This window comes from Bradyrhizobium sp. AUGA SZCCT0431 (genome assembly GCF_018131065.1).
GTDB lineage: Bacteria > Pseudomonadota > Alphaproteobacteria > Rhizobiales > Xanthobacteraceae > Bradyrhizobium.
In genome coordinates, this window is record NZ_JAFCLR010000016.1 from 56,655 (window position 1) to 168,656 (window position 112,002).

General features: G+C 61.7%; 111 protein-coding genes, 3 tRNA genes and 2 pseudogenes (1 of these 116 cut by a window edge). 34 read left to right on the forward strand and 82 right to left on the reverse strand.

The genetic code is table 11. From position 1 onward, the window contains the following. Positions 1-25: 25 nt before the first annotated feature. The 3 genes from JQ567_RS17430 to JQ567_RS17440 all read right to left on the reverse strand — a co-directional run bounded on the left by JQ567_RS17430 (position 26) and on the right by JQ567_RS17440 (position 1,944). Entirely contained in the window at positions 26-256 is a 231-nt protein-coding gene (locus JQ567_RS17430; protein WP_212439972.1) for a hypothetical protein, read from the reverse strand. Continuing rightward, on the reverse strand, positions 253-663 hold the full coding sequence (locus JQ567_RS17435) for a hypothetical protein (protein ID WP_212439973.1): 411 nt from the start codon (positions 661-663) through the stop codon (positions 253-255). The genes JQ567_RS17430 and JQ567_RS17435 overlap by 4 nt, the downstream gene beginning before the upstream one ends. A 327-nt stretch (positions 664-990) precedes the next feature. Further along, positions 991-1,944 (reverse strand): hypothetical protein, encoded by a 954-nt coding sequence (locus tag JQ567_RS17440; RefSeq protein ID WP_212439974.1) that lies wholly within the window; start codon positions 1,942-1,944, stop codon positions 991-993. 169 nt (positions 1,945-2,113) lie between these two features. On the opposite strand from JQ567_RS17440, the gene JQ567_RS17445 reads away from it, so the two are divergent. Next, positions 2,114-2,410: a hypothetical protein gene (locus tag JQ567_RS17445; RefSeq protein ID WP_212439975.1), complete on the forward strand. Its 297-nt coding sequence runs from the start codon at positions 2,114-2,116 to the stop codon at positions 2,408-2,410. Between the two features lie 748 nt (positions 2,411-3,158). Continuing rightward, a complete protein-coding gene (locus tag JQ567_RS17450) occupies positions 3,159-4,439 on the forward strand; it encodes a hypothetical protein (protein ID WP_212439976.1) in 1,281 nt (426 codons plus the stop codon). Here JQ567_RS17450 and JQ567_RS17455 read toward each other — a convergent pair. The 18 genes from JQ567_RS17455 to JQ567_RS17540 all read right to left on the reverse strand — a co-directional run bounded on the left by JQ567_RS17455 (position 4,429) and on the right by JQ567_RS17540 (position 16,752). Beyond that, entirely contained in the window at positions 4,429-5,061 is a 633-nt protein-coding gene (locus JQ567_RS17455) for a hypothetical protein (RefSeq protein ID WP_212439977.1), read from the reverse strand. The genes JQ567_RS17450 and JQ567_RS17455 overlap by 11 nt on opposite strands. Before the next feature lie 456 nt (positions 5,062-5,517). Further along, positions 5,518-5,691: a hypothetical protein gene (locus tag JQ567_RS17460; protein WP_212439978.1), complete on the reverse strand. Its 174-nt coding sequence runs from the start codon at positions 5,689-5,691 to the stop codon at positions 5,518-5,520. Further along, on the reverse strand, positions 5,688-5,903 hold the full coding sequence (locus tag JQ567_RS17465; RefSeq protein WP_212439979.1) for a hypothetical protein: 216 nt from the start codon (positions 5,901-5,903) through the stop codon (positions 5,688-5,690). Before JQ567_RS17465 ends, JQ567_RS17460 begins: the two co-directional genes overlap by 4 nt. Further along, positions 5,878-6,456, reverse strand: coding sequence for a hypothetical protein (locus tag JQ567_RS17470; protein ID WP_212439980.1), 579 nt, complete (start codon positions 6,454-6,456; stop codon positions 5,878-5,880). The genes JQ567_RS17465 and JQ567_RS17470 overlap by 26 nt, the downstream gene beginning before the upstream one ends. Beyond that, complete coding sequence (locus tag JQ567_RS17475) at positions 6,453-6,698, reverse strand: hypothetical protein (RefSeq protein ID WP_212439981.1); 246 nt, start codon at positions 6,696-6,698, stop codon at positions 6,453-6,455. The genes JQ567_RS17470 and JQ567_RS17475 overlap by 4 nt, the downstream gene beginning before the upstream one ends. Positions 6,699-6,700: 2 nt before the next feature. Next, positions 6,701-7,885: a hypothetical protein gene (locus JQ567_RS17480; RefSeq protein ID WP_212439982.1), complete on the reverse strand. Its 1,185-nt coding sequence runs from the start codon at positions 7,883-7,885 to the stop codon at positions 6,701-6,703. Between the two features lie 303 nt (positions 7,886-8,188). Next, positions 8,189-9,757, reverse strand: coding sequence for a hypothetical protein (locus JQ567_RS17485; RefSeq protein WP_212439983.1), 1,569 nt, complete (start codon positions 9,755-9,757; stop codon positions 8,189-8,191). A gap of 172 nt (positions 9,758-9,929) precedes the next feature. Beyond that, positions 9,930-10,124 (reverse strand): hypothetical protein, encoded by a 195-nt coding sequence (locus JQ567_RS17490; RefSeq protein WP_212439984.1) that lies wholly within the window; start codon positions 10,122-10,124, stop codon positions 9,930-9,932. Continuing rightward, positions 10,124-10,480, reverse strand: coding sequence for a hypothetical protein (locus tag JQ567_RS17495; protein WP_212439985.1), 357 nt, complete (start codon positions 10,478-10,480; stop codon positions 10,124-10,126). The genes JQ567_RS17490 and JQ567_RS17495 overlap by 1 nt, the downstream gene beginning before the upstream one ends. Continuing rightward, complete coding sequence (locus tag JQ567_RS17500) at positions 10,477-10,626, reverse strand: hypothetical protein (RefSeq protein WP_212439986.1); 150 nt, start codon at positions 10,624-10,626, stop codon at positions 10,477-10,479. Before JQ567_RS17500 ends, JQ567_RS17495 begins: the two co-directional genes overlap by 4 nt. A gap of 557 nt (positions 10,627-11,183) precedes the next feature. After that, on the reverse strand, positions 11,184-12,056 hold the full coding sequence (locus tag JQ567_RS17505) for a hypothetical protein (protein WP_212439987.1): 873 nt from the start codon (positions 12,054-12,056) through the stop codon (positions 11,184-11,186). Then, positions 12,046-13,233 (reverse strand): AAA family ATPase, encoded by a 1,188-nt coding sequence (locus JQ567_RS17510; protein ID WP_212439988.1) that lies wholly within the window; start codon positions 13,231-13,233, stop codon positions 12,046-12,048. Before JQ567_RS17510 ends, JQ567_RS17505 begins: the two co-directional genes overlap by 11 nt. Further along, on the reverse strand, positions 13,230-13,487 hold the full coding sequence (locus JQ567_RS17515; protein ID WP_212439989.1) for a hypothetical protein: 258 nt from the start codon (positions 13,485-13,487) through the stop codon (positions 13,230-13,232). Before JQ567_RS17515 ends, JQ567_RS17510 begins: the two co-directional genes overlap by 4 nt. Next, complete coding sequence (locus tag JQ567_RS17520) at positions 13,484-13,672, reverse strand: hypothetical protein (RefSeq protein ID WP_212439990.1); 189 nt, start codon at positions 13,670-13,672, stop codon at positions 13,484-13,486. Before JQ567_RS17520 ends, JQ567_RS17515 begins: the two co-directional genes overlap by 4 nt. 1 nt (position 13,673) lies before the next feature. Next, entirely contained in the window at positions 13,674-13,949 is a 276-nt protein-coding gene (locus JQ567_RS17525) for a hypothetical protein (protein ID WP_212439991.1), read from the reverse strand. A 69-nt stretch (positions 13,950-14,018) separates the two neighbouring features. Further along, a complete protein-coding gene (locus JQ567_RS17530) occupies positions 14,019-14,483 on the reverse strand; it encodes a hypothetical protein (protein WP_212439992.1) in 465 nt (154 codons plus the stop codon). Further along, positions 14,480-15,712: a site-specific integrase gene (locus tag JQ567_RS17535; RefSeq protein ID WP_212439993.1), complete on the reverse strand. Its 1,233-nt coding sequence runs from the start codon at positions 15,710-15,712 to the stop codon at positions 14,480-14,482. Before JQ567_RS17535 ends, JQ567_RS17530 begins: the two co-directional genes overlap by 4 nt. A 563-nt stretch (positions 15,713-16,275) precedes the next feature. Next, complete coding sequence (locus JQ567_RS17540) at positions 16,276-16,752, reverse strand: hypothetical protein (protein ID WP_212439994.1); 477 nt, start codon at positions 16,750-16,752, stop codon at positions 16,276-16,278. A 517-nt stretch (positions 16,753-17,269) separates the two neighbouring features. Between JQ567_RS17540 and JQ567_RS17545 the strand changes: the two genes are divergently transcribed. Together JQ567_RS17545 and JQ567_RS17550 are read left to right on the forward strand one after the other, a co-directional pair. Then, positions 17,270-17,440, forward strand: a complete 171-nt coding sequence (locus tag JQ567_RS17545; protein WP_212439995.1) for a hypothetical protein — start codon at positions 17,270-17,272, stop codon at positions 17,438-17,440. Positions 17,441-17,763: 323 nt separating this feature from the next. Beyond that, positions 17,764-18,306, forward strand: coding sequence for a hypothetical protein (locus JQ567_RS17550; RefSeq protein ID WP_212439996.1), 543 nt, complete (start codon positions 17,764-17,766; stop codon positions 18,304-18,306). Positions 18,307-18,540: 234 nt separating this feature from the next. Here JQ567_RS17550 and JQ567_RS17555 read toward each other — a convergent pair whose 3' ends face one another. From JQ567_RS17555 to JQ567_RS17645, 19 genes are all read right to left on the reverse strand, one after another. After that, on the reverse strand, positions 18,541-19,083 hold the full coding sequence (locus JQ567_RS17555; RefSeq protein WP_249165525.1) for a hypothetical protein: 543 nt from the start codon (positions 19,081-19,083) through the stop codon (positions 18,541-18,543). A gap of 110 nt (positions 19,084-19,193) precedes the next feature. Then, the gene (locus JQ567_RS17560; protein ID WP_212439998.1) at positions 19,194-19,733 is read right to left on the reverse strand and encodes a tetratricopeptide repeat protein; all 540 of its coding nucleotides are present in this window, start codon (positions 19,731-19,733) and stop codon (positions 19,194-19,196) included. An 80-nt stretch (positions 19,734-19,813) separates the two neighbouring features. Next, positions 19,814-20,209: a hypothetical protein gene (locus JQ567_RS17565; RefSeq protein ID WP_212439999.1), complete on the reverse strand. Its 396-nt coding sequence runs from the start codon at positions 20,207-20,209 to the stop codon at positions 19,814-19,816. Positions 20,210-20,218: 9 nt separating this feature from the next. After that, positions 20,219-21,886, reverse strand: a complete 1,668-nt coding sequence (locus JQ567_RS17570; protein ID WP_212440000.1) for a type II and III secretion system protein family protein — start codon at positions 21,884-21,886, stop codon at positions 20,219-20,221. A 608-nt stretch (positions 21,887-22,494) separates the two neighbouring features. Further along, on the reverse strand, positions 22,495-22,908 hold the full coding sequence (locus JQ567_RS17575) for a TadE family protein (RefSeq protein ID WP_249165526.1): 414 nt from the start codon (positions 22,906-22,908) through the stop codon (positions 22,495-22,497). After that, the gene (locus JQ567_RS17580; protein ID WP_212440001.1) at positions 22,908-24,254 is read right to left on the reverse strand and encodes a pilus assembly protein TadG-related protein; all 1,347 of its coding nucleotides are present in this window, start codon (positions 24,252-24,254) and stop codon (positions 22,908-22,910) included. The genes JQ567_RS17575 and JQ567_RS17580 overlap by 1 nt, the downstream gene beginning before the upstream one ends. Positions 24,255-24,263: 9 nt before the next feature. Then, the gene (locus JQ567_RS17585; RefSeq protein WP_312017419.1) at positions 24,264-24,740 is read right to left on the reverse strand and encodes a hypothetical protein; all 477 of its coding nucleotides are present in this window, start codon (positions 24,738-24,740) and stop codon (positions 24,264-24,266) included. Between the two features lie 76 nt (positions 24,741-24,816). Beyond that, positions 24,817-25,464 carry an isoprenylcysteine carboxylmethyltransferase family protein gene (locus tag JQ567_RS17590; protein WP_212440002.1) on the reverse strand — a complete coding sequence of 216 codons (648 nt, stop codon included), beginning with the start codon at positions 25,462-25,464 and terminating at the stop codon, positions 24,817-24,819. Between the two features lie 3 nt (positions 25,465-25,467). Continuing rightward, complete coding sequence (locus JQ567_RS17595; protein ID WP_212440003.1) at positions 25,468-26,379, reverse strand: type II secretion system F family protein; 912 nt, start codon at positions 26,377-26,379, stop codon at positions 25,468-25,470. Continuing rightward, positions 26,376-27,308, reverse strand: coding sequence for a type II secretion system F family protein (locus JQ567_RS17600; RefSeq protein WP_212440004.1), 933 nt, complete (start codon positions 27,306-27,308; stop codon positions 26,376-26,378). Before JQ567_RS17600 ends, JQ567_RS17595 begins: the two co-directional genes overlap by 4 nt. Further along, a complete protein-coding gene (locus JQ567_RS17605; protein ID WP_249165530.1) occupies positions 27,305-28,555 on the reverse strand; it encodes a CpaF family protein in 1,251 nt (416 codons plus the stop codon). Before JQ567_RS17605 ends, JQ567_RS17600 begins: the two co-directional genes overlap by 4 nt. A gap of 191 nt (positions 28,556-28,746) precedes the next feature. After that, positions 28,747-29,946 carry an AAA family ATPase gene (locus JQ567_RS17610; RefSeq protein ID WP_312017420.1) on the reverse strand — a complete coding sequence of 400 codons (1,200 nt, stop codon included), beginning with the start codon at positions 29,944-29,946 and terminating at the stop codon, positions 28,747-28,749. A gap of 11 nt (positions 29,947-29,957) precedes the next feature. Further along, complete coding sequence (gene cpaB / locus JQ567_RS17615) at positions 29,958-30,857, reverse strand: Flp pilus assembly protein CpaB (RefSeq protein ID WP_212440005.1); 900 nt, start codon at positions 30,855-30,857, stop codon at positions 29,958-29,960. 1 nt (position 30,858) lies between these two features. After that, a complete protein-coding gene (locus tag JQ567_RS17620; protein WP_212440006.1) occupies positions 30,859-31,365 on the reverse strand; it encodes a prepilin peptidase in 507 nt (168 codons plus the stop codon). 68 nt (positions 31,366-31,433) lie between these two features. Then, entirely contained in the window at positions 31,434-31,649 is a 216-nt protein-coding gene (locus JQ567_RS17625) for a hypothetical protein (RefSeq protein ID WP_212440007.1), read from the reverse strand. Positions 31,650-31,833: 184 nt separating this feature from the next. Next, the gene (locus tag JQ567_RS17630; protein ID WP_212440008.1) at positions 31,834-32,031 is read right to left on the reverse strand and encodes a hypothetical protein; all 198 of its coding nucleotides are present in this window, start codon (positions 32,029-32,031) and stop codon (positions 31,834-31,836) included. 682 nt (positions 32,032-32,713) lie between these two features. Continuing rightward, positions 32,714-33,169, reverse strand: coding sequence for a hypothetical protein (locus JQ567_RS17635; RefSeq protein ID WP_212440009.1), 456 nt, complete (start codon positions 33,167-33,169; stop codon positions 32,714-32,716). 284 nt (positions 33,170-33,453) lie between these two features. Beyond that, entirely contained in the window at positions 33,454-33,945 is a 492-nt protein-coding gene (locus JQ567_RS17640; protein WP_409363613.1) for a DUF1772 domain-containing protein, read from the reverse strand. Beyond that, positions 33,942-34,763, reverse strand: coding sequence for an NmrA family NAD(P)-binding protein (locus tag JQ567_RS17645; RefSeq protein ID WP_212440011.1), 822 nt, complete (start codon positions 34,761-34,763; stop codon positions 33,942-33,944). Before JQ567_RS17645 ends, JQ567_RS17640 begins: the two co-directional genes overlap by 4 nt. 99 nt (positions 34,764-34,862) lie before the next feature. On the opposite strand from JQ567_RS17645, the gene JQ567_RS17650 reads away from it, so the two are divergent. Beyond that, on the forward strand, positions 34,863-35,519 hold the full coding sequence (locus JQ567_RS17650) for a TetR/AcrR family transcriptional regulator (protein ID WP_212440012.1): 657 nt from the start codon (positions 34,863-34,865) through the stop codon (positions 35,517-35,519). Positions 35,520-35,551: 32 nt separating this feature from the next. On the opposite strand, the gene JQ567_RS17655 is transcribed toward JQ567_RS17650, so the two are convergent. Both JQ567_RS17655 and JQ567_RS17660 read right to left on the reverse strand, forming a co-directional pair. Continuing rightward, positions 35,552-36,478 carry an SDR family oxidoreductase gene (locus JQ567_RS17655; protein WP_212440013.1) on the reverse strand — a complete coding sequence of 309 codons (927 nt, stop codon included), beginning with the start codon at positions 36,476-36,478 and terminating at the stop codon, positions 35,552-35,554. Between the two features lie 106 nt (positions 36,479-36,584). Beyond that, complete coding sequence (locus JQ567_RS17660) at positions 36,585-36,842, reverse strand: hypothetical protein (RefSeq protein ID WP_212440014.1); 258 nt, start codon at positions 36,840-36,842, stop codon at positions 36,585-36,587. Positions 36,843-37,095: 253 nt separating this feature from the next. On the opposite strand from JQ567_RS17660, the gene JQ567_RS17665 reads away from it, so the two are divergent. The 4 genes from JQ567_RS17665 (at position 37,096) to JQ567_RS17680 (ending at position 39,054) form a co-directional block, all read left to right on the forward strand. Beyond that, positions 37,096-37,275, forward strand: coding sequence for a hypothetical protein (locus JQ567_RS17665; RefSeq protein ID WP_192735848.1), 180 nt, complete (start codon positions 37,096-37,098; stop codon positions 37,273-37,275). A 426-nt stretch (positions 37,276-37,701) separates the two neighbouring features. Next, positions 37,702-37,914, forward strand: coding sequence for a hypothetical protein (locus JQ567_RS17670; protein WP_212440015.1), 213 nt, complete (start codon positions 37,702-37,704; stop codon positions 37,912-37,914). Between the two features lie 151 nt (positions 37,915-38,065). Then, positions 38,066-38,608 (forward strand): TVP38/TMEM64 family protein, encoded by a 543-nt coding sequence (locus JQ567_RS17675; RefSeq protein ID WP_212440016.1) that lies wholly within the window; start codon positions 38,066-38,068, stop codon positions 38,606-38,608. Between the two features lie 74 nt (positions 38,609-38,682). After that, positions 38,683-39,054 (forward strand): tyrosine-type recombinase/integrase, encoded by a 372-nt coding sequence (locus JQ567_RS17680; RefSeq protein WP_212440017.1) that lies wholly within the window; start codon positions 38,683-38,685, stop codon positions 39,052-39,054. A gap of 28 nt (positions 39,055-39,082) precedes the next feature. On the opposite strand, the gene JQ567_RS17685 is transcribed toward JQ567_RS17680, so the two are convergent. The 9 genes from JQ567_RS17685 to JQ567_RS17725 form a co-directional block, all read right to left on the reverse strand. Continuing rightward, a tRNA-Cys gene (locus JQ567_RS17685) sits at positions 39,083-39,156 on the reverse strand. 124 nt (positions 39,157-39,280) lie between these two features. Next, the gene (locus tag JQ567_RS17690; protein WP_212440091.1) at positions 39,281-41,113 is read right to left on the reverse strand and encodes a carbamoyltransferase; all 1,833 of its coding nucleotides are present in this window, start codon (positions 41,111-41,113) and stop codon (positions 39,281-39,283) included. A gap of 147 nt (positions 41,114-41,260) precedes the next feature. Then, the gene (locus tag JQ567_RS17695; RefSeq protein WP_312017422.1) at positions 41,261-41,761 is read right to left on the reverse strand and encodes an SxtJ family membrane protein; all 501 of its coding nucleotides are present in this window, start codon (positions 41,759-41,761) and stop codon (positions 41,261-41,263) included. Continuing rightward, positions 41,761-42,507: a tRNA-uridine aminocarboxypropyltransferase gene (locus JQ567_RS17700; RefSeq protein ID WP_212440019.1), complete on the reverse strand. Its 747-nt coding sequence runs from the start codon at positions 42,505-42,507 to the stop codon at positions 41,761-41,763. Before JQ567_RS17700 ends, JQ567_RS17695 begins: the two co-directional genes overlap by 1 nt. A gap of 57 nt (positions 42,508-42,564) precedes the next feature. After that, on the reverse strand, positions 42,565-45,678 hold the full coding sequence (locus JQ567_RS17705; RefSeq protein ID WP_212440020.1) for an efflux RND transporter permease subunit: 3,114 nt from the start codon (positions 45,676-45,678) through the stop codon (positions 42,565-42,567). After that, a complete protein-coding gene (locus JQ567_RS17710; protein WP_212440021.1) occupies positions 45,678-48,824 on the reverse strand; it encodes an efflux RND transporter permease subunit in 3,147 nt (1,048 codons plus the stop codon). Before JQ567_RS17710 ends, JQ567_RS17705 begins: the two co-directional genes overlap by 1 nt. 10 nt (positions 48,825-48,834) lie before the next feature. Further along, the gene (locus JQ567_RS17715) at positions 48,835-50,268 is read right to left on the reverse strand and encodes an efflux RND transporter periplasmic adaptor subunit (protein WP_212440022.1); all 1,434 of its coding nucleotides are present in this window, start codon (positions 50,266-50,268) and stop codon (positions 48,835-48,837) included. Beyond that, complete coding sequence (locus tag JQ567_RS17720) at positions 50,258-51,703, reverse strand: efflux transporter outer membrane subunit (protein WP_212440092.1); 1,446 nt, start codon at positions 51,701-51,703, stop codon at positions 50,258-50,260. Before JQ567_RS17720 ends, JQ567_RS17715 begins: the two co-directional genes overlap by 11 nt. 250 nt (positions 51,704-51,953) lie before the next feature. Continuing rightward, complete coding sequence (locus JQ567_RS17725) at positions 51,954-52,322, reverse strand: hypothetical protein (RefSeq protein WP_212440023.1); 369 nt, start codon at positions 52,320-52,322, stop codon at positions 51,954-51,956. A gap of 225 nt (positions 52,323-52,547) precedes the next feature. Between JQ567_RS17725 and JQ567_RS17730 the strand changes: the two genes are divergently transcribed. Continuing rightward, a complete protein-coding gene (locus JQ567_RS17730; RefSeq protein WP_212440024.1) occupies positions 52,548-53,588 on the forward strand; it encodes a cysteine synthase A in 1,041 nt (346 codons plus the stop codon). 129 nt (positions 53,589-53,717) lie between these two features. Here the strand turns inward: JQ567_RS17730 and JQ567_RS17735 are convergent, their stop codons facing one another. The 5 genes from JQ567_RS17735 to JQ567_RS17755 form a co-directional block, all read right to left on the reverse strand. Next, complete coding sequence (locus JQ567_RS17735; RefSeq protein WP_249119262.1) at positions 53,718-54,461, reverse strand: amino acid ABC transporter ATP-binding protein; 744 nt, start codon at positions 54,459-54,461, stop codon at positions 53,718-53,720. Between the two features lie 10 nt (positions 54,462-54,471). Next, on the reverse strand, positions 54,472-55,995 hold the full coding sequence (locus tag JQ567_RS17740) for an amino acid ABC transporter permease (protein WP_212440025.1): 1,524 nt from the start codon (positions 55,993-55,995) through the stop codon (positions 54,472-54,474). Next, on the reverse strand, positions 55,995-57,197 hold the full coding sequence (locus tag JQ567_RS17745) for an amino acid ABC transporter permease (RefSeq protein WP_212440026.1): 1,203 nt from the start codon (positions 57,195-57,197) through the stop codon (positions 55,995-55,997). Before JQ567_RS17745 ends, JQ567_RS17740 begins: the two co-directional genes overlap by 1 nt. Positions 57,198-57,219: 22 nt before the next feature. Continuing rightward, positions 57,220-58,236, reverse strand: a complete 1,017-nt coding sequence (locus tag JQ567_RS17750) for an amino acid ABC transporter substrate-binding protein (RefSeq protein ID WP_212440027.1) — start codon at positions 58,234-58,236, stop codon at positions 57,220-57,222. A 435-nt stretch (positions 58,237-58,671) separates the two neighbouring features. Then, a complete protein-coding gene (locus JQ567_RS17755) occupies positions 58,672-58,842 on the reverse strand; it encodes a hypothetical protein (RefSeq protein ID WP_212440028.1) in 171 nt (56 codons plus the stop codon). 253 nt (positions 58,843-59,095) lie between these two features. Here JQ567_RS17755 and cpaB (JQ567_RS17760) point away from each other — a divergent pair. The 4 genes and pseudogenes from cpaB (JQ567_RS17760) to JQ567_RS17775 all read left to right on the forward strand — a co-directional run. Then, positions 59,096-59,431 (forward strand): annotated as a pseudogene (gene cpaB, locus JQ567_RS17760) (Flp pilus assembly protein CpaB); the annotation flags it as partial. 140 nt (positions 59,432-59,571) lie between these two features. Further along, on the forward strand, positions 59,572-61,068 hold the full coding sequence (locus JQ567_RS17765) for a type II and III secretion system protein family protein (protein ID WP_409363614.1): 1,497 nt from the start codon (positions 59,572-59,574) through the stop codon (positions 61,066-61,068). A gap of 37 nt (positions 61,069-61,105) precedes the next feature. Continuing rightward, positions 61,106-61,843: a CpaD family pilus assembly protein gene (locus tag JQ567_RS17770; protein WP_212440030.1), complete on the forward strand. Its 738-nt coding sequence runs from the start codon at positions 61,106-61,108 to the stop codon at positions 61,841-61,843. Next, positions 61,840-63,123: an AAA family ATPase gene (locus JQ567_RS17775; RefSeq protein ID WP_212440031.1), complete on the forward strand. Its 1,284-nt coding sequence runs from the start codon at positions 61,840-61,842 to the stop codon at positions 63,121-63,123. Before JQ567_RS17770 ends, JQ567_RS17775 begins: the two co-directional genes overlap by 4 nt. Before the next feature lie 50 nt (positions 63,124-63,173). Here JQ567_RS17775 and JQ567_RS17780 read toward each other — a convergent pair whose 3' ends face one another. Together JQ567_RS17780 and JQ567_RS38880 are read right to left on the reverse strand one after the other, a co-directional pair. After that, positions 63,174-64,004: a tetratricopeptide repeat protein gene (locus JQ567_RS17780; protein WP_212440032.1), complete on the reverse strand. Its 831-nt coding sequence runs from the start codon at positions 64,002-64,004 to the stop codon at positions 63,174-63,176. 163 nt (positions 64,005-64,167) lie between these two features. Then, positions 64,168-64,416 carry a PilZ domain-containing protein gene (locus JQ567_RS38880; RefSeq protein WP_192735824.1) on the reverse strand — a complete coding sequence of 83 codons (249 nt, stop codon included), beginning with the start codon at positions 64,414-64,416 and terminating at the stop codon, positions 64,168-64,170. A gap of 317 nt (positions 64,417-64,733) precedes the next feature. On the opposite strand from JQ567_RS38880, the gene JQ567_RS17790 reads away from it, so the two are divergent. Beyond that, complete coding sequence (locus JQ567_RS17790) at positions 64,734-66,425, forward strand: Na/Pi cotransporter family protein (protein ID WP_212440033.1); 1,692 nt, start codon at positions 64,734-64,736, stop codon at positions 66,423-66,425. On the opposite strand, the gene JQ567_RS17795 is transcribed toward JQ567_RS17790, so the two are convergent. The 6 genes from JQ567_RS17795 to JQ567_RS17820 form a co-directional block, all read right to left on the reverse strand. Continuing rightward, on the reverse strand, positions 66,422-66,760 hold the full coding sequence (locus tag JQ567_RS17795) for a lipid-A-disaccharide synthase N-terminal domain-containing protein (protein WP_212440034.1): 339 nt from the start codon (positions 66,758-66,760) through the stop codon (positions 66,422-66,424). The two genes, JQ567_RS17790 and JQ567_RS17795, sit on opposite strands and share 4 nt — an antisense overlap. Then, the gene (locus tag JQ567_RS17800; protein WP_212440035.1) at positions 66,760-67,515 is read right to left on the reverse strand and encodes a glycosyltransferase family 2 protein; all 756 of its coding nucleotides are present in this window, start codon (positions 67,513-67,515) and stop codon (positions 66,760-66,762) included. The genes JQ567_RS17795 and JQ567_RS17800 overlap by 1 nt, the downstream gene beginning before the upstream one ends. Before the next feature lie 80 nt (positions 67,516-67,595). Next, the gene (locus JQ567_RS17805; protein ID WP_212440036.1) at positions 67,596-68,441 is read right to left on the reverse strand and encodes a phosphatase PAP2 family protein; all 846 of its coding nucleotides are present in this window, start codon (positions 68,439-68,441) and stop codon (positions 67,596-67,598) included. Position 68,442: 1 nt separating this feature from the next. Continuing rightward, the gene (locus JQ567_RS17810; RefSeq protein ID WP_212440037.1) at positions 68,443-70,185 is read right to left on the reverse strand and encodes a glycosyltransferase family 39 protein; all 1,743 of its coding nucleotides are present in this window, start codon (positions 70,183-70,185) and stop codon (positions 68,443-68,445) included. A gap of 96 nt (positions 70,186-70,281) precedes the next feature. After that, positions 70,282-72,327, reverse strand: a complete 2,046-nt coding sequence (gene pbpC / locus JQ567_RS17815) for a penicillin-binding protein 1C (protein WP_249165527.1) — start codon at positions 72,325-72,327, stop codon at positions 70,282-70,284. Between the two features lie 68 nt (positions 72,328-72,395). Next, positions 72,396-77,603: an alpha-2-macroglobulin gene (locus tag JQ567_RS17820; protein ID WP_212440039.1), complete on the reverse strand. Its 5,208-nt coding sequence runs from the start codon at positions 77,601-77,603 to the stop codon at positions 72,396-72,398. A gap of 291 nt (positions 77,604-77,894) precedes the next feature. Between JQ567_RS17820 and JQ567_RS17825 the strand changes: the two genes are divergently transcribed. From JQ567_RS17825 to dctP, 4 genes are all read left to right on the forward strand, one after another. Then, a tRNA-Arg gene (locus tag JQ567_RS17825) sits at positions 77,895-77,971 on the forward strand. Positions 77,972-78,838: 867 nt separating this feature from the next. Beyond that, complete coding sequence (locus JQ567_RS17830) at positions 78,839-79,063, forward strand: hypothetical protein (protein WP_212440040.1); 225 nt, start codon at positions 78,839-78,841, stop codon at positions 79,061-79,063. A 261-nt stretch (positions 79,064-79,324) separates the two neighbouring features. Then, positions 79,325-79,684 (forward strand): DUF6481 family protein, encoded by a 360-nt coding sequence (locus JQ567_RS17835; protein ID WP_212440041.1) that lies wholly within the window; start codon positions 79,325-79,327, stop codon positions 79,682-79,684. 542 nt (positions 79,685-80,226) lie between these two features. After that, a complete protein-coding gene (gene dctP / locus JQ567_RS17840) occupies positions 80,227-81,249 on the forward strand; it encodes a TRAP transporter substrate-binding protein DctP (RefSeq protein WP_212440042.1) in 1,023 nt (340 codons plus the stop codon). Positions 81,250-81,257: 8 nt separating this feature from the next. Here dctP and JQ567_RS17845 read toward each other — a convergent pair whose 3' ends face one another. Then, positions 81,258-81,956: a GntR family transcriptional regulator gene (locus tag JQ567_RS17845; RefSeq protein WP_212440043.1), complete on the reverse strand. Its 699-nt coding sequence runs from the start codon at positions 81,954-81,956 to the stop codon at positions 81,258-81,260. 188 nt (positions 81,957-82,144) lie between these two features. On the opposite strand from JQ567_RS17845, the gene JQ567_RS17850 reads away from it, so the two are divergent. From JQ567_RS17850 to JQ567_RS17865, 4 genes are all read left to right on the forward strand, one after another. Further along, complete coding sequence (locus JQ567_RS17850) at positions 82,145-82,768, forward strand: TRAP transporter small permease (protein ID WP_212440044.1); 624 nt, start codon at positions 82,145-82,147, stop codon at positions 82,766-82,768. Next, the gene (locus tag JQ567_RS17855) at positions 82,768-84,033 is read left to right on the forward strand and encodes a TRAP transporter large permease (protein ID WP_212440045.1); all 1,266 of its coding nucleotides are present in this window, start codon (positions 82,768-82,770) and stop codon (positions 84,031-84,033) included. Before JQ567_RS17850 ends, JQ567_RS17855 begins: the two co-directional genes overlap by 1 nt. Before the next feature lie 26 nt (positions 84,034-84,059). Beyond that, positions 84,060-85,049, forward strand: coding sequence for a TRAP transporter substrate-binding protein (locus JQ567_RS17860; RefSeq protein ID WP_212440046.1), 990 nt, complete (start codon positions 84,060-84,062; stop codon positions 85,047-85,049). 77 nt (positions 85,050-85,126) lie between these two features. Then, entirely contained in the window at positions 85,127-86,053 is a 927-nt protein-coding gene (locus JQ567_RS17865) for a dihydrodipicolinate synthase family protein (protein WP_212440047.1), read from the forward strand. A 5-nt stretch (positions 86,054-86,058) separates the two neighbouring features. On the opposite strand, the gene JQ567_RS17870 is transcribed toward JQ567_RS17865, so the two are convergent. From JQ567_RS17870 to JQ567_RS17880, 3 genes are read right to left on the reverse strand one after another with little or no spacing between them, the layout of a single operon-like run. After that, positions 86,059-86,967, reverse strand: coding sequence for a hydroxymethylglutaryl-CoA lyase (locus tag JQ567_RS17870; RefSeq protein ID WP_212440048.1), 909 nt, complete (start codon positions 86,965-86,967; stop codon positions 86,059-86,061). Positions 86,968-86,974: 7 nt separating this feature from the next. After that, positions 86,975-88,981: an acetyl/propionyl/methylcrotonyl-CoA carboxylase subunit alpha gene (locus tag JQ567_RS17875; RefSeq protein ID WP_212440094.1), complete on the reverse strand. Its 2,007-nt coding sequence runs from the start codon at positions 88,979-88,981 to the stop codon at positions 86,975-86,977. 26 nt (positions 88,982-89,007) lie between these two features. Beyond that, complete coding sequence (locus tag JQ567_RS17880) at positions 89,008-90,612, reverse strand: carboxyl transferase domain-containing protein (RefSeq protein ID WP_212440049.1); 1,605 nt, start codon at positions 90,610-90,612, stop codon at positions 89,008-89,010. A gap of 330 nt (positions 90,613-90,942) precedes the next feature. On the opposite strand from JQ567_RS17880, the gene JQ567_RS17885 reads away from it, so the two are divergent. Further along, positions 90,943-91,590, forward strand: coding sequence for a TetR/AcrR family transcriptional regulator (locus JQ567_RS17885; RefSeq protein WP_212440050.1), 648 nt, complete (start codon positions 90,943-90,945; stop codon positions 91,588-91,590). Between the two features lie 33 nt (positions 91,591-91,623). Next, complete coding sequence (locus tag JQ567_RS17890; RefSeq protein ID WP_212209450.1) at positions 91,624-92,118, forward strand: Lrp/AsnC family transcriptional regulator; 495 nt, start codon at positions 91,624-91,626, stop codon at positions 92,116-92,118. A gap of 52 nt (positions 92,119-92,170) precedes the next feature. Here JQ567_RS17890 and JQ567_RS17895 read toward each other — a convergent pair whose 3' ends face one another. Continuing rightward, positions 92,171-92,476 (reverse strand): ETC complex I subunit, encoded by a 306-nt coding sequence (locus tag JQ567_RS17895; protein WP_212440051.1) that lies wholly within the window; start codon positions 92,474-92,476, stop codon positions 92,171-92,173. A gap of 269 nt (positions 92,477-92,745) precedes the next feature. Between JQ567_RS17895 and JQ567_RS17900 the strand changes: the two genes are divergently transcribed. Next, the gene (locus JQ567_RS17900; RefSeq protein WP_212440052.1) at positions 92,746-93,894 is read left to right on the forward strand and encodes an OpgC domain-containing protein; all 1,149 of its coding nucleotides are present in this window, start codon (positions 92,746-92,748) and stop codon (positions 93,892-93,894) included. On the opposite strand, the pseudogene JQ567_RS39075 reads toward JQ567_RS17900, so the two are convergent. Both JQ567_RS39075 and JQ567_RS17905 read right to left on the reverse strand, forming a co-directional pair. Further along, positions 93,869-93,922 (reverse strand): annotated as a pseudogene (locus tag JQ567_RS39075) (hypothetical protein); the annotation flags it as partial. The gene JQ567_RS17900 and the pseudogene JQ567_RS39075 sit on opposite strands and share 26 nt — an antisense overlap. A gap of 18 nt (positions 93,923-93,940) precedes the next feature. Then, on the reverse strand, positions 93,941-95,749 hold the full coding sequence (locus JQ567_RS17905; RefSeq protein ID WP_212440053.1) for a carbamoyltransferase C-terminal domain-containing protein: 1,809 nt from the start codon (positions 95,747-95,749) through the stop codon (positions 93,941-93,943). A gap of 392 nt (positions 95,750-96,141) precedes the next feature. Between JQ567_RS17905 and JQ567_RS17910 the strand changes: the two genes are divergently transcribed. Further along, positions 96,142-96,447, forward strand: coding sequence for a hypothetical protein (locus tag JQ567_RS17910; RefSeq protein WP_212440054.1), 306 nt, complete (start codon positions 96,142-96,144; stop codon positions 96,445-96,447). 351 nt (positions 96,448-96,798) lie between these two features. On the opposite strand, the gene JQ567_RS17915 is transcribed toward JQ567_RS17910, so the two are convergent. Continuing rightward, positions 96,799-97,575, reverse strand: coding sequence for a cyclase family protein (locus JQ567_RS17915; protein WP_212440055.1), 777 nt, complete (start codon positions 97,573-97,575; stop codon positions 96,799-96,801). Positions 97,576-97,633: 58 nt separating this feature from the next. Next, entirely contained in the window at positions 97,634-98,617 is a 984-nt protein-coding gene (locus JQ567_RS17920; protein ID WP_212440056.1) for a fumarylacetoacetate hydrolase family protein, read from the reverse strand. Positions 98,618-98,714: 97 nt separating this feature from the next. Between JQ567_RS17920 and JQ567_RS17925 the strand changes: the two genes are divergently transcribed. Genes JQ567_RS17925 through JQ567_RS17945 form a run of 5 tightly spaced genes read left to right on the forward strand, consistent with a single transcriptional unit; the run spans position 98,715 to position 102,689 of the window. Next, a complete protein-coding gene (locus tag JQ567_RS17925) occupies positions 98,715-99,629 on the forward strand; it encodes an ABC transporter substrate-binding protein (RefSeq protein WP_312017424.1) in 915 nt (304 codons plus the stop codon). Between the two features lie 10 nt (positions 99,630-99,639). Then, on the forward strand, positions 99,640-100,338 hold the full coding sequence (locus JQ567_RS17930; RefSeq protein WP_212440058.1) for a GntR family transcriptional regulator: 699 nt from the start codon (positions 99,640-99,642) through the stop codon (positions 100,336-100,338). A gap of 4 nt (positions 100,339-100,342) precedes the next feature. Beyond that, positions 100,343-101,146: an ABC transporter ATP-binding protein gene (locus JQ567_RS17935; protein ID WP_212440059.1), complete on the forward strand. Its 804-nt coding sequence runs from the start codon at positions 100,343-100,345 to the stop codon at positions 101,144-101,146. Between the two features lie 44 nt (positions 101,147-101,190). Next, entirely contained in the window at positions 101,191-101,919 is a 729-nt protein-coding gene (locus JQ567_RS17940; RefSeq protein ID WP_212440095.1) for an ABC transporter permease, read from the forward strand. Further along, the gene (locus tag JQ567_RS17945; protein WP_212440060.1) at positions 101,916-102,689 is read left to right on the forward strand and encodes an ABC transporter permease; all 774 of its coding nucleotides are present in this window, start codon (positions 101,916-101,918) and stop codon (positions 102,687-102,689) included. The genes JQ567_RS17940 and JQ567_RS17945 overlap by 4 nt, the downstream gene beginning before the upstream one ends. Positions 102,690-103,266: 577 nt before the next feature. Here the strand turns inward: JQ567_RS17945 and JQ567_RS17950 are convergent. Beyond that, on the reverse strand, positions 103,267-103,506 hold the full coding sequence (locus tag JQ567_RS17950) for a hypothetical protein (protein ID WP_212440061.1): 240 nt from the start codon (positions 103,504-103,506) through the stop codon (positions 103,267-103,269). A 552-nt stretch (positions 103,507-104,058) separates the two neighbouring features. Here JQ567_RS17950 and JQ567_RS17955 point away from each other — a divergent pair. Continuing rightward, a complete protein-coding gene (locus JQ567_RS17955) occupies positions 104,059-104,325 on the forward strand; it encodes a hypothetical protein (RefSeq protein ID WP_212440062.1) in 267 nt (88 codons plus the stop codon). Between the two features lie 3 nt (positions 104,326-104,328). Here JQ567_RS17955 and JQ567_RS17960 read toward each other — a convergent pair whose 3' ends face one another. The 5 genes from JQ567_RS17960 to JQ567_RS17980 form a co-directional block, all read right to left on the reverse strand. After that, the gene (locus JQ567_RS17960; protein WP_212440063.1) at positions 104,329-104,820 is read right to left on the reverse strand and encodes a hypothetical protein; all 492 of its coding nucleotides are present in this window, start codon (positions 104,818-104,820) and stop codon (positions 104,329-104,331) included. Between the two features lie 1,032 nt (positions 104,821-105,852). Beyond that, positions 105,853-106,824 carry an ABC transporter substrate-binding protein gene (locus JQ567_RS17965; RefSeq protein WP_249165533.1) on the reverse strand — a complete coding sequence of 324 codons (972 nt, stop codon included), beginning with the start codon at positions 106,822-106,824 and terminating at the stop codon, positions 105,853-105,855. Positions 106,825-107,217: 393 nt separating this feature from the next. Then, positions 107,218-108,816 carry an FAD-binding oxidoreductase gene (locus JQ567_RS17970; RefSeq protein WP_212440096.1) on the reverse strand — a complete coding sequence of 533 codons (1,599 nt, stop codon included), beginning with the start codon at positions 108,814-108,816 and terminating at the stop codon, positions 107,218-107,220. A 56-nt stretch (positions 108,817-108,872) separates the two neighbouring features. Further along, entirely contained in the window at positions 108,873-109,574 is a 702-nt protein-coding gene (locus JQ567_RS17975; RefSeq protein WP_409363615.1) for a protein-L-isoaspartate(D-aspartate) O-methyltransferase, read from the reverse strand. A gap of 416 nt (positions 109,575-109,990) precedes the next feature. Next, entirely contained in the window at positions 109,991-110,269 is a 279-nt protein-coding gene (locus JQ567_RS17980; RefSeq protein WP_312017423.1) for a helix-turn-helix transcriptional regulator, read from the reverse strand. Between the two features lie 211 nt (positions 110,270-110,480). On the opposite strand from JQ567_RS17980, the gene JQ567_RS17985 reads away from it, so the two are divergent. Then, positions 110,481-110,765 carry an AlpA family transcriptional regulator gene (locus JQ567_RS17985; protein ID WP_212440066.1) on the forward strand — a complete coding sequence of 95 codons (285 nt, stop codon included), beginning with the start codon at positions 110,481-110,483 and terminating at the stop codon, positions 110,763-110,765. Between the two features lie 37 nt (positions 110,766-110,802). On the opposite strand, the gene JQ567_RS17990 is transcribed toward JQ567_RS17985, so the two are convergent. The 3 genes from JQ567_RS17990 to JQ567_RS18000 all read right to left on the reverse strand — a co-directional run. Next, positions 110,803-110,879, reverse strand: a tRNA-Pro gene (locus tag JQ567_RS17990). Positions 110,880-111,212: 333 nt separating this feature from the next. Then, a complete protein-coding gene (locus JQ567_RS17995) occupies positions 111,213-111,629 on the reverse strand; it encodes a DUF192 domain-containing protein (RefSeq protein ID WP_249165535.1) in 417 nt (138 codons plus the stop codon). 241 nt (positions 111,630-111,870) lie between these two features. Next, a protein-coding gene (locus tag JQ567_RS18000) for a cold-shock protein (protein WP_212036625.1) crosses the window boundary here: on the reverse strand, positions 111,871-112,002 show its end. It continues 534 nt past the right edge of the window; the window shows 132 of its 666 coding nt (coding positions 535-666); the start codon falls outside the window, past its right edge; it ends in the stop codon at positions 111,871-111,873.

A 112,002-nucleotide genomic window follows, 5' to 3' on the forward strand; every position in this document is an offset into this window, starting at 1 on the left:
CAGGCGCGGCCTGCGTACAGACGGATCAGGCGCACTGCTTCACCTCTGCCGGCTGTTCAATAATGTCCCGTAGGGCTTTAACCCGCTTGGCAATATCGTTGAGGCTGAAGTCCAGAAGTTGAGCGTCCTGGGCCGGCATTTCAAACTTCTGCTTGTCGTGCTCCGCGCGGAGCATGCTCCCCGATGAACGGAGAGCGACCTCAACCATCTGCTCAATATCGTGCACCGCGAAGTCGATGTCGCAGATCTTGCTCATGCCATCGCCCCTTGCTGCCAGTCCTGCGAACCGACTTGCTCGGCCAATCCGTCATAGTCGCCGATGCCGGATTCCGCCGGATCTACCTCAAGGTCGCGCCGGCCGCCTCTCGCCCACACAGTTTGATTATCATGGCCGTCCAGGCTGCCCAGGGCCGGTTCGTGCAAACCGTCATCCTCTCCCGGGTCATCTTCCTCAAGCTCCGCGTCGTCGCCCTCGTCCTCGGGCTCGCAGTCGATCGCCATGTGGTTCTCGGTGCTGTCGAGAAACCGGATCAACCGGTCAATCTCGTCTCTGGCTTCCTTGCGGAGTCGCCCGATAGCGCGGAAGATTTCCTCGGGGGTTACAGGCGTCTTGACGTACAGCGCACCAGCGGAGTCCGCTGGCCGTTCTAGGGTGGTTGTCATGAGTGTCGCTTTCGGTTTGGCTTTCCACAGCCGTGCCGGTGACAGACCGGCAGCCGGGGGGTGGAAACCAGCCGAAAGACTGGTCGGCAGCGCTTTTAAGCCTTGCGGCTCTGGACATGACGCACCGCCCCCGGCATAAAGGCCAGGTTGAGGCGCGCCGCCAAGCGCTCCTGAGCGCCTGAGGAAACCCGCCAAGGTCTCCTACGCGCAGTTCGGGTTAGACCCCGCCAAGGGTCGCCCTATTTCGGTCCGGGTTTCCACACCCACGGACATGCTGCTCCTGATTTGCTTAAAAAACAATTCCCCTCTCGGGGCGCCTTGGCGCGTCTAGTCCCAAAGGCCGCGGCTGACCGTGTCGCCCCTGGTCGCTGATCCGTCGTCGAACAGGATCTCATCCAGGGACACCAGCGGGCTATCACCGAACTTGGCGAACTTCGTCGGAAACATACGATTGTGGTCGGCGACGAACTTCTGCACGCGGCCCCTTACCTGATCGCGTCGCAGTGATCCTTCGAACAGCGCAAGGAAAATCGATTGCGCTATGTCGTTGCGAACATCCGGCGGCAAATATGCGGGCGTCAGATCAACGATGGTCTTAAACTCATTGTTTTGGCTTCTGACAATTTCGATCCGGACTCGCTCCGGCTGATATCGACGACGTTGGCCCTTGAGATTGTTGTCGGCCGTCGCTGCTCTTAAGAAGCGATCGAAGTCTGGATTCAAACGTCGATAAAGCTTCAGTTTGCGAAAGGATAGGATCGGAATTTCCGTGATCCTGGTGCCTTGCTTCCCCCAGCAAATCTGACTGATGGTTTTTCCAGCGTTGAGCGCAGCTGTCAGCTGTTGAATTTGCTCTGGCGTTGCTGGCACCGGGCTATCATACCGCCGCTTCACGCATGTTAGGCATTTGCGCTCGTTGCGGCCCGGGGCGATGTACAGATTGTCGCCCGACAAGGGATGGCCGTGTTTGCAGTGAGTAAAGCTTCGGACGCGAGCTCCCTTCAAAAGCCGGCCATTGGCGTCCGAAATTCTCTGCGCCTCCGCACCCCAGATTGGATTTAGCTCACAGTGCTTCTTAAAACGGCCAAGGCTCACGATGTGGGGGCCGGATCTCCTCCCTGCACCAGTTAGCTTTGGAATCGTGCTTCCCGCCTTCAGCCTCTCCATAAATTCGATTGCGATCGCCGGCGGAATACCGGGCGGCATGTTCACCCATCTATAGTGGGCTGCGCGTATTTTATCAGCGTGTGACTGTCCGAAGGGTAAGCGCTCGATCTCCATGGCTCCGCTCCATCAGCGCGGTATGCGCCGACAGATTGCAGAACCTGAGTCGCGGCGGACCGGTGGCGGTCCTTGCCATCGGCTTTCCACAGTCGAGGCGAACTGGCCTTGAGTCGGGGGCAGCTTTCGCGCACCCTCAGCCCCAAACACCTCTCTGGGAGGAGCGATGATGGCAGACGAAAAGGAAACTCTAGGGGTCGAGGACGCCTCTAAGCTTACCGATGCTGATTGGGCGGAGATCAACCTCTGGAAACGAACCTATGAGAATGGCGGCCAAGCCGAACTTTCCAAAATCATGGCCAAGCTCTCGACCAAAGACCCTGTTCGCTACATGGCGGTCATGGGGGCTTTCTTTCCGGATATGGTCCGCGAGGCGATCAAGGACAGCATGGCGGAAATCGGAATGGAGGAGGAAGACCTTCGGGATTTGATTCGAAAGCTGGAAAGCCCAGCGCGAGACCAATGAGCCGGCCGTTTCGGATCGAGTTCGTGATAGCCGCCGTTCTGCTTGGTAGCTGGGCGCTGTGGGGTTGTGGTGATTCGTGACGCCCTCGCCACAAGGCAAGAGCCATTAGTGTAGAGGTTGTATGCCTAAAGTGGCCCAACCGGCTCTTGAACTGCCTACCAAACAGGCGTTACAAAGGAACTGGCATCGGGTCTTGACACATCCTTTGCCATTCAACGGCAGCTTGGGTTACACCTGCATCGTCGGGTGTCCCGCGAATAAAATAGCCCTGATCTAAACGCCCGGAGGTCGCGCCTCCGGGTTGGTCATTCGTGACCAGGCGAATACCGGGGTCGGCAACCCAAGCTGCTGATGTCAAACACCCGGCACCTGCCGGGACTGAGGCGCTTGGTTATGTCTATTCCCGGTTGGAAGCCGCTTCCGAAACAGGTTGAGGTTTGGCTTGACCGCACAACATGGGCGCAATGCCTGGTTGTGGGGCTTGCTGCGTTGTGGGTGGCGGCTTCGCTTTGCTTTCACTTCTTGACTGCCGCGCCTTAACTGACCTGTGGGGTTTTGCTCGTGTCGCTTTGGTGGCTGCTCTTGATCGTCCCGGCTTCGGCCGGCGCCCTCATCTGGCTCTGGGTCGAGTGGGAAATCTGGCGGGCTAAACGCCAATGATGCGCCGATCGCATTATCTGGCCCTCATCGTGCTCTTATCTTTGATCGTAATCGCCATCATGGTCCTGCGCTCATCGACGGATAGCATATGGCTGTGAGTCGAGATCGGAATCTGGCGCGCGAACAAGCCGTCACCGTCGCGCTGATATTCGCGCTCCTTGCACTAACGGTCGTTTCTAACTCGCTTGTCGGCCGGGTCTTTCCGGCTTACATTTCCGAGCTGCGCTTCCCCGCGCCAACCGATGCCCTCGTTGCCGCTGCGCTCGCGCTGATCCCGCTTCCGCTGTTCGTCTTGGCCCGGTTCAGCTTCGGCTATATCGTCGGCCTGTGGATGTACGGCATGGTCGCCGGGTTCATCTTCCTCAGCTATTCGACCAAGCTCGAATACAATCACAGCCAGGCGAGGATATCCGCGCTGCTGTGCCTCATCTCGTTTCTGGTCCCGGCCCTGTTCCTCCGGTTCAAAATCTCGCTCTTTTCGATCAGCCCGAGAGCAATGAACGCCTTGATGATCTGTGCGCTGATCCTGAGCGCCGCTGTGGTTGCCGCCTCCGCGATGTACGGCTTCAGGATAGCCGGGCTCTTGGAGTCGCTGGCGATGCGAGAGGAAGTTACGCGCCCAAGGCTGCTGAACTACCTGAACGGCATCATATCCGGCGCGGTGCTGCCGTTTTGTTTCGCCTACTTCGCGCTCAACCGTCGAGTGGCATTGAGCGCCATCGCCGCCGTCTTGCTGTTTGCGTTCTTTCCCGTCTTACTGAACAAGACCGTCTTACTGGCGCCTCTATGGTTGGTATTTATCCTGGCGCTTTACACGGTCTTTCGGCCGAAAACGGCAACGGTGCTGTCTATGATCATCCCGCCGATTATAGGCATCGCTGGCTACTTTGTTTTCATCTCAGAACTCGGCGCACTAGCATTCGGCTTCATTAACCTTCGGATGATGGCGATCCCCTCCATAGCGCTCGATCATTACTCTCATTTCTTCAGCAGCCACCCACACACCAATTTCTGCCAGATCAACTTCGTTCGGCTCTTTACCGAGTGTCCCTACAATGAACAGCTCGGGGCGATCCTGAAGAACGAGTATAACCTTGGGAACTTCAACGGATCACTCTTTGCAACCGAGGGGATTGCATCGGTTGGTCCGATCTTGGCTCCTATCGCAACCTTTGTTTGCGGGGTCGTCATCGGGCTCGGCAATGTCGCGTCGGCGAGGCTGTCACCGGCGCTTATCGCCGTTTCGAGTGGGGTACTCGTACAAGCCCTCACGAACGTTCCGCTGTCGACCGTTCTGCTTTCGAATGGTGGCGGCGCGCTGTTTTTACTTTGGCTGGTCTCCCCGATGGGCATGCGAGCTAAGAAGTGATGTCAGGGCTTTCCGCTGTGTAAGCGCTGTGGGGCTGGCTGCATAGGCTGAGCCTTGAGGCCAGAAGTTCAGTGTCCTTCCAAAGCCCGGGAATGAGATTCCGCAGCGCTCGGTTACGCATGCTTTCCGTGTGCTCGATGATCCAGCCGGCGGCCTCTTCGGCGGGCTGGATCGAATACTCGAAGCCCCGCGGATCGATGATGTATTCGGCATTGTTGTTTTTCATCATCAGGGCCGGCGCACAGATGATATTAGCGGCAGGCACAATCGCCTGGAGGACAACGGCGCCAGCACGGCCGCCATCCAGTTCAAGCGGGAATTTGTCGCGCTCGCCGTAAAGGGCGTACCAAAGCGCTACTTTTGGATCTGCGCTCCAGCACCTCCCGGGCGGACCCTCCGGCTGCCCCCGAAACAAGATCGTGTCGTAGCCGCAATATGCCGGCAGCATCCTTCGAAGGAGCGCTATGGCCGGATCGTCGCCCAACGAAGAGGAAACCGCATGGTGCAGACCCGGACAGGGCTTCAGCCAGCAATCCAGGAAACAGTCCTGCGAACGCGGATAGATGGCATCCAGGCGGATAATTGCCTCCGCCGCCTCACGCCAGAGATTTTGGCGTGTCACCCGTTCGAACCCCCGCGGACTAATCGCCGAGCGGCGGCCGTAGCCAGTCTCGCATGCGCGCAGCAGACGGGCGAGAGTGTCAAACTGTCTAGGCAAAACTGCCCCGCGTGTAATTAAGCCGCCGGCTAAACGGTGCTTCAGTCTGGCGCCAAATCGCCAGCCAAAGCCGGCCGGCGATCGTCCGCTCATCCTCATCAGCTGCCAGCCTGTGCGTCTTCCCCGTTTGCTTGCCGCTCTCGTCGCACATCGTCAGCACGCCATCGGAAACGAAATAGAACGCGGGCTCTGCTGCCCCTGGATAGTCCGGCGGGCGCGCTTCAGCGGTCTGCACCCATACCGATCTAATTTCCGGCCTAGGCTGGCGTGGGGCTGCAATCCGCGGCACGGGCTTAGGCTCATCGGCTACTCCGACCGCCTCCCGCGCTCGCCTCTCCCATGCGTCAAGCCATCCCATCGTCAGTGCAACGTCTGGCCGTCGTGGCACAGGTTGGTGGCGAAGTCGTCGAGAGCTTCAATCGCCCGCGCCCTGGTAACGCCCATCTTCTCGACAACGCGGTCAATGACGCGCTGGCGCTCTGCGATCTGAGCCATCACTTCCGGATCATTAAGAGCATCCAAAAGACCGATCATGCTGCGCTCTCCCGGTCATCCTGTTGCTTGATGAAGCGATACTGGGAGCACTGGCAGCCGATCGCCCGCGCAATGATCATCTGACGAAGCACGGGCGCCGGAATGCCCGGCGTATCTGATTTCATCGCCTCAACCCGCGCATCAATGAATGCATCGATGTCGGCCCGAAGTTTCTCGATCCGCTCGTCAAGCGGCTGCTGTTTGATTGCCATGGGCTGCCTCTGCTGGTTTCTGAATGTCGGCTAACTGCCGCTTTGCGACCGCGGCATCGTTGTGCGCTTGCCTCACCACTTTCTCGCGCTGACGTTCGTGCTGGGCGACGTACCGTCGCAAGACGCATGGCAGTTGCGTGAACCGCCACTTGTGCTCCTTGGGCCAGGACCGCGGCGCCTCAGTATCTCCACCGATGCCGTCCAGCGCCTCCGCAACGATCCAGGTAGCCACAGGATTGGCAAGCCCGGCCGCTTCGTGCATTGCCGCGATATGGTCGATCGCCTCCGAAATTGCGTCGATGCCGAGAGAAGCATTCTCCAGTGAGAACTGCGCAATAACCGCCGGCTGTGCCGGACACGATCGAACGCCCTTGGCTTCGCACCAATGGATGAACGCGGACAGTGCGACTGCCCTTGCCGGCGTCTGCTGTGCCGGCAGTTCGCCGAACTGGCGCTTGAGCGCTGCCAGCATCGCAGCTTCGTTACGCTGCCATGCGTCCACCCGTTCAGCCACCTTGGCGTTGCTCAGGGCCTGCAGTACCGGATTCGTCATCGGCCGGCCTTGATCAATGCCTGATGCACGGCCTCAAACTTGATCCGCAGCGCCATGTTGTCGGCCGTGTCCCGCGACGTTTCGCCGTCGAAGCTGTCGCTTTCGGCGTCCATCTGGTTGAGTATCTGAGCACGAGCGCTGCGATCGTAGGTCGGGAAAAACTCGGCTACATACTGCGGCGTTGTTTCGACGCCGTAGCCGTTCTGAACCTGCGTTTTGATCCGCTTGAAACTGTCGTTCATGGTCATGTCCTTCGCAGATTGCCAATGATTGAAGCCAGATCCCCCGCCTCGCCCCTGCCGCTGTTGATCCGGTCGCGCGCCTTCCCGATCTTGGCATCCAGCGCGCTCGACTGGCGTTCGCCGGAAGAAACGGAGACGCCCGGCCGCTGCACTGGCGGGACGTTGCGAGTGGCAACCGCCTTTGCTTTCATGATGTCCTGATAGCGCATCGCATCCAGCAAGACGCGCTGGCCAAGCGCACTGTTAACCGTGCGATCACTGACAAGCCCTTGCATCTCGCCATCGGTCATCCCAAGGCTTTTGAAATACGATTCCACCTTCGGCTGATACTGCTTCACCAGTCCGGCATCGGCGCCCAGCGCTTCTGCAAGCTTGGCATCTTCGGTAGCCTTGAACGTGCGAAACTCCTGCGCCTGCACGTGCGCCTGTTGGTGCTGATACTGCTGCTGCGCCTGCGTGATCGCATTCACCCGGCCAAGGATGTTCATAGCCTTCTGGAATGCCGGCGGATCGACTTGAGATAGGAGCGCAAGGCCCTCCTCAAACTGCTGCGGCGGCAAGCCCTCAAGATGAGGGACAACCTCACCCAGCGTTGCCAGCGCGGCAATGCGCGTGTGCTCCAGGCCGGCGGAATACTGCTCCCGGGCCTTCGTGGCCTCGCTGAATTGCGCTTCTACGGCCTCCCGGACCTGAGGGTGACGCAGTGCCTTCTCGAGATCGGGCGCCAAGCCATCGACTGATGGTTCTGGCTCAGATGCCGCGATCTGCTCTGCATCCGCCTTTTGCGCCGGCTTCTCGTTTTCGGTGCCGAGGTTCGTACCCATCTCGCCGCGGAGCATGTCGGCCCACGCCGCCACCTCCTCATTGCCGCGGCGTTCAACATTCACCTCATGCAGAAAACGGCGATCGGCAAACTCGTTGGTGAGCTGCGCCTGGGTGAGTGCTTCATTTGGTGCGTTTTCGTCTTCGAACTGTGAAAGATCCACAGCCGGTTCGGGCTCGGGAGCATCGCCCCGGGCTTCCGCGAGGGTCTCGGCAAGCTCTCTTGCGTCTTCCGGACCCTTCTCGGTCGCGGTGTCATCCGGCCTCGTCGTGAAGCCCAGCTGATGATTGCCGTATGCCTCGCCGGACAATTGCTCGCCGCTGCTTGCAAACTGGCCCGTCGTTTCGTCGCGCGTGTCGCTCATGGCGTTAGCTTCCTAGAATTGCGTTTAGCGCCGTTTTGAACTGCGCGGCTGTTAGCTGTGCTTTACCCTCAAGCACTCGAACCCGGTTCTCATGGTTGAATGCGATCTTGAATTGAACCGCGTCCATCCTGTCGGCGAGTGTCGGGGGCGGGAGTGCATCTTGTCGGGCTATTTCTGCCGTTACCTCGGCCTGTGTTGGTTTTGTTTGTGCCTGATCTAGCCACTGGATCCCAGAGTACGCATCGCCATTCACCGTCCATTGGGCTCCGGGCCGGAGAACTGCTAGAACATCAGTAATTGATGTCATCTCATGATCTCCTCGATCAGGACTGCTCCGTAAGATACGCCCCCTGTTGTCGCCGCTATTGTAACGCTGTTACCCGCAGAAGAAGTCCTAAGCCTTACATTGTAAGCTATGGATGAAGTGCTATTCGGGCTATCTGTAAAAACCCACGCGGCAGCAGCAATAGGTGAGGCCGTCGTGGAAAAACCAGTGACCTGCACATTGAGATTGGTAGCGTCTCGATGTACTGACCCAATCGCTGATATGTTCACAACACTCGCATAAAGATCGGAGTTTGCTATCCCTTGAACATAGTTCGCGGCCGAGGTTAGCGCGATGCTAGCTGTGAGATTTGTAGTTACAAACGTCGCGCTGGTAGTTGAGGTTGCTGAAGAAGTGGTGGTGAACCTGCGCTGGACTACCTCGCCTGGCTTATGCACCCCTGGCCCGAACGACTGGGTGGAGACCAGATTTGTTGTTGTCCATGTCCCAGCGGTCAAACCCGAAGCGTTCCACTCGATATAGCCGAGGATGACAAACGATTTCGATGTTACCGCGGTGCCTGTGTAGAACACGCCTATGCTGTCGGCTCCGCCGGCTCCGCCCTCTGCCGTGCTCGATGCCGGAATGCTTTCGGTCAGCGCAAATACGCCACCGGTAAGGGCACAGTTGACGACGCCAAGTCGAAGTGTCCCGCCATCATTGAACATTACCACCCAGAGCCGAAACGCCGTTGACGATGTAACGCCAAGGGTTGATCCCGACGAAACCACCAGCGACATTGCCCCTGTAGCGGACACCTGCGACCACGATCCCGTAGCGCCCGTGACGTTGCGGAAGATGAAAGTCGCGGGTGATGTGGCTGAAGGGTCGGAGCCTGCATTGTCCTTGAGCGCGATCGTAAGCGCACTGGCTGCGGCACTCACCGCGATCGTCGCGTTGGCAAATCCAAATCGAGGAGGCAGAGTGCCGGTAGTCGTAATTGCGAGACCGTCGCCGGTAATGCTGGTGACCGTTCCTGAGCCGGGCGCCGCGGCCCAAGTCCCGTCGCCGCGCCAGAAGGTTGAGGACGAAGCGGATGTGCCGCTGTTCAGGTTGCCAACCGGAAGATTGCCTGTGACGTCGTTAGCAAGCCTTACCGTGAGCGTATTGTCGGCGCCTGCGATGATCTTGTTGGTGAGCGTGACACTGGCGGCATTCTTCGTGGCATCGCTGGTATTATCGACGTTCCCTAACCCAACGTCACCCTTGACCAGCGCAAGCAGTGTTTTGAAGGCTGCATAGGTCTTGGACTTGATTAGTTTGCCCGTGGTGCCGTCGAAGATGGCGGGCAGATCGTCCGTGACCGACGCAGGGCCAACAACCTTGTTGGCGAGGCCCGCCGTCAGAGCCGCCGCAGCATCGGCTGCCACGACAGCATCGGCCGCTGCCTGCGCGGTCGAAACTGGCTTGTTCGCATCGCTGGTGTTGTCAACGTTCTCCAGGCCAGTGACAACGTGCTGGGCATCCCAGTCCGCAAGATCGACGCTGACACTTGGGTCAGCTGGGCCGCCCGTGACCTTGCTGTGCGTAACGACAGGGGTTGCCATCAGGCTTCAGTCCACGTTTCGGGTTGTTCGGTCTTCGGGGTCCAGTGGCCAGCCAAGTAGGCAATCGCGAACGCAGGCCGGGCAGCGAAGAGCGGCGAAAAGCCCACGCCAATGGTTGGGCGCTCGCGATTGGTCCACGTCTCCGACTGTTTTGGCTTCGGGGTCCAGGCCATCAGGCGGCCTTCTCGCTATTGGTGGTGATCTGCGCAGGATCGAAGCCATCCGCTCGCAGGACCGTCCTAACGGCTTGGCGAAGCCATTCTGATGGCTTGGTGCCCTTGGCGACCGCGGCGCGGTCAACAAGCTCCCACACCTCAGGCTGATCGCGCCAAGCCTTGGTGCCGCTATATCGAACGGGTTCGGTCATCACGTCCTCACCACCGCTGAGAATTGCACCGCGGCTGTAGTCGAGGACTCGCCGGCCGAAACAAACCCGATAGTGTCGCCCTTGTTGACGATCGGCGGGTCCATCTGGTGGAAGTCGATCAGATCCACAGTGCCGGCGGCCGAATCCGCAACGGCTACGGTGACGGTGCTGCCGGGGACGGCCACGCCATTGATCGTCATCGACCAAGTGCAGTCCGAGCCGGTGATAGCTCCCTGGAGGCAGGACACGGCCGTGTAGAGCTTGCCGCTCACCGGGGAGGCAACGCGCGCCGTACTGGCTGTGCTGATGTCAGCGAGGCCCGCAGACACGTTGACGAGGCTCCAAAGCGCGCTCATCGCGCGACCGCCGGCTTATTGAGAGTGTAGCCGCGCTGCTGCATGAACTGCAGCACGGTCTCTGCCTCCATGTACGACAGCCGGCTTAGCGGCGTGTGGGTCTGGAGCAAGAGAACCAGCGTATTCAATTCGTCCTTGGTGAGCATCGACCGATCCCGGTTTCAGTGGTGGTTGCGCCGGGGGGCACGATCGGTGCCGGGGTCGCTTCATTCGCTAAACAATGTAAGGCGAACCGACTGAGGTCGCAAGACCATGTTATTTTTGATCGGCTAGTTCTTGTTGAAACAATTCAGTATTTTACCATTATTCGTTCAATGCACACGCTATGCACACACGACACCTAGTTTTGAGTGATTGCGGTGGCGAATTCACATCGACGGGGTTTGCATCTGTTGGCGCGCATTCCTCGATCGCCGCAAGCACGGTTGGAGGCCAGGCCACAGCTGAGGATATCGCCACCAGCAGGTCTGGCGTCGCAAGTTGCGATGCGGAACGCTCGGCTTTCCTCGCGCGTGCGCGCGTATTGGTCCGCGTCTCGCTGTTGAGCGCTCATCTCATCAATCAGACGACATTCACGCCAGGGAGTTACGGTTTTCCAGTTACGGTTACGGTTACGGTTACGGTTACGCTTTGGCCGGTTACGGAAGTTACGTTACGGTTCTCCCCCCTATAAGGGGAGACCGTACGTAACCGAAACCGTACCTCAGGCAGCCTCACCCGCTGGCGCATACTTGGCCTGCAATGCCTTGGCACATTCGGCCAGCACCTCGTCCAGCACCGACATGGGATCGCGATCGGCCGCCTTGGGCACGTTCTGCTTGATGAGGTCGATCAGCTTGAGGGTTACCTCGCCATCCATCCGGCTTGGCAATGGACCTGGATCGTATCCGATGAGCTTAGGCGGCTGTGGCGGCCCCTCTCGCAATCCTAGCCTCTCTTCAAGCTCTATGATGCGCTTGCGCAGCAGGCTGGCATCGCTGGCATTGATAATGTTGCCGGCATCGTCGCGGATTGGATCAACGATCTCGCGCACCAGCACGTCGCCGTTATACAGCGTTCGGCTGCCCTCTGGCAGTACGCCCACCAACTCAATTCGGTTGATTCTGTCCGCCTCAACTTCGGACTGCCACCGGATCTTTAGATCGCGCTCGGCTTCCTGCTCCGGTGGTTTATCGCCGTACCGCTTCGGATGCAGCTTCGCCATCAGGAACTTGAGCGTATCGACCTTGAGGCGGGATCGGTTGACCCACTCATTGTCGCACCGTGCGGGCCTCTTCCCTTCCGCCGGGATGGTGTCTTTCGAGCTATCCCACGCGATTTCCAAAATCTCTTCGGCGTACCAGTCCATCAGGGCTTCCCGCGCCTGCTGATACTTGTTCTGCCGGCCGGTGTCCTTCTCGATCCAGCGCAAGAAGGTCTGCCGGCTCGGCATGTCCGGGTCGTCGCATATCTTGCGCAGCCCCTGCCCGCCCGCCATGCGGTCACAGATCTCGTCAAAGATATCTTGAATGAACTCCTTGGGGCGTCCGATCGGCTGTTCCGGCGGCGTGATCTCAGGCTTGGCTTTAGCTTTCATGGTTCACCTTCCAGCGTCCGCCGTACTCACGGACCATGTTTTTATCAATCAGGGAGTAGCGCGCCTCGGTAAGGCTTGCCTTGCGCGTGATGCCAGCGGCGTGAGCTTGAGCGTTCCATTCTTCGAGAGTGAGCCCGTCCGCCCCTGCTTCGTGCAATATTCTGAAGAGCAGCTTTTGGTTTGTGCCTGACAACTTCGGCTCGCTGGATTTCGGCGCAACTTGCGCTAAAACTCCCTCGCTGCTGACAATGTTGACCGTGATGGGGTCGCCGTCCTCGTCGGTGCCGAAATCGTGCACCTCAGACCTGAACGAGAACAACGAACCTTCCGGCATGTCATTCGCCTTGGTCACTGTGGCGGTTTTGATTTCCTTGCCGGAAATCTCGACCATCACATCAACATCGCCCAGGATTGCATTGGATCCCCTGGCGCCGCGGGTTTCGTCTTTTCCCGTATGGCCTACGAGGGCAACATGAGGGTTGCCTGCCTCGTCCTTGATGCGCTGAATATTGGCGAACACCGCGCCCTGATCCTTGGCGCTATTCTCATCCTTCCCGCCGGCAGCAATCAACTTCGCGAACGTGTCAAAGATTAGCAGCCCGGCAGGTCCGCTCTGCGCATTCATGATCGATCGCAGGGTTGCCTTCACATCGTCAACGCATGTCAGGCTGGTCAAATCGATCGTACTGCTGCAGATGGCGATATCCATTTGCGCCATATCGTCTGCGGACAGATTCAGGCGTGTGCAATGGGCTGCAAGTCGCCGTTGCACGAGATCGGCGCGCTCCAGCGCGAAGTAAACAACCGGAAAGCAGCTATCAACCCTGCGCCCATGCCAAGGCAGTTGGTTTGCCGCACAAACCGATAGCTCGGCCATTAGGGCCGATTTCATACCCCCCGGCGGGGCAATCCACGCGGAAGTCTCGCCCTTGGCCAGAAGCCCCTTAACAATCCAGCGCTTCGGCGCCGGCTTGAAAGATAGTTCCTGGATCAGGCGAAACGGATACTTGAGCCGCGCGCGGCGTTGCCGATGCTCTTCTTCAATTTCCTGAATTTGAGCGTCTAAACCGGCGTCAGCGAACGGGTACGATGGCGCCATACGCGGCTTCTCGATCCCGCCGAGACAATTGCCAGCGCTGTCATAAGCCATCTCCTCGGGAAATTCCGGCTCAATCATCGCGCCTCCAACCCGACCGCGATCAGGTCCTCAATGAGTGCGCCGCCGTGAATGCTCAAAAGATCGTTGGCAGTGGCGATGTCGTACAGGCAATCGACCACCTCGCGTTTACGGTGCGGGTTTCGCTGCACCATGCCGCCCAGCGTGAGACACTCGATCTCAAACTGGCTCAGCTTCGCGAGGGTCACATTTCGTTTGGCATCCACTTTTGCCGCGGTGATGTCGTCGATGTCGGGAATGGTGAAGTGCTTCATGCAGCACCACCTTCCCCGAATACGAGCGGGGCAAGGGTTGCAGCCATCGCTGCGGTGATGGCGCAGCGGCGCGCCAATCGAGAGGCTTGCAGGTTAAGCAGAGATGCTTTAGATTCCGTGGTGTCCCCAAAGACACAATTCGGAATTGGGCTGCCCTCCAGGCGGCCCTTTTCTTTGATATCCATGTTAGGCGGCGGCCTCCGTTGCTTTGGAGGGCTTGCGACCGCGCCCAGTCCCCTTGAACACTCCCGCTGTTGAAATGCGCTTGCAGCGCTCCAGCCAGTCGTCCAAGTCGTCGGGGTCGTATCGGACCTGCCCGGTCTTGATGAAAGTCGGGCCGCCGCCGATCGTGCGGAGCTTCGCCAGATAGCCGGCCTCATAGCCGGTGTATGCGGCGGCGCCTTCGGTATCGAGAGATGGCCGTCGCACCTTGACGACCGCAGGCTGTTCGATCTTGCCCATTTCTGTCCTCGGGTAATTGTTGAACCGGGGCCAGAAATATTGGGAATTGCTCAGGCTGTAGTCAGGGACTTACTCTTCAGGCAAATCCCCGAGCCAATTGGTTGAAGTTTCCCAGGGGCGAACGCCTTGAAACTCCTCGATCTCGCGACGATGCCCCTTTATGCGATCGGCGTGATTATCAACGTCCTGCTTCGTCAGATTTTTATCTGAGTAGTGTTCACGTATTGCTGCGCTCCAATTCCCCTTGAACCAGGGCAGGCTTGCAACAATCATTGCATCATCTGGCGTCGTGTATGAAACGCGCTTGCCGTCCAGCCCAATCTCGGCCTTACCCTTTTGGCCGTAGCCCACCCCGCGCGGCGGCTTGTCGCTCGTCCGCTCCGGAATGCCCTGTCGCATCGACGCAGACACCATTTGTTTTAGCACAGCTAAGATTTCAGCGTGGCGAGACGGATCTGACGCCTGCGCCTCCATTGTATCGAGCGATACCCGCACAAACGAAATGCAAAGAGTTATTTCAGCGGCTTCACTCATTTGCGCTCCGCAATCTGAACCACATTGTCAGCCGGCGGATCGAGGATCAGCGCGACCAGGCCAGCCAACTTCTCCAGCGCATCGCGCTTCTCCGCGGCGTAGCTGTGCCGATCGTACACGCCACGAACTCCGGCCAGCTTGTGACCCAGCACCATTTCGGCGATGTCGCTGGAGACGCCCGCTCGCGACATCAGCGACCGCGCCGTACGCCGTAGGTCGTGCAGCACCCACGGCGCCATCGGCTTCATGCCATCCTTCTTTCTCTGCCGGGCAATGAGGGCGTCCAGCTCTCGCTTGGACTTGCTCCAGCCGCTGAACGGCTTCTTCCCGCCAGTCGTCGAGAAGATGTAACCCGTCTTGCGATCCGCGAACCATCGCAGGGCCGCAGCCGTCAGGGGGACCGCGTTAGGAAGCCCGGTCTTGTACCGTTCAGCAGGGATTAGCAGTGTGTCGCCGTCGAGCTCCTCGGCCTGAGCAAGCCCGATCTCGTCACGGCGTTGGGCCGTCAATAAAAGCGCCCGCACAGCCTCACAGAACGCCGCCGGCAGCTCGCCGGTATTGAGGGCCTGCCACACACTACGGATTTCATCGTCCGCCAGCGCCCGCGTCCTGGCCCGATCTGCCGGCTTAGTGCGGGCCATGCCTTTGACGATTGGGGGCACGAACCCCTCATCCCGGGCGGCGTACCAATTGAACGCCTTGCGCAGATACGCCAGCACCCTATCCGCGGTCGGCGCCTTGTCTGCATCCTCGATTGCGTCCAGAAGCTGCACGATGTCGAGCCGCTTCACGTCATAGATCGACTTCCGGCCGATCCTGGGGCGAACATATACCTCGAAGCTGCGCTTCACGGTCTTGGCGCTGCGCAGCTTGTCCACATGCCGATTGATAAACTGGTCCAGCACGGCATCGACGGTATTGGTGTCCGCCTGCCGTTCCCGGGCAGCGGCTGCCCGCTTCTCCTCCAGCTCAGCTACCGGGTCGCGGTGGTCGGCGACATCACCGGCCCGTTTCTTGGCAAGGTCCCGCGCCTCGTCGGCGGTAATCGAGCCGTGAAGGCCAAGACCAAGCCAGCGCTGCTTGCCGGTCCCCTTGTCGCGGTAGCGGTAGCCGTAAGTCACAGCGCCGCTATTCAGGCACCGCGCCACGAAGCCCTTGATCTCTTGATCGTGCAGGACTTGGCCGGCTTCGAGAGTATCAACCTTCCGTTTGGTGATCTTGCCTTGCATCGCCGGCCTCCCGTGCACACGGAAAAGTAAAATGGTCTATGTGCACACTCTATGCACACACTCTCGGGTCAACGCAAGGAATTTCTTGGAATGTGTGGGAAATGATAGAAAAGGCTGATACGATTGGATTATTGTGATGCCTAAGGGGAAATTCAATGAACGCAACAGCTTGGCTTAGTGTGCATTCTTCGACTGTTAATCGAATGGTCGCTGGTTCGAATCCAGCCCGGGGAGCCAGTAAATTCAATTGTTTCTCAGATTTCGACGCGGCGCCGGACAGGCGCCTCCCGCATCGGGGCCACTTCAAGGGCCACTTGAGAATCCTGCGTCCCGAGCGGCAACGTACTTGATCCCTAAGGGGCTAAACAGTCGCATCGGAGAGCGCCCCCGATCGGGCGGCTAGAGCAGCGGATGCGGTGCCTACCTGCTGCCGATCAGTGCAGTCTGAGTTTACGTCACCCGTCACTACAGTCCGCCGATCCAAAGTGACGTTCGGTCCCGAGCGGCACGCTGCGGATTTTTTTCCCACCGACGCGGCTGTTTCAATTAGGGATCCGATTTGCTCAGCCGTTACCTGCCGGCTCGGCAAAAGACAGCGCGAGCCGCAAGAATTCTTCGCGGTCAAATTCAACTTCACCGAATGTACCACGCAAGACCAGCGGACAGGTCGCCGCTGCCTTGAATGCTGCTTCATTGATCAGCCTATATTCGCGGCCGTGCAGATTCATCGTAAGGCCGGATAACGCTTGAAGTCGGTAGCTGATAGCGACCAGATCAGCGGTGCTTACTTCCTTGGAAAGAGCATCGACGATTGAAACGGTGGCGTTCTCGAATCCACGGGGGCCATCTTCAGCCGCGCTGTTGGCGCGGATCAGAAGATCGGCACAAACTTCTCGTACTGGCTCGCCCATATAAGGTTCCTGCGAATCGGGATCACTCACGATGACACAATGCAGGGTGCCAAAACCGAAGATTGAGGGCTTGTCCCACCTATTCACAGGGGGCTGCCACAAGCGCTGCTTGATGCGGAATCCGTCCATTATCATCGAACGGCGCGGTTAAGCCTTGGAGCGCTTCTGGCGCGGCGCTGGAGTCGGTTCCGGCCCGTGCCGGTGCAGTGCCTTCAGCATGGCGATACGGGCGATCATCTGACGGCCCGTCACGCTCGGCAAGCCAATGAAAATGAAAGAGCTGAGGTACTCCGAACTAGTTCGGAAAGATCAACCGAGCCGCGGTAACTTGCGGAGGCCGTTGGCAATCCGCCGTTGCCGGTCGGTTGGAATGGGCGGCCTCAGGACAGCCCGGTCCCCCCGGCCCTGGGGCCGCCTATCCAAAGGGGCCGCCAACTGAGGCAGCCTCTACTCCGGGTCTTGGTCGATCGGCTGGGACGACGGCTCGCTCAACGCCCCCGAACTGGCGCGCCGCGCGGAATCTGCCGGCTCAGGTTTCGACGCGGCGCCCGACAGGCGCCTTCTTCATCGGGGCCACTTCAAGGGCCACTTGAGAATCTTGCGTCCTGAGCGGCAACGTACATGATCCTGAGGGGCTACCGTGATCATGGCCCCGAAATATCACCCACGCCCCTCTGGCAGCGACCGTAAGACGCTGAAGAAGGGGCTCGCGCCAACGCCAGGAATGATCGATGATCCGATCGCCATCCACGAACGACCACGGATCTTCGATCTTGAGCTGAACGCCCTTGAGAGTGGTGTCAGCGAAACGGAGTAAAGGGAGAAACCGGGGCCGTGACAATCAGGACGCCTTATTCGTCGTCGGGAGTTAGGGGGCCCGATCCGCCTGAACGGCCTGACGGGGCGGATGATGGTGCGAACCATCAACCGTCCGCGCAGGAAAGCCGCCAAACGATCGCGACTCAGACGGCTGACGCGGCGCCTCAGGACGCTCCCGCCTTCTTGCGACGGGGCTTCGGTTCCAAGCTTCAAGGGCCGAGCGGTCAATCGTCTCAGCTATCGAAGCCCCTCACCTACACCGCCACGAAACTGCACTCTGTCGTCGAGCGTTGGCGGCGCCATTTTGCGCAGGATACTTCAATGCCAAAAGCCGAACACCATGTTGCAGTGATAGGAGGCGCTGCATTTGCAATCCTGGCCGTGGTCGTGGTCGTTGCAGGCGTCGGCGCCGCCATTGCGGTTGGTCAGATAAAGTCCCTGAAGTCAGACGTTGCCATGCTCCAACGAGAGCTCCTGCCGCTCAGGGAGCGTCTTGGAAAGCTCGAGCAGGCGGAAAAGACCAGGAGAGACTCTGGTCAACAGGAGGCGGCGCAAGTCGATGCCACCTCGGAAAAGAACAAAGCCGGTGGGGAGACCCGCACCGATCAAGCCGTACTCAATCTCTCGCGAGAAGAGGCTCAGGTGATAAGGGAATACATCAAGCCGGCCCCTTCTTCGGGCACGGCGGTCGCGCCAGCGATCAACGTCGGCGATCCCATAGCCGGCGCAACGATTCCTTTGCCGTCGCCAATCACGGAGAAGGTGCCAAGATTGTTGGGAGCCAGATTTACGACTCGCAACGGCGCGATCATTATCAGCATGAGGAACAGCCGCCGTGCCGATGCCGTGTTAGCTCCCAACTAGACTTGGCAGGCCATCGAAGATTCCGAAATTGCTTGGAGCCAGGTTTACGACCCGCAATGGATCGATCATCATTTTGCGACGTGATAGCCGGCAGGCCGACCTTGTCTTGCCACCTAACTAGCTAAGCTGCGAACTCACAGGTGCACGGCCAGACGACGGTTGCGGATCCCCGCGGAGGTGGTTGCTGTGCGGTTTGGCTCTATCAGGCCCCTTTCGCCGCAGCATCCAGTGCGGCTACGCCGCAATGCGATTGCTTCGACGAGACGAGACACGTCGCAGCCAACTCACCAGAGCCCTTACTTCCTTCCCCACGGCGAGGAAATAGAGCAGGTGCGTGACCGCAAAGGACAGGAGGCAAGTCCCTAAAATGGTCGCCATCACATACAGGCCAACACCCGACGGGACCGCCATGGTTCCAAGCGATGCCTGCGTGAGGGTGGGTACGCCAACCTGCCAGGAGAAGACCAAAAAGCCGGCATAGACTACGCTCAAATGCGTTGCGACCGTGAAAGGGAGCCTGGACCTGGCTGCGAGCCCAATGCAGGCAAGCGCGAAGATCGGAAGCGCAACCCCGAAGAACTGAAACCCGTCAATTGGAACGAGATAGCTCAACGCTGAGTAGCTGCGCTGAAAGATGCCGAACACTCTGAGATTGATGAACCAGAGAAGTTCAGAGCTGGGGGCATATTGAAGGGCCCGCGCGGCCAATTCGGCGCAAAGCGTGGCGGTAAAAAGCGCGAACGGTCCGAGAAATTGCAGCTTGAAAAGACGGTTCATGAGACGAGCCATACGCCAAAAACGTTTAACGCGTCTTAAAAGCTCCCGGCGCAGGGCGCGCCCTCTAGCCGATAAATATCAATAAAATCAAACTGGTACGACCAGCTATTCTACCCTGGCTGGTTATTCGGCGGCCTCTCAATGAACCGCCGGCTGCCATTGAGCAGCTCAAGGTTGTTGATGACCACCGCGTTGGTCGGGTCGAGCGAATAAGCCCTCTCAAACTTTCGCCGCGCCGCATTCAGGTTGCCACGCAGCATGTATGAATATCCCTGATCATTCAGGAGTTGAACGGTTTCGCCCCCCAGCCGAGTCGCCTGCGCGTAAGCCTGATCGGCGAGATCAAAACGACGCAAGCGATCATAGCTCGCTGCGAGCCCCATCCAGGCCGTCAAATCCTTCGGCGCCTTCTCGACCGCATCCTTGAAATAGCGCTGGGCGATCCCGTAATTGCCGCGGTTGAATTGCTCCAATCCCATCCGGACCGGCTCGTCGGAGGGGTAGTATTTGACGTCGGTGGGCTCTTGAACGGGGTCCGGCCCTCCGGCGTCCACGGGCGCAACGATTGCCGCCTGCCGGACCGTGGCGTCACAGCCGACCAGCACTGTCCCCAACCAGCAACAGGTCAGCATTAGAATGAGACGACGCATAACCCTTGGTCCCCCGCCCCGGTCCAGCGGACCAGTGCACTGTTCGAAATATCATCGCTAAATTTACTTACCAAAACCGGTTACCTAGCCGCTCCGCCGACCGGCACCGATACTCCGGCAGTCGATCCAGCCCCCAATCCTTCTATGTTGACGTTCTGGGTTGCGGTAGGCCGCACGCCCATTTGCCTGGTCGATTCGCCGATGTCGGGAAGCTGATCCACCGGCTGCTTCGTGTTGCCATAGCGTGTCACGGCGGCGCCCACGCGCCGAGCGTCATACGCGATCCTGCGATCAGCGACGTATCGCGGCCATGGATGGATGGTGTGGGCGACGGCGTTGACCTGTTTGGCATCGCCGGCGCTCATGGTGATGGTGTCGGAGCGCTGGAAGTAGCGATCCACTTCGTCGTGCCCCGCCAATCCATAGCAGCCCCCGAGCAGGAGCGGAGCGAATATGGCCAGCAATCTGATGCGCATAGTTCGTCCTCAGTTCAGGGTTTTGATCGCTGTTTGACCAGAAACGGGAGCCGGCGGCGGAGCACGCACTGTGAGCTCCGGGGCGATGATGTGGCCGTACGGTCCCTTCACCTCGCCGCCGGAATTGACATAATCGTTATAGCGCTTTCGCACTTCCATCTGGCCGTTGAGGAAGAAATCGACGTCATTAGCCGGCATGCGTGAATCCAGCGGTGAGGCCAATCGCTGCCCCGGCACCGCCGGCGCGACAAGGCGCGGCGTGACGATGATCACCAGATCGGTCTCCTCCTGCTGGTAGGACGAACTGCGGAACAGCGTCCCGAGCACCGGCACCGAACCGATCCAGGGCACTTGCGAGACGTCCTGCCGGTTGCGGGTTTGCAGCAGGCCGGCGATGGCAAAGCTCTGGCCGTCGCGCAACTCGACCGTGGTGCGGGCGTCGCGGCGGGTCAACGATGGAACTGTCGTCCCCGCGATCGTAATCGCATTGGAGAAATCAAGCTCACTGACCGACGGCTCGACCCGAAGGTTGATCACGCCACGCGAGAGAACGGTGGGCACGAAGGCCAGCTCAACACCGAACTTCTTGTATTCGATCGAAATGGTGGGAAAACCGTTCCCAGTCGTGCTGGGTATCGGCACCGGAAATTCACCGCCGGCCAAGAAGCGCGCCGCATCGCCCGACAGCGCCATCAGGTTCGGCTCCGCCAGGCGGCGCAGCACGCCCTTGGTCTCCAGCGCCGTCACCAGGCTGTCGATCGACATGCCGTTGTTGAGCCTGAGAATGCTTGTGAGCAATGCGCCGTACGGCGCTGCGCCGCTTGCCAGCGTGGCGGCCGTACCAAGCAGCGGAAGGCTGCCAGCAGGATTGCCCCCAACGGGGGTACTGCTCGGCAGTTGAACAGCAGTAGCTTCCCCGCTGATGGGCGTCCTCCTGATCGTATTAGTACCGCCGATGGGGGCCCTCCCGATGACCCCTGGTGCGCCGAGGCCTGTATTCCCCACGTTCGTGCCGTTTGCATTGGCGACAAAGAGATTGACACCCAGGTCACGCCCGGCAGTACGGGCGACCTCGAGGAAGCGCACCTCCAGCATGACTTGCTGGGGTCCAGCCACGTTCATGGCGTTGACGACGGTGCCGCCCTTCGCGACCATGCCGGTGGCAATCGCCATCGCTCGCTCGGCGGCGACCGCGTCCGCTGCGGTTCCGCTCAACACCACCTGGCCCTCCCCGGAGGAGACGCGAATGCCGCGCGTGCCCGTGCTGGACTGGATGTTCTGCTGCAGATTGCCGGTATCGAGCGCGACCTCGACATCGAGGATGCCGATCTGCTTCATCGATGAGTCGAACAGGATGACGTTGGTGGTGCCGGTCTGCTTGCCCTGGATGTAGATCAGGTGATCGCTCAGCGATTTCACGTCTACGATCTCAGGCGAGCCCGCCACGATGGTGGAAAAAGGCGTATCGACCCTGAAGGTGCGCGACTTGTTGATGGTCACCCTGACGCGCTGGACGTCGTTCATTTCGCTGACGAAGACGCCGCTGGAGGAGCCTCGCCGATCCGCAGCACTCGCGCGCTCGGCGGAATCAAACAAGGCAAGCGCAGCGCCAAGAACGATTACGCTCGAGGCGAGAAGCCTCCCGCCTGCCCTACCCGAAACGCGACTGCCCTTCATTCGCTTTCCCCTCGCCGCGAACCACTTCTGTTCCCGTAAATGTACGGCCTCAGCGTCCTAACAACTCTCCTTCGCGCACCACGTCGCAAAGCTTACAGTTTGTCCCACTATAAATCGTTACTTCGCATTCCCGGCGCGCTCTGGCCTCAGTGAGGACACTTCCCGGTCTCCCGCTGGCCGCGAATGCGACTCCAAGATCATCATCCGTCATGCTCCTCGCTTGCAAGGAGAGACCCTTGCCAGGTTGCTGCAAGATCAGAGAATATTTCCCAATGTTGCGAGCGAGCACCACCTTTTGTGCGATGCGAGAAACAGCCGCGGCCAACACTCGATCGCTTGCCGTCCGCCATATTCCCGATGAGTTGCATATAGCCCGCCAGGTTCCTCTCGCGCGTCATGCAAATGCCCCGATTTGAGAGTGCTCGCGCCGAAATTCGCGCAGGCTCGACAATGGAACCGCGGGCCAGATCGAGGACCTTGCCGACCAATGTCTCGCGCCAAAGGCCGAACAGAATTCGGCTCACTGCATGCCGAGTCGCTCGCTGGACGGGGACCGCCATCGTTGTGGGCTCGTCAAGTGCTCATCGGCTTGATGCCCGAGAAAGTGCCTAGAAAGGAATTGTGGTGGACGCGCTCGGGTTGTTCAATGATGTGCCCCATATCGGCATCAGCATGCTGAAACTCGGTTCGGATGCCGTAACAGTAAGTGCGGAGCCCCCCGTGGTCGTGTTCAGCGTCGGCGAGAGACCGCCGGCAAATAGCATTGGGGCAACGGCTTTTTTTTCCGCAGTGGACGGCAGGGGGTCACCGCTGCAGGTTGGTGAAGTTCTGCTCATTACACTATTGACGAAGCAGTCGTTGATCATCCATGTCCGAGCACCAGCATTCGCGAGCGTCCGCAAGGACTGCATGGTGATTGCGTAACGCCCCAGATCGAAGATGGCGAACATCAATATGAAAAGCGGCGCGGCGACTAGGCAGAATTCCATCGCTCCGATGCCGCGCTGATCGAGCTTTCTCATTATTGCACCAACTGGACATACTGGCTGCTGGTCAGCTTCGTTGCCGCCGGGCACCCTGTGGTGTCAAAGGTGGCATTACCGTTGAACTCGACCGAGGCGGCGATCAACTGGCCGCACTGGCCGCCGTCTACGGCCATCGACGGATTGCCCTGAAACGTCACCGTTGCGTTCGGCGCGTAGATGTTTCCTGTGAGGTTGATGTTACTAGTTCCACCGAATTCCGCCTCCACTGCTGAAGCGTAGTACATGGCCATGTACTGGAATGATGCAGCGCTAGACTGAAGGGCCGCGGGAAGCGACGAGGCACTCGGGGCCGTTGTCGGTCCACTGAGCGTAAGCGTCCCGCCGCCTTTCGTGTCGATCTCTCCTCCTGGCAGCACAATGAACGTCACGCCCGTACCGGTGATCGAGGAGCCTCCGGCGAGGGTCAGCTTACCAGATACGAAGTACACCCCTGGAGTTAACGTCAGAACATCAGTGCCCTTCGTCTTGAAACCGTCATTCGTGCATGGGTTGGCGGCCGTGTAAGGGGTGAACGCAGTTGCCGGGGTGCATTTTGCAAGACCGCATTTGGCGGGAAGCGTTGGGCTCGCTCCGCACAACGCGGTGAGGGCGCCGTCGAGAGCAGAAAAGGGATTGGGGATCGGCGCCGGCATATACGTTAGCGCGGTGTTGCAGAACGTTGCGGCACCCGTGCAGCCGCCGACGGTCGATAGCGAGCCGAGATTCATGGTCATCCCGCCGCCGGTGAAGTCGATTGCATCCTTGGCCGTACTGTTCGAGGCCATGCCGCAATTAGGCGCATTGATGTTCGGGCTGCCCTGGAAACTGATCGAGCCTGTCAACGACAAGACGCATGGCGGCGCTGTCAGGCTTTGTACCTTGGCCACGGCTGTCGCGCCGATATTGACCGTGGTCAAACCAAGCACTCTCGCCAGGTATGCCGGCTGTTGCTGGCTGACAGTGGCCTGCACGTAAGTTCCGGCCGCCCCCTTCCATGAAGTGTGCGAAGCAATCACGACGGTCTGCGAGATTCCTGTCGGGCTGGTGCCGCACTGGGAGCCGGGATAGGAGCTGCCGCCCGCGTTGCAGAACGCGTTCTGTGCCGCGGCTTGCTTGGCGCGATAGTCCACTGTTTCTGTAACCGCGCACGGTAGGTTCGATAAGCACAATTCCTGCACGGCACCCGAATAGGCTGCCGCATCGGCGGCATTCTGCGCGTGTTGCCTGGTAACGTACCACGATCCCGCCTCGCCCCCGAGTGCGACCACTCCTATCAGCGGCACCAGGGCGATAACGGTTGCGAAGGCGACGGAACCACGACGAGAGCGAAGCAGGCTACGCATGGAACACTCCTATTGAAACCGTTCACCGTAAGACAGTGTGAACGAACAAGGATTGCCGTTACCACTCCGACAGATCACCGCTCGTAGCACGATGGGCTCCACGGTGACGGTCGTCGTGTATGTATAGTGCTTGGGCGAAAGAAAGTTGGTTGCGGAGCAGGCAGCCATGGTATCGCTGCAAACGACCTGCAGATCGTTGATGGGATAACCCGAAACCGAAGTGGGCAGTGCCGCCTTCCAGGCTGCCCAATCGGTAACGTCCGGTGGCGGGGCGTACTGGATCTTTTGCCCGAAGGCGCGCAATGCCTCCCACGCGGACACAAACCGAAAGCCCGCGGCCGCAACGTCGGCAAGCGGCAGAAGCAGGCCCACCCCCAGGAAAAGGAAAACGACCAGCATTTCCAACGCGGCGGCGCCGCGCTGATCCGCGATGAAAGAAACTCTACGGCTCACGAGCCTGTCTCGACAGGGCAATAAATGCAGCACGTTGGCCCCTCCGCGTCAGTGTTGGACCGATGCAGATCAACACGCATGTCCATCACAAGCCGCCATTCATGACCACTCACCAAACATACGGAATCAATCTCCAGCGTGATGCTTCATAACTGGAGTACTCAGGGAGGCTGCGCCGAAGCAGGTCTTCTTCGTAAAGAATTCGGCATATCTGGACGCCGATATGCAGGATCAGCAGTGTCACCGTTAGCGGTGTCAGGTATTGCAGCACTATACCCAGGACCACGAGTTCTTCCGCCAGATAGAGCGGGTGTTTGATCCATCGGTAAGGACCGGTTTGCACCACTTTACGCGCCTGCGGTACCAAACTGAACGACTTGCCCAGATGTCGGATCGTCACAAGCATCATGATGATGCCGACCAGCACGCAAGCGGTGGATAGCAAGTTTGGCAACGCTTCGTCGGTTTTGCCGAAGAAGGTGATTGTCCATGGCATATAGCTGCCGACGAATGCAGCTATTCTAGGCAGCAGGCCGGCCGCGTGCGCCTTTGCCGGTGGCCTGGTCATGATCAACACCGTCAGGAGCAGGTAGAAGATGCCGAGGCAAAAACTCGACAGAAGCGATGGCCAGGGATCGGCAAGCGATGTGCCAATTTTTGTGGCAACCAAGAGCGCCAGCAGCATGAACCACATGCCGCCAAGCAGCTGCATCGTCCGCTCGTAAGACCAGTTTCTCGACAGGGTAATCGTGTTCATGGCTTATTTCATCCCGAAGCTGGCGAATGTACGAATGAGGTGCAGAAACGGACTTCCACCCAAAATGATGAACATCGCTGGAAGCATGAACAACACCATCGGAATAGTCAGCTTGGCACCTAACTTGTGTGCTCTTTCTTCCAGGTTGGTAATACGTTCTCGCCGGAGGTCGACGGCGATACTGCGCAGCGCCTGGCTCAACGGCGTTCCATACTGCATGCTTTGGCTCACCATGGTGCCGAACCGGCGAAGTCCTTCTGACGTAGATCCAATTTTCTCGAATGCGTCGCTGCGATTTGGCAATACCCGCAGATCATCAAGAAGGCTGTACAGGACCCGGGCCATCGCAGGATTGGTCCGCTTCATTTCTTCCGCTACTCGTTCCAGCGCGCTCTCCAGACCCATTCCCACTTCGCTGCAGACAACCAGCAAATCGATCATATCCGGCGTGCCTAGCCGGATGCCGGCGTTAAAGCGCCGTCTCAGCACCGACAGGATCAACCGCGGCCCCATAATTCCGATCACCACGCCAATGAGCATGAAGACCAGCCCATCGGTCAGCGACTTCCCTGAAAGCTGCGCGACAAACAAGCCAATGATCGGAAACAAGAACATGCTGACAGTCTTGACACCAATCCAGATCGGCAAGGTTCGATGAGGATTGAAACCTGACGCTTGAACGATCGTTCGTAGCTGGTCCAGATTCTCTGCAGAGTAGAAGCGCCGATACCGCATCCCGAGCGACGAAAGCCAGCCAGTCATGTCTCCCAAGGGCGCCGACCGGCCAGGAACGCCCATCACGGCGTTTGTCACCCGCATGTTCAACGCACGAATGTGCAGTTCGTAAATGATCAACACGAACGTCGCAGTCGCAATTGTTATGGTGAGGGCGACTAAACTGAGACCAAAAGTCATAGTTGTGTTTCCCTTCTGACCATCCAGCGTATCACAAGGGTTCCGATAATCACCGAGGCTGCCGCGTAAGCCAGGAGCACGTTTCCGGTCGGATCGTAGAACAACAGATCAACTGTTTGCGGATTGATCAGGTATAGCAACCCACCTACGACAATGGGCGAGACTGAAAGTGCGCGAGAGGAAAAGATCACCTCTCCTGCCAGAGCCTTCGCGCGAGCAGCGAGCGCAACACGCTGCCTCACAGTGTCTCCCAGAGTCTGCAACGTTTCGGTCAAGCTGCCACCTGACTTCAGCTGGACTGCAAGTGTCACCGCAAAAATCCCATACTCCGTCACTTGCGTTCGCTGATAGACAGCTTCTACAGCTTCCTCTGGAGATCTCCCCATCGTCACTTCGCTGCACACGATGGCGAACTGCCCGGCTGTTGGCTCCGGCATCTCGCGAGCGATGGTGCGAAATGCTTCGTTCACAGGCAGCCCGGATCGAACAGTACTTGTCACCAGCTGGATCGTGTCAGGCAGCTGCTGAAAAAGCTGATTGGCGAGGCGATGTTGCTGCCATCCAAACAGACCTCGCACCACCATGATGGCCACAATCGCAGCCGCGAGAGACACGTAGAGGGTGGAAAATTTCAGCAGGCTATTGGCATAGAAGATCGCCGCTGCTGCGATGACACCGGCAAGTAGCGGATACGCGGGGTGCCAGGCGTAAGCTATCCCAGGCTGGTAATTGGCTAAGCGGTGGAGAAACTGCCACCGGGATCCGGCCTCTAACCGACGTATGGAGGGCAGGCTCGCCGACTCTGCGGTCGGCAGAGCTGTCGTTATCTGTCGATCCATGCGGCTTTGTCGAGCGCCGAGCCACAACGTGATGGCTGCTGCGCATATCAGGAGCGCCAGGTCAACGATGGTCAAAAGCTCCGCCGTCATAGCTGCCTCATGGCCTCGGCCCAGGCTCGATCAAGCCCGTAATAAACGAGACGGCTCTTGAATTTCGGCACTGCGTGGGTGGACCTGTAGGTGCCCGATATCCGCCCGTTGACATCTTCCTGTTCGTACTCGAACGCTGCGATGTCATTGGTGGTGATCACATCGCCTTCCAGGCCGATCACCTCGCTGATTTGGACAACGCGACGCTGTCCATCCCGCATGCGTTCCACTTGCACGATAACATCCAACGCAGCGACGATCTGAGACCTGATCGCCCGCAACGGCAGATTTGGCTGTCCCATCTGCACCATGTTTTCAATACGGGTCAGTGCGTCGCGGGCGGAGTTGGCATGCACCGTGGAGATCGAGCCATCGTGGCCGGTGTTCATCGCTTGCAGCATGTCAAACGCTTCAGCGCCGCGCACCTCGCCTACGACGATCCGGTCAGGACGCATCCGCAGCGCATTCCACACCAGGTCGCGTTGCGTCACCTGCCCTGTGCCTTCGAGGCTGGGAGGCCGGGTCTCCAGGCTGATCACATGCGGCTGTTGAAGCTGCAACTCTGCCGCGTCCTCGATGGTGACAATGCGTTCAGTGTGATCAATGAATTGGCTCATGGCGTTCAACAGCGTGGTCTTGCCGGAGCCGGTACCGCCGGAGACCAGAACATTGAGTCGACACCGGCCGGCGATCTCCAGCAATTGCCCCATGGCCGAGGTCATCGAGCCGTTCTTGATCATTCCGGCCATATCCAGGCGGCGACTTGGAAATTTTCGGATGGAAATGCAGGGGCTGTGGATCGCCAGCGGCGGGAAGATGATGTTGACCCGGCTGCCGTCCGGCAAGCGGCAATCCACCATCGGACTGGATTCGTCAACGCGCCGTCCAACCTGAGCGGCAATCTTCTGCGCCACCGAGGCGATGTGATCATTGTCGCGGAATCGTATCGCGATCCGTTCCAGCTTGCCGCGCCGCTCGACATAAATGTTACTTGGTCCGTTGACCATGATGTCGTTGATCGATTCATCCAGCAGGAGCGGACGGAGCGGCCCGTAGCCGGTCATGTCGTCCGCGATCTCGTCCGCTAGCTGAAACTGCTCGCGCCCCGACAGTTCGAGCCGGTCCTGATTGGCGATTCCATGGATGATTTCCTCGATCTGCTGCCGAAGAACATCGCGCGAAACAGTTGCGGCCACCGATGGCTCAATCTGCGCAATGACCCGTTCGCGCAGCGAAGCCGGCATCATGACGCGTTCGCGCAGCGGCGGCGGCATCACGTCTCGTTCGCGCTGCGAAGTTGGCATCACGGGCTGCTCGATCGAAGGTTCGTCGCGGCTTGACGTCAATACAGGCAAACGAGTTGGCGCGCCGTCCATTGGCGTCAATGCAGGTAAACGGGTTGGCGTGTCGTCGCGTTCGCGCGTACCAAATTTTTTCGTCACCCGAACAGCCTCCTGAACCATCCCTTCCGCTCGGCGCCGACACCAGCAATCTCCCGTACAATCGGGGCGAGGTGACGTCGCAGCGCTGATACGTGCTTTAGAGCGGGGATTCCGAGATTGACCGCCTGGGTCATCCCCTTGCCGAGATCGGGAATGACCATGTCGGGTTCCGCGCCCAAGGCCTTGACAATCGTGGCCCTGGGAAGGCCCCCGGGCCGATCGGCACGGTTGAGCAAAGTAAAGACCCGATCCTTACCGGCGATGTTCGTAACGGCGGCGCGGAGTGCATGGGCATTGCGAAGTCCGGTCACCTCAGCCTCCAGCAACACCAGCACGTGGCGAGAAAGAGTGATCACCGGATGGATCGATGGCGGAAACGGGACTGGTATATCGACAACGATGTAATTGAACCTTTGACGGAGCAAGCCCAGCACGTGTCTCACTCCCGCTTCAGTGATGTCGAGCTGCGCATCCAGGTCCTCATCGGCGGAGATCAGGCAAACGCGCTCGTTGATATCGATTGCCGCGCGTTCGAGGAACAGGGTGTCCGCCCGCATCGGGTTTTCCAGAGCGATGCGCAGCCCCGGCCCGGGCCGAACACCCAACATCACCGCTGTTTCGCCGTTTTGCAGATGAAGATCGAGCAGCGCGACCTTGGCCTTGGTGGTCTCGGCAAGTTGCAGTGCGAGATTGATCGCGATGCTCGTTGCTCCGGCGCCGCCCTGCGCACCGCAGATCGAGATCACATGCCCGCCGCGATCGGCCGCACCGGGCGCCACGTCGCCAAGCAGCTTCGGGCGCAACTGGGCCAGCACCATATCGCGCGTGAGCGGCCTCGGAAGGTACTCGGTCAGGCCGATTTCCATGAGCTCGCGGTAGAAAGTGATCTCTCTGCTCTCACCGATCAGAGCCACCAGGACATCGGGTGGGCAGACGGCGGACAACCTTTCCAGTTCGGTAAATGGATCATCGATTCCGCTGATGTCTGCCACCAGCGCGAATAGCTCGGTGTCGGTTTCGAGCATCCGTATGGCATGACGGATCGTGCCGCGCTTGATCGATAAGTTACAACCTTCGAGGCCTTTGCGCAGAGCCGCTGCACTAAGCTCGTCATTTACGAAACAGACGATTTGGTTGCGCGTTGCAAGAGACGCAGTTTCTTCGGGTGGACTGACCATTGCTATGTTAACGTTCACCACTTCCTCCCCTACCGACGTGACGATACGGCCGAAGCGACCGGCGCAGAGGACACCACCGGCGACGCATCGCTGCTCAACACGGTGCGCGTGTTTCCTGTATCGTCTCGCCTGACCGAGTATTTCGTGCCGTTATTGCGTGCATAAACCACCACGGTCGTGTCCGTGTCCCCCGTATCCTGTCGATCGACCGCGGACCGTACGGCCAAGGTGAGCTTTCCGCGCTGTCCTGCCACGGTGACTTTCTTGACCTGCACTGGCGCAAGCTGCAGCGTTACCGTGCGCGCTACCTTACCGGCCGCGACGTTGTTGGCTCGACCACCCTGCACAATCTCCTGGTCAATCGCGACGACTCGAACGTTCTGAACAACGGTTTCACTCAGCATGCCATGCTGTTGAGCTGTCTTATCCTCGCTCGCTGGCGACGGCTCCTGGGTCAACACGACATCCACATAGTCACCCGGCCAGAGCAGGCCCGAGACACCGGAGGCCGCGTCAACGTTGATGCTGATGGCACGGCTATCCGGTGACAGGACGCTGGCGAGAAAACCCCGTTCTCGCGGGCGCAAGATGTTTTCCGATGTCACGAGACTGCCAGTGTCGATGAAGCTGCGAACCAGAGATCCGCGAATTCCGATCTTGGCGTCGGGCGTATCGAGGATCGCCCCTGCTGGAACATTACCCGGCGGCACCGAGCGTACCGTGAAATCTTCATCGCGGGCCAGCGTCCCTCTCGGCAGCGGATGGGCCGCGACAAAGTACCCGACAGTGAGAGGCTCCGGCGCCTTTACCGAGACCTCCACTACCGGGACCTGCACTTTCGACTGGTTCATGTTGTAGGCAATAAGCCCGAGCGCGGTGGTTGCGAGCAACAGCACCATGATGATCGAGAGACGCAAAGTGGATGACATGTCAAAGTCCTCGGCTGAAAACCGTCCAAATGCCACCGCACGCTATGGCAACTCCGTAAGGAAGCGGTGCGTGCCGCAAATGGCGCCAACGCTCTACCGCGTAGACGCGGCGTACGAACGACGATCCGGCGGGCGCCAGCCTGGGATATGGCAGGACGCGCATCATCAGATGCACCAGGGCAAGAATGCCGCCGGCCAGCGCGGTTATGGTCAACAACTGAATCACGCCCATCAATGGGAGGCCGATCGCCAATGCGACCAGCAGCTTGACATCGCCGCCGCCAATCAATCTCCGCTGGTAAATGACCAACAGCAGCAGCAACAGGATTGTCGCGGCGATGAGCGATTCGGCAATTTGCACCGGGTTGGCTAATTGACCGACGATCCCGAGGAGCGCCAGCGCCAGACAAATTTCATTTCGGATCAATCGTGTCGCGACATCGATCGTTGCCACATAGAGCAACAACAGGATTTCGAGAAACGAGGTTATGGGAACAATCCAACTCATCAAACGCACGCCTTAAAAAAATGTGGTGACAGATATCTCCCGTGCCTCCATGAGCCGCAGCGGCTGTATTAGCTGCCGACGGCAGAGCTGATAGCGGCGACGAGCGTGCTGATCCCGCTCGTCAGCACGGTCGCGACAGTTCCACCAGCGCTCGTACCGAAAGCAGCAGTCACTGCGCCGACCATGCAGGCCGCAACGATCACGTATTCAAACGACACCACGCCGTCCTTGTCCGCGCGCAGACGCTTCAACGCGTCGGTGTCGTTAGCGTAATAACTCGACATGGGAGGAATCCTTCTTTTGACCGAAGGCAGGACTTTCAGAAGCGAGGCCGCGGGAGCAATCCAATTCATGAAATGCCTCAAGAACACGCGAGGACACATTAATAAGCTTAAGATGAGATCACATTAGAAACTGGCGAAACTGGGGGGCACATTCCGATGCCCCCCTCCGGGTCAGATGGCTGTATCAAACTGCTGCGGTGAAAGCGGCTGTGATCGAGGTGATCCCGCCGGTCAGGGCCGTCGCGATAGCACCACCTGCTCCCGTACCGAACGCCGCAACCACTGCGCCGATGATACAAGCCGCGACGATGATGTACTCGAACGACACAACGCCGTCCTGGTCCTTGGCGAGGGTCTTCACGTCATGCAGGAAATTACGCATATCAAACGCCTCCAAATTGATGTTAAGTTTTAAAATTCCAATTCAGTGGTGCGGAGCTGCCCGGAAACCACTGTGTAAATTTTGTGTTAAGGCGGCGGCTTAGTCAATGTTTATGCAAAGTTTTGGCAATCATCCTTAACCCGTACGATACCGGTGTATTGCCAAGCAACACGCTGAGCTGCCAACGTAATTTCGGACCGCCTACGGCAGCAATTTCGGGGTAACTCGCTTGAGCACGTCGTCTCCGTATAAGTACGGCTAATCCAAATCGGGATGGTACGCGGCGTACGAACGCTGCAAGGCCAGTGCCGCACGGAGCAACGTGGTCGGTCAAATGCACCATGATCATTCAGCCACTCAATCAGCAGTACCGGTCTGAAACCGAAGCCCTCGCATGATCGAGAGTGCGAACAATTCTGACAGTTCTTTCGGCGCGCCATGTTGCATTGGAGCGCGCGCCTTCGGACAGGAAGCGCTTCCCGAGCGAGGATCTTGCATGGCCGCCTCGCACTCCGCTCTCGAAATCGCTCCGGTCCAAATCGAAACTTCCGCGCAGCGCCGGAAGGTCTGTTTTGCATTGTACGCGATGAACCCGAGGCTTTGCTGATGGCGTATCGTCCGCGCGTGTGATCGTTTTTCTGATGATGAGTTGCTCACTATTCAACGCACATCCGTACCGGGCTCACTTGTTTTGTTCGCCGGCAACCGCGGATGCGAGCAATGCGTCCGCGCTCTTGGTCAGTCCCCCAGCCACTTGTCTTGCGGCATCCGGGCTCAGCGCATACCCTTCCTGGTTTTCAAGCCGGTGATTGAGAATAAGCAGGACCAGGCCCCTGCCCTCGGTGTCCGCCGTCACGGCGAAGGTCTTCGGGATTTCAAATTTGACTTCATTCGGGTTGCCGCCCGATAGAGCATTCCGCTTGGGAACCACGGCGGAGTCCGCACTGGGAACGGCCACTGGAAGGGTCGACCCAAGCGTGCCCCGCGCGCTGACGAGGGCATCAATAAAATCGTCCAGGCACTCGCGCGCGATTTTCAGCTCCACGTCGCCAATATACTTCCCGCTTCCACCGACGATGACTTCCTTCTTGTCATCCGAGAGCCGGGACGACTTTACCTCGCTGATCCTGATCGCCATTTATGAACGCTCCGGGCCAAGCCTACCCCTGCCATGGTCATACTCTTTCTCACGTTCCCGAACCATCGTCGGGCATCGCCTCATCAGTTCCTCACTGTATCCAAAGCATTCTGTCGGTCAGCTAGATCAGATCATCACGGTATGACAGAAGTGTGCCCGTAGTGGCGTCTGCCGCGATTAATGGCGGTTGCCAACACTATGCCTTCAACCACGCCGAAGCTCTAGGGTTGACGACCGTCCAAAGATCGAATGAACGCCGCAAAGCACTGGTGACGCGTGTCGCCCTATCTCACCGCGATCGCCCAGATGAATAGCGCACACGCCAGCGTGGATGAAATCGTCCGGACATGATTCCACAACGTCCAGTCGGTCAGATAGCGCGCCCATAGCGGTGCGGCCTCGGTACTTGCGGGATCGACGGCGGCCAGCGCGTTGTTCAAGGGCACGTTGAAGAAGGCTGTGCATACGAACATGCCGATCACATAGAGCACGCCGCCGGCCAGCATCGCGGCGGCGCCCGGCTCACCCCAGCGAAGCAGGCCTGCAACCGCCAAAAGCAGACTCGCAAGCGTGGTCCCCAGGAACAGCGGCATGAACAGCGACTGCACGATCACGGCGTTGATCGCGTTCATCGCCGTGATGCCCGCCACCTGACCGATGCGGCCGAGCGCGGTCATGATGAAGGTCGAGAAGGCGAAGTAGAGCCCCGCGAGCAATCCGCAGCCGATCGCGGAAAACCAAAGCAGTCCGATGATAACAGATTGAAGCATGGTCATGCCCTCCAGACCCCGGTCGCCGCGGTCCTGCGGGCATAATCGGCAAAATCGCGGGCCGGACGGCCAAGCGCCTGCTCGACGCCATCGGCAAGGCTGCTGTTGCGTCCGTCGAGCACGACGGTGAAGAGTTCGTCCATGAGAGCGATGATCTCTTCAGGGACGAGCGGCCGCATGCCGGCGGTAAACGCTTCCGGCGAGATCTGCCGGTAGCCGATCGGCCGGCCGGCGGCGGTCGATATCTCGGCCACGGCTTGTGCAAAAGTAAGCGCGCGCGGGCCCGTCACTTCATAGAGCTTGCCGGCGTGGCGCGCGTCGTTGAGCGCCGCCACCACCACGTCGGCGATATCGTCGGCGTCGATGAAGGGTTCAAGCACTGCGCCCGCCGGCAACGCGACCTCGCCTGCCTTGACGCCGTCGAGCAGATAGCCTTCCGAGAAATTCTGGTTGAACCAGCTGGCGCGGACGATGGTCCATGGCACGCCGGAGGCCTGCAACGCCGCTTCGGCGCGTTGCGCGCCGGGCTCGCCGCGGCCCGACAGCAGCACAAGGCGCTGCAGCCCGTTTTCGCGCGCCAGCCGGCTGAGTTCGGTAATCGCCTCGGTCGATCCCTCCACCGCCAGATCCGGCTGATAGGTGACATAGGCGCTGGATACGCCGTCCAGTGCGGCAGGCCAGGTCTGCGGATCATTCCAGTCGAACGGCACGGAAGTGGAGCGTGAAACCGGGCGGGTGGCGACGCCTTGCGCCTGCAGCAGCGCGCCAACGCGCGCGCCGGTCTTGCCCGTACCGCCAATGATCAGGACCGGGAGTTGCGACATCGGAATTCCTTTCATTAAACACGAGGATACCTCGCATTTGTCAAATGCGATAAACTCTCGTATTGAGTTGGTCAAGGGCTTTTTGAAGAGGGGTGGCGGATGGCGGCGAAGAAGAAAACCGGACCGGGCCAGGCCGAAGCCGGCGCGCAAGGCCTGGCGCGGCTGGTTCCGACGCAGCAACGCAGCCGGGAGCGGTTCGAGCGCATCCTTGAAAGTGCGGCGGAAATCATGGCCGAGAAAGGCAGCGAAGCGTTCCGGATGAGCGACATTGTGGAGCGGACCGGCGTGGCCTTCGGTTCGCTCTATCAGTACTTCCCCGACAAGACCGCGATCATCGGCACGCTGGCGGAACGCTACAACGCCGTTGGCCGAGATTGCGTCCGCCGCGATCTGGCGTCGGTAAAGAGCGTCCGGGACCTGCATCCGGCGCTCTGTCGTATTGTCGACAGCTACTACCAGATGTTCAACGACGAACCGGTCATGCGCGACATCTGGCAAGCCACCCAGGCCGACCGGGCGCTGCAAAAACTCGACGAGGAAGACGGCGCTTATCTCGCCGGTCTGCTCGACGAGGCGCTGCGGCGGATCGCGCCGAACGCGCCCTCTCCTGCGCTGGCGTCGTTTTCACAGCTGGTCATGACGCTGATCGCAGCCACCGTGCGCCACGCGATCGCGCTGGAGCCAAAGCAAGCCGCGCGCATGCTGACGCTGTTCAAGCGGATGCTGCCGAAGAATTTGTCGGCGCTGGAAATGTGAATGCCGATCGCGCCCAAGTCAGAATTAGCAAGTCAGCGATAGCCGGTCACGTCGGCAGGCCGGCCGGCGTCTTGGACCTCGACGACGTATCGCCACGCATCGGGCCTACTGCCGTCGAGATCGGTAAATCCGTAGATTGTTGCCAGTTCGCCGCTCGACAGCGATTTTCCGTTCCAGCGTGCAAGGTCGGGATCGCCGGCAAGTGCGGCGACGGCGCGGCCCACGAAGGCCGGGCTCTCCGATATCGCAAAGTGCGGCTGGACCTTGGTAGCGTCGCGCCAGTTCGCTTCGGTGACGCGGTAGGCATCGAGCATGGCTTCCGAGCGCAGCCAGCCCGGCGTCAGCGATACCGCCGTTCCACCGTGCGGCGCCAGTTCATGGGCTAAAGCGAAGGCCATGCGGTTCACCGCGGCCTTGGCCAGATCGTAGAAGAACGAGACCCGGTAATTCGTGGCGTTGTAGGCGTCGGTACCGTCGGTCATCTCGACCACCAATCCGCCGCGTGTCTTGATCAGCAGGGGCGCGGCGAAATGGCTGGTGATGGCGTGGGTATCGATGGCGAGGCGGAGCGTACGCAGGCCATAGTCGAGAGAGGATTCCCAGACCGGCTTGTTCCACTCCATCCGGGTGGCGCCCCAGATGTCGTTCACCAGGATATGCAGGGCGCCCTGCTCGAATGCGATGCGATCAAGCAGGCCCTGCACCTGTGTGGGTTCGAGATGATCGACCTGAACCGCGATGCCATGGCCACCGGCCGCATTCACCAGATCGGCGGTTTCCTCGATCGTCTCCGGCCGGTTCATTTCGGACGGCGCCTGTCGCGTCGTGCGCCCGGTCACGTAGACCGTCGCCCCGGCCGCGCCCAATTGTACGGCAATGCCGCGGCCGGCGCCGCGGGTGGCGCCTGCGACCAGCGCGACCTTGCCCGCAAGCGGTCCCCTCAATCCAGTGGCTCTCATGGACGGCATCGCTCCCTGAATGCGAAGGTTTCATCGCATCTAAGGAAATGATCCCGCGTCGTAAAGGGAACGGACGTCGCGCCCTGGGGTCCGGTGCAGCAGCTGGCTACTGCTCGAACACCGCCGCACAAGCCGGGCTCAGGCTTCCCCTCTGCCGGCGCAGGCAGGCGGTGATGGCGCGCGCGTTGGGGATTTCGCCGGCGCACAGGCGGTAGACGTCGGGCGTGCAGGCCCGGCGTTGCTCGGGCGTGCCCTGTTGGGCGTTAGCCGACCCTGCTGCGAACAGCGCGAGGAGCAGACCGAGCGTCGAAGCGCGGCGGACCCGGCTGCGTACCGCTCCAACTCGCGCCACGTGCGTCTTCATGTCCGCATCTCCCTGGTCGGGTCCGGCTTGACAGCACGGACGTCACCCGACCGAATACGCGGAATAATTTTCGTGGAATGTGATTTTTCTCACACTTTATGCCGGGCGCGCGGGTCTACCCTGCCCCCAGGGGAATCAACCATTTAGTAACTACGTTTGCCGCGATTGGCCGATCGATAAAATTGGATCGATTCGTTCAATCTGGAAACAAATCGGTTTTGAGATCGTGCGCTCTGGAACCCCGGAGAGCGCGATGAGCGAAGTTGAGTTCGACCTATTGCTGGACGCCGTGAAAACGGCCATTGCGCCCATACCGGAGGATGATTTCGTGGCCCAGACCCTGCCCTTTCGTCGAACGCCGCGCCCCGCCAACGACAACCGCGCCCCTTGGCCACTGGTTCCGTTTCCTGAAGGCTGGTACGCCTCCTGCTAAGCGCCTGGACCTGACGACGGACTGAAGTTCGCCCGACCTCTCATACAATCGACCTAAGTTATTGATTATATGGATAGGCGCCACGACCAGAATTGAACTGGTGTATTGCAGTTCTGCTTCCGTCGTACCCTCTAGACCCCCCGCGATCCCCTAGCGGCCCCACAAATAAGGGGTTTTGCGACCTCGCCCCATACCTGTTGCCGCGCCTCTTACCTTGCTCTCCCACCTAGTTGGGTAGCAAAATGGTTGCAGGGTCGACGATCGGCTGCATCATCTTTGGCGGTCGCCCTTGCGGCCTTCGTCGTGGCATCTGCCGCGGCGGCCGTATAGGAGAGGCACCCACGCGGGGATAAGTGTAGCACATTGGTGACAGCATTTGGCCCGCAGCGTTGGTATGGCACGCTGGCAACCACCGGAGGCGCCAGCATGTCGATCGACCGCACGAAGACCGTTGAGTGGGACGGCGAGACCTTAAGCGGTTGGGTAATCGTCAAAGGCGCGCCCAAAAAGGTCATAGCGGACCGCGACACGATTCACGCTCATGCGGCCGGCTTCAGCGATGCCCTCACCTGGGAGATCGACCGACATCGTACCGAGATCTTTGAGAAGCTCCTGCCTTTCTTCCAACGGCAGGGCTAAGCGCGCCGGAATCCCCCGCAACACTTCGACTGCTGGCACGTCTTTTTTGCCGTGGCTGTCCCGGTCGGAGTAAAAACAGAATCTGTTCGCATTGCTTTCAGACATAATCAGCTGGTTTCAGGGCCTTGGCAGTCTCACACCGGGTTCGGTGATGGCCGTTTGCCTGGTATTTATGTTGATGGCCTTTGTCGTGTTTCCGCGCACGCCGCTCATTTGCGCTGCCGGCGCGGCTTTTGGCTGGAAGGTCGCTGTGATCATCTTGTTTAGCGGAACAATCGGCAGCATCCTTGCTTTCTTGACCTCCCGCTACGTCGCGTCAAATTGGATTCGCAAAAAGCTTGAGCGGAAGCCGACTTTCGACCTTGTTGCACGCGCCGTAGACGAGGAAGGCTGGCGCATAATCGCCCTGATGCGCATGGGAGTGCCCCTTCCCGGCGCTATCCAAAACTACCTGTTTGGCCTGACAAAAATTGACGTCGTGACGTACTCAATATCAACTTTCATTTTCACCGCGCCGCAAGTGTTCTTGTATTCCTTCCTGGGCGCGACTGGCCGAGCTTCGCTTCTGAACGACGGCTCGTCGGGGTTACATCTAATTATTTCGCTGAGCGCGATCTTGCTGATCATGTCAATTATTGCCCTAATCGCATGGCGGGTAAGAGTCTTGCTGATGCGGCGAGCGCCGTTGGCTTAGACCCGCCTGCGCACGTTGGGCACCAGGCGGGAAGTCTTTCAGATGCCGGCGCTGGCGGCCTGAACATTGCCGGCATGGGCCTATCCGACGACGATCTTGTGATTGCCCATGCGGACGGCTCGATCGTCCAGCCGATTTATGTTTCGCAGCAATGGGCCCGGCTGATCGCCAAGACATCGCTGGCGCGGCTCCGGTTCCTCGACCTCCGACACGCCCATGCGACTCACCTGCTCGCCAATGGCGTCCACCCCAAAGTGGCCAGCGAGCGCTTGGGGCACTCCAAGGTCGGGATCACCCTGGACCTCTATAGCCACGTTATTCCGGGGATGCAGGAAGATGCGGTTGCGACTGTCGACGCCGCGCTAAAGGCGGCCCTCAGGAACTGTGTAGAAACGAATGGTAGCAATCCGGTAGCAGGCCGGATCGGAGGAACAAGGGGTGAATGAAATTGTGTTTGAAAATCAAATAGTTGGATGGAGGCCACGACCAGAATTGAACTGGTGTACACGGTTTTGCAGACCGTTGCGTAACCACTCCGCCACGTGGCCCCATCGGGGCGGATCAATACAGCCCGCCAATGGGTTAGGCAACCTTCCTCGTTTCCCCATCGACAAAGTTCTGAAACTTCAAATCCTTGGATTTCTGAAACTCGCGATCCGCCTCGCCGTACGATCAGTCGGGTTCGAACGCGTTCTTGTAATCGAGCTTCAGCGACGTCGGCTGGTCTTCCTTGAGCAGAAAGCAATTGCCGACCACCAGCACTTCGATATCGCTGCCCATGAAGCAGCGGAAGGCGTCTTCCGGCGTGCACACGATCGGCTCGCCCCGGACATTGAAGCTGGTGTTGACCAGCACCGGACACCCGGTTTCGGCCTTGAAGGCCGTCAGCAGCGCATGAAAGCGCGCATTGGTGTCGGCATGCACGGTCTGTATCCGCGCCGAATAATCCACATGGGTCACGGCCGGGATGTCCGAGCGCGGGATATTGAGCCTTTCGATGCCGAACAGCTTTTCATCGCCGGGATTGGCAGGCCGGCGGTGCTTTTTCAGCACATCGGCGACGATCTGCATGTACGGACTGTCGCCGTCGAGTTCGAACCATTCGGCGACATCCTCGCGCAGCACGGCCGGTGCGAAGGGACGAAAACTTTCGCGGAACTTGACCCGCAGATTGAGCGAGCTCTGCATCCTCGGTGACCGGGGATCGCCGAGGATCGACCGCGCCCCAAGCGCGCGCGGGCCGAATTCCATCCGTCCCTGGAACCAGCCGACTGCTTTCTGCGCAACCAGCGCTTTGACGGTGCGTTCGATCAGCGCGTCATCGGTGAGCGCAGTGAACACCGCCCCCGCCTGCGCCAGGCGCTGCTCGATCTCGGCTTGTGCGAATGACGGCCCGAGATAGCCGCCGGCCATGGCATCGCCGGCGGGCGTCGCGCGCGGTTTGCCGGCAAACTGATAATACGCCGCCAACGCCGCGCCGACCGCGCCGCCGGCGTCGCCCGCGGCGGGCTGCACCCATATGTTCTTGAAGGTGCGCTCACGCAGGATTTTTCCGTTGGCGACGCAGTTCAGCGCCACGCCGCCGGCCAGACACAGATTCTCCGATTGCCCCTCGCGCGCCAGACTGCGGGTCAGCCGCAGCACGATCTCTTCCGTCACCTGCTGCACGGAAGCGGCCAGATCCATGTGGCGCTGGTCCAGGCGCTCGGACCGCTCGCGCGGTTTGCCGCCGAACAGCTTGTCGAACCGCGCGTTGGTCATGGTCAGGCCGGTGCAATAATCGAAATATTGCAGATCGAGCCGGAAGCTGCCGTCGTCCTTGAGGTCGACGAGATGGTCGAGGATCAGTTTGGTATATTGCGGCTCGCCGTAGGGCGCGAGGCCCATCACCTTGTACTCGCCGGAATTGACCCTGAAGCCGGTGTAATAGGTGAAGGCCGAATAAAGCAGCCCCACCGAGTGCGGGAAATTGATCTCGCGCGTCAGGTCGAGCGTATTGTCCCTGCCGTAGCCGGCCGACGTCGTCGTCCATTCGCCGACGCCGTCCAGCGTCAGGATCGCGGACTCGGCAAACGGCGATGCAAAGAACGCCGAGGCCGCGTGGCTCTGGTGATGATCGGCGAACAGCAGTTTCGCTTCCCAATCGACGCTGCCGTCGATCTCCCGGAGATGGTCGCGGAGCAGGCGTTTCTGGAACAGCTTCTCCTTTAGCCAGACCGGTATGGCCTTCCGGAACGACTGAAAGCCGCGCGGTGCGAATGCAAGGTAGGTCTCGAGCAGGCGTTCGAATTTGAGGAACGGTTTTTCGTAGAACACGACGTGGTCGAGTTCGCTAGCGCTGATGCCCGCCGCCGACAGGCAATAACGGATCGCGGCGGCCGGAAAATTCGGATCGTGCTTCCTGCGCGTGAAGCGCTCTTCCTGTGCAGCGGCGACGATCTTGCCGTCCACCAGCAGAGCTGCGGCGCTGTCGTGGTAGAATGCCGAGATGCCGAGGATGCGCAATTCGCCACTCAAGACAGGGTACAGACGAACGGCGTCAGCCCTGAGCCGTTGCTCACGGCCGGCAATCGTTCCATACGGGCATCACGCGAACCAAAAAGCGATCCCGGACAGGCAAATGGCTCGCGCAGGCACGACATCAGGCGGACCTTAGAACTGCTGCCGCATGGATTGCGATGGTGGTCTCGGATCGGAGCGCGGCAGCCAATAGGTCGGCGATGAACGATCCCTGGCGAGATTGAGGAAATCCTTGCCGAACAGGCGCATGACCAGCCCAATCGGCAGGATCGTGCCAAAGAAAAGCAAGGCCATGATGACGGGGTTGACCACGCGGTACATCAGAAGCCCGAACTTCAGCCATGCCCGGTTGGCGGGGTTCAGGATTTGCGGGCACCACAGGGTCAGGCCGGCAAACACCGCGGCGCCGCCCAGCCAGAACGGCGCATGAGACGAACCCTGGTAGAGACCGTAACCGCCGATCAGCAAAAAAAATGCGGCCATCGTGAACCCGAAATTGCGGTCGCTTGGCCCGACGACAACCTCGTCATGTTGTGACTCAAGCGATTGCATCGGTACTTTCTGCTGATGTTTTCGGCTTTGGTGACAGACAACCCGGCGGTTCGACTGATCGCTCGCAACCTTCGCTAGCATTATTTGGCGCGGGCTTTAACCCCCTTGCGGCGGCGATAATCGCGCTTCTTCGGCTTGGGTGCGAGTTCCGGCATGGTGGTCTGAACCTCGCGATATCGCGTCAGCAGCCGCTCGAAACTGCCGTTGAGCGTCTCGGCGATATCGGGCCGCTTCTCCAACCCCGCCAGCAGCATCGCCGCGGCCTCGATCGTGGAGAGCCCGTCGGCACGCGGCTCCTTGCGGAGCTTTCCATAGCGCGAGGCGCGCTTGGGCCCAAGAATCACCCGCTGGCATTTCAGCATCCACGCATTGCGCCACCACAGCGCCTTGGCCTGGCTCCAGGTGCCGTCGAGCAGCACGATGCCCTCGATATCGCTGAGGATGGCGCGCTGATGCGGTTCGATCTCGCCCTTGCGGTTGATCGCGACGATTTCGTTCTCGGTCTCGAGCTCGCTGACCTTGGCGGAACCGAGATACAGCACCGCCCAGCGCGAGGGATCGTCCACCGGCCGTCCCAGCGCCTTGGACAGGCTCGGCCAGGACAATCCGATCTTGAGCACGGCGTCGCCAAAATGGAGCGCCGTCAGGCGCGCCGTACCCAGCGTCCGGTCCTGTTCCTGCGGATGCTGCAGGATCAGGAGCGAAACCTTGTTCTCGATCGGCGTGATGCTGTCACAGATACACAGAGGCAGCGGTTTGCCGCAATCGGCGCACTCCGGCACTTCGTCTGCATCGGGTATGGCTTTGGCTTCGGATTGTTTTGACATCCGCCCGCTATACGCTGCGCCGCCCACCCCATCAACAATTCAGGGCCGTTCCGGTGATTATTCCGCCGGCGCCCGGATTGCGGCCGGTTCGGACCACCGCCGCCGCAACCGGTCGATCAGAAGGTAGATCACGGGCGTCGTGTACAAAGTGAGGATCTGGGACACGAACAATCCCCCGATGATGGTGATTCCGAGCGGCCGGCGCAGCTCGGTGCCGGGGCCGGTCGCGATGACAAGGGGAATGCCGGCGAACAGGGCCGCCAGCGTCGTCATCAGGATCGGCCGGAACCGGGCGGTGCAGGCCTCGAAGATCGCGTCCGCCGACGACAGGCCGCGGTGGCGCTCGGCGTCGAGCGCGAAATCCACCATCATGATGCCGTTCTTCTTGACGATCCCGATCAGGAGAATGATGCCGACAAAGGCGATCACGGTCAGCGGCGTGTTGGTCACCTGCAGCGCGAGCAGCGCGCCGAGCCCCGCCGAAGGCAGCGTCGAGATGATGGTCAGGGGATGCGCAAGGCTCTCATAGAGCACGCCGAGCACGATATACATCGCCACCAGCGCGCCGAGGATCAGCAGCGGCTGCCGGCCGCTGGTCTTGTTGAAGTCGCCGGCATTGCCGTCGAAACTGCCGCGGATGCCCTCCGGCATATGCAGTTCGTCGACCGCGCGCTGGATGTTGGTGGTCGCGACCTCGAGCGGCACGTTGGGCAGCAGGTTGAACGACACCGTCGTCGAGGGGAACGACTGCGAGTGATAGACCGCCAGCGGCGACAGGCCGCGCTGATAGCGCACGACGGCCGATAGCGGCACCTGCGCGTCGTTGGCGCCGGCGACGAAGATGCGTTCGAGGTTCGACGGGTCGGCCTGGAACTTCGGATCGATCTCCAGCACCACCATGTACTGGTTGCGCTGGGTGTAGATGATCGAAATCTGCCGCTGCGCGAACGCGTTGTTCAAGGCGTTGTCTATGTCCTGGACGCGAACACCCAAGCTCGACGCCGTCTTGCGGTCGATCACCAATGACAATTGCAGCCCGCCGGGATCGCGGTCAGAGGACACGTCGGTAATGCCCTCGACGGTCTCCATGCGCTTGCCGACGATGGGGGCCCATTTCTGCAGCAGATCGAGGTCGGTGCTCGACAGCGTGTACTGATAGTCGGAATCGCTCTGCCGTCCGCCGGTCCTTATATCCTGGGCGGCGAACATGAACAGGCGGATGCCCGCGACGCGATAAAGCGCCCGGCGCAGGCGATCGATCACATCGGCAGTCGACTGCCCCGCCCGCTCCTCCGGCGGCTTCAGGCTGATGAACATGGTGCCGCGGTTGGAGCCGCCGCCACCGGGACCGCCGCCGCTGCCAAGCGAGGAGCCGATACCGGCGACCGCAGGGTCGGCCATGACGATATCGGCCAATTGCTGTTGCAGGCCGAGCATGGCCTGAAACGAGATGTCGGGGGATGCACGGGTCGATCCGATGATGAAGCCGCTGTCATCGGTCGGGAAATAACCCTTCGGCGTCTTGATGTAGAGCGTCACCGTCAATGCAATGGTGGCAAAGAACACGATCAAGGTGAGATACGGAAACTCCAGCACCCGGCGCAGCGTCCAGGTGTAGAACGACACGGTGCGCGACAGCGTGCCCTCGACCAGCCGGTCGAACCAGGTGGCGCGATCGGAAGTCGCCTCCTTGATGAAATGCGCGCAGATCATCGGGGTGACCGTGAGCGAGACCACGGTCGACACCACGATGGCAAAGGTCAGGGTCAGCGAGAATTCGCGCAGCAGCCGCCCGACGATCCCGTCCATGAAGATCAGCGGCGTAAAGGCCGCGATCAGCGACAGGCTGATCGACAGCACGGTAAAGCCGATCTGCTTGGCGCCTTCCAGTGCCGCGGCGAGCGGCGCCATGCCCTGCTCGAGATTGCGGTACATGTTCTCGATCATCACGATGGCGTCGTCGACCACGAAGCCGACCGAAATCGCCAGCGCCATCAGCGACAGATTATCGATCGAGAAACCGGCAAGCCACATCCCGGCGCAGGTACCGGCCAGCGCGAGCGGCACCGAGACGCCGGCGGCAATCGTCGGCGTCAACCGCCGCAGGAACGCGAACACCACCACCATGACCAGGAACGCGGTCGCCAGCAGCGTAAATTGCATGTCGAGCACGCTGGCGCGGATGGTGCCGGTGCGGTCGACCAGCGTGGAAATCTCCACGCCGCCGGGCAGCCATTGCTTCAATTCCGGCAGCAGTGCCCTCACCCGGTCGACGGTATCGATGACGTTGGCGTCGCCCTGCTTGGTGATCTGGATCAGCACTGCCGGCTGCTTGTTGAACCAGGCGATCGAGCGGCTGTTGCGCACGGAGTCTTCGACGTCAGCCACGTCCGAGAGGCGGACGAAATTGCCGCCAGAGCTCTTGACGATGATGTCGCGGAATTCAGCCGCCGTGCGCATTTGCTTGTTGGTCGAGATCGTCTCGCTCTGGCGGCCGCCGTTGAATATCCCGACCGGGCCGAGCGGGTTGGAGTTGACGATCGCCAGCCGCACGTCGTCGGTCGCGATCCCGGCGTTGGAAAGCGCGACCGGATTGAGCGCGATCCGTACCGCGGGCTGATCCGCCCCGCTGACGGTGACTTCGCCCACCCCCGGCACCTGCGAGATACGCTGCGCGATCACGGTATCGGCGACGTCGTACATCGCGCTCGTCGTCAGCGTCTTCGACGTCAGCGCCAGCACGAACACGGGCGCCGCCGACGGGTTGGCCTTGCGGAACCGCGGCAGTGACGGCAGGTCGCTCGGCAGATCCGCCAGCGAGGCGTTGATCGCCGCCTGCACGTCACGCGCGGCGCGGTCGATGTTGCGGCCGATCGCGAACTGCAGCTGGATGCTGGTGGTGCCGAGCGAACTGGTCGAGGTGATCTGGTCGATGCCCGAGATTTGCCCGAGCCGCCGCTCCAACGGGGCCGCAACCGTCGACGCCATGATCGAGGGGTCGGCGCCCGGGCGCGTGGCGGAAACCCGGATCGACGGAAAATCGACGTTGGGAACCGCCGATACCGGCAGAAACACGTAGGCGACGACCCCGACCAGAAAGAGCCCGATCGCCAGCAGCGTGGTGCCTACCGGCCTGCGGATGAAGGGCTCCGAGATCGAGATCGATGCCATTACTGCATCCCCTCGGTGGCGCCGGCGACCGGCGGCCCGGCAGGCCCCGGCTTCGGCACCGCCTTGTCGATTTTGCGGTTGAGCCGGTCGAGCGCCAGATAGATCACGGGCGTGGTGTAGAGCGTCAGCAACTGGCTGAGCAGCAGGCCGCCGATGATCGAGACGCCGAGCGGGAAACGCAATTCCGCGCCGGTGCCGCTTTCGAGCGCCAGCGGCAGCGCGCCGAACAGGGCGGCCAGCGTCGTCATCATTATCGGGCGGAAGCGCAACAGGCAGGCCTGCACGATCGCTTCGTTCGCGGACATGCCCTTGTGGCGCTCTGCCTCCAGGGCAAAGTCGATCATCATGATCGCGTTTTTCTTGACGATGCCCATCAGCAGGATGATGCCGATCAGCCCGATCACCGACAGGTCCTGCCCGCACAGCATCAAGGCCAGGATGGCGCCGATGCCGGCCGAGGGCAGCGTCGAGAGAATGGTGATCGGGTGGATGTAGCTCTCATAGAGCACGCCGAGCACGATGTAGATGGTGACCAGCGCAGCCAGGATCAGCCATGGCTGCCCGGCCAACGATTTGGCGAACTCGGCCGCATCGCCGGCATAGACGCCGACGATGCTGCCGGGCATGCCGATGCGGGTTTCGATCGACTTGACCGCCTCGACGGCGTCGCCGAGCGATTCGCCCGGCGCCAGGTTGAAGCTGAGCGAGATGGCGGGGAATTGTGCGTGATGCGAAATCGCCAGCGGCGCGGTGGTGCGCGTCAGCGTCGCAATCGCCGAGATCGGCACCTGCCCCGCCGGGCTTCCCGGCGTCGCCGACGCGCCCGGCACGTAGAGTTTCGAGAGGATCGATGGGTCGCGCTGATACATCGGCAAGGCTTCCAGCACCACGCGGTACTGGTTGGCCTGGCCGTAGATGGTCGATATCTGCCGCTGCGCAAAGGCGTCGTTCAGCGTATCGGTCACGACCTGCAGGCTGACGCCGAGCTGGCCGGCGCGCTGGCGGTCGATGTCGAGCGCGGCGCGCAAGCCGCCCTCCTGCGCTTCCGACGAGACGTCGCGGAACAGCGGATCCCGCCGCATTTCGGCGACGAGCCTGTTGGCCCATTTGGTCACTTCGGCGGAATCGGTGCCGGTCAGCGTGTACTGGTATTGCGAGCGGCTCGACTGGGTCGAGATCTGCACATCCTGCACCGGCTGGAAATAGATGGTCATGCCGGGGATCGAGGCCGTGCGCTGCTTCAGCCGGTTGACCACGACCATGATGTCGTCGTGCCGCTCGCCGCGCGGGCGCAACGTCATCACCAGCCGGCCGACATTGGTGGTCGGATTGACCGAGCCTGCGCCGATCACGGAGACCACGCCGACCACATCCGGATCGGCCTGAATCGCGGCGGCCGCCGCCATCTGCCGGCTTTGCATCTCGGCAAAGGAAACGTCGGGCCCGGCTTCGGTCACCGCCGTAATCGAAGCCGTGTCCTGCAGCGGCAGAAACCCCTTCGGCGCGACTACGTACATGACCAGGGTCGCGACGATGGTGAGGAACGTCACGGCGAGCGTGGCGCGCTGGCGCTGCAGCACCCACAACAGCGTGCGGTGGTAGAGTTCGACCGTGCGATCGATGAAGCGGCTGACGGCGGCGAGCCCCGGAACGGCAAATTCCTCATGGACGTTCTTGAGCAGCCGCGAGCACATCATCGGCGTCAGCGTCAATGAGACGACCGCCGACGTCACCACCGCGATCGTCAGCGTCAGCGCGAATTCGCGGAACATGCGGCCGACCAGGCCGGACATGAACAATAGCGGGATGAACACCGCGATCAGCGACACCGTCAGCGAAATCACGGTGAAGCCGATTTCGCTGGCGCCCTTCAGCGACGCCTCCATGACCGACTCGCCGCCCTCCATGTGGCGGACGATGTTCTCGATCATCACGATGGCGTCGTCGACCACGAAGCCGGTGCCGATCGTGAGCGCCATCAGCGACAGATTGTCGAGGCTGAAGCCCGCGAAATACATGATGCCGAAGCTTGTGATCAGCGACAGCGGCAGCGCCACGCCCGCAATCAGCGTGGCGCGCAGCGAGCGCAGGAACAGCAGCACGACCAGGGTCACCAGCACCACTGAAAGGATCAGCGTGAACTGCACGTCATGGACGGAGGCGCGGATGGTGACGGTACGGTCGCTGACGATGGTCAGCTTGACGCCCGCCGGTATCGCGCGCTGCACCTTGGGAATTTCCTCGCGGATCTGGCGCACCACCTCGATCACATTGGCGCCGGGCTGCCGCTGGATGTCGATGATGACGGCCGGCGTGCCCTGATACCAGCCGCCGGTACGGTCGTTCTCCAGCCCGTCGATGATGATGGCGACGTCGCCGATCGTGACCGGTGCGCCGTTGCGATAGGCGATGATGATCGGCTTGTAGGCTTCCGCCGCCGCGATCTGGTCGTTGGCGGCGATGGTGTAGGATTGCTGCGCGCCGTCCAGCGATCCCTTCGGGCCCGAGACGTTGGCCCCGGCGATGGCGGCGCGCAGATCCTCCATCGAAATGCCGTAGGCGGCGAGCCGCGCCAGATCGGCCTGCACCCGCACCGCAGGCTTCAGCCCGCCCAGCACCGCGACGCGGCCGACGCCGGAAATCTGGCTGAGGCGCTGCCCCAAAATCGTGTCGGCGATATCGCTCATTGCGCGCAGCGAAATGGTCTCCGACGTCAGCGCCAGCGTCATGACGGGCGCATCGGCCGGGTTGACCTTGGCATAGGTCGGTGGGTACGGCAGGTTTTTGGGCAGGATGCCGGCGGCCGCATTGATCGCGGCCTGCACGTCCTGGGTGGCGCCGTCGATGTCGCGGTTGAGATCGAACTGCAGCGATATCTGGCTGACGCCGAACGAACTCGTCGATTGCATCGACGACAGCGACGGGATCTGGCCGAGCTGACGCTCCAGCGGCGCCGTGATCAGCGACGCCACCACGTCGGGGCTGGCGCCGGGCAGTTGCGTCGTGACCTGCACGGTCGGGAAATCAACCTGCGGCAGCGCCGACACCGGCAGCGCCCAATAGCCGAGCGCGCCGCCGATCAACAGCGCGATCCCGAGCAACGAGGTCGCGATCGGCCGGCGGATGAAGGGTTCGGAGACGCTCATGGTTGCGTCCTCATGGCTGCGATTTCGCAGGCCCGCCCGACTGTTGGCCGGCCGGTGCCGGCCCGGTCTGTCCTTTTTGATCGCCTTCGCCGCGTTCGCGCCTGCCGCGGTGTTCGCCGTCCCTGGCTTGTCCTTCCTTGGCCTGGCCTTCTTTGGCTTGGCCGCCCTGACCGCCCTTGCCGTCGGGGCTGCGGCTGCGCTTGCGCGGCGCGAGGTCGGCGGTCGGCGCCCGGTCATCGGTGCCGATCAGAACCTTGGCGCCATCGGACAGATTGGCAAAGCCCGTGGTGACCACGCGGTCGGAGGTCGAAAGCCCGCTCGCGATCACGGCATCGTGCTCGTTCTGCTGCGTCACCACCACCGGCTTGGCGGTTGCGATATCGCCAGGGCCGATCACGTAGCTGAACGTTCCCGCAGGGCCACGCTGGACCGCCGAGGTCGGCACCACGATCGCCTTGTCGAGCGTTTCGACCTTCAGCCGCACATTGACGAATTGGCCCGGCCAGAGCTGGAATTTGGTGTTGGGAAATTCCGCCTTGAGTTTAAGCGTTCCCGTGGTCGGGTCGACCTGGTTGTCGATGCCCTTCAATGTGCCGGTGTCGACCACCGTGACGCCGTCATTGCCGAAGACGTCGACGGCGAGTGCGCCCTTGGCCGCGGCGGCATTGACCCGCACGATCTGTTGCTGCGGCAGGCTGAACTGTACCGCGATCGGCTGCAGCTGGGTGATGATGACGAGACCGGTCGCGTCCGACGCCTTGATGATGTTGCCCTGGTCGACCTGGCGCAGGCCGGCGCGTCCCGACAGGGGTGCGATGATCTTGGTGTAACCGAGGGTGGCTTGCGCATTGTCGATCGCGGCCTGGTCGGCCTTCACAAGTGCTTCCTGCTGCGCCACCAAAGCGCGCTGCGTATCGGCCTGCTGCTTCGATCCGGCGTTGGACGCCGCGAGCTGCTGGTAGCGGGCGAGATCAAGCTTCTGGTTGGCGAGTTGGGCTTCGTCCTGCGCCTTCTTGGCAACCGCCTGATCATATTGCGCCTGGTAGATCACCGGATCGATTTCACCCAGCACGTCGCCCTTCTTGACGTCCTGGCCTTCGGTGAAATTCACCGAGATCAACTTGCCGTCGACCTGGGCGCGCACGAGAACATTATTCAGGGCGCGGACAGAGCCGACGCCGTCGAGATAAACCGGCACGTCCTGGGTGCGCGGCGTCGCCGCCAGCACCGGCACCGGAAGATCGAGGCGCGCGCCGCCGCGACCACCACCGCCGCCGCCACCGGGCTTCGGTTGAAACGCGTACCAGCCGATGTAGCCGAGACCGCCGAGGATCACGAGCGTCACGGCCAACGAGACCATGCGCTTGAGCACGCGCGACCAGAAACCCGGCTTGCGCACCTCAGGGGTTTTGGCGTCTTCCTCCGACTCCGGCTTAAAGAGCATCGACCGGCCTTTCCATCCTAGGCTCCCAGCCGCCCCCCAGCGCCTGATACAGGCTGACGATCGCGAGCAGCCGGGCCAATTGGGCCTGCGACAGCGAATCTTCCGCCTGGAATAACGTCAATTGCGTATTTAGCACAGTTACGATGTCGGCAGTTCCGGCCCGCAATTGCTGCTCGGACAGTTGAAACGCCCGCCGCGAGGACGCCACCACCTCGCGCTGCAGCCGCAGCCTCTCCGTGGTCTGGCGGATCGACATCAACGCATTGTCGACATCGGCAAAGGCCTGCACCACCGTCTTGCGATAGGTCTGCAGCAGTTCATCCTGCCGGGCCTTGGTAAATTCGAAATTGCCGAGGATCCGGCCGCCGTCGAAAATCGGCTGGGTCAGGCTGCCGACCATGCTGAAGAAGGCGGCCTGCGGCTGAAACAGCGACGACAATGCGGAACTCTGATAGCCACCCTGCCCGGTCAGTTGAATGCTCGGGAAAAACTGCGCGCGGGCGTTGCCGACATTGGCGGTGGCGGATGCCAGCTGCGCTTCCTGGCGCCTGATGTCGGGACGTTGCGTCAGGAGTTCCGATGGCAGTCCGGGCGTGACGCGGGGCGAAGCAATCTGGTTCAGCGTGCCGCCGATGACGCGCACCGATTCCGGCGGCCGCGACACCAGCGTCGCCAGCGCGTTGATGTTCTGGTCGAGCGTCTGCCTTAGCGGCGGCACCAGTGCGCGCTGGTTGGCAACGACGGTTTCCTGCTGGGCGACGTCGAGGTCGTTCCCGGTGCCGGCCTGCAGCCGCTCCTTGATCGCGTTGAGGATGCGGACGGCGCTGGCGATGTTGCGCTCTGCGGTGCGAATCCGGTCCTGCGCCGCGAGCACCTGGAAATAGGCGTTGGCGACCGTGGTCAGCGTGGTCAGCGCAATAACGTCGCGGTCGAAGCGGTTGGCGACCGCGGTTTCTTCCGCCGCCTGGGCGGCATCGCGATTCTTGCCCCAGAAATCGAGTTCATAGCTGGCGCTGAGCGAGGACTGATAGTTGACCACCTCGCGGCCGCCATTGGTCAGGCCGCTCGCGCTCGAGCCGGAGGTTCGGGAATAGCTTTCCGAGCCGCTGCCGCTGAGCGTCGGCAACAGTGCCGCGCCGGCGATCCGCGCTTGCGCATCGGCCTGCAGGAAGCGTGCGGTGGCGGCGGCGATATCCAGATTGACGGTCTGGGCCTCTTCCATCAGCGTCGTCAGTTCCCGCGAGCGGAAACCGCGCCACCAGTCGAGCGTCGGCGGCGCATCCTGCGGCTTGGTCAGGCGGGCGGCCTTGTAGCCTTCGGGGACGTCGAGCGCGGGATCGGGCAGATCCTTGGTCAGGATGCAGCCCGCCGAACTGGCGACCAGCCCTACGACCGCGAACGACCGCGCCAACCGGCTTACACCTGGAAACCGCATTCGCCAGCCTTCAACCACAGCCCCCGGTATTCGCTGGGTCACACCCGTTCTCCACCGGGCAAATTCCGGCGTGGCCCGCGATGAACGCTTGTTTGAGTGGTCTGCGACCCGTTCACGGGGGTGATGCTTCCGTTGGAACCGAGCCGTCATACTACCCTTGCGATCAGGGCGCGGACAGTCCCGGAACCATCCCGACGATCGCTGGCGCCAGCGCGCCAATCGGTGATCAAAAGTGCAAGTTAGCCTTATTTTATCGGCCTTGGAACGCGATCGGGATGATGTCGGACGGTCCAAACCTTACGAAGATTTCACGGGTTTTTTCCGCTATCCCCGCGGCCCAAATCCGTCTCCGCGCGTGAAAACGCACCTGCGGCCGATTCGATACTCCGGGAACTCCCTGCGCAGCTTGCACGAAGGGGACAAATGCGGGTCGCTTGGTGTCGGAAAGGGAATCGCCGGCAATGCCGCGGCCTCGATCCGATCGAAGCATTATCCAGTCCTTGATCGCGAACTCCGGCCTGGCGGACACAGTCACATCGTCACCATCGGCGCCAAGAGCTTTGTCGCCTTCCTCAGCAACCATCGCCTCGCTCGGCGGACGGCTCGCTTTTCCCGTCATCCGCGAGCGCATTTCCGGGCAAGATTATGCCAAGGCGCGCGCGATCTGGCGAAGCAATTTCCGCGTGCCCTTGGCCGAACCTGATGCCGTCAGGGAAATATCGAGGCCCGTCAGGTAGTGTTCGCAAATCCGGATGCCCGGCTGCGACCCAGCGCTGGCTTGTATGCCCAGCAGCGGTCCTTTAGGGTTCGCCCAACAATCAGGCTAGCAAACCGGCAACTCCAAATGACCATCAACAAAGACGTCATCGAAGCGATCGGCAACACGCCGCTCATCAAGCTCAAGCACGCTTCCGAAGCGACCGGCTGCATCATTCTCGGCAAGGCCGAATTCATGAATCCCGGCCAGTCGGTGAAGGACCGCGCCGGCAAATGGATGATCCTCGAAGCCGAGAAGCGCGGCGACCTCAAGCCCGGCGGCCTCGTGGTCGAGTCGACCGCGGGCAATACCGGTATCGGTCTTGCCGTCGTAGCCAGTGCGCGTGGGTACCGGACAATGATCCTGATCCCGGAGACCCAGAGCCAGGAAAAGAAGGACATGCTGCGGCTATGCGGCGCGGAACTGATCGAAGTGCCGCAGCTGCCGTACTCCAATCCGAACAACTACCAGCATGTTGGACGACGGCTCGCCGCGCAGCTGCGCAAGAGCGAGCCGAACGGCGTGCTGTTCGCCGATCAGTGGAACAACCTCGATAACGCCAAGGCGCACTACGAATCGACCGGCCCCGAGATCTGGCAGCAGACCGGCGGCAAGATCGACGGCTTCATCTGCTCGGTCGGCACCGGCGGCACGCTGGCCGGCACCAGCCGCTATCTGAAGGAAAAGCATCCGGGCATCGTCAACGCCTGCGCCGATCCGCATGGCTTTGCGATGTACGAGCTGTTCAAGAACGGCACGGCCAAATCGACACCGGGAGACTCGATCACCGAAGGCATCGGGCTCGGCCGCGTCACTCCGGTCATTGAGACCGCGAAGGTCGACGACGCCTTCCTGATCTCGGACGAGGAAGCCGTAAAGGTGATCTACGACCTAACCGAGCACGAGGGCCTCTGCCTCGGCGGCTCGACCGGCGTCAATATCGCGGGCGCGATCCGGCTCGCCAAGCAGCTCGGGCCCGGCAAGACCATCGTCACCATCCTTGCCGATTCCGGCGGCCGTTATCAGTCAAAGCTGTTTAATCCGGCTTTCATGCGAGCTAAGAATTTGCCGGTGCCGGAATGGCTGGAGAAGCGCCCGGAGGTTGATCTGCCGTTCGAGAAGGTGTGAGCACACATCCTCAACGTCATTGCGAGCGTAGCGAACCAATCCATATCGCAGCAACAACAAGTGTGGATTGCTTCGTCGCTTTGCTCCTCGCAATGACGGAGGAGACGAAACTCGATTCGTCGTACGCGCCTAATGCCGCAAGATCTGGCTGAGGAACAGCTTCGTCCGCGCGTGCTGCGGATTGGCGAAGAAGTTTTCCGGCGTGTTGGATTCGATCACCTGCCCGGCGTCCATGAACACGACGCGATTGGCGACTTCGCGCGCAAATCCCATTTCGTGCGTGACGACCAGCATGGTCATGCCTTCATTGGCGAGATCCACCATGGTGTCGAGCACTTCCTTGACCATTTCCGGATCGAGCGCCGAGGTCGGCTCGTCGAACAGCATGACCTTGGGGTTCATGGTCAGCGCGCGGGCGATCGCCACGCGCTGCTGCTGACCGCCTGACATCTGCCCCGGATATTTGTTGGCCTGGTGCGGGATCTTGACCCGCTCCAGATATTTCATCGCGGTCGCCTCGGCGTCCTTCTTGGGGATATTGCGCACCCAGATCGGCGCCAGCGTGCAGTTCTCCAGCACGGTCAAATGCGGAAACAGGTTGAAGCTCTGGAACACCATTCCGACTTCACGCCGGACTTCGTCGACGCGCCGCAAATTGGGGCCAAGTTCGATGCCCTCGACGACGATCTCGCCTTCCTGGAATTCCTCCAGCGCATTGATGCAGCGGATCAGCGTCGATTTGCCCGAGCCCGAGGGACCGCAAATGACGATGCGCTCGCCCTTGGCGACACCGAGGTTGATGTCGCGCAGGACGTGAAAGTCCCCGTACCATTTGTTAAGAGCCTTGATGCCGACGATCTGATCTGTGCTCATGCCCGTTCACTCAATTGCGGCGATGCGCGTTCAGCCTGTTCTCGACGAACAGCGAATAGCGCGACATGCCAAAGCAGAAGATGAAGTAGATGATCCCGGTGAACGCAAAGCCGGTGAACAACGTCGTCGGTGTCGACCAGTTTGGATCGGAAAACGACGCGCGCAACGATCCCAACAGATCGAACAGCGCGACGATCGAAACCAGCGAGGTGTCCTTGAACAGGCCGATGAAACTGTTGACGAGGCTGGGGATGACGTGGCGCAACGCCTGCGGCATCACGATGAGCCCGGTGGTTTTAGCCCAGGACAGGCCGAGCGCGCTTGCCGCCTCGCCCTGCCCGCGCGGGATCGCCGCCAGGCCGCCGCGGATGTTTTCCGCCTGGTAGGCGCCGGTGAACAGCGCGATCCCGATCAGGGCGCGCACCAATCCGTCGATGGTGAACCCCGTCGGAACGAACAGCGGCAACATATAGGTTGCGAAGAACAGCACCGTGATCAGCGGAACGCCGCGCCAGAACTCGATGAAGGCGATCGAGAAAATCCGGATCAGCGGAATCGACGAGCGCCGGCCGAGCGCGAGGGCAACGCCGATCGGCATCGATGCGACGATGCCGGTGACCGCCACCACCAGTGTGACCAGCAACCCGCCCCATAGCCGCGTATCGACCACGGGCAAGCCGCCACGGTCGAGCCCCATGACCGCGATGACGATGCCAATGCCGGCGAAGATCGCAAGGCAGGTGATCAGAGGACGTGAGCCGGCACGCAAGCCGCCAGTGAACCAGAACACCAGGGCGAAGACGATCAGGGCGGTCAATGCGAAATCGGCCCACAGCGGACTGCCAGAAGCCTGAACCTGATCGCGCAGCCAGGTCAGCGGCAACAGCAGCCAGGAAACCATCGTCGAGAGCAGCACGATCAGTTGACCGAGCAGCCAAAGCAGCGGTCCGATCACCGCCGTCGCCTCACCCGCGGCGGCCAGCTTGCGCCCGCTGTCGCCGATGCTGTCGTTGAGCCCCGCCAAAAGCCCGGCGGTCCAGCTGATGCCGAGGCCGCGCAAACCGCCGCCATGCAGCAGGAAGAAGGCGATAACGGGCAATGCGAGGAAGAACAGTCCGGCGTTGAGGCCCTTGGCCGGCGCCCGCGGTATCAGCAGCGGCAGCAGCAGGATCGCAGCCATGAGGAAGACCAGATTGACCCGCCAGCGCTCCGGCTCCGGATAGAAGCCGTAGATGAACTGACCGATTTTCGCCTGAATGAACGGCCAGCAGGCGCCGACTACATCCCCGGCATTTTTGGCGAGACACGCGGTGCGATCGTTGCCGGTCCAGACCGCATCGATCAGCACGAACCTCAGCGCGGGCACGACGACGAACCACAGCAGCAGCGCGCTGACGATCGTGATCAGGACGTTGGTCGGCGAATTGAACAGCCGCGTGCGCAGGAAGCCGACAAAGCCGGTGGTCTTGATCGGGGCTGGACGCTCGCCGACGAGTTCCTCGCGCACGAAAACCGATGGTGTGGTCTCGCTCATCACCCCATACTCCGGCCGATACGCCATCCGTAGAAACTCATGATCGCGCTCGTGACCAGCGAGATCACGAGGTAGACGCCCATGGTGATGCCGATGATCTCGATCGCCTGCCCGGTCTGGCTCAGGGTGGTGCCGGCAAACACCGAGACCAGGTCAGGATAGCCGATCGCCACCGCCAGCGTGGAGTTCTTGGTCAAGTTCAAATACTGGTTGGTCAACGGCGGCAGGATCACGCGCAAGGCCTGCGGGATCACGATCAGCCGCAGCACCGAGCCGCGCTGCAGCCCGAGCGAGGAGCCGGCTTCCATCTGCCCCTTGTGAACGGACAAGATGCCGGCACGCACGATTTCGGCGATGAAGGCGGCGGTGTAGGTCGACAGCGCCAATGTCAGGGCGACGAATTCCGGAATGACCCGTGAGCCACCGGCGAAGTTGAAGCCTTTCAGGGTCGGTATTTCAAACTTTACGGGCGCGCCGAAGATTTGCGTCGCGAGGAGCGGAAGAACGATCACCAGGCCCAGCGCATAGGGCCAGACCTTGATCACCTTGCCGCTCTCGAACAGCAGACGCCGGGAATAGCGCCACAACGCGATCGCAGCGACGATCGCGATCAGCAACGCGATGACGAACGGTTCGAAACCCGGCTCGCCGATCGGCTTGGGGATTACCAAGCCGCGATTGCTGAGAAAGAAAGTGTCGAGCACCGAGATGCTCTGCCTGGGATTGGGCAGCGCAGCGAGCACCGCCAGATACCAGAACAGGATCTGGAACAGCAGCGGCAGGTTGCGGATCAACTCGACATAGCCGCCGGCGATGCGCGACAGCAGCCAGTTCGGCGACAGGCGGCCGAGCGCCACCAGGAAACCAATCACGGTGGCGAAGAAGATTCCGATCACCGAGACCAGCAGCGTATTGAGCAGGCCGACCAGGAAAACGCGGATGTAGTTGTCGGACCCTGAATACGGAATCAGGTTCTGGCTGACGTCAAAACCTGCCGTGTTGACCATGAAGCCGAAGCCCGCGGTAATCCGCTGCGCCTGCAGATTGGCGCGGGCATTGGCAACGATCTCGTAGGCGATCCAGGCCAGTGCGGCGACGAACACGAGCTGGATGACAAAACCGCTCCAGCCCGCGCTGCCACCAAGCGCCCTCTGCAGTTTTGGGAGCAACTGCGAGGGTGGTTTTCGGGGTTCGATGGCCATCGCCGCAGCCCTCCGCTGGCGATCAGCGAATCGGCGGCGCGTACTGGATACCCCCCTTGCTCCAAAGCGCGTTGATGCCGCGGGCAATTCCAAGCTTGGAGCCGGCGCCGACATTGCGCTCGAAGGACTCGCCGTAATTGCCGACCGCCTTCACGATCCGCGAGACCCAATCCTTGGTCAGGCCGAGTTGTTCGCCAAGATTGCCGTCGGTGCCGAATACCCGCTTCATCTCCGGCTTGTCCGATTTTGCCATCTCATCGACGTTCTTCTGGGTAATGCCCAGCTCTTCCGCGGTGATCATCGCGTAAAGCGTCCATTTCACGATGTCGAACCACTGGTCGTCGCCATGGCGCACCATCGGGCCGAGCGGCTCTTTCGAAATCACTTCCGGCAACACGACATGATCGGCCGGGTTCGCGAGTTTCAAACGATCGGCATAAAGGCCGGACACGTCCGTCGTGAAGACGTCACAGCGTCCGGACTCATAGGCCTTGACGGCCTCGTCGTTGGTGCCGAATGCGATCACCTCGTACTTCATGTTGTTGCCCTTGAAGTAGTCGGCCAGATTTTGCTCGGTGGTGGTGCCTTGCTGCACGCAGACCGATGCGCTGTTCAATTCCAGCGCGGAATTCACCTTCAGCGCCTTCTTCACCATGAAGCCCTGGCCGTCATAATAGGTCACGCCGGTGAAATTGGCGCCGAGCGAAGTATCGCGCGACAGCGTCCAGGTGGTGTTGCGCGACAGCACGTCGATTTCGCCGGACTGCAGCGCGGTGAAGCGATCCTTGGCCGACAGCGGCACGAACTTGATCTTGCTCGGATCGTTGAAGACCGCAGCTGCGATCGCGCGGCAAATATCAACGTCCAGCCCGGTCCAGTTGCCCTTGTCGTCCGGAGACGAGAACCCCGGCAATCCCTGGCTGACGCCGCAGGACAGCATGCCACGGTCCTTGACCGTTTTGAGGGTTTGCGCCGAGGCGGCCTGAACCGAAAGGCCGGCGGCAACGGCAAGGGTGAGAACCAGGGATACGCGTTTCATGGGCAAGGCCTTTCAGGGGTCGTGCGGGAACGTTGGCTTGTCGTCCTCGAACGCTGTTGGGCCAACCCGATGATCCCCCGCCCAAAAAAGCGCCAATCTGACCCGGCAGTTTGACACGCAATACGGTCGGACAGGGATCGAAGGTCGCGGCAGGCCCCTCAACGTGCGGCGACTGGTAGTTGTGCCGTATCACAATCCGACTGGCGAGCCGGGTCAAGGGGTTGACGGCCGACTTCTGTATTCTGTGAGTAACTAAACCGGCCCCGACCCCGCCGGCGGGCAGTGTTTTGGCTATCTGTCGTGGCTGCGGCAAAACGTCTTTGGTGGCGCGAACGCCTGAGTTTTTCGAACGCTCGCCCGTCCAACCCGCAAGAATCCCAAACCAGACCGGTCACCTCAGGCCGCGCAAAGCCCGGGAGGGCTGTGCGAGCCTCATCATTCCCCTGCGACCGCGACAGTTATCGCACCGCGACCAAATCGGTGCCGGGCGGCCTGACGCTGCGGCTTCTCATCAGGCTCGATAATGTCGATGACCTCAAGGCCGATATTGACCACAGCTTCACGGCGATGAAGGCCGCCAGCCAGCGCCGCGATTTCTGCAAACAATCTCCGCGATCCGCTGCTGCACAGCGGCGGATGCGGCGCGTGCCGCGACGGTCTTATCCGTAGAAACCCGGATTTTTGCAGGCGCGGACACTAACCGCGCGTTCACCATGACGGCGAATCCCGCCGTTCTCGCCACCAAATCCTTCACCCCTCAAGTTCCCTTATACCATTGCCCCGTTAGTCATGCCGGGTGGGACGGCCGTCGACGCCATGCGGATGATGGCGCCCAGCGTAAGAGTAGACAGTAAAGCGTATGAATGCTGCTCGTATCGTAGTTCTAGCCAATGCTCTCAGTGCGGGCGGCGTTGCGGCCTATCTCGCCCGCGGGTCGGACGAGAAACCCGCCGCTGCCGAGCCGGTCGCGCAGCTGCCGACCACGGAGATTCTCGTCGCCAAATCCGACATCGGCCTTGGCCAGTCGGTGAAGCGCGAGGATCTGCAATCGCAGACCTGGCCGGCCTCGAGCTCCAGCAACAGTTTCATCAGCAAGGCGGGCAAGGCAGACGCCATCAGGGATATCGCCGGCTCGATCGCGCGCGCCCCCTTCATCGCGGGTGAACCGATCCGCGAGCAGAAGCTGGTGCTGGCGCTGCGCAGCATCACCGACGTCAACATGGTCGAGGGTGGATCCGACGACCAGGCCCCGAAGCGGGGCTCAAGCATCAACGTGGTTCGCTACGGCATTGCGAGCCAATCGACGGCACAGAAGTGACCGAAAGGACGCGGGGAATGAAGTTCGGGGGTAATCAGTCAGCGATGCGAACGGCTGCGGTCGGGGCCTTGTTGTTTTCGGCCGTCGCCACGCTGGCGCTCAGCCCGTTGGCATCTGTCGTGGCGGCCGAGCTCGACAAGGAGCTGGCCAGGGAGCTGTCGAAGGATTCCGGCAACGATCCCGTGACCACTTCTGCCATCGGCTCGGTAAAGCAACGCTTCCTCTCCCTCGGCGTCGGCAAGTCCGTGGTGGTCGACCTGCCGCGCGACGTGAAGGATGTGCTGGTGGCGGATCCCAAGATCGCCAACGCCGTCATTCGCTCGGCGCAGCGCGCCTATATCATCGGCGCTGCGGTCGGCCAGACCAACGTGGTGTTCTTCGATGCCGACGGCCAGCAGGTCGGCTCCTACGACATCGCGGTCAAGCGCGACCTCAACGGTGTGCGGTCGGCGCTCCGGCAAACGCTGCCGGGGATCAATATCGAGGGCGTCGGCGACGGCGTCATCCTGACCGGCTCGGTATCGAGCCCGATCGAGGCCCAGCAGGCCGGCGACCTCGCCGCGCGGCTGGTCGGCAGTGCCGACAAGGTCGTCAATTCCATCGCCGTCCGCGGCCGCGACCAAGTGATGCTGAAGGTCAATGTTTCCGAAGTGCGACGCGACATCATCAAGCAGATGGGCGTCGATCTCAGTGCCAGCATGAATTACGGCACCGCGGTCGTGAACTTCAACAACAGCAATCCCTTCACCGCCTACGGCCGTCCGCTGGTGGCTGACAATGGCCTCGCCGCCTCGAGCATCCTCAAGGGGCTGCCGACGGTCACCGCGACCATGCGCGCGATGGAATCCGCCGGCGTGGTCCGCACGCTGGCAGAACCGAACCTGACGGCGATATCCGGCGAGTCCGCGACCTTCATCGCCGGCGGCGAATTTCCGATCCCCGCTGGTTATTCCTGCGATCCCGTCACGCATATCTGTACGACGCAGATCCTGTACAAGAAATTCGGCATCTCGCTGAACTTCACGCCTGTCGTGCTGAGCGAAGGTCGGATCAGCCTGCGGGTGATGACCGAAGTCTCCGAACTGTCGACCGAAAATGCCATCACCCTGAACCAGAACGGCGCTGCGCTGACGATTCCCTCGATCAGGACCCGTCGCGCCGAGACCACGCTGGAAATCCCGTCCGGCGGTTCGATGGCGATGGCCGGCCTGATCCAGCAGCAGACCAAGCAGGCGGTCAACGGATTGCCAGGCGTCAACCAGCTCCCGATCCTGGGCGCCCTCTTCCGCAGCCAGGACTTCGTCAACAACGAGACCGAATTGATGGTTCTCGTCACGCCCTATGTGGTCCGCGCGGTTGCCCAGAAGGAATTGTCACGCCCCGATGACGGCTTTGCACCGGCGTCCGATTCCCAATCGACGCTGCTGGCCCGCATCAACCGGATCTATGGCCTTGCCGCCCGCGTCGGGCCGGTCGGCGCCTATGAGGGCAATTTCGGCTTCATCATTGACTGAGCGGCACGGCTCCACGGACGGGGATGAGGACAGAACGATGACAACCCAAACGAAGGTCGATCGCCGTCACAGCTGGCGACTGCTCGGCGCGCTGGTCGGCCTGTCCGCTGCGCTGGGGGCCTGCCAGCAGACCAGCGAGATCGTGACCGCGACCGTTCCCGCCGATTACCGTCTGCGGCATCCGATCGCCGTTCAGGAAGGTAACCGCTCGATCGTCATTTTCGTCGGGCACGCCCGCGGCGGCCTCTCGGCCCCGCAGCGCAACGATGTCATGGGACTGGCCCAGACCTGGGCCCGCGAAGGCACCGGCGCGATCATCGCCGACGTGCCGGTCAACACTGCCAATGCCCGCGCGGCCGAGGCAACGTACCAGGAAATCCGCTCGACGCTGACCGCGGGTGGCGTGCCGTCAAGCGCGATCAGGCTGCGTCATTATCAACCGGATAGCCCACAAACGCTTCCGACCATCAAGCTGATCTATCCTAAGATCTCCGCGGTGGCCGGCCCCTGCGGCCTGTGGCCGGAGGACCTCGGGCCGAACATCTACGACACCGGTTACAATGAAAACCGGCCGTACCACAATTTTGGCTGCGCCACCCAACGCAACCTCGCCGCCATGATCGACAACCCGGCGGACCTCGAGCAGCCGCGGCCGGAAACCCCCGCCTATACGATGCGGCGCAATGCGGCCTTCGACAAATACCGCAAGGGTGTATCGACCACGACCACCTATCCCGAATCCGACAAAGCCAAACTGAGCGATACAGGTAAATGATCAGCCGGTCCCGAAAAGACTCCGAAAAAGAGCACGACCTTACGCCGCCCGCCGATGAATACATTTCGCCGGCGCCGCGCGTGTCGGTGCAGGCCTTTTGCGCAACGGTTGCGACTGCCGCAACGGTGCGGTCGGCCAGCGAAGACCGCCGCCTCGGCAAGGTTCATCTCTCCGTTCATATGGGCGGCATCGCGGCCGCCATCGATGCCTATCACAAGGCGCCGACGCCGAACGTGATCATGCTGGAAACCGAAGGCTCCAGCGACATGCTCGACGGTCTCGACGAACTGGCCACCGTCTGCGACGCCGGCACAAGGGTCGTCGTGATCGGCAGCGCCAGCGATGTCACGCCCTATCGCGAACTGGTGCGTCGCGGCGTCAGCGACTACGTGGTCGGGCCGGTCGAAACCCTCGATGTGGTGCGCGCGATCTGCAGCCTGTTTTCCTCGTCCGAAGCCGTCGCGCTCGGCCGGATCGTTGCCGTCGTCGGCGCCAAGGGCGGCGTCGGCTCATCCACGGTGGCGCACAATGTGGCCTGGGCGATCGCACGCGACCTGGCGCTGGATTCCGTCGTGATCGACCTCGATCTGGCGTTCGGCACCGCCGGCCTCGACTACAACCAGGACCCGATACAGGGCATCGCCAATGCGCTGTTCCAGCAGGATCGGCCCGACAGCGCGCTGATGGAGCGCCTGCTCGCGAAATGCTCCGACCGTCTCAGCCTGCTGGCGGCCCCCGCGACGCTCGAACAGGTCTACGATTTCGGTGCGGACGCCTTCGATGCGATCTTCGATACGCTGCGCATGACCACCCCCTGCATCGTGCTCGATGTCCCGCATCAATGGTCGGCATGGACCAAGCGCGCGCTGGTCGGCGCGGACGATATTCTGATCGTTGCCGAGCCTGATCTCGCCAACATGCGCAATGCCAAGAACATGCTGAACGTGCTCAAGGCAGCCCGGCCCAACGACCGGCCGCCGCTCTATTGTCTCAACCAGGTCGGGATGCACAAGCGCCCGGAGATCACCGCGCGCGAATTCGCCAAGGCGATCGAGAGCCAGCCCATTGCGACTATCCCGTTCGATTCAAAGATGTTCGGCATGGCGGCCAATAACGGCCAGATGATTCAGCAAATCTCCGCCGGTCATCGCACCACCACGATGTTCCTGCAGATGGCGCAACGCCTGACAGGTCACGCCGTGACCAAGAGATCACGCGGTTCGCTGCTGGGGCCGATCATGCCGATCATCAACAAGCTGCGCGCCGGCGGCAGTCGCTAAGGCGCGGCGGGCAACGGGACGGGCTCACGCCTCCCCCCGTTCGCCCGCGGTCAATTCGAGCGCCCGGACGCAGCGCCCGGCATCTTGCCGCCCATCTCGGCGCGCGCATTCTCTTTGCGCGACAGCATGAGCTTCAACTGCGCGACGTTGGCGGCCGCTTCCTCGGGCGGAAGGTCGGCCCTCGCGATCTTTTCAGCCTCGGCCGTGTTGCCCCGCAGGCCGACCACCAGCGCCAGATTGGCCCGCACGCGCGCGTCGTTGCCCGCACGGCTATGGGCGCGGCGCAACGTCTCCTCCGCCTTCGGCAGGTCTTTTGAAAGCACGTAAGACAGGCCGAGATTGGACAACACCGACGGCTGGTCGGGCGTGATCTTCAGCGCGCTCGAATAATACTGCCGCGCTTCCTCGAACCGGCCGAGCTGGTCAAGCACGGCACCTTGCGCGGAGAGTATCCGCCAATCCGGATTGTCGGGGGTGTGGGCGCGGCCGAGCACGTCGAAGGCCTGCTGGAAATTGCCATTGTCGGCGAGTGCGCGGCCGTAGCCGGCGAGCAGCGCCTTGTTGCTGGAATGGGCGATCGTCGCCTGCTCCAGCACCGCGACCGCCTGCGACTTCTGTCCAGTGGCGCGCAACGCCTTGCCGTATTGCAGGGCCGCGTCGGCATCCTTCGGGTTGGCGCGATAGCGCGCCTCGGAAACCTCTACGTCGCGGCGCGGGTCGGCGGCGCGGCTGGTTTCGGCTTTCTCACCGAGCGAACCCGTGACATCCGACGACGTCACGGCGGTCTGGCAGCCGCTAAGCCCCAGCGCGAGAATCGCCGCGGAGGATGTACACGCAAGAAGTCGCGCGAATTCAGATGGTTGGAACAATTTCTGGAACATTTACTGGACCCGCGTCGGCGACTGTCCAGAATGCTCACAGCTTAACCCTAAATTCGGGTTAAGCAGGCCGTCTTTACGGTAATGGGCGGCCGCAATGGCCTGTTTAGCATCGGTCATGCGGCTGCGGGCCGGGCTCTGATCCCGGCCTCGCCGCATTCCTGTGCTAGTCGACGAATTGAGCGCCGAGTTCGCAGCCGATCCGCCATGCGAGCTTGCACTGGCGCGGCCGCTGACCGGTCGAGAAAATCACGGTGAACTCGGGGGGAATCTCCGGATATTCGGCGATAATCTTCACTCCGCCGTCGGACACGTCCGTGATCATGCAGTCGCGCGGCAACCCGCCGGTCCCAAACTGTATCTTCGCAAAGTTTCTGCACACACGACGTTCGCTTCTGCGGCGATTCGCTAACATCTTTGCCCCTGGCCCTGATCGAGAAAATTGGTGTCTCTCGTTTACAGAAGAATTGTTGGAATTGGCCTAGCGGAACCGATCGCAATGTAATCGAAGTGTAGCGGTTGTTTTCCAGCTCCGCTTACCCTGCGCTTGTGCAGACGCGCTCACGGGTTCGGCAAGCCAGGCCGATCGCGCCATCGATAGCTGCCTTTGGCTCCTGCCGGCACGTGCTCTGCCTGCGGCCAAGCCAGCAATTTTCGGAAAATTAAAGGGTTGATCCGCGGCCTTTTGGCGATAGCCTGAACTTTCGACTCGCGCTGCCGGAAGATATTCGCATGGGAACCGTCGTTCTTCTCGACCTGATGGGTGGCGTTGCGCTGCTGCTGTGGGGCCTGCACATGGTCCACAGCGGAATCCTGCGCGCGTTCGGACCTGACCTGCGTCAATTGCTGGCGAAGGGGCTCAACAACCGCTTCACCGCCTTTGCGGCCGGCCTCGGTCTGACGGCGCTGCTCCAGAGCAGCACCGCGACCGCGCTGATCACAAGCTCGTTCACGTCGGAAGGCCTGGTCAGCCTGGTGCCGGCGCTTGCCATCATGCTCGGCGCCAATGTCGGCACCACGCTGATCGTGCAGATCCTGTCGTTCAAAATCGCCGCCGTCGCCCCCGTCCTGTTCATCATCGGTCTGGTCGCCTTCCGCACCGGGCCGCGCTCGCGCATCAAGGATATCGGCCGCGTCTCGATCGGGCTTGGGCTGATGCTGCTGGCGCTGCACATCCTGCTCGACACGCTGGCGCCCGCCGAAAACGCGCCGGGCATGCGCGTGTTCATGAACGCCATCACCGGCGATCCCGTGCTCTGTATCGTCGTCGGTGCTGTCGTGACCTGGGTGGTGCACTCCAGCGTCGCCAGCGTGCTGCTGGTGATGTCGCTGGCATTTGCGCATTTCATTACACCCGTAGCGGCGTTGGCGCTGGTACTCGGTGCCAATCTCGGCAGCGCGATTAATCCGATTGTCGAAGGCGCCCGCCGCGACAACCCCGCCAGCTACCGCCTGCCGCTGGGTAATCTTGCCAACCGGGTGATCGGCATCGCACTGGTGGCGCCGTTCCTGAACCCGATCGCGGAGCTGCTGCAATCCTGGCAGCCGGACCCCGCCAAGGCCACGGCGCAATTCCATATCGCGTTCAACGTGATGATGGCGCTGCTTTTTATCGGCCTGCTCGACGGCATCGCCCGGCTGCTGAAAAAACTGCTGCCGACGCGCGTCCGGGAGACCGACCCGCTGCGGCCGCGCTATCTCGACGAGAGCGCGCTGGAGACCCCTTCTTTGGCGCTGGCGGACGCCGCGCGCGAAACCCTGCATATGGGTGACCATGTCGAGGTCATGCTGCGCAAGGTGATGGCGGCGATGATGACCAACGACCGGGCGCTGGTCGACCAGGTCTCGCAGATGGACAACAGCGTCGACAGCCTCGACGAGGCGATCAAGCTCTATGTCACCAAGCTCACCCGCGGCAGTCTCGACGAGCGCGAGGGACAGCGGGCGATGGAGATCGTCTCCTTCGCCATCAACCTCGAACATATCGGCGACATCATCGACAAGAATTTGAGCGAGCTTGCGACCAAGAAGATCAAGCGCCGGTTCCAGTTCTCGGCCGAGGGTGCCGAAGAGCTCTCGGCCTTCCACAAGCGCACGATGGATTCGCTGCGCATCGCGTTCGGCGTCTTCATGTCCGGCGACGTCAATGAGGCCCGCAAATTGCTGGCCGAGAAGGCGGCGCTGCGCAACGCCGAACTCGCCGCCACCGAGCGGCATCTCGACCGGCTGCGGGAGGGCCGGCCCGAGAGCATCGAGACCACCTCGCTGCACCTCGACGTGCTGCGCGATCTCCGGCGGATTCACTCCCATATCTGCTCGGTCGCCTACCCCGTGCTCGATGCCGCCGGTGAACTGGCGGCCTATCGCTCTGCCGAAAGCGATATGGCGGCGCTGCCCGCACCGGCCGCCGGACGCAGCGGTTAGCGATCCAGCGTCTTCGACGCGCTGACGCGGTTCTTCACGATCAGCATGATGTTTCGGATGTAGATGATGGTGGCCAATGACTGGCCGAGGATGATGACGGGTTCGCGTTTGGCGACGCCGTAGACAAGCGTCATCATCCCGCCGCCCATCGAGAAGAACCAGAACGCCATCGGCACCACGCTCTGTCCGGCGCGCTCGCTCGAGATCCACTGCACCAGGAAGCGCGCGGTGAACAGCAATTGCGCGACCAGGCCGAACGCCAGCCAGAAATCGAACTTGGCGACGAAGACGTCGTAAAGGTAATCGCCGAGCGCCTGCCCGTATTGAATCAGCATCAGGTTACCTCGGTCGCAACGGGCGTCGACTTCTTGCGGCGGATCAACCACCAGACGCCGGCCAGATCCATGATCCCGATCCATAGCCGGTCAAAGAAGCCGTAATTTGATACGCCGGAATGGCGCGGGCGGTCGATCACATCGACGTAAGCAATGCCAAAACCCTCGCGGCGCACCAGCGCCGGCAGGAAACGATGCAGCCCGTCGAAATAAGGCATCGACAGGAAGACCTCGCGCGGAAATGCCTTCAGCCCACACCCGGTGTCGCGGGTGCCGTCGCGCAAAATCCCGTTGCGCACGGCATTGGCGATCCGCGACTGCATTTTCTTGAAACCGGTGTCCTTGCGTCCGACCCGCTGGCCCGCGGCAAGGCCGATGCGGCCGCCGCCGCTCTCGACCGCCGAAATCAGATCCGGCAGAAACGCCGGATTGTTCTGTCCGTCGCCGTCGAGCGTTGCCACGATGGCGCCGCGCGCCGCACGAACGCCGCTGCGCACCGCCGCCGATTGTCCGGAGGATTGTTCATGCCGGAGCTGCCGGAGATTGCCGTGCACCTTCATCAGCGCTTTGAGCCGCTCGGCGGTGGAATCGGTCGAGCCGTCATCGACATAGATGATCTCATAGGCCCAGCGGCCATCCAGCGCGGCCGTGATTTCCGTAATCAGCGGCGCGACGTTGTCGGCCTCGTTGCGCACGGGCACAACGATGGAAACGGCCACCGCAGCTTGGTCGGAAGAAGGCAAATCGGTACTCATCGGTTGGGCTGGGGTTGGATCGGCTTGCATGGACCTGAAGCCGGAACCCGGTTCCGTCAGGCGCTTCGCGGCGTCCGCTTTTATGGGGCGAATGCGCCCCGGGCAACCCTTTTGAGGCGTCCCGAGGAAGGCCCTACCAGCGGCAGTATTGTGCCGTCGCGGTGGATTGCAAAGCCGAGCCGCCGCGCTGCGAACCAGTAGCGCACGAACATCGCGCCGATGACGCCGACCAGCGCGCCCGCAACCACGTCGCTGGGATGATGGGCCAGAAGCACCAGACGGGTTGCGCAGATGACGACGGCGTAGACGAACATCGTGGTCCGCGCCTGCGGCCACAACGCCGACACGGCAAAGGCCAGCGCGAAAGCGCAGGTCGCATGGCCCGAGGGGAAGCTTGAATAGGCCCCGGTTCCGGCGAAGTGCGAGAAATGGAACACATTGCCTTCGCCGCCGACAAACGGCCGGCCGCGGCCGACGCTCCATTTGATCACTTCGGTAGCAAGGGCGGACACCATCACCGCGCAGAACAGAAACTGTAAACGCGTGCCGAGACCGAGCAACAGGGAGCGCTGAATGCCCCTGAACGCGGGTGCTGTTATCGCAACCACGATCAACAGCGCGCCAAGTGCCGCCAGCACATACTCATCCTTGCCGAAATCAGTGACTATGCGCATCCACCACAGCGAGGGCGTGCCCCGCTTCGGCATCTGGCCGATCTCCCAGGCATCGAGCACGAACATCAACGCGATGCTGGCGGCGCCAAGGGCGGCCGACAGCAGCAACGCGTGACGCGCCGCCCGGCGGCCCGCCTCGGCCCGCCGCGAGTGCGACGGCGTACGCCCCAGCTGGGCCAGCGAGCGCCACCCCAGCACCACAAAGCGCGAAAAATAGTTGCGGGATTCGGCGATGACGGTCGGCGCTGGCATCTTATTCGGTGCCTTCGGAGCGGAAGATTGCGATCGAAACCGCCTTGCCCTGCGAGATGTTATAACCCTCGACACGCGTCGCCACGTTATAGCGCAGCCCGATCGCTTCGGCGCGCTGGACAAAGCCGCGCTCCGAGCGCGATTCCACCAACGCAAAGCGGCAGGTGCCCTGCCCCAGGAAATCCGCAGCGCCCGATCCGTCGGTCAACAGCGTACTGGTTCCGGTCATGAAGACGAGACTGGGCTCGTGGAAGCCGGCAGCCGCGGCTTTCGGCCCGACGCAGACGACGTTGCGCAGCGCACGCGCGATCCCTGCGCTCGGAAACAGCGTCGTCAGCGACGGCAACACGATGCCATAGACGGCGATCGCCAGGCACATCGCTGCAATCACGGCATGCAACAGCGAGCGCTCGGCGCGGCTTTCCTCGAACAGCCACCAGGCGATCAGGCCGAAGATCATCGCCGCCGCCAGCACCGGCCAGGCCGGAAAGACCGGCTGATGCGTCAGCTTGATCGCCGCGACGATCGCGATCACAGCCGTAATCGCGGGGATCGCAAACCACCAGGCCGCGCCGCGCCTCAGCCAGGAGCGCGACAACACGCGACGCTCCAGGGCGCCGACGGTCAGGATGGCAATGGCCGGATAGAGCGGCAGCACGTAGTGCGGGAGCTTGGTCATCACCAGCTCGAACACGATCCATGACGGCACCAGCCAGGCCAGCAGATACTGCGCGCCGGGCTCGCGCCGGGCCCGCCATACCGCCGGAGCCGCCATCCCCGCCAGCGGCGCACCGGGCCAGAACGTGACCCAGAACAGCAGCAGATACAGGCCGGGCGGCGCGCCATGGGACTCCTGCGCGGCGAGCTTGCTCAGCATGTCGCCGCCGAGCGAATTGGTGAAGAATGCATCGCCCGCGCGCCAGAAAATCGCGACGAACCACGGCAGCACCAGGACCAGTGTCCACATCAGGCCCCAGACCGGGCGCATGCGCCACAGCCAGACCGCCGAGCGGTCGAGGATCGCCAGCGCCGCGATGGTCAATCCCACGAACATCAGGATCAGCGGGCCCTTGAGCAGGATGCCGCCGGCCAGTGCGGTCCAGAAAATCGCGGGCGAACTCCACGGCGGCCGCGCCGGATCCTCGCCGCGCTGCCAGGACAGGTAGACCCGCGCCATCGCCCCCATCGCGGCGGTGACTGACAGCAGCAACATCGCGTCGGTCTTGGCGAGCCGCGCTTCGGCGCCGAGCAAGACGCAGCTGCACATCATCAACGCCGCCAGCGCGGCGCCGCTCCGGGTCACGAAGGCGAGCGCCGTCCAGTAGGTCAGCAGGACCGCGCCGATCGCGCCAATCAAGGAGGGAACGCGATAGAGCCAGATGCGCAATTCCGCCCGCGGCAGGCCGAGCTTTGAGGCGGTTTCGACCACGGCGGCCTGCATCCAGTAAATGCCGACCGGCTTCTTGTAGCGGACGTCATCTTGAAAGCGGATGTCAACGTATTCGTCGCTTTCGACCATCTGCTTGGTCGCCTGCGCAAACCGCGCCTCATCGCGATCGATGGCCGGTATAGAGAAGAAACCGGGCACGAAAAGCACGATGGCACACAGCGTCAGGAAGATGATCGCGCGGACATGGCTTGCCGTGGCGAAGTCAAACGCGGCGAGCAGCCTGCGGCTGGAATTCGCAGGTTTCACAGACTGTTGGCCTGCTCCAAATCGCCGGGGTTGCACGGTTTCAACCATCTTGTTCGCATACGATGAAACCGCACTGCAAACAACACCGCAGTTCCCGCTATCCGGCGGTGTCCCCGGCCCCCTGATCGGTCAAATTGTACCTGTTCATTGCACCCGGATCACCACGGTGTCGGCGGCGCCGGTCGCGTCGATGACCGTGAGGCGGGCAAAGCCCGGCCCGGGCGGCTCGACCAGGCGCTGACGCCGGCTGCCGATCTCGCCGACTGCGATACCGTTCACCAGCATGGTCAGCGGCAGCACGCCGCCGGCGACCTTGACCGGCATCGCCGAGAATTGCCCGTCGTTGGAACGGTCGACGTCGATCCGTGAACCGTTCAGCGGAAACTGGATGCGCGGCGCCTGATCGCTGCCGGTGCGGACCAGTTCGCCGACGGGGCGGAAGCGCCGGAGCGGCACCGGAAGCTTGGCGTTGCTCGCGATCAGCGCGCCCCTGGGCGGTTTCGGCAATGCCGCAAGGGTTTTTCCGGTGCGCGCGAAAGCGTCGAACAGGATCGGTGCGGCGGCGGTACGGCCGACCAGTCCGGCCACCGGCGCGCCGTCGGGACGCCCGACCCATACGCCGATGGTGATGCGGCCGTCGAAACCGACCGACCAGGCGTCGCGATAGCCGTAGCTGGTGCCGGTCTTGAAGGCGATCCGGTTGTGCACGCCGTTTTCCGGCGGCGGCGTGCCGATCAGGACGTTGCCGACCTGCCAGGCCGCGGCCTGATCCATCAGCCGCATCGGGTCGCGCTCGTCCTTGGCGATCATGATTTCGCGCAAGGGCTTTGTGGTGCCGAGCCGCGCCAGCCCCGCATAGAGCTGCGCCAGATCCTGCAGGGTAACGCCGACGCCGCCGAGGCCCATGGCAAGGCCCGGCGCTTCATCCTTCGGCAGCACCAGATTGCCGCCGGCCTGCTTCAGCCGCGACGATAGCCGACTCGAGCCGACGCGGTCGAGCAGCGCGATCGCCGGCACGTTCAGCGACAGTTGCAGCGCCTTGCGCACGGGAACCGTGCCCTGAAACGTCATGTCGAAATTTTCGGGCGCGTAAGAGCCGAACCGGATCGGACGATCGTCGATCAGGCTCTCCGGATGCACAAAGCCGTCTTCGAAGGCGAGACCGTAGATGAAGGGCTTCAGCGTCGATCCCGGCGAGCGCACCGCGCGTGTCATATCGACCTGCCCGGCGCGCCGCTCGTCGAAATAATCCGATGAGCCGACCCGCGCCAGCACGTCGCCGCTTTCATTGTCCACCGCGATCATCGCCACCGAAATGTTCGGCCCCTGCGCAATCGCGCGGTCGCGCGCCAGCGCTTCAAGGGTCTTCTGCAGGCCTGCATCCAGCGTCAGCTTGATGATCGGCGTATCCTTCACCGTCGCCATCGACTGATCGGAGGAATGCGGCGCCAATATCGGCATCGGCTTGCGCAGCCGCGGCACGGTGACGGCCTTGGCCTGAACCGCATCTTCCTGGCTTACGCGATGTTCCGACACCATGCGTTCGAGCACGAGGTCGCGCGCGGTGCGGGCGACCTCGGGATGGCGGTCGAGGCGGCGGGTCTCCGGCGATTGCGGCAGCGCCACCAAGAGCGCCGCTTCCGCCAGCGACAGCCGCTTCGGCTCCTTGCCGAAATAGGCGATCGACGCGGCGCGGACGCCCTCGAGATTGCCGCCGAACGGCGCCAACGCCAGATAGAGATCGAGGATCTGATCCTTGTTCAATTGCCGCTCGATCTGGATCGCGCGCACCATCTGGCGCAGCTTGGCGTAAACCGAACGCTCGCGCCGCGGCTCCATCAGTCGCGCCAATTGCATCGTAATGGTCGATCCGCCGGAGACGATGTGGCCCCGCGTTGCCAGCTGCAGCGCGGCACGGCCGAGCGCCAGCGGATCGACGCCGCGATGCGAGTGGAAGCGGCGGTCTTCATACGCCAGCAGCAGTTTGAGGTAGCCGGGATCGACGCCGGTTTTGGCATCGACCGGCAGCCGCCAGCGGCCGTCGGCCATCGCATAGGCGCGCAGCAGTTTGCCGTGGCGGTCGACGATCGATGTCGAGACTTTTTGCGCCTGCTCCAGCGGCAGCGGGCCGAGCGAGGCAACCCAGCCGGCGAAGATGCCGACCGCCATCAGGCTGACAACGGCCGACATCGCCGCCGCCTTCCTGATCCGCCAGCGCCCCGTTGGAGGGCTCGCCGGTGCTATAGGCCCCGTCTCACTCATTTGGCCGGACGCACCTCCACGGTGCCGGTGCCGGAGCGGCCATAGCGCGAGGGATTATACATGTCCTCGACATAGGCCTGCGGCAGCACGTATTTGCCGGGGGAAACCGCGCGCACGACATAGGCGACGGTGAACACCGCCGTATCGTCGCTGGCGCGATCGATGGCCGCGGTGAAGCGGTCATCACGGAACTCGGTATTCTCGGGCTCCTCGCCGTCCTCGATCCAGTCCAGCGTGTTTTTGTCGCCGGAAGACACCAGCCGCGGGTTGTCGATCTCGAGGCCGGCCGGGAGATAGTCGGATACCATGATGTGCCCGTATTCCGGCTTGGCCTCGGTGATCTTCAGCACCACCGCGAAGCGATCGTTCTGCTTGGCCTTGCTGATATCGGCGGGCTTGCCGTCGAGCGTGAAGTAGTTGCGCTCGATCTTGAAGCCGTTCGAGGCCGCGGGCTCCGGCGTGACCGGCGAACCGCTGACCGAGACCACCGCCTGAACCGGCGCGTCGCCGGTGTTGGTGATCTTGACCGGCTTGCCTGCCATCTGCTCGGCCTTGTAGCTGCGATAGGCCGCCGTCTTGATCGGCGAACCATCGATATCGAGCGCCATCGTCTCCTTCGACAGCGCGCGCGAGGCCAACACCAGCCAGGCGTTTTCCTGCGTCGAGGTGTAGGGCGAAAGGCCCCTCGCCACTTCGACCCGCTGCACCGCCTGCGTCAGCGTCGCCCGCGGGGCGTTGCCTTCGCTGGCGAGCGAGACCAGGGCTGCGGCATCGCGCAAGGCGCTGCCATAGTCGACCCGGCCGAACTCGATCACGGGTTTCGGCGCCAGTGCGTCGAGCGCGGCGCCATAGACGCGTTCCGCCCGCGCCTTGTCACCGACCAGGGCCAGCGCCGCCGCCAATTGCGACTTCGCAATCGGCGTCGCCAGATTGTTCAGCTTGGTGTCGGCGAGATAGCGCAGGTCGCCGATCGGGGCGGCGCCATTGCGGGCGAGCACGTAGAGGCCGTAGGCCAGATCGCGTCCGCCGTCCTTTTCGGGCTCGTTGGCGTTGACCACCGAGTTGCGGATGCGGTCGAGCGCGCTCTTGAACAGCACATCCGGCACCGCAAAGCCCTTCTCACGGGCGCGGGTCAGGAAGTCAGTCACGTAGGCATCGAGCCAGGCGTCGTCGCCGCCCGCCGACCACAGGCCGAACGAGCCGTTCGAGCCTTGGCGCGCCAGCAGTCGCTCGATCGCGTCGCGGATGCGCTGATCGACCGCGGTGTCCATCGCCAGATGGGCGCCCGCGGCGAGATCGTTAACGTAGAGCAGCGGCAGCGCGCGGCTGGTGATCTGTTCGGAACAGCCGTGCGGGTAGCGATCCAGCGCCTTCAGGATGGTCGCCGCATCGAGTGCCGTCGAGAGGCTGACCGAGAGCGACACGCTGCCCGTTCCCGACACCAGGTCGGAGAACATGTCCGAAGTCAGCGTCAGGCTCTCGCCCTTGGCCAGGGTCCGGATCGAACGGCGCGCCAGGACCTGCGTCGCCGCCTTGACGTCGAGCGCATAGTGCCGCGCCAGCGCCAGCCCGTTCGGCCCCTTGATATCGACGTCGAGATTGGCAGTGCCGGCGCCGCCGGCGTCGATCGCCAGCGACATCGAGGTCCGCTGCTTGGCGGCGAGTTTCACAGTCGTCGCGGCATTGCCGGTTACCTTTACGGGCCCCGTCGTTTTGACGTTAATCGTATAGTCGCCGGGTGCACCTTCAACGTTATCGAGATCAAAGCTCATGGTGCCGCGGTCGCCATTGAGCAGGAAGCGCGGCAATGTTGCGGTCAGCACCACGGGATCGCGCACGGTGACGTCGATGGTGGCGCGGCCAAGCCTTGTCGCACTCCAGGCCACCGCCATGACACGCGCGGTGCCGGCGAACTCCGGAATGTCGAAGCTGATCTCGGCAGACCCGTCAGGGCCGACCGTGACGATGCCGGAATAAAGCGCGAGCGGTTTCTGGGTGGGCGGGCTGCCCTGCAGCTCGGCGCCGGCACCGTCACCGCCGGTCTTGAGCTGGCCGCGGGTGCCCTGCATGCCGTCGATCAGTTGCCCATAGAGGTCGCGGATCTCGGACGTGAGGCGGCGCTGGCCGAGATAGAAATCATCCGGCGCCGGCGGCTTGTAATTGGTCAGGTTGAGAATGCCGACATCGACCGCGGCGACCACGATCTTGGCGTCTTCGCCGGGGTTGAGCCCGCCGAGCTTGACCGGAATCTTCAGCGCGGTGCCGGGGCGGACCAGCGGCGGCGGCGAGAGCGCCACCTGCAGCGTGCGGCCCTTCTTGTCGATGCCGAACCATTTCAGGCCGATCGCCCGTCCGGGCATCCGCAGGGCTGCGGCGTCGAGCGGACGGCGTAGCGTCGCCAGCACATAGGCGCCGGTACCCCAATCCTTGCCGACTGATAGCTTGACCTGCTGGGTGCCTTCCTTGACGTCCACGGTCTGGGTGGTCAGCAGGCGGTCGCCCAGGACGTTGATGGTCAGCTTGCCGGCCGTGCGGGCGTTGACCGACACCACCATGGTATCGCCGGAGGCGTATTCCGGCTTGTCGATCGAGGTTTCGAGGAGATCGGGGGTGTCGGCGCTGCCGTCCGAATACCAGCCGACGTCGAACTGGACCGAGGTGACCGGCCCGTCCGCCTCGGTCGATTTGACGTCGAGGCGATAGCGGCCGGGCTGCGGCGCCAGCGACACCCGCGCCGCCTTGTCGGCCGTGAGCGTCAGGTCGCCATCGGCGACGCGCGAGGTCGATTTGACCGGCTCGTATTCCCAGGACGAATTCTGCCGGTACCACTGGTAACGGGATTCCATCTTCAGAAGCTCGTAACGCAGGCCGTCGCGCGGCAATTGCTTGCCGTCGGGGGCGACGAACACCACGTCGAACTCGGCCTTGTCGCCCTCGGCGACGCTCTTGTCGCCAAACAACGGCTTGATGCCGATCAGGGGCGTGGCAGGCGCCACGGGGAGCACCAGCTTGCGCTCGACGGCACGGCCACCGGCCTCCGCCATCCGGATGAAGATCTGCGCCTCCTGCGGGCGGGTCGAAGTTGGCGCCTTGGCCAGCGACACCGGGAACGTCGCCACGCCATTGGCGTCGGCCTCCGGCAGGTTCTCGATCGGGGTGCGCTCGTTGCTGGCGGTCTCCTCGTCGGCGACGCCGAACTGGTAGCCGGGATAGCCGGGCCGCCCGGAAGCAGCCGAGGTGACCAGCATGTCGCCTTCGAGCTGCAGGCCGGAAGCCGGCGCACCGTAGAGGAAACGACCATCGACCTTAAGTTCAACTGGAACTTCAGCTTTGATCATCTTCTCCTTGCTGGAGATGTTGAATTCGATCCGCTCGGGGATGTAGTCCTCGACCATGAAGGTGGTCTCGCCGACCGCCGACCCCTTGGGGTCGGTGAAGGCGCGTACCCGCCAGGTCCCGGTCGGGACCGCGGAATTGAGCGGAACCACCATGCTCCGGCCGCCGGCCCCCTGATCCGGCAGCACGGCACGGCGGAATTCGACGCCATCCGGGCGTTCGATAACGAGGGTGAGCGGCCCGCCGGCCATGGCGTTGCCCTGCCCGTCGCGCAGCAGCGCGGTGAGATAGACGGTCTCGGTGGAACGATAGACCCCGCGCTCGGCATAGACGAAGGCGTCGGCGCCCGCCGGCACCACCCGGCCTGACACGCCGCGGTCGGTGAGGTCGAACGCGTTGGTTTTGAGGCTGAGGAAAGCGTAGTCCGACTTCTCGCTCATGACCGTCAGCAAGGCCGGCGACAGCCCGCCCTCGCCGCGCGCCAAGCCAGCCTCGAACAGCACGTGGCCGGAATCGTCGGTCTTGCGGGTCGCCAGGATCTCGTTGTTGCGGGCGATCAGCCGTACCTCGGCCTTGCCGACCGCCTCGGTGGACGCCAGCGAATTGACGAAGACGTGGATGCCGTCATTGCCTGAAAACGCCGATAGGCCCATGTCGGAGACGATGAACCACTGCGTCGCCAGCCGGCCGTCATCATCGCTGCCGGGGCCTTTGGCTGTTGCGGTCATCACATAGACACCCGGCTGCAGGTCGCCCAGCGCCTGGTCGACCGGGAACGCGGTAATGACGTCCTGGTTGAGCGTGGTGGCGGTGGCGAGTTCGCCGGTCCAGACCTTGACGCCCTTTTCGTCACCGAGATCGCCGAGTTGGTAGCTCGACAGCGTCTTCTGGAAGTCGCTGTCGATCACAGTATTAATCAGGTTACGGTCGCCGATCCGGAACACGTTGACGTTCACCGCAGGCGTATTGACGCTGACCAGCGGGATGCCGCGCTGGCCGGTGCGCGGCAGCACATAGGCGCGGCCGGTAAAGCGCACGAACGGCTTGCGGTCGCGGACATAGATGTTGAATTCGGCCGATTTCGGCAGGGTTTCCTTGACTGTGGACGGCAGGCCGGCCCGCAGATTGATGTTGTAGCGCTCGCCGTGCTTCAGGCCATCGACGCAAAGCTGCTTGCCTTCGGCCGACAGCGCCGGCTTGTCGGTGCCGGCCAGCGCCAGGAACGGCGCAAAATCGACCCGTTTTGCCAGATCTTCAGAGAACTGGAAGCACGCCCGCGGTGACGCGCCGTCGGAGTCCACGGTGTAATCCAAAAGACGAAAACCGTGCTGATCGCGCATCTTCTCATATTGGCCGCGCACCTCGGCGACCTCGCGCATATCGAGCGACAGCCGCAGCGCATCCAGCGCCGGCCGCCAGAGCTTGCGGTCGGACATCGCCCTGCCCAGCACCGCCAGCGCATCGGCCTCCTCGGCGGCGTTGCCAGCGCGCTGATAGGCGATGTAGGCCGCGGTCGAAGCACGCTCGAGCAGGAAGGTCTGTTCGCTCGAGCTTGCGGAACGGATCTGGAAGATGGTCTTGGCGAGTTTGAGCCAGTTGGCACTGTCCTCGGGCGTGGTGGCCGCAATCTGTCCGAGGATTTGCAGGCCGGTGCGGAAGTCGGCACGCTTGAAGGCGGTATCCGCATCGGTCCGCAGCGTCGCACTGGATTTGGCGACCGGCCCGGCCTCGCTCTTGATCTGGGCCTCCAGCTTGACTGCGGAATCGGCGAGATCGTCGCGTTTGAAGGCTTTATCTGCTGCCTGCGCAGTGGCCAGGCCAAGCGCCATCGTGGCGCAAACGACTGCGGCGCGAACCAAACCGATCATGATGGAGCTCCTTGGGCGGACGACCGCCTCGTAACGGACGAAAAGTGCGCGAAAAGGTGACGGACTGATGGCGATGGAAGAGGCTTGCGAAAAAGTCGCATGCGGCATGGCTCTGGCAGTCCAAGGTCCCGGACCGCACCGGCGGGGGTTGCCGGCGCAGCATTGATTAATGGGCGGACCGAAGGCAATGGTCCGCCGTCTGGCTTTGTCGCAGCCTGAACGAAATCGGTTCGGAACGGACTTGGCTCCGAAGCGGATTTTTCATATTGGCAGTGCTAGAAAGACCCCGACGGTCCCATAGCTCAACTGGATAGAGTAACGGATTTCTACTCCGTGGGTTGCAGGTTCGAATCCTGCTGGGATCGCCAATATTTTCAATCGTATAGCTGGTTTGTTCTCGAGAAAGCCGTGTCGCATTCTGTATTGAAGAGAACTCTTGGCTTTCACGGTTGTCGCTCGCCCGGTAACCGACCGAGCAGTAGCGGCTCGACATTCGCTGATCCGTCGAGCGCAAAGATGGCTTCGCGTGGCAACCATAAGCAAGAGGCCGCCAACTGAGGCGGCCTACGGATCGATAATCCCGGTGCCATCGCGTGGCACGCGTTTGTGCTCACGACCATCGTCTAGACCGGCATCGAAGGTAACTTAGCGTACCCTCGCGCCTACGTCCGGATTCGCGTGCAGACCGGTTCCCTCGCTGCACGAATCGATGCAGATTTGGCGTGCGTCAGCCTCCTGCAGGTGGTCCAGACAAACGCCATCCGGCTGCACTGCCAATCCGGCCCGAGTGCGGCGCTGGACACCGGCTCCGGATACGCCAGTCCGGTCGCGACGCCGCCCGCGACGCAGGCGAACAAAACGATCGCTGCGGCGAGAACGACATTTTTAGGGGTGCACCAATTCGGGATCATGGCGGTCGCTCCTTTCAGGACCTGCCGCAACATAGGCTCGCGCCGGCCGTCCTTATGTGAGCGAATTCACAGATTTTCGGCTTTCGGGTGCGACCGATTGCACCGGCAGGTTCCGGCCCAAACAGGGCGGCGCCACCGATCGTATCGGGTTCCCTCTCCTGACATCCGACCGCGCCACAACCTGTGCGCTACCTGCCGGATCAATTCTGCAACACTCGCACGCCAAGATGCACGGCAGGGGCATAAGTCCCGCAAATCCGTTGCGCGCGTGCGGAGGTTGATCAACACTGCTGGTTTGGGGAAAGCGCGTGTGCGGAGCGTGCCATGAGCGAGCAGGAAGTGGGCTACGACTACGATCGCTATCGAAAACTACTGGCTGAAGCGACCGACGATGCCAAGCGGCTCGAACTCATCGATCTCATGATCAAGGAGGGAGCCCGCGACAGGCTGGAAGCCCAGCGGACCTCCGATCGCGTGGCGATGACGGCCGTGACGGTTGCGAAAATTCTCGGTCCGGGCGGCCGCCGCGACCAATTCAGGGGCGATTAGAACAGCCACTGCGTGGCTCGGCCCGGAACCGGTTTCAGCCGGCGCTTGCTGTCGCTTGTGTCGAGGCGCACGCCATCGGCGATCCGGCCAGGGCCGCCGCAGCGCGCTCACCGGCATCGGTCGACCAACCGGGCCGTTCACGGAAATCTCCCTGTTTGCCCCCTTCGGCGCTGGCATTTTGTCGCCGGTTCACCTACTGAAGCGCAAACCGCCAATCCCCTGCGTTTCACAACCAATCAAGAAAACGACAAGGCCCCTTTTATGAGTGGATTCAAGGAACCCAGCTTCGCCGACCGCCAGAAGGCCGCCCAGCAAGCGAGACAGAACATCCTGAACAAGTTCAAGGCCAAGCCCGGCCCTGACGATCCGGAGGTGAAGCAGCGTCAGGCCGAGCGCGAAGCGCAGGCGGCCGCCCGCGCCAAGGCCAAGGAAGCCCGCGAAGCCGCCAAGGCCGAAGCCAAGGCGCGCGAGGAAGAAGCTGCGGCCGCGGCTGCCGCCCAGCTCGCCCGCGAAAAGGAAGAAGAGGCCGCCAGGCAGGCAGCCCTCGAGGCCGAAGCGAAGGCCAAGCGCGATGCGCGCTACGCGGCCCGCAAGAGCGGCGGCAAAGGCAAGAAGAAGTAACGCGCTCGTTCGGGCGCGGGCATCCGCGCCGGAAATCGCAGACTCCGCTCGGGCGAGCCCGACTGAAAAAGCAAACGACGGCTTGGCAATTGTTCATGCCGTCTTTCACCATCCCGCCGCCGTCCTGTCATGGCGTCCGTCTTCATCATGCCCCGTCGTTCCTCGTGGCCCTCCTGGACGTGTTGAACAGCTAGCCGTTCTTCGTGGGTCGTCCCTGCGCTTATTGTCCTGGACGGCGGCAGGCGCGCCGTCACAAGGATACGCGTCATTACTGGCCATAACGGATCATTGAAGCAGGCCAGCGCACGCGTCCCGAGAAACGGAGGCGGACGCATGGGTGACGAGTCTTCCGCGAAAACCCTCCCCTTCCTACGTGTGCACTGCGGCAGACCTTGAAGTCTGGCTCTGGAATCAGCCACTGCTGCCTTGAGCGACAGGCTGCCCGAACGATCAGAACAGAAAATCTACGCACAGCGGCCGGCTAAACTGCGCTCAACGCCGGCCTGGACACGCCGATCGGGAATGGAATTCAGGGGAGAACCATGCTCACACGCCGCCATGTTCTCGGATCCGCGCTCGCCGCGCCTGCTATCCTTCGCTTCGGCACGGGCACCGCACACGCCGCAACGAGGCTGAAGATTTCGCATCAGTTTCCGGGCGGCACCATCGGCAAGGGCGATTTCCGTGACCGCCTGTGCCGTACGTTCGCGCAGGAAGTCGCCAAGCGCAGCGGCGGCGAGATCGCGGCCGAGGTCTATCCGAACTCCTCGCTGATCAAGACCAACGCGCAATTCTCGGCGATGCGCAAAGGTGAGCTCGATCTAAGCCTCTATCCTCTTCCCTATGCCGGCGGCGAATTGCCGGAAACCAATATCGGCCTGATGCCCGGGCTGGTTTCGACCTACGATCAGGGCTTGCGCTGGAAAACGCACCCCGTCGGCAAGGCGCTGACCGATTTCCTGGCCGACAAGGGCATCATCTTGCTGAGCTGGGTCTGGCAGGCCGGCGGCGTCGCCAGCCGTTCCAGGCCGATCGTCGCCCCGGAAGATGCCAAGGGCCTCAAGGTTCGCGGCGGTTCGCGCGAGATGGACATGGTGCTGCTGACCGCGGGCGCAGCGGTGCTCTCGGTACCGTCCAACGAGCTCTATGCGGCGATGCAAAGCGGTGCCTGCGATGCCGGAATTACCTCCTCCACCAGCCTGATCTCGTTCCGTCTGGAGGAGGTCGCGAAATCGCTGACCTCGGGTGCGGGCGCCTCCTACTGGTTCATGCTGGAGCCATTGTTGATGTCGAAGGCGAGCTTCGACAAGCTGCCGAAGAACCAGCAGGACATCATTCGCGCGGTCGGCGCTGACCTCGAAGCCTTCGGCAAGAAGGGTGCACAGGACGACGATATCGAAGTCGCCAAGGTCTATGAGAAGGCCGGCGCCAAAGTCAGCGTGCTCGATGCGGCAACCGTCGCCATGTGGCGCGACATCGCGCGCGACACCGCGTGGAAGGACTACAGTGCCGCGACGGCGACGTCGGCCAATCTGCTGAAGCTCGCAACCGACGTCGCCGCCTGATGCGTGCGCTACTCGCCTGCCCGCGTTCCGCGCTTGGAACGAACGGCGATCGAGCCGCCGCCGACGACGTGCAACAGATCCGCTCTCACGGATTCGATATGCTGCTCCAGAAACCGGCACGCCTCGTCGATTTGCTGTGCCCGGCACAGCGCGATCAGATGGGCGTGCTCCTTTTCAGCGATGCCCATCGCCTTGGTGTTGGATAGTTGCAGGCGCGTGTAGCGGTCGCTGGTTTGCAGCAGCGCCACGACGATCGCCTTGGTCCGGGGCTGGCGCGCCTGTGAATAGAGCGCCATGTGAAACTCGGCATTGAGCTGCCCCCATTCGCTGACGTTGCGTGCCTTGATCGCCTTCTCGAAGCGCTTCTGAATATCGTCCAACCCATCGAGGTCCTTGGCGGCAAAGCAAGGTGCGGATTGCGCCAGCAGCCGCGGCTCCAGGATCCGGCGGAGATCAAACACGTCGTTGATTTCGTCGAGCGACAGTTCCGAAACGATCGCCCCCTTTTGCGGGACGATCCGTACCAGGCCTTCGGCTTCGAGCTGAAACAGCGCTTCACGAACCGGAATGCGGCTCACGCCATAAGCATCGCCCAGCGCGTCCTGCCGCAGTTGCGATCCCGCCGGATAGGTCCCGTCGAGAATCGATTGCCTGAGCTGGTCGACGATCGCAGCCGACAAGGTCCGGTGCTTTAGCGGGACTTTCATTTGATCTTCCGTCTTCATCGCCGGCCCCTCCAGTCGAGGTGGTCTTGTTTCGCACGTTGAAGTGGTCCGCCACAGCACAAAGCCGGTGGCAGGCCCACGATTGGCCTGCAATCTCCATTGACAGCAAGATTGTATAAATTATACATTTTGTGAATGCACGGTAAATTTCGCGGGCTGCGGGGCTCCCCATGATCGAACAAACGGCTTGCGACGTGCCCGCGTTCAGCGCCCGCAGCGTCGTGGTCAGGGCCTCCGGCGCCCTGCTTGCATGCGAGCGCCTTGCCCTGATGGGCTTGATGTATCTGCTGACGGCCCTGATCCTGGTGAACGTCGTCACCCGCTATTCGCATTTTCCGATCTACTGGATCGATGAATCGGCCGTCTATTGCGTGGTCTGGCTGACGTTTATCGGCGCCTCCGCGATGACCCGGCTGAGACTCGATTTTGCCGTCTCCATGCTGACCGAACGGCTTTCGGCGCGATCCCAGAAGCTTGCCAAGGTGATCGCAACCGGCATGGTCGTGGTGTTCGGCCTGTCGCTGATCGCCACCTGCTGGCTATGGATGGACCCGGTTGGCCTCGCCCGCGCCGGCTTCGACGCGCGCAAATTTGCCGGCGAGACCTTCAACTTCCTCTACACCGAGCGCACCCAGACGCTGAATTGGCCGACCTGGGTGGTGTATCTGACACTGCCGATCTTTGCCGTGTCGATCACGATCCACGGCATCGCCAATCTGCTCGAGGACCTCGAACTCGTGCCACGAACGGCCTTGAAGGGCTTCCAGCTCTCCGAGCTCGACGGGGTCAACTGATGATCACCTCGGCGGCCTTCATGGTGATCATGCTGGTCGGCGTGCCGATCGGTCTTTGTCTCTGCCTTGCCGGCTTTGTTTACATCATCGCGTCGGGCAATCCGGTGCTGTTTCAATCCTATCCGCTGCAATTGTTCGGCGGCGTCGACAGTTACGGACTGATCGCAATACCGCTGTTCATCCTGATCGGCGAGATTATGAATGGCGGCGGCATTACCCGGCGCATCGTCGACATGGCGATGGCGTTTGTCGGCTCGCTGAAGGGCGGGCTGGCCTACGTCAACATCCTCGCCAACATGTTCATCTCCTCCATCCTCGGTTCGGCGACCGCGCAGGTCGCGATCATGGCGCAGATCATGGTCCCGGAAATGGAGAAGAAGGGCTACGACAGGACGTTTGCGGCGGGCCTGACCGCCTATGGCGGCATGCTCGGGCCGATCATTCCGCCATCCGTGATGTTCGTGGTCTACAGCGTGCTGGCGCAGGTCTCGGTCAGCGACATGCTGATCGCCGGCATCGTGCCCGGGGTGATCCTCACGGTGATGTTCTGTCTCGTCATTGCGCTGATGGGCTACGTCTACAACTACCCGCGCGCCGAATATCAGACCCCGCGGCAGCGCGTGGCGACGATCCTGCGCACCTGTCCGACACTGCTGATTCCGATCGTCATCGTCGGCTCGATCCTTGGCGGGCTTGCCAATGCGACGGAGTCGGCGGCCGTCGGCGCGGTCGCGGCGGCCCTGATCGGAAAATACTGGACCAGGGAGTTCGAATTCTCGCAACTGCCGCAGATGATGCTGCGCTCCGGCATCTATTCGGCCATCGTGCTGTTTCTGGTGGCGGCTGCCGCCGTGTTCTCCTGGGTGCTGATCTTCGGCAAGGTGCCGCAGGAAACCGCGGCGTGGATCCAGTCGGTCGCCAAGGATCCGGTCAGCTTCATGCTGCTTTGCAACGCCATCCTGCTGGTGATCGGCACGGTGATTGACGGAATTCCCGGCCTGATCATGACGGTTCCGATCCTGCTGCCGGTCGCCACCGAAATCTATCACATCGATCCCAGGCATTTCGGCGTGGTGGTGGTGATCAATCTGGTGCTTGGCCTGCTGTCGCCGCCGGTGGGCCTTTGCTTCTTCGTCGCCGCCGCCGTCACCGGCGCCAAGCCGGGCAAGATGTTTATCGTGACGCTGCCTTTCTTCGGGATCTCCTGCGTCCTGCTGGTGCTGCTCTCGCTCTATCCCTCCCTGTCCCTCGTCCTCATCAAGTGAATCGCCCAACTTAACGGAGCTTTGTCATGACTATTTCACGTCGCCGATTTCTTGCCGCCAGCGCGGCCGTGCCGTTGTTCGCGCCTTCGCTCGCGCTGGCCCAGGCCAAGGAGTTTCGCCTCGGCCTCATCACCCCCAACGGGCATTCCTGGAACAAGGCCGCCCTCAAGCTCGGCGAGGACCTGAAGACCGCCACCAGCGGCCGCCTGACCATGACCGTGTTTCACTCCGGGCAGCTCGGCAACGAGCCGGCCATGATGCAGCAGCTTCAATCCGGCGCGCTCGACATGGGCTTCATCCAGGCCGCCGAACTCGGCTCGCGCGTACCGCATATCGCCGCGATCAATGCGCCCTACATCGTGCGTTCGACGCCATCGGTGGCCAAGTTCGTCCGCCATCCCGCGGCGGTCAAACTGTTCGACGTGCTGCCGCAGGAAACCGGAACGATCGGTCTGGGCTGGGGCATCACCGGCATGCGAGCAATCTTCTCGGCCAAGGACCTGACTGGTCTGGCCGATATCAAAGGCATGAAGCTGCGCATCAATCCGACGCCGGTCTATCGCGACTTCTATTCTTCGCTCGGCGCGGCGCCGACGCCGATCCCGACGCCGCAGGTGTTTGACGCGATGTCGAACGGCCAGGTCGATGGCCTCGAGGCGGACCTGGAGTTCTCCTGGAATCAGCGCTTCGACAAGGTCGCCAAGGTCATCCTGCAGATGAACGCCCTCTTCATGCCGATGGCGGCCGTGGTCTCCGGTCGCGTGTGGCAGTCGCTGCCGGCAGCCGACAAGGAGCTGATCGCCAAGACCGTCAAGTCGACGCTCGACGCGCAGATCGACGAGCTTGCGGGCAACGAGCCCAAGCTGATCGAGAATTTCCGCAACGCACCGATCCCGATCCCGATCCGGCAGGTTGCGACGGCAGATACCGAGGCTGTCATTGCCGAGTTCGACAAGATCTGGCTGCCGAAGGCGCCGGTTCTCGCCGAGCTGCGCAAGGTCGGCGCGACGCTCTGACCCTTACCGTCGTTCTTCCAGTCAAATCCCGGCGGATTTCAGGGAATCCGCCGGAAAAATCCCATCGGAGCGAAACAATGAGCCCACGCATTTCCTGGGAAGGCGTCTTCCCGGCCGTTACCACCCAATTCCATGACGATCTGTCGCTCGACATCCACGCCACGGCGAAGGTGATGGACGGCCTGATCCGCGACGGCGTCTCCGGACTGATCATCTGCGGCTCGGTCGGCGAGAACACCTCGCTCGAACGCAAGGAAAAGATCGCCATCATGGAAGCGGCAAAGTCGGTCGCCGCCGGCCGCGTTCCTGTGTTGTGCGGCATCGCCGAGTTCACGACGGCCTTTGCGGTGGAAACCGCCAAGGAAGCCGCGCGGGTCGGGATCGACGGCATCATGGTGATGCCGGCGCTGGTCTATTCGTCCAAGCCGCACGAGACCGCCGCGCACTTCCGCTCGGTCGCAACGGCGACCGATCTGCCTGTCATGCTCTACAACAACCCGCCGATCTACAAGAACGACGTGACGCCGGATATTCTCGCCACGCTCGCCGACGTCGAGACGGTGGTGTGCTTCAAGGATTCCTCCGGAGACACACGGCGTTTCATCGACACCCGTAACATGGTCGGCGATCGCTTCGTGCTGTTTGCAGGGCTCGACGACGTCATCGTCGAGAGCGTGGCGATGGGCGCGGTCGGCTGGGTATCCGGCATGTCGAATGCCTTCCCGCGCGAAGGGGAAACCTTGTTCCGTCTCGCCAAGGCCGGACGCTACGCCGAAGCGATGCCGCTTTACGAATGGTTCATGCCGCTGCTGCATCTCGATGCCCGTCCGGACCTCGTCCAGTGCATCAAGCTTTGCGAGCACATCATTGGCCGCGGCACCGCGCTGACCCGTCCGCCGCGGCTGGCCCTGCTGCCGCACGAAAAGGCGGAGGTCGAAGCCATCATAGCCACGGCGCTGAAGAACCGGCCGATGCTGCCGAATGTCGGCTTGAAGGCCGCCTAAGCGGCCTACTTCGCGGCGCGGATCTTCGCGTTCAACGCCGAAGCGACGCGGCTGACCGGAGGCCTGCCAATCAAGCGGCTGACCTCATTGGTCGCCGCGAGCAGCTTTGTCATGTCCACTCCGGTTTTCATCCCCAAGCCCTCGAGCATGTAGACCACGTCCTCGGTCGCGACATTACCGGTCGCGCCGGGGGCGTAGGGACATCCGCCGAGACCGCCGGCGGCGGAATCGATCACGCGCGCGCCCTCTTCCATTCCAGCATAGAGGTTGGCCAGCGCCTGCCCATAGGTGTCATGGAAATGCATCGCGAGCTTTTCCATCGGCACGCTGCCGGCCACCGCACGCAGCAGCTGCCGCGCCTTCATGGGCGTACCGACGCCGATGGTGTCGCCGAGCGAGACCTCGTAACAGCCGAGGTCCCACAGCGTTTTGGCGACGTCGACGACGGCCTGCGGCTTGACCTCGCCATCAAACGGACAGCCGAGCACGCAGGAAATATAGCCGCGCACCTTGATGCCATCGGCCTTGGCGCGGGCGACCACCGGCTTGAAGCGCTCGATCGATTCCGCGACCGAGCAATTGATGTTGGCGCGGGAGAATCCCTCCGAGGCCGAGGCGAACACCGCGATCACCCTGGCGCCGGCCGCTTGCGAGGCCTCGTAGCCCTTTTCGTTCGGCACCAGCACGTGGAATTCGCTGCCCGCGATATGGCTGACGCCGCGCAACACCTGGTCCGAGCCCACCATCTGCGGGATCGCTTTCGGCGACACGAAGGCGCCGACCTCGACGGTGTGCAATCCTGCACCGATCAACGCCTCGATGAAGGCAATCCGATCAGCCACACTGATCGGGGTCTTCTCGTTCTGCAGCCCGTCGCGCGGCCCGACTTCAATGATACGGACAGCGTCGCTCATTTCGGCCTCACGAGGCTGCAGGTTCGACTTCGGCGAGTTCGACGCCCTCGCCGACGATATCGCCGACCTTGCATTTGATCTTCTTCAACACGCCGGCAAACGGCGCGCGCAGGGTCTGCTCCATCTTCATGACTTCCAGCGTCAGGATCGCAGCCCCCTTCTCCAGCGTCGCGCCTTCCTCGGCCAACAGCGCCACCACAGTGCCCGGTAATGGCGCCACGATCTTGTCCTCGCCGACATGCTCCTCGGTCTCGCCGCCGAACGGATCGACCCAATGCAGGTCGAAACGGCCGTTGCGGGTGCGCAGATAGACTTCGTGCCCCTCGATCACGGCAACGACGCGGGATTTCATCCCGTCGAGCATGAGGTCGAAACCGCCATCATCGGTCGACGACGTTGTGAAGGTGAATTGGCGCTCGCCGATCGACAGCGTCGACGCCCCGTTGCCATAGTCCAGCGTGACCTTCTGCTCGGCACCCTGGCCCTGGCGGAGCGCGAACACCCGCTGCCGCTGGCCGACCGGCTGCCAGCCAAAGGCCTGCCACGGCGAATGGGCCTCCCTGGCTGCGACCTTGCGCTCCTCGACGACGATAGCGGCTACCGCCGCACAGAGTTCAAGATCGCCGCAAGCGTATTTCGGGTCCGTCAGCCCCTTCAATTCTCGTTCGATAAAACTGGTGTCGATGGTGTTGGCGCGCACTTGCGGATGCGTCACCAGCGCCGACAGGAACGGGATGTTGGTAACGATGCCGCGGACGTCGGTCTCTTCCAGCCCCCGGTTGAGCCGTTCAATGGCGGCTTGCCGGGTCGGCGCCCACGCGATCACCTTCGCCAGCATGGCGTCGTAATAGGGCGATACCGCATCGCCGCTGCGATAGCCGGCATCGATGCGCAGGCCGTCGACGGCGTCAGGCGTACGCCAGGTCTTGATCCGGCCGACCGATGGCATGAAGTTCTTCTGCGGATTTTCCGCATAGACCCGCGCCTCGATGGCGTGGCCGTTCAGTTTGATCTCATTTTGCGCCAGCGGCAGCTTTTCGCCGAACGCCACCCGCAACTGCCATTCCACGAGGTCAACGCCGGTGATCAGTTCGGTCACGGGATGCTCGACCTGCAGCCGCGTGTTCATCTCGATGAAGAACACCTCCTTGCCGTCGGAGACGAATTCGATGGTGCCGGCGCCGACATAATTGACCGCCGCGGCCGCCTTGCGCGCGGCGGCGCAGACCGCCTCGCGCTGGGTGGCGTCCAGCGTCGGCGACGGCGCTTCCTCGATCACCTTCTGATGCCGGCGTTGCAGCGTGCATTCGCGCTCGAACAGCGACAGCAGATTGCCGTGGCTGTCGCCGATGATCTGCACCTCGATGTGGCGAGGATTGAGGACGAATTTTTCGATCAGCATGCGGTCGTCGCCGAACGCGGCTTTTGCTTCGCGCTTGGCACTGACGATGGCGGCGGCCAGTTCGCCGGCCGAATTGACCACACGCATACCGCGCCCGCCGCCACCGGCGGAGGCCTTGACCAGCACCGGGAAGCCGATCCTGTCCGCGGCATTGGCCAGGACAGCCTCGTCCTGAGCCTCGCCGTGATAGCCGGGCACCAGCGGCACGCCGGCCTTTTCCATCAAGGCCTTGGAGCCGGATTTGGAGCCCATCGCCGTCATCATCGCGGCGGTCGGACCGACGAACACCAGGCCGGCGTTGAGGCAGGCTTGCGCGAACTCGGCATTTTCAGACAGGAACCCGTAGCCGGGATGCACCGCTTCGGCCCCGGTCTGACGCGCGGCTTCAATGACCCGCTCGACGTTGAGGTAGCTGTCGCGGGCCCGCGCCGGCCCCAGCAGCACGGCCTCATCGGCCATGGCGACATGCATGGCGTCACGGTCGGCCTCGGAATAAACGGCGACGGTGCGCAGGCCCATCGCGCGGGCGGAGCGGATCACGCGGCAGGCGATCTCGCCGCGGTTGGCGATCAACAGTGTGCGAAAACGCCGGTATAGTTTCGAGCGGTCCATCATCAATTCCTGCATCAGTTCCTGCATCACATCCTGAACAGGCCGAATTTCGTCGGTTCGATCGGCGCGTTGGCAGCTGCGGACAATCCAAGGCCGAGCACCAGCCGCGTATCGGCGGGATCGATCACCCCATCGTCCCACAGCCGCGCGGTGGCATAATAGGGACTGCCCTGGCTCTCATACTGGGCGCGAATCGGCGCACGAAACTTCTCGTCCTCCTCGGCCGACCAGGTGTCGCCCTTGGCCTCGATACCGTCGCGCCGCACCTGGGCCAGAACCATCGACGCCTGTTCGCCGCCCATCACCGAAATGCGGGCGTTCGGCCACATCCAGAGGAAGCGCGGGCTGTAGGCCCGCCCCGACATGCCGTAATTGCCGGCGCCATAGGAGCCGCCGATCACAACGGTGAATTTCGGCACGCCGGCGGTCGCCACCGCCGTCACCAGCTTGGCGCCGTCGCGCGCGATGCCGCCGGCCTCGTATTTCTTGCCGACCATGAAGCCGGTGATGTTCTGCAGGAACACCAGCGGGATATTGCGCTGGCAGCACAATTCGATGAAGTGCGCGCCCTTCAGCGAGCTCTCGCTGAACAGGATGCCGTTATTGGCGATGATGCCGACCGGATAGCCCCAGATATGGGCAAAGCCGCAGATCAGGGTCGTACCGTAAAGCTTCTTGAACTCGTCGAATTCGGAACCATCGACGATCCGCGCGATGATGTCATGAACGTCGAACGGCTTGCGGCCATCGGCGGAAACCACGCCGTAGATTTCCTCCGCCGGGAACAGCGGCTCGCGCGGCTCGCGCATGTTGAGCGCGGCGCGCGTCGGCGGTTTCAGCGTAGCCACGATGCGCCGCGCGATCCCGATCGCATGGGCGTCGTTCTGCGCGTAATGGTCAGTGACGCCGGATTGCCGCGAATGCACGTCGGCGCCGCCGAGTTCTTCGGCCGTGACCACCTCGCCGGTCGCGGCCTTCACCAGCGGCGGTCCGCCGAGGAAGATCGTGCCCTGGTTGCGCACGATGATGCTCTCGTCCGACATCGCGGGCACATAGGCGCCGCCGGCCGTGCAGGAGCCCATCACAATGGCGATCTGCGGAATGCCTTGCGCCGACATCTGCGCCTGGTTGTAGAAGATGCGGCCGAAATGCCGCTCGTCGGGAAAGATCTCGTCCTGCAGCGGCAGGAACGCGCCGCCGGAATCGACCATGTAGACGCAGGGCAGATTGTTCTGCCGCGCGATGTCCTGCGCGCGCAGATGCTTCTTCACGGTCATCGGATAGTAAGTGCCGCCCTTGATGGTGGCGTCGTTGGCCACGATGACGCATTCGCGGCCCGAGATGCGCCCCACCCCGGTGATGACGCTGGCGGAATGGACGTCGCCGCCATAAAGGCCGTGGGCAGCCAGCGGCGACAATTCGAGGAACGCGGTCCCGGGATCGATCAGCAAGTCGACGCGCTGGCGCGCCAGCATTTTGCCGCGCGAGGTATGCCGCGCGCGCGAGGTTTTGCCGCCGCCGCCGGCAACCACCTTGAGTTTTTCGCGAAGGTCGGCGACGAGGCCGCGCATCACTTCGGCGTTGCGGGCAAAATCGGCGGAGGTGGGATCGATCGTTGAATGAAGCGACATGGCCTATCGTTTCTTTGAGTGACGGGCGGTGGTGCGTGGCCTCTAGGACTGACGGGACAAGACCTCTCGCGAAACGGCGCGACAGGCTGTACCATCTTTGCGGCGAAGTGTCCCGGCAGCCGGGATTGCCGGCCCGTTTCCAGGATGATGTCTCCTCCGAATTAAAAACGATCATACGTTTTTTTAATGGAGCTGCAAGAGGATGGTCATCATTTTCAATTTTCCGCCAAAATGGCCTGTTATGCCGTTGAAATTCCTCACATCTCATGCAATAAACATACGGTCGTTTGTATCTTTATAAGCGGCTCAATTCAGCGCCCCGAGGACCAGATGGCACGCACGATCGGCTCCTATGGCCCGAAGACGCTGGAAGCGATCCGCAAGGCCGGGCTGCGCCTGATCTTCGAACAGGGCTATTCGGCGATGAGCCTGCGCGACCTCGCCGCCGAGGTCGGGATCCAGGTGGGGTCGCTGTACAATCATATCAGCACCAAGCAGGAACTGCTGTTCGAGCTGGTGCAGGACCACGTCAACGAACTCATTCGTCAGCTCGATCTTGCACTGGAAGGAAAGAAGAGCCCGGAGGAAAAGCTCCGCGCCTTCGTCGCATTCCACGTCACCTACCACATGAGCCGCAAGCGCGAGGTCTTCATCGCCAATTCCGAGTTGCGCAGCCTGGAGCCGAAGAACTATGAGGCGATCGTGGCGCTGCGCAGCGCCTATGAGGCGCGGCTGGCGCGTATCCTCTCGGAGGGCGTTTCCGAAGGCGCTTTCGAAGTCGTCGACGTCAAGGTGGCGACGTTTGCTATCCTGGCGCTCCTGACCGGCCTCTGCACCTGGTACCGGCCGGGCGGACGCCTGACCAGGGACGCGATCATCGCCGCCCATGAGAAACTGGTACTGTCAGGCGTGTCGCCGCAGGCCGCGAGCGCCCCTGCCCGCAGCGTCCGCAAGCCACGGCGCGTTGCAGCTGTCTAGCAGCGGCGGACTCTTGAGCGCGAACGAGCAGCCATGACAGCCAATCACAAGCTCGACGACATCGACCTCAGGATATTGTCCGAGCTTCAGAAGGATGGACGCATCCGGATCAACGAACTGGCCAGTCGTGTCGGCCTCTCCCTGCCGCCTTGCCTGCGGCGCGTGCGGTCCCTGCGCAGCCGCGGCGTGATCAAGGCGATCCGCGCCACGATCGACGAGAAGGTGCTCGGCTACGAGGTCGTGTCGTTCGTATCGATCCAGCTGGCGAGCCAGGCCAAGGCGACGCTGGAAGCGTTCGAAGCCTCGATTGCGGCCTTGCCGCTGGTTCTGCAAAGCTGGCGCATCTCGGGAGAAGCGGACTTTTTACTCAAATGCGTCGCGCCCGATGTCGAGGGGATGCATCAGCAGCTTCGGCAGTTCGCCGCCATGCCCGAGGTCCGGACCATCAGAAGTTTGCCGGTCCTTGGCGTCGCGAAGGATGCGCCCTTGCCGATCCCGGGGGATCCGACGCCCCGAACCGATCCCTAGCGGTTCAATGGGTTCAGGGCTTAATGGGTTCAGGACTTGGTGGGTTCAGGACTTAGTGGGTCCAAGGCTCGCCGCGCCGGAACGCGAAATTGTCGGCATAGGCGACCTGCCGGTGCACGGAGTCTTTGGGTTCGATCACCTGATAGGGAATGCCCTTGCGCTCGCAATAGGCCACCGCGTCTTCCTTGCTATCGAAATGCAGCGCGAGCTGCTGTTTCATGTCTCCGGAAGAGGTCCAGCCCATCAACGGTTCGATCGCCCGGGGCTGCTCGGGTTCGTAATCAAGCTGCCATTCCCGGGTCTTGGCCCTGCCCGATTGCATCGCGTTTTTGGCGGGCTTAAAAATGCGTGCGGTCATGGATGGTCGAACCTTCAGAGATGTGCGACTTAAAGACACGAGACTTGGTGACGTTTGGCGCAGACGGCCGGGATAGTATAGATACACCTTTCAGGGATTTGATCGGTGATTCCATAACCCCGGATGTACCATTTCCGGACCGGTATAGTCATTATGCTGCACTGTGACAATCTTCGTCCGCCCTGCGGCCAGGGTATGGTTCGAGGCCTGATTCAAGGCTTGGTCCGGCGGTGCGATCGTCCCGACAGCATCACATCGAAGCGGCTCCCATGAAAATCAACGCCACCCTGCCCGAAAAAGGACGCGACCTCCGGCTCGACCTGTTTCGCGGGGTTGCGAACTGGGCGATCTATCTGGATCACATCCCGGACAACGTGGTGAACTGGATCACGACCCGCAACTACGGCTTCAGCGACGCCGCCGACCTGTTCGTTTTCATTTCCGGATATACCGCCTCCTTCGTCTATGCCCGGATGATGCTCGACCGCGGCTTCATCGTCGGTGCCACGCGGCTGACCAAGCGCGTCTGGCAGCTCTACGTCGCCCATATCATCCTGTTCGTGATCTATATCGCCTCGATCAGCTACCTCGCGCTGCGGTTCGGCGATTCCGAGCTCGTCAACGAGTTCAACGTCGTCGGCCTGGTCGACAACGCGACCGAAACGTTGCGCCAAGGCCTGTTCCTGAAGTTCAAGCCGGTCAATCTCGACGTGCTGCCGCTCTACATCGTGCTGATGGGGCTGTTCCCGCCGGTGCTGTGGATGATGCTGCGCCAGCCCAACTGGACCATGGTCGCCGCAATCGTGCTGTGGCTGGTGTCGCGGCAAACCGGCTGGAACCTGGCGGCCTATCCGACCGGAACCTGGTACTTCAACCCGTTCGCCTGGCAGGTGCTGTTCGTGTTCGGCTCCTGGTGCGCGCTCGGCGGCGCCCGGCGGTCGGCGGCGGTGATCAATCACCCGCTGACGCTGTATTTCTGTATCGCCTATCTGCTGTTGGCGCTGGTCATGACGATGGCCGGCAGGTTTCCGGATTTCGGAGCGATGTTCCCGCATTGGCTCTATTCGATGTTCAATCCGAACGACAAGACCAATCTGGCGCCCTACCGCTTCATCCATTTCGTGGTGATCGTGATCATGGTGATCCGTTTCATCCCGAAGGATTGGCCGGCGCTGGAATGGAAAATATTCGATCCGCTGGTGGTCTGCGGTCAGCAATCGCTGGCGGTGTTCTGCGTCGGCGTGTTCCTGTCGTTCGTCGGGCATTTCCAGCTGTCGCTGAGCTCCGGTTCGCTGTTCGCGCAGATCTTCGTCAGCGTGACCGGCATCGCGATCATGACCATCGTCGCCTATTACATTTCCTGGTCGAAACGGCAGGACAAGCCGCTGCCCAAGCCGGCGGCGCCGAAAGCCGCCTGATCGAGGCGGCTTGATCGGGCTCCCGCACCCTACAAAACGGCCACCTTTAGGCCGGTCTAGCCGTCGCCGACACCAGGTTCGTCACGTCGTAGTAGGTATCGACCAGCGGTCCGACGATCTTGTGCATGGCGGTCTTCGATACCACCGTGTCGTGCATGATCAGATGGTCGACCCCGGTGGTCAGGAAGCAGGCCACAGCATCGCGCGGCGTTTCGACGATCGGCTCGCCCTTGATGTTGTATGACGTGTTGATCAGCACGGGAACGCCGGTCAGCGCGTCGAACTCCTTCAGCAACTGGTAAAGCCTCGGATTGGTCGCTTCGCGCACGGTCTGGACGCGCGCCGTACCGTCGACATGCACGATCGCCGGAATCTTGTCGCGCCATTCAGGGCGAACCGGCTTCGCAAGCAGCATGAACGGGGAATCCGCGTCGCCCTCGAAAATGTCCTTCATCCGCTCGGCCAATACGATCGGCGCGAACGGGCGGAACGCCTGGCGGTGCTTGACGCGGCTGTTCAGGATGTCCTTCATCTCGGGCTTGCGGGGATCGCCGAGCAGGCTGCGGTTGCCGAGCGCCCGCGGGCCGAACTCCGAGCCGCCCTGAAACCAGCCGATCACCCGCTGATCGGCGAGCAACTTTGCCGTATCGCGGCAAACATTGTCGCTGCGCCTGGCGTCGATCTGGATGCGCACCAGGAACCGCTGCAGCGCAGCCGCGACATCCGCATCGCTATAGGGCTTGCCGATATAGGAATGCTCCATGACGAAGTTGCGGCGCTGCTTCAGGATCTCGAGCCAGCCGTAATAGGCGCAGCCGATCGCAATGCCGTCATCGCCGGTCGCCGGCTGGATCCAGATATTGTCGAAGCCGGCTTCACGGGCGAGCCGGCCATTGGCCACGCAGTTCAGGGCGACACCACCGGCCATCGTCAGGTTCTTGGCACCGGTCGTTTCGCGAAGCCAGCGGGCGCGGGCGAGCAGCACGTTCTCGGTATCGTCCTGCACCCGCCAGGCCAGATCCTCCCAGTGCCGCATCGCCGGGCTTTTTTCCCAGTTGCTGCCGTCCTGGATGTAGGGCTGCTTGAGATCGGTGGTCCAGTGCGGTACCTGCAGGGTGCCGTCGGTCAGCCCCATCAGGCTCTTGACCTGGTTGTGGCGGCCATAGGGCGCGAGCCCCATCAGCTCGCCGCATTTATTCCAGTCGCCGAAAATGTAGGTCGACGCCCGGCTGTAGAGCGCGCCCATCCCCGGCATGTTGTAGAATTCATCGCTCAGGAAGCCGCGGTCCGGCTCCATGAAAACCTTCTTCAGGCATTCGAGCGTCGATCCCTTGAACTTGTAATAGCTCTCGGATTCGCGCGCGAGCGGCGTTGCGGTGTCGCTCGAGGGATAGGACTCCATGACGTCGGACTGATAGCTGCCAACGCCATCGACGATCATCACCACGCCTTCCTCGAACGGCGATACCGCGAACGCGCTGTAGGCGTGCGCCAGATGGTGGGAGATCGTCACCACCTTGTCCTGATGCGAGAGGTACAACGGGTGCTTGGCCGCGTCGTCCCGTTCAAATTCGGGAAGGAAGCCCGGCGCGTCAAAATAGACCAGCCGCTCTTCCATTTCCCCTACCGGCATGATGTAGCAATTGCGAACGATCAGATCGACGTCATCCAGCGTGATGCCTTCGGCCTCGAGGCAATAATCAATCACCTCCTTGTAGAAACCGGACGCATGCTTGACCCGCGTGATCCGCTCCTTGGCGATCGCGAATGCGATGGCGCCGTCGCGCAACAGGCAGGCGCTCACGTCATGGTCGTAGGTGTTCAGGCCGAGGACATAAGTGTGCTGTTTGGGCATGGATACTCTTTAAGGCGGGGGACCGTCGTGCGCGAGATCGTGTCGACTTCAAGTTGTTGGCTTGGGCTTGCCTGGTTTTTTCTTGCCTGATTTTACGGCTGGTTTGTCTTGCCGAGTTTTCGTTTCGGTAATTCTGCAGTGCACAATCGTCGGACAGAAAGATGAACGAAGATGAACGAAGATGAACAAATATTAACGGCGCAACGCGCGAATTCGTCGCAAGCCGGAGCGTAACTTGACCTTATCTTTCCATCTTAATAAAGTCCCGAATTGCCGGAAGAACCTTAGTAAAGATATTATCTTAGCTCATCTGAACCGAAAGCATTTTCGAGCGTCTAAGTTAGATAGTGCGGAAGTCCAGATGGCATTGGAAGTGACCAGGAGATTCTAGAATGGCAAAACGCTACAATATCCTGACGCGCTGTCTCGCAGCGCTTGCCTTGTTGTTCGTCTACGTAGCCAGCACGTCTGCCATTCTGGTAGGTGCGTCGACCTCGCCGGCGGAAGCCCGCGGTGGACGAGGCCGTGGCGGTGGGTGGGGCCGCGGTGGTGGTCGTGGTTTCTATCGCGGCGGCGGCTGGGGTCGCGGCCGTGGTTATTATGGCCGAGGCTATGGCTTCTACGGTGTTCCCGTGGTGCGCGGCGGACCGCGCTGCTGGTGGAATGCGTACGGCGTTCGCGTCTGCAGGTATTACTGATACCGGACTGATCGGCGAAAATTTACGCACGGTCTAAACAATAATCAGGTGTGCCGGACAACCGGCACGCCTTTTTCTTTGCCGCCAATTTGACACCTCCACTGCGCGATACGTGGCTAGCTTGATAGCCACGTGTTCGGCATGAGCGCGCTGCGCTCGATCGACATGCGCAGTGTCTGCGTTGCGGCGCGCGACCGCTGTTGTCAAGTACCGGCGCGCCGGCACCGAGGATGAAGCCGCGGCGGGGCTTGAGATCGACGAAGCGGACTCGCTCCCGCAGAAGCATCCGCCAACGGGCTCGACCCAGTTCCATCATGAAATTCCTCTCGGCCTTTCTCGCTGGCGATGGATCTATCCGTCGAGAATAGCGACGGCCCGGGTCCAGCCCGCCGAGGCGCGTTCGATCTTCACCGGGAAGCAGGACACCATGAATCCGGTCGATGGCAGTTGCTCGAGGTTGTGCAACTTCTCGATGTGGCAATAGCCGATGTGACGGCCGGCCTTGTGGCCTTCCCAGATCAGGCTGGCGTCCTTGGTCTCGGCATATTTCTTTGCGGTGTAGACGAACGGTGCATCCCAGCTCCAGCCGTCGATGCCGGTCAGCCGCACGCCGCGCTCCAGAAGATACATGGTCGCCTCATAGCCCATGCCGCAGCCCGAGGTGACGTAATCCTGCCGGCCGTATTTGACGCCGGCGCTGGTATTGACCACCACGATTTCCAGCGGCGACAGTGTATGACCGATACGCTTGAGCTCGTTCTCCACGTCCTTGGCGGTCGCGACATAGCCGTCGGCAAAATGCCGGAAGTCGAGCTTCACGCCCGGCTGCAGACACCATTCCAGCGGCACCTCGTCGATGGTCCAGGATCGCTCGCCTCGGTTCATGGTGGGATGGAAGTGCCAGGGCGCATCCAGATGCGTGCCGTTGTGGGTCGAGAGCTGCACCTGCTCGACCGCCCAGCCCTGCCCGTCCGGCAATTCTTCGGCCTTCAGCCCGTCAAAGAACTGCAGCATGCGCGGCAGGCCCTGCTGATGGTCGATGTACTGGATGGTCGGATGACCGCCCGGTGGATCGGCGGGTACATCGTTTTGCAGGGGAACGGAGATATCGATCAACTTACGCGCCATTGGCGTTTCCTCGCTGAATGTTTTTGGTTCTTGTTGTGGTGGCGTGGGTCGCGGCGGCCTATTGCCGTTCGACCCGGTTCTTCAGGATACCGATCTTTTCGACTTCAAGCTCGATGCTGTCGCCGTGTTCGAGATACCAGCCGAGTTCCAGTCCGCAGCCATTGCCGACCGTGCCGGAGCCGATGAATTCGCCGGGCATCAGGGTCTCGTCCTTGGTGACATGGGCGATAATCTCCTCGAATGAAAACAGCATTCCATCGGAAACCCCTTGCGAGCGCATCTTGCCGTTGACGCGCACTTCCATCTTGAGCTTGTAGGGGTCTCCGATTTCGTCCGGTGTGATGATCCACGGTCCCATCACATTGCCGCCATCGAAACTCTTGCCTTTTGCGGGGCCGAGCCGCCCCTCCATTTCGATACGCTGGGCGTCGCGCGCAGAAAAATCGTTGAAGATCGTATAACCGAAGATGTGATCCTTGGCTTTCGCGGCGGAAATGTTGGCACCTTTGTTCTTGGTGATGATGCCGAATTCGCATTCATAGTCCATCACCTGACTGTAGCGCGGCCACTTTACGGTGGTGTTGGTGCCACGGACGCTGAAGCGGTTGGTGATGTAATAGATCGGCTGCTTGCGATAGACCTCCGGCAATTCGCCGAGCGGCTCGGCCTCGATCCGCGCCAGTTCCGCCATGTCGTTCCTGGCGCGTGCGGCAAGCTTGAGCTGGCCGCGCGGGGCCTGGAGAATATGCAGCGGGAACGACATGCCGTCCCGCATCTGCCGCGGCTCCGGGATCGGGGCGAGGATATCGGCCGTTGCAGTGGATACCGACAAGGTCTCGTCCTTGCCGTGCTTGTCGAACACCGCCGATGCCTGTTCGAGCGCGCCTTCGCCGGCGTCGATCAGGGCAAGCATGGAAGCGAAGGCCGGATTGGCGGCGCCGTTCCGGCTGGCGGCCGCGGCGAGATCGAACAATTTGCCGTCGCCGGAATGCACGATCCCGACCTTTTCCTGACCGCCGGATTTGAATGTTGCGAGTTTCATTGTGCGCCGCCCTCTTGCTTTTGGATGAAATATATGATCAAAAAATATCGATAATCAAGCACCAAAAATGTAAACCGGGGAGATGGCGGTGAAAACGATCCTTGCAACCTTTGCGGTCAGCCTGGCGCTGACGGGAGCTGCCGTCGCGCAGGCCAAGATTCAGGTCGGTTGCACGGCGACGTCGGATTGCGCCTCCGCCATGGTGGCGATCGACGAAGGCATCTTCAAAAAGCACGGGCTTGAAGTCGAGATGACGCCGATCGGCATCAATTCGAACATCCCCGCTGCGATCCTTTCCAACTCGATTCAGATCGGTGGGCCAACCTCGACCGTGTTCCTGCAGGCCGTTGACGGCGGCCTCGACCTCGTCGCCATCGCCGGCGCGTCGATCATGAGCCCGGCCACCAACGGCAACATCACGGCCTTCGTCCGCAACGGCATTACCATCAAGGAACCGAAGGATTTCGTCGGCAAGAAAGTCGGCGCGCCCGGCCTCAACGCCTTCCTGCATGTGCTGTTCGTAAAGTGGCTGGTGGACAAAGGTGTCGATCCCAAAAGCGTCAATTTCGTCGAGGTCACCTTCCCGACCATGGCCGACATCATCAAGTCCGGCGGCGTCGATGCCGTGCTCACGGCCGAGCCGTTCGTAACGCGCATGCTCAACGCAGGATTGGGCTCGGTCGGGGCGCGTTATGCAGTTGAACTCGCGCGCACCGAGCCGATCATTTTCTACGCGGCATCCCGCGAATGGGCCGACAAGAACGCCGTCGCGATCAAGAAATTTCGCGATGCGATCGCCGAATCTGCGCTGATCGTCAATGGCGATCGCGAAAAGGCCTCCACGTCGATTTCCAAATTCACCAAGCAGCCGATCGAATTGGTCAAGGCGACGCCCCCGAACCAATCCGTGCCGGTGATCAAGCCCGAGCAGTTGAGCTGGTGGATCGAGGTGATGTCGTCGCAGAAAATGCTGCAATCCAAGCTCGATACCGCCAAACTGGTCCTGAAGTGAGGCTGTTGCAATGTCGACTACCGAGCGCAATTTGACCCAACCCGCGACTGAGGCCGCAACTTTAAGCGAGCGCGCAGCCACGCTGGTCGAGCACGACATACTGGCCGGGCATCTCGCGCCGGGATCGCGGCTTGGGATCATCGATCTGGTTCAGCGCTATGAGATCGGCGCGACGCCGCTGCGCGAAGGATTGTCGCGGCTGACGTCGCGCGGGCTGATCGTCGGAACCGGCCAGCGCGGTTTTCGCGTCGCCGACGTCAGCCGCGAGGATCTGCACGATATCACCTTGATGCGGACCGCAGTCGAGATCGAGGCTATCAGACTGGCGATTACCCATGGCGACGATGCCTGGGAGGCCGGCATCGTCAGCACGCTGCACCAGATGCGCCGGCACATCGAGCGGACCGGCGATGAATTCCGCGAAGGTGCCGGGGACTTCGACCGGCTGCACAAGGGTTTCCACACCGCGCTACTGACCGGCTGCGGCTCCAAGCGGCTGCTGGCCGCGCATTCCGATCTCTACGACCAGGCCTACCGCTATCGCCGCGTGATGATGCGCTCCCTCGAGAGCGGCAAGAAATTCGTACGCGTCCACCAATTGCTCGCCGACCGCGTTCTCTCCCGCGATATCGCCGGCGCGCAGGCGATGCTGGAGGCGCATCTGCGTTCGACGATCGACATCGTCTACCCCACTGGAAGCGAGAGCTGACGCCATGGCAAACGCCGCAAAACGCTTCGAGGTCATTCCCGGCCAGCCCAGACCGCAGATCGCGTTCACCGACACTACGCTCCGGCTCGGTGGCAAGACCATCATCGAGAATTTGAGCCTTGGCGTCCGGCCCGGCGAATTCCTCTGCGTCGTCGGTGCGTCCGGTTGCGGCAAGACCACCGCGCTGCGGCTGGCGGCGGGGCTCTACCAGCCGACCAGCGGCCAGGTGGATTTCGATGGCCAGCTGATGCTGCATCCGCGGCGCGAGATCGCCATCGTCTTCCAGGATTACGGCAAGGCGCTGCTGCCGTGGCGCACCGCCGCCGGCAATGTGTCGCTGGCGCTCGAAGCGGGCGGAATGCCGGCCGCCGAGCGCCCTGCCCGCATCGAGGAATTATTGCGCACGGTCGGCCTGCCCGGCCACGCCGGCAAATATCCCGCTGAAATGTCCGGCGGCATGCAGCAGCGGCTGCAGATCGCACGATGCCTGGCGCAGGAACCGAAGACGCTATTGATGGACGAGCCGTTCGGCGCGCTGGACGCGATGACGCGGCAGGGCTTGCAGGACGAGGTGCTGGCACTGGTGGCTGCAAGCGGCGCCACCGTGATCTTCGTGACGCATGATCTGGACGAAGCCATCTATCTCGGCGACCGCGTCATCGGCCTGTTGCCGCATCCCGGACGGATCGGCATTGAGCTTGCGGTCAATCTGCCGCGGCCGCGCGATCAGCTTTCGACCCGCGAACACCCGGAATTTCTGCGGCTGCGGCGCCAGTTGTTCGACTTCATCAAGGCGACCGAACAGTGACGACGGCTAACGCCAAGGACAAGGCTAAAGCGCTGATACTGCCAATGGCGGTGCTGCTCGCCTTCGAGGCCTGGGCGCGCGCGACGCATCTGCAAAGCGACAGCCTGGCGCCACCAAGCGAGATCATGATGGCGCTCGCCGGCGCCTTTGCAGACTTCTCCATCCTCTCAGCAACGCGCGACACGCTGTTCTCGGCCTTTGCGGGCCTCGCGATTGGCACCGTCATCGGGCTGGCACTCGGCATTGCCTTCGGGATTTCCGACACGCTCAACCGCCTGATGGAGGTGACGGTCGAGGCAATCCGGCCGATCCCGTCGATCGCCCTGCTGCCGATCGCGCTGATCGCGCTCGGTTTCGGCTATCGCATGGAAATCGTGATCGTAGCGTTCGCCTGTGTCTGGCCGATCCTGATCCTGAGCCGGGCGGCGGTACGCAGTATCGAACCGCGGCTGATGGAAGTATCGCGGGCGCTGCGGCTACCAGCTGCGCAGCGGGTCTGGAAGATCATCATCCCCGCCGCGCTGCCGCGGATCTTCGTGGCGTTCCGGCTGTCGGCCGGTATCGCGCTGATCGTCGCCGTCACGGTCGAAATCGCGATCAATCCGCTGGGGCTGGGCGCCGGGATCATGCTGGCGCAGCAAGCGCTGCGGCCCGACCTGATGCTGGCCTATCTGGTCTGGATCGGCGCCATCGGTTACGCGCTGAATATCCTGCTGGTGGTGGCGCAGCACCGCCTGTTCGGCCGCGCCGCGTTGAGTGGAGACAGCGCATGAACCGCAACGCGAGCCTCTGGCTCTGGCGCGCCGCAAGCTTTGCGGTCGCCGCCTCCTTCATTGCGCTGTGGCAATTAATTGCCACTCTGAAGCTGGTCTCGCCGGTGTTCCTGCCGGGCCCGGACCGGGCCTGGGCCTCGCTGGTGCGCGGATTTTCCAACGGCGATCTCTGGAGCAAGCTCGCCGGTACGCTCGAGCACATGGCCTATGGCTGGCTCGCCGCATCGATCGCCGGTATCGCGATCGGCGCGATCATCGGCTCGTCGCTGATAATGCGCACCTATGTGGCGCCGTCGCTGGAGTTTTTGCGGCCGTTGCCGGTATCGGCCATCATCCCGGTCGCGATTGCGATGCTGGGGCTGACGCAGGCCATGGCGCTGTTCGTGATCGCGTTCGGCGCTATCTGGCCGATCATGCTGGCAACCATCCATGGTTTTGCCGCAGTCGAGCCGCGGCTCTACGAGGTGGCGCGGTCACTGCAGATGTCCAGACTGGCTGTGATATTCAAGGTCGCACTGCCGTCGGCCAGTCCCGACATTCTGGCCGGCATGCGCCTTAGCCTGACGGTGGCGCTGATCCTCTCCGTGGTCTGCGAAATCCTCGCCGGCCTCGACGGTCTCGGCCATTGGGTGCTGCTCTCGGCTAGAGCCTTCCGCTCGGCCGATCTTTTCGCCGGCGTCATCCTGCTCGGTGTGACCGGCTACGTAACGTCGGTGGCGATGTCGATGGCCGAACATCGCCTGCTGGCGTGGCAGGCCTCGCAGCGGTAATGCGGACCAGGCGAGCCATGGCGCCAGTAAGCGACAGAAAGGGTTGCGCTGTGAATCCCTCATGCTGGCGGATGGCATTCGTCCCTGAGTCAAATTGACTCACCCGCGACCAACTTGATGGCCGAGAGGCCATTGCGCAGCAGCGGGCATCGATCACGAAAACAGAAAGGTGCCTATCAGCAAACCGGCTGCAAATGACCAGAGGCCCAGAGTACAAAATGAGACCACGCGGACAAGGATACGGAGGTCGTGGTCTTGCGCGACTTTGTGGGATAGGTCCGTCATTTCAGCCACCGCCTGCGTTGGCCGCTAGGTTAAGGCTAGGATCGCTGTTTCGGCCCAAAAACAGGCAAAAAATGGGCAATCAAGCTTAGAGATTCAGGCGAAAACCAGATCAACCGTTGCTCAAAGTCACCAGTCGCACCGCGATCTGTGGCGACAAGGCGAATCATTTTGACTGTGCAGCGGGGCGAGTTGCTTACTTGAGCAACCCTGCGAGATCGCCAATGTTCGAGGCCGTTGCAGCATTTCTGATGATTCTCAGCGTCGGCATCCTTGTCGCTCACGCGCTGGACGCTTACAGGTCGTGGAAATAGTTCAGCTTGGGGCCGTGCGGGTCACGGGGGAGCGCGCGCCTTACCGATCTCTTTTGAGCTTCCATTTTCCCCCAGTGATGCTCTTTGGCGTCGGGATTGAACTGCCGGACTTCATGGCGGTGGATCGCCTTTAGCGTCACCATGCGTGCCAATATCATCCAGGCGATCCTGCGCTCTGCAGCATACGTCAGCATCTCCGCGGCCGTCGTGACCGCCGGCACATTGCGTTCTGATTTGAGGACTGTGCGAACAGCCATTCGAGGCACGGGAAATTAAGTGGAATGGTCGGGCAACGAGGTTTGAAGATATATGAGCGGGCTCAATCCTCCAGAGTTCTAGCGATCGGTTGGTCGCTCCAGCGTCGTTTGATGACTGGCAGGTTGAGGGTGACCTGGCAACCTCGTCAACATGGGTCGCATCGCAGCAGAACTCGCGCACGATGCGGATGGTGAGCCGCCAGTCTGTGGAAAGCGAAACCTAGCTATGTTCGCCGTGTGTCATCTTCAGGAGATGCTGCTCCGATTTGAGATGAAATACGACGACCGTGATTGGCGGGTTGGTGGCCCGCACAAGGAGGCGGCATGAAGCGCCGGCGCCGATCAATGCGGAAAGCGCAACCGCCAGCGGATTGCCGGGCACGCCCGACGTATGAGGCGCTAACGGCGAATTAACCGCGCGCTGTCACCCTGATCGTGGCCTTCTGGTGGTCACGAGTAACTGAGAAGAGCCGTCGCTGTGCCAACCCAGCGGCGGCTTATTCGTGAGGTGATCCCATGCGCTATCAGGCATTCACGAACGATAGCCTCACCATGATGTACGAAGCCGTCCGGGGAGCGCTAGCTGCCGACGACGCGGTGGAGCGCGAGGGCGGCGAGCCGAAATTCAAGGTCCGCGACACGCCGGACTGGAAAAAGCATGCAGCCGACCTTGAAGCTGAGATGCTGAAGCGAGGAATGAATTTCAGCGTGATCGAATGGCACGAGGGCCAGGAGAAGCTTCCGTTCGATTGGTCCGGCCGGGACCGCGTTCGCCGGCAGTAGCCCCTAGGTTGCCAATCGCACGGCAACAGACGCCCCGATAACTGCGGATGCAAAGGCGACTTGGGAACTCACACCAAGCGGCCAATCAAGTTTGCGCTTGGTGTGCATCCAGTTGTGAAAGCGCACAAGGGTGGCCAAGGGCTGGCGAGGATAAAGCATATAAATCAACTTCAGTGGATCCGGGAGCATCCCCCCAACGGCACCAGCCAGGACGGCGACCATGTTCGCTTTCGTCCCAACGATTCCGACTGCGAGGACGAGGCCCGCGAACCCGTCGAAGCCGATCACGGCCAAATCGCGTATCCGTGCCGCGGTTATCCGCCAATTACTTCGAGCGCCGGCTCTCAGCGATATCGATCTGAGCGGATAATCCCAATGCGGGATTGAGTCGATCACGAAATGGCTTGCAAAGCCCGCCACGAATGCGGCAACCGGATGGGACGGCATCAGAGTGGCAAGAGCCGCCCCAACGACCGCATGTGTGCTCAGGATCATCTCAAACCTATAGTGGCCGCCTCGGTTGGCTGCCGGATAATCGCGAGCAAATCGAGATAAGTCGTATCGTTGGGGTTGACCTTCAGGACGCCTGCGATGGCAGTGAAACCATTTGGACCCGCCTTGCCTGATCGCTGCCGTTGAGTAAGCTCGGCGAGCTCAGTAGCTGGATCTGTAAGTTCGACGACAACCTTTCCACGGCGCCCCATTCTTCCCATAGCCTTCCCACATTTCTGGGAAGATTTAGTGATAGAAATTCAGACTAACCCATTGAATTTGTTGGTCGGGGCAGCTGGATTCGAACCAACGACCTGCAGTACCCAAAATGGCTTCATTTGCATTCTGCTGGCAATGCTGAAACGACCTGCACAGGATAAACCGTTGATTTGACGCGTCTCTACCACGTCACCCTGTTCATCGGAATGCAAATAGTCTCACTAAATGGCCACCCCGGGGTGCCGGCTGATATTTCAGCCGCGCGTGTCGGCCTTTTTAAAACCCGGTATCTAAGCCTTCCCGGAGAGCCAGGGCGTGTACTCATAATCCGATCACACCCGCTCTGCCCTCAGGAGCGGACATGGTCAGTTTGCCACGGCACGTCCGAAAAGTGCCTGCCATGAACGGACTCGTAGGTTCCTACTCGATCATTCGCGCCCTGCTGGCGCGGAATTGTTGCGGACGTGACGGTATGCACAAAAAGAAAGGCCGCCTGCGTTGGCGCAAGCGGCCCAAGTCTAGGGAGGAAACGCCCAAGGAGGGCTGCGATAGCGCGAGGGCGCTACCGCACCCCCTAGCTAAGATGATCGCGATCGGCGGCTCAATTGGACGTAGGTAGACGTCGGGTATCTCAACGGGTCGCGGAACGATACGAAGGTTTATGGCGCTCGCCCTTAAAGCCGACCACTTCCGCAAGGGGGTCAAAAGCGCCGTTTTGGCGGTCTGTCGGCCACTTCCGCTCTACCTCGGCAAGCAGGCATAGTCCGAGTTCGTCGGCGTGTCTCAATCGTGCCCAACAGCAGACATTGCTTGAAATCACTCGATCACTTCGTCGGCGCGCTGCTGGAGAGACAGCGGTACCTCAAGACCAATCGCCTTTGCGGCCTTGAGGTTTATCATCATCTCGAATTTGGTTGGTTGCTCGACTGGCAGGTCGGCGGGCTTTGCCCCTCTAAAGATCTTGTCAACGTAGGTCGCTGCCCGGCGATAGACGTCAGGGAAACTCGGTCCATAGAAGATCAGCCCGCCTGCTTCGACAAACTCCCGGCCGCCGTAGATCGCCGGCAGCCGACCCCTTGCGGCAAGATCTGCGATCAGACCGCGGTGCGCCTGGGTCAGTGCCTCGAGTCCCACTATGATCGCGTCCGAGCTCTTGTCGAGCGCACCAAAAGCCTGCTCGATGTCCTCGCGCTTGCGCACGTCGAACAACCGAAAGCGCCAGCCCCGGGACTGCGCGCCTTTTTGAAGCTCCTTCAATTGCGGCGCGGTGACAGGATTACCCATGTTTAGAAGCGCGGCGATGCCCGTGGTCGAAGGCGCGATCTCCTTGAGCAATTCCATACGCTTGGCTTCAAGCTCGGGCTGCACCCCGCTCAAGCCCGTGATGTTTCCGCCTGGCCGCGCGAGGCTGTCGACCACGAGCAGTGGCTCGCCGACGATCATGACCACAGGAATGGTACTCGTCGCCCGCTTGACCGCGAGCGCGGCTGGTGTGCCGCGGGCGATGATTAGTTCGGGATTGCGGCCGATCACGTCTGCCACAAGGCCAGGGTAGAGCGCGGCATTGCCGTCTGCGGACCGATAGTCAAAGACAAAATTGCGTCCCTCGACGTATCCAAGCTCTTCCAATCCACGCCGCAAGGCAGCGAGATTGGCCGCGTTGAGTTGCGCCGCTATCGGCTCGACCATTCCAATGCGGTAAGTCCGGCCGGTCGGCTGTGCCTGTGCTGCGAATTGCGGCGTTACTGTCGTTGCGGCAAGAGCTGCCAGAAATTCACGACGGTGCATGTCCACCTCAATGCTCGTGATCGGAAATAGTATCAGCTTCGACGGGCTTATACGAAGCTCTGGCGCTGGGCGCCCATTGTCCGTTCCGGGTCGATTGTGTTGCAAAAGTCGAAAATCGAATACCCCTAAAACTCTCGCGAACGTTGATCTTTGCACTTCTCTGCCGCTGCGTCGCTTTTCAACGCCGCTACGGAGGTCCGTGATCGATTTTGGATGAAACAATAAGGTCCCTCACGTCGCCGTGCGTAAAACGCATCTGCGGCTCTAAGAATTTTCGTTCGTCACCCCAAAACGACTTTTGCAACAATATCGGCCAACAACGGACTCGTGCACCGCAGCAGATGGCACAATTTTTCGACACACCCTTGCGGCCAAACCCCGCTGGCGCGTCGATCAGGGATCGATGAGCACTCCCGGGTTGAGCATGCCTTGCGGATCGAGTTCTCTTTTTGCTGCCCGAAACGCGGCCGCGAAAAGCCCCGGGCGCTGACGATCGTACCAAGGCCGATGATCACGGCCAACAGCATGATGATGCGTGATAGTACCACCCGCCTCAATCAGCGCATCGCTGGCCGCATTCTTGATCGCCTGCCACTGTTCCAGAAGAGCACCGTGGCGGCCGAGTGCGTGGAAAGAGAAATACGGTGCGGGCCCGTCCGGATAGACATGGGTGAAGCGGCAGGTCACCTCGCCCTTTACGCCAGTCGCCTGGAGGATCGCACGCTCCGTCGCCGCCTTCACTTCGTCGTGGAAACTTTCGAACCGATCCCAGGTGATAGCGGTCTCAAAGGTGTCATTGATGAGACCGGCCGGCGTCAGAAACTCGCGCGCATAGGGCATACGAATAAATGCGCTGCGCCAGATTCCTGCCGCGCCTTCGAGATGTGCATCGCCGGCCTTTGCGGCCTCCGGCGTCCCGCCATGGTCGGCGCAGCATTCGAGCGCGCGTGCCATCCAGGGGTCCGGCGAATGGTCGCCGGATTCAAAGCCCAGCACCATGATCGCGACGCTGCCGTCGGCGGCGCCGGTGTTGAATGCCTCTTGCGGGTCAAGAATGCGGCAGTTCGATGGATAGAGGCCGGCCTGTGCGATGGCGCGCAGCGCGCGCGCCGCACCGAAGAACGAATGGAAACGAACCGATGCGCCGGCACGGAATTTCGGGCGTGGCTGCAATCGCATCCAGGCGCGCGAAATCACCCCGAGCGTGCCTTCCGAGCCGATGAACATGCGGTCGGGGCTCGGTCCGGCACCCGATCCCGGCAAGCGGCGCGTTTCCAGCACGCCGCGCGGGGTTACGACGCGCAGGCTTTCGACGAAATCGTCAATATGCGTGTAGAGACTAGCGAAATGGCCGCCTGATCGCGTCGCGATCCAGCCGCCAAGGGTTGAATATTCGAAACTCTGTGGAAAATGCCGCAACGTGAGGCCATGCGGCTTAAGCTGGCTCTCCAGCGATGGACCATAGGCACCACCTTCGATCAGTGCGGCGCGCGATATGTGATCCACCTCGACAACCTTACCGAGATTGCGGAGGTCAAGTGTGATCGCCGCCTTATAGCGAAGCCCGTCGACTCGCGGCTCGACACCGCCGCAGACGCTCGACCCGCCCCCGAACGGCGTCAGCGAGGCGCTGGCACCACCGGCCCAATCCATCACAGCGGAAATCTCTGCTTCGTTGCGTGGATAGGCAACCACGTCGGGCGCGCTGTCGTAGTCACCGAGCATGGCTCGCACGTAGTCTGGATAGGATTTGCCATAGGCGTGCGCGACGCGATCGTAGCGTTCGCTCGTGCAGAAAGTGGCAAGTGAGGCCGGCGGCGCCACGCGCGGCACGCGCAGCGCCAGGTCCTCGAGACGCGGGACAGTTTTTGTCTCAAATGCATCGCGTGCAAATTTTGCGCGATAACGGCCGAGCACAAAGGCCTGCTCCTCAGCAGTCATGCCTTCGTCTTCACGGCCCCAGCCGTAATGTTTTGGCCTCGCACCGCTCATGGCTTCCTCCCTCTGTTTTCTAACTGTGACTTTGGAGTTAGCCGCCATACCGGCTTTTAATCATGTGAACGCGTAAAGGGCACAAAGCGCACGAGAGCGACGGCGCGCGTCGTCGTCTTGTCAGGGGCAATTTTCTCGACGACCGTGAGGTGCTGAGTGGTGTAAGCGGGCCCGACCGGCATGACGAGCCGACCACCCACTTTAAGCTGCTCAATCAGCGGCGGTGGTGGCTGCCCGAGCGCGGCGGTCACGACGATGGCGTCAAAAGGACCGCATTCGGGCCAGCCGCCATAACCGTCGCCAAGCCTGACGCTTACGTTGTCATACGCGAGGTCTCTTAGTGTTTTCGCGGCGGCCTCGGCCAATGCCGGGATAATCTCGATCGTGCAGACCTTTCGCGCCAAGTGCGCAAGGATGGCGGCCTGATAGCCCGAACCCGTACCGACTTCGAGCACGACATGATCCGGAGCGATCCGGGCTAACTGGGTCATCAAGGCGACGATGAACGGCTGCGATATGGTCTGGCCGAGGCCGATCGGAATCGGCCTGTCCGCGTATGCGATGGAGCAAGATCGCTCAGGGATGAACAGATGGCGTTTCGTTTGCCCCATGGCCTCAAGGACCCTCTCCGACAGGGCCTGCTGTCCCAAAACATTGGCGTCGGACCGGGCGTAGGCCCGGACGGTTTCGACCATGGCGGCGCGTTCGCGGACACATTCGGCGTCCTGTGCGGTCGCTTCCCGCGCGACGGCAACCATGGAAAGCACGAGCAGCAGCAAGCTCTTCATGATGCTGCGGTCTCCAGTCGGTCCACGATTCGCGTCGACCGCTTGAGGGCAACGAGTGGATTCGACCGATCAGCCGTTAAGCGAAAACACGGCGTCCAGCGACTGACCGTAATTCGGCAGCCTTGATACCATGACTGCATCTGGCCGGTAAGTTGACTTCTCTCCGTACACATTGCCGCGGAAATGGCAGGACAGGACATGGCCCCGCCTCACTTGGTTCCCCTGTGAGCTCTATCGAATGTCTCTTGTTAGCACTTCGGCTACGCTCAGGCCATCACGCTAGTCGTTGCTCCGGCTGGCGAGCGGCCCAACGCTCTTGACCGGGATTCCCCACCTAATGTCCGTTGCGGGTCACAAGGCGAAGTCCCGAAGTTGCTTGGGGAAGTTCACCCAAAAAGCGGACATCTCGCATTTATGAGTACGCGTCCTAATACCCGCCACACAACGTTGAAGCACCTCAATGAGGTCCCTCCTAGCGAGGAACCTTCTTTGCCGATTGGGTCGGACTCATCTTTATCCTGCGTCCCGCTGAAAGCGGCTTTGGAGGTTGCTCTCCGCGCGATGGGACTCTGAAAAAAATCAGCGATAGGAATTGAGAGCGCTTTGGCCAGCTTATCGAGCTCCGATACGGTTGGATTCTCTAGCCCACGCTCCAAACTACTCACGTAGGTACGGTCAATTTTGAGCGTCTACGGCGAGTTTCTCCTGCGAGAGTCCGCGCTCGATAAAACCACGGTCCATAGTCGACATATTTCTGCAGGTGAGTTCGTCTCTTCTCGGGCTGAGACGGAGACTCGCGGCCCCAGATGTGGGCCTGACGCCCCGGAAGAGCTGCGCCTCACTTAGACAAGCGCGGCTGCCAAATCGGAGACGGTGATGAAAAGTGCGCAGATGCAAAGAGCAGAACCAGCGGGCCCGGCCGCGCAGGTTCGACAAATGATTTCGATCAAGGATGTTATGAAAAGGATTCCAGTCAGCCGAGCCACGATCGAGCGGAAAGTGAAGGATGGCACCTTTCCGGAGATGTACTCAATCGCGCCGATGCGGGTCGGGTTCTTCCTCGACGAAGTCCTCGCTTGGCAGAAGGCATTGATTGAGAAAGCGATCACCAACGGAACAATAAAAGGCCACCCGGAGGCTACCCTGGCACTGCCGTGCTAATTCGCGAGACTGCTAAGTCACTGATAATACAAATATTTGGTCGGGGCAGCTGGATTCGAACCAACGACCTGCAGTACCCAAAACTGCCGCGCTACCAGGCTGCGCTATACCCCGATTGGTGCTGGGAATTGACGTCGATACACGCTTGGGGGCCCGCCAGCAAGGCGCTGGTCGGCGCCTGGAGCGGGATGAGGCAAGGTTGGGGGCGTGACGACGGACCATTTTTCTTGCTGTTCCCCGGAGGACGCAAGGCAGCGCGAGTGCCGCGAGCCGGGGCCCATTCTACTTTGCATGGGGTTGTTTTCGTAATTTTTGTCCGCACCTCCGGTGGACGCCCATAGCGCGTCGAAGACGCGCGTAAACGCGCTGGCGGAGGCGCTGCGTGCGTCGGGGACACGAAACCCACCCCCGGATCAAGTCCGAGGGCATGCTTCGTTTGGAAACGCCCTAGCGGCCGTTGAACAGGGGGTGGGCCACCCGGTCGCCGGGCCTGATGCCGTATTTTTGCGCCGTGCCGGCGATCACCTCCAGCACCCCCTTGGCGAGCCCGCCCGAGGAGATGATCTTGGTCGACATCGGCTCGGTATTTTCCGCGATCCTCAGGATCCGGCCATCGGCGCGGATGAAGATCATGTCGAGCGAGATGTAGGTGTTCTTCATCCACATCGAGATCTGTTGTTCGGGCGAGAAATCGAACAGCATGCCTTTGCCGTCGGGCAATTCCTTGCGGTACATCAGCCCGGTGGTCTTCTCCTCTTCGGTCGTCGCCATCTCGACCGAAAACACCTGCACGCCGGACTTGGTGGCGATCTCGAGCGGATGGAAGCTCGCGGCCCGCGCGGTCGCGCCAAGGCTTGCCAGCATGCCGAGCCCAACGATCAGCGACGTCACCAACCGTCCGCGCCGACCGGTCCGCGCAACCATCGAAACCAAATTCATAACAACACTCACGCCGGACATCAGGATGATCCAGGAGGATTTAGGGGGCCATTGCCGGGAAATCCTAACCCGATGATTGCGGCAAAGGCCAGAGGCCGGCGCACGCACAGGCACCGACCGGCTCACGATTCCGTCAGGTGACAGGCCGGACAGCGGGTACGGGCAGTTAGTGCGACGACAGCGCGGACGGCCCGGTCTCGGGGTGGATCTCCGCGGCCATCATGCCCTTGGAGCCGGGCCCGAACCGCACCAGCACGTACTGGCCGGGCCGCAGCTCGGTCATGCCGAAGCGGCGCAG

Coding starts and splice junctions, on each gene's coding strand:
- JQ567_RS17440 (WP_212439974.1), bottom strand. CDS start 1,944: ATGGAGATCGAGCGCTTACCCTTCGGACAGTCACACGCTGATAAAATA.
- JQ567_RS17675 (WP_212440016.1), top strand. CDS start 38,066: ATGGCCGTTTGCCTGGTATTTATGTTGATGGCCTTTGTCGTGTTTCCG.
- JQ567_RS17580 (WP_212440001.1), bottom strand. CDS start 24,254: ATGCGTAGCCTGCTTCGCTCTCGTCGTGGTTCCGTCGCCTTCGCAACC.
- JQ567_RS17505 (WP_212439987.1), bottom strand. CDS start 12,056: ATGAAAGCTAAAGCCAAGCCTGAGATCACGCCGCCGGAACAGCCGATC.
- JQ567_RS17765 (WP_409363614.1), top strand. CDS start 59,572: ATGAAGTTCGGGGGTAATCAGTCAGCGATGCGAACGGCTGCGGTCGGG.
- JQ567_RS17705 (WP_212440020.1), bottom strand. CDS start 45,678: ATGGCATCGATCTCGATCTCGGAGCCCTTCATCCGCAGGCCGGTAGGC.
- JQ567_RS17430 (WP_212439972.1), bottom strand. CDS start 256: ATGAGCAAGATCTGCGACATCGACTTCGCGGTGCACGATATTGAGCAG.
- JQ567_RS17665 (WP_192735848.1), top strand. CDS start 37,096: ATGAGCGAAGTTGAGTTCGACCTATTGCTGGACGCCGTGAAAACGGCC.
- JQ567_RS17715 (WP_212440022.1), bottom strand. CDS start 50,268: ATGCTCTTTAAGCCGGAGTCGGAGGAAGACGCCAAAACCCCTGAGGTG.
- JQ567_RS17495 (WP_212439985.1), bottom strand. CDS start 10,480: ATGAGCGCGCTTTGGAGCCTCGTCAACGTGTCTGCGGGCCTCGCTGAC.
- JQ567_RS17810 (WP_212440037.1), bottom strand. CDS start 70,185: ATGGTTGAAACCGTGCAACCCCGGCGATTTGGAGCAGGCCAACAGTCT.
- JQ567_RS17640 (WP_409363613.1), bottom strand. CDS start 33,945: ATGACCATGCTTCAATCTGTTATCATCGGACTGCTTTGGTTTTCCGCG.
- JQ567_RS17905 (WP_212440053.1), bottom strand. CDS start 95,749: ATGCCCAAACAGCACACTTATGTCCTCGGCCTGAACACCTACGACCAT.
- JQ567_RS17600 (WP_212440004.1), bottom strand. CDS start 27,308: ATGACGGCGGAGCTTTTGACCATCGTTGACCTGGCGCTCCTGATATGC.
- JQ567_RS17740 (WP_212440025.1), bottom strand. CDS start 55,995: ATGAGCGAGACCACACCATCGGTTTTCGTGCGCGAGGAACTCGTCGGC.
- JQ567_RS17865 (WP_212440047.1), top strand. CDS start 85,127: ATGAGCCCACGCATTTCCTGGGAAGGCGTCTTCCCGGCCGTTACCACC.
- JQ567_RS38880 (WP_192735824.1), bottom strand. CDS start 64,416: ATGTTAGCGAATCGCCGCAGAAGCGAACGTCGTGTGTGCAGAAACTTT.
- JQ567_RS17935 (WP_212440059.1), top strand. CDS start 100,343: ATGGCAAACGCCGCAAAACGCTTCGAGGTCATTCCCGGCCAGCCCAGA.
- JQ567_RS17545 (WP_212439995.1), top strand. CDS start 17,270: ATGGCCCCGAAATATCACCCACGCCCCTCTGGCAGCGACCGTAAGACG.
- JQ567_RS17670 (WP_212440015.1), top strand. CDS start 37,702: ATGTCGATCGACCGCACGAAGACCGTTGAGTGGGACGGCGAGACCTTA.
- JQ567_RS17780 (WP_212440032.1), bottom strand. CDS start 64,004: ATGTTCCAGAAATTGTTCCAACCATCTGAATTCGCGCGACTTCTTGCG.
- JQ567_RS17485 (WP_212439983.1), bottom strand. CDS start 9,757: ATGGCAACCCCTGTCGTTACGCACAGCAAGGTCACGGGCGGCCCAGCT.
- JQ567_RS17750 (WP_212440027.1), bottom strand. CDS start 58,236: ATGAAACGCGTATCCCTGGTTCTCACCCTTGCCGTTGCCGCCGGCCTT.
- JQ567_RS17920 (WP_212440056.1), bottom strand. CDS start 98,617: ATGAAACTCGCAACATTCAAATCCGGCGGTCAGGAAAAGGTCGGGATC.
- JQ567_RS17630 (WP_212440008.1), bottom strand. CDS start 32,031: ATGCGTAATTTCCTGCATGACGTGAAGACCCTCGCCAAGGACCAGGAC.
- JQ567_RS17560 (WP_212439998.1), bottom strand. CDS start 19,733: ATGCGTCGTCTCATTCTAATGCTGACCTGTTGCTGGTTGGGGACAGTG.
- JQ567_RS17945 (WP_212440060.1), top strand. CDS start 101,916: ATGAACCGCAACGCGAGCCTCTGGCTCTGGCGCGCCGCAAGCTTTGCG.
- JQ567_RS17490 (WP_212439984.1), bottom strand. CDS start 10,124: ATGACCGAACCCGTTCGATATAGCGGCACCAAGGCTTGGCGCGATCAG.
- JQ567_RS17465 (WP_212439979.1), bottom strand. CDS start 5,903: ATGGCAATCAAACAGCAGCCGCTTGACGAGCGGATCGAGAAACTTCGG.
- JQ567_RS17520 (WP_212439990.1), bottom strand. CDS start 13,672: ATGGATATCAAAGAAAAGGGCCGCCTGGAGGGCAGCCCAATTCCGAAT.
- JQ567_RS17570 (WP_212440000.1), bottom strand. CDS start 21,886: ATGAAGGGCAGTCGCGTTTCGGGTAGGGCAGGCGGGAGGCTTCTCGCC.
- JQ567_RS17910 (WP_212440054.1), top strand. CDS start 96,142: ATGGCAAAACGCTACAATATCCTGACGCGCTGTCTCGCAGCGCTTGCC.
- JQ567_RS17650 (WP_212440012.1), top strand. CDS start 34,863: ATGGCGGCGAAGAAGAAAACCGGACCGGGCCAGGCCGAAGCCGGCGCG.
- dctP (WP_212440042.1), top strand. CDS start 80,227: ATGCTCACACGCCGCCATGTTCTCGGATCCGCGCTCGCCGCGCCTGCT.
- JQ567_RS17880 (WP_212440049.1), bottom strand. CDS start 90,612: ATGTCGCTTCATTCAACGATCGATCCCACCTCCGCCGATTTTGCCCGC.
- pbpC (WP_249165527.1), bottom strand. CDS start 72,327: ATGTCGGCCGTTGTCAGCCTGATGGCGGTCGGCATCTTCGCCGGCTGG.
- JQ567_RS17595 (WP_212440003.1), bottom strand. CDS start 26,379: ATGACTTTTGGTCTCAGTTTAGTCGCCCTCACCATAACAATTGCGACT.
- JQ567_RS17835 (WP_212440041.1), top strand. CDS start 79,325: ATGAGTGGATTCAAGGAACCCAGCTTCGCCGACCGCCAGAAGGCCGCC.
- JQ567_RS17970 (WP_212440096.1), bottom strand. CDS start 108,816: ATGAGCGGTGCGAGGCCAAAACATTACGGCTGGGGCCGTGAAGACGAA.
- JQ567_RS17930 (WP_212440058.1), top strand. CDS start 99,640: ATGTCGACTACCGAGCGCAATTTGACCCAACCCGCGACTGAGGCCGCA.
- JQ567_RS17510 (WP_212439988.1), bottom strand. CDS start 13,233: ATGATTGAGCCGGAATTTCCCGAGGAGATGGCTTATGACAGCGCTGGC.
- JQ567_RS17850 (WP_212440044.1), top strand. CDS start 82,145: ATGATCGAACAAACGGCTTGCGACGTGCCCGCGTTCAGCGCCCGCAGC.
- JQ567_RS17795 (WP_212440034.1), bottom strand. CDS start 66,760: ATGCTGATTCAATACGGGCAGGCGCTCGGCGATTACCTTTACGACGTC.
- JQ567_RS17770 (WP_212440030.1), top strand. CDS start 61,106: ATGACAACCCAAACGAAGGTCGATCGCCGTCACAGCTGGCGACTGCTC.
- JQ567_RS17870 (WP_212440048.1), bottom strand. CDS start 86,967: ATGAGCGACGCTGTCCGTATCATTGAAGTCGGGCCGCGCGACGGGCTG.
- JQ567_RS17735 (WP_249119262.1), bottom strand. CDS start 54,461: ATGAGCACAGATCAGATCGTCGGCATCAAGGCTCTTAACAAATGGTAC.
- JQ567_RS17660 (WP_212440014.1), bottom strand. CDS start 36,842: ATGAAGACGCACGTGGCGCGAGTTGGAGCGGTACGCAGCCGGGTCCGC.
- JQ567_RS17855 (WP_212440045.1), top strand. CDS start 82,768: ATGATCACCTCGGCGGCCTTCATGGTGATCATGCTGGTCGGCGTGCCG.
- JQ567_RS17975 (WP_409363615.1), bottom strand. CDS start 109,574: ATGGTTGCCGTCGCGCGGGAAGCGACCGCACAGGACGCCGAATGTGTC.
- JQ567_RS17720 (WP_212440092.1), bottom strand. CDS start 51,703: ATGCGGTTTCCAGGTGTAAGCCGGTTGGCGCGGTCGTTCGCGGTCGTA.
- JQ567_RS17605 (WP_249165530.1), bottom strand. CDS start 28,555: ATGATGCCGGCTTCGCTGCGCGAACGGGTCATTGCGCAGATTGAGCCA.
- JQ567_RS17555 (WP_249165525.1), bottom strand. CDS start 19,083: ATGAACCGTCTTTTCAAGCTGCAATTTCTCGGACCGTTCGCGCTTTTT.
- JQ567_RS17730 (WP_212440024.1), top strand. CDS start 52,548: ATGACCATCAACAAAGACGTCATCGAAGCGATCGGCAACACGCCGCTC.
- JQ567_RS17635 (WP_212440009.1), bottom strand. CDS start 33,169: ATGGCGATCAGGATCAGCGAGGTAAAGTCGTCCCGGCTCTCGGATGAC.
- JQ567_RS17895 (WP_212440051.1), bottom strand. CDS start 92,476: ATGACCGCACGCATTTTTAAGCCCGCCAAAAACGCGATGCAATCGGGC.
- JQ567_RS17460 (WP_212439978.1), bottom strand. CDS start 5,691: ATGATCGGTCTTTTGGATGCTCTTAATGATCCGGAAGTGATGGCTCAG.
- JQ567_RS17470 (WP_212439980.1), bottom strand. CDS start 6,456: ATGACGAATCCGGTACTGCAGGCCCTGAGCAACGCCAAGGTGGCTGAA.
- JQ567_RS17550 (WP_212439996.1), top strand. CDS start 17,764: ATGCCAAAAGCCGAACACCATGTTGCAGTGATAGGAGGCGCTGCATTT.
- JQ567_RS17565 (WP_212439999.1), bottom strand. CDS start 20,209: ATGCGCATCAGATTGCTGGCCATATTCGCTCCGCTCCTGCTCGGGGGC.
- JQ567_RS17915 (WP_212440055.1), bottom strand. CDS start 97,575: ATGGCGCGTAAGTTGATCGATATCTCCGTTCCCCTGCAAAACGATGTA.
- JQ567_RS17525 (WP_212439991.1), bottom strand. CDS start 13,949: ATGGGCAAGATCGAACAGCCTGCGGTCGTCAAGGTGCGACGGCCATCT.
- JQ567_RS17805 (WP_212440036.1), bottom strand. CDS start 68,441: ATGCCAGCGCCGACCGTCATCGCCGAATCCCGCAACTATTTTTCGCGC.
- JQ567_RS17790 (WP_212440033.1), top strand. CDS start 64,734: ATGGGAACCGTCGTTCTTCTCGACCTGATGGGTGGCGTTGCGCTGCTG.
- JQ567_RS17500 (WP_212439986.1), bottom strand. CDS start 10,626: ATGCTCACCAAGGACGAATTGAATACGCTGGTTCTCTTGCTCCAGACC.
- JQ567_RS17860 (WP_212440046.1), top strand. CDS start 84,060: ATGACTATTTCACGTCGCCGATTTCTTGCCGCCAGCGCGGCCGTGCCG.
- JQ567_RS17820 (WP_212440039.1), bottom strand. CDS start 77,603: ATGATCGGTTTGGTTCGCGCCGCAGTCGTTTGCGCCACGATGGCGCTT.
- JQ567_RS17885 (WP_212440050.1), top strand. CDS start 90,943: ATGGCACGCACGATCGGCTCCTATGGCCCGAAGACGCTGGAAGCGATC.
- JQ567_RS17435 (WP_212439973.1), bottom strand. CDS start 663: ATGACAACCACCCTAGAACGGCCAGCGGACTCCGCTGGTGCGCTGTAC.
- JQ567_RS17775 (WP_212440031.1), top strand. CDS start 61,840: ATGATCAGCCGGTCCCGAAAAGACTCCGAAAAAGAGCACGACCTTACG.
- cpaB (WP_212440005.1), bottom strand. CDS start 30,857: ATGTCATCCACTTTGCGTCTCTCGATCATCATGGTGCTGTTGCTCGCA.
- JQ567_RS17540 (WP_212439994.1), bottom strand. CDS start 16,752: ATGGACGGATTCCGCATCAAGCAGCGCTTGTGGCAGCCCCCTGTGAAT.
- JQ567_RS17575 (WP_249165526.1), bottom strand. CDS start 22,908: ATGAGAAAGCTCGATCAGCGCGGCATCGGAGCGATGGAATTCTGCCTA.
- JQ567_RS17645 (WP_212440011.1), bottom strand. CDS start 34,763: ATGTCGCAACTCCCGGTCCTGATCATTGGCGGTACGGGCAAGACCGGC.
- JQ567_RS17890 (WP_212209450.1), top strand. CDS start 91,624: ATGACAGCCAATCACAAGCTCGACGACATCGACCTCAGGATATTGTCC.
- JQ567_RS17590 (WP_212440002.1), bottom strand. CDS start 25,464: ATGAACACGATTACCCTGTCGAGAAACTGGTCTTACGAGCGGACGATG.
- JQ567_RS17940 (WP_212440095.1), top strand. CDS start 101,191: ATGGCGGTGCTGCTCGCCTTCGAGGCCTGGGCGCGCGCGACGCATCTG.
- JQ567_RS17830 (WP_212440040.1), top strand. CDS start 78,839: ATGAGCGAGCAGGAAGTGGGCTACGACTACGATCGCTATCGAAAACTA.
- JQ567_RS17475 (WP_212439981.1), bottom strand. CDS start 6,698: ATGAACGACAGTTTCAAGCGGATCAAAACGCAGGTTCAGAACGGCTAC.
- JQ567_RS17960 (WP_212440063.1), bottom strand. CDS start 104,820: ATGATCCTGAGCACACATGCGGTCGTTGGGGCGGCTCTTGCCACTCTG.
- JQ567_RS17515 (WP_212439989.1), bottom strand. CDS start 13,487: ATGAAGCACTTCACCATTCCCGACATCGACGACATCACCGCGGCAAAA.
- JQ567_RS17845 (WP_212440043.1), bottom strand. CDS start 81,956: ATGAAAGTCCCGCTAAAGCACCGGACCTTGTCGGCTGCGATCGTCGAC.
- JQ567_RS17965 (WP_249165533.1), bottom strand. CDS start 106,824: ATGCACCGTCGTGAATTTCTGGCAGCTCTTGCCGCAACGACAGTAACG.
- JQ567_RS17625 (WP_212440007.1), bottom strand. CDS start 31,649: ATGTCGAGTTATTACGCTAACGACACCGACGCGTTGAAGCGTCTGCGC.
- JQ567_RS17530 (WP_212439992.1), bottom strand. CDS start 14,483: ATGAGTGAAGCCGCTGAAATAACTCTTTGCATTTCGTTTGTGCGGGTA.
- JQ567_RS17745 (WP_212440026.1), bottom strand. CDS start 57,197: ATGGCCATCGAACCCCGAAAACCACCCTCGCAGTTGCTCCCAAAACTG.
- JQ567_RS17725 (WP_212440023.1), bottom strand. CDS start 52,322: ATGACGGGAAAAGCGAGCCGTCCGCCGAGCGAGGCGATGGTTGCTGAG.
- JQ567_RS17900 (WP_212440052.1), top strand. CDS start 92,746: ATGAAAATCAACGCCACCCTGCCCGAAAAAGGACGCGACCTCCGGCTC.
- JQ567_RS17700 (WP_212440019.1), bottom strand. CDS start 42,507: ATGTCAAAACAATCCGAAGCCAAAGCCATACCCGATGCAGACGAAGTG.
- JQ567_RS17985 (WP_212440066.1), top strand. CDS start 110,481: ATGAAAAGTGCGCAGATGCAAAGAGCAGAACCAGCGGGCCCGGCCGCG.
- JQ567_RS17800 (WP_212440035.1), bottom strand. CDS start 67,515: ATGAGTACCGATTTGCCTTCTTCCGACCAAGCTGCGGTGGCCGTTTCC.
- JQ567_RS17450 (WP_212439976.1), top strand. CDS start 3,159: ATGGCTGTGAGTCGAGATCGGAATCTGGCGCGCGAACAAGCCGTCACC.
- JQ567_RS17680 (WP_212440017.1), top strand. CDS start 38,683: ATGGGCCTATCCGACGACGATCTTGTGATTGCCCATGCGGACGGCTCG.
- JQ567_RS17535 (WP_212439993.1), bottom strand. CDS start 15,712: ATGCAAGGCAAGATCACCAAACGGAAGGTTGATACTCTCGAAGCCGGC.
- JQ567_RS17655 (WP_212440013.1), bottom strand. CDS start 36,478: ATGAGAGCCACTGGATTGAGGGGACCGCTTGCGGGCAAGGTCGCGCTG.
- JQ567_RS17695 (WP_312017422.1), bottom strand. CDS start 41,761: ATGCTAGCGAAGGTTGCGAGCGATCAGTCGAACCGCCGGGTTGTCTGT.
- JQ567_RS17445 (WP_212439975.1), top strand. CDS start 2,114: ATGGCAGACGAAAAGGAAACTCTAGGGGTCGAGGACGCCTCTAAGCTT.
- JQ567_RS17620 (WP_212440006.1), bottom strand. CDS start 31,365: ATGAGTTGGATTGTTCCCATAACCTCGTTTCTCGAAATCCTGTTGTTG.
- JQ567_RS17480 (WP_212439982.1), bottom strand. CDS start 7,885: ATGAGCGACACGCGCGACGAAACGACGGGCCAGTTTGCAAGCAGCGGC.
- JQ567_RS17955 (WP_212440062.1), top strand. CDS start 104,059: ATGCGCTATCAGGCATTCACGAACGATAGCCTCACCATGATGTACGAA.
- JQ567_RS17995 (WP_249165535.1), bottom strand. CDS start 111,629: ATGCTGGCAAGCCTTGGCGCGACCGCGCGGGCCGCGAGCTTCCATCCG.
- JQ567_RS17875 (WP_212440094.1), bottom strand. CDS start 88,981: ATGGACCGCTCGAAACTATACCGGCGTTTTCGCACACTGTTGATCGCC.
- JQ567_RS17710 (WP_212440021.1), bottom strand. CDS start 48,824: ATGAGCGTCTCCGAACCCTTCATCCGCCGGCCGATCGCGACCTCGTTG.